Annotated in this window: 106 protein-coding genes and 1 tRNA gene (2 of these 107 running past the window's edge); 51 read left to right on the plus strand and 56 right to left on the minus strand. The window is 69.6% G+C overall.

The features are described 5' to 3' along the window. Positions 1-1,252: the 3' portion of an HNH endonuclease signature motif containing protein gene (locus B9Y95_RS11860; protein ID WP_085512056.1), read on the plus strand. It extends 17 nt beyond the left edge of the window; only the last 1,252 of its 1,269 coding nucleotides appear in the window; its start codon lies off the left edge, out of view; the stop codon is at positions 1,250-1,252. Between the two features lie 459 nt (positions 1,253-1,711). Here the strand turns inward: B9Y95_RS11860 and B9Y95_RS11865 are convergent, their stop codons facing one another. After that, positions 1,712-2,317 carry a maleylpyruvate isomerase family mycothiol-dependent enzyme gene (locus tag B9Y95_RS11865; protein ID WP_085512057.1) on the minus strand — a complete coding sequence of 202 codons (606 nt, stop codon included), beginning with the start codon at positions 2,315-2,317 and terminating at the stop codon, positions 1,712-1,714. Positions 2,318-2,336: 19 nt separating this feature from the next. Next, positions 2,337-2,909, minus strand: a complete 573-nt coding sequence (locus tag B9Y95_RS11870) for a YdeI/OmpD-associated family protein (RefSeq protein ID WP_085512204.1) — start codon at positions 2,907-2,909, stop codon at positions 2,337-2,339. 118 nt (positions 2,910-3,027) lie between these two features. Here B9Y95_RS11870 and B9Y95_RS11875 point away from each other — a divergent pair, with 118 nt between their 5' ends. Then, entirely contained in the window at positions 3,028-3,990 is a 963-nt protein-coding gene (locus B9Y95_RS11875) for a proline dehydrogenase family protein (RefSeq protein ID WP_200811396.1), read from the plus strand. On the opposite strand, the gene B9Y95_RS11880 is transcribed toward B9Y95_RS11875, so the two are convergent. The 6 genes from B9Y95_RS11880 to B9Y95_RS11905 are packed head-to-tail and all read right to left on the minus strand — an operon-like array spanning position 3,991 to position 8,714. Further along, complete coding sequence (locus B9Y95_RS11880; protein WP_085512058.1) at positions 3,991-4,530, minus strand: flavin reductase family protein; 540 nt, start codon at positions 4,528-4,530, stop codon at positions 3,991-3,993. 59 nt (positions 4,531-4,589) lie between these two features. After that, positions 4,590-5,012 (minus strand): HIT family protein, encoded by a 423-nt coding sequence (locus B9Y95_RS11885; protein ID WP_085512206.1) that lies wholly within the window; start codon positions 5,010-5,012, stop codon positions 4,590-4,592. A 40-nt stretch (positions 5,013-5,052) separates the two neighbouring features. Continuing rightward, complete coding sequence (locus B9Y95_RS11890; RefSeq protein ID WP_085512059.1) at positions 5,053-5,559, minus strand: DUF6328 family protein; 507 nt, start codon at positions 5,557-5,559, stop codon at positions 5,053-5,055. 12 nt (positions 5,560-5,571) lie between these two features. Then, positions 5,572-6,153 (minus strand): SRPBCC family protein, encoded by a 582-nt coding sequence (locus tag B9Y95_RS11895; protein WP_085512060.1) that lies wholly within the window; start codon positions 6,151-6,153, stop codon positions 5,572-5,574. Positions 6,154-6,186: 33 nt separating this feature from the next. Continuing rightward, positions 6,187-7,665 carry a phytoene desaturase family protein gene (locus B9Y95_RS11900; RefSeq protein ID WP_085512061.1) on the minus strand — a complete coding sequence of 493 codons (1,479 nt, stop codon included), beginning with the start codon at positions 7,663-7,665 and terminating at the stop codon, positions 6,187-6,189. A 5-nt stretch (positions 7,666-7,670) separates the two neighbouring features. Continuing rightward, positions 7,671-8,714 (minus strand): SDR family oxidoreductase, encoded by a 1,044-nt coding sequence (locus B9Y95_RS11905; RefSeq protein ID WP_234994088.1) that lies wholly within the window; start codon positions 8,712-8,714, stop codon positions 7,671-7,673. Between the two features lie 163 nt (positions 8,715-8,877). Here B9Y95_RS11905 and B9Y95_RS11910 point away from each other — a divergent pair, with 163 nt between their 5' ends. Next, on the plus strand, positions 8,878-9,582 hold the full coding sequence (locus B9Y95_RS11910) for a GAF and ANTAR domain-containing protein (protein WP_085512062.1): 705 nt from the start codon (positions 8,878-8,880) through the stop codon (positions 9,580-9,582). Beyond that, positions 9,579-10,319, plus strand: a complete 741-nt coding sequence (locus tag B9Y95_RS11915; RefSeq protein WP_085512063.1) for a GAF and ANTAR domain-containing protein — start codon at positions 9,579-9,581, stop codon at positions 10,317-10,319. Before B9Y95_RS11910 ends, B9Y95_RS11915 begins: the two co-directional genes overlap by 4 nt. Positions 10,320-10,346: 27 nt before the next feature. Here B9Y95_RS11915 and B9Y95_RS11920 read toward each other — a convergent pair whose 3' ends face one another. Then, positions 10,347-11,009 carry a dihydrofolate reductase family protein gene (locus B9Y95_RS11920; RefSeq protein WP_085512064.1) on the minus strand — a complete coding sequence of 221 codons (663 nt, stop codon included), beginning with the start codon at positions 11,007-11,009 and terminating at the stop codon, positions 10,347-10,349. Positions 11,010-11,193: 184 nt separating this feature from the next. On the opposite strand from B9Y95_RS11920, the gene B9Y95_RS11925 reads away from it, so the two are divergent. Together B9Y95_RS11925 and B9Y95_RS11930 are read left to right on the plus strand one after the other, a co-directional pair. Further along, complete coding sequence (locus B9Y95_RS11925; protein ID WP_159453394.1) at positions 11,194-11,394, plus strand: DUF2795 domain-containing protein; 201 nt, start codon at positions 11,194-11,196, stop codon at positions 11,392-11,394. Positions 11,395-11,554: 160 nt separating this feature from the next. Further along, positions 11,555-11,860, plus strand: a complete 306-nt coding sequence (locus B9Y95_RS11930) for a DUF7882 family protein (protein WP_085512066.1) — start codon at positions 11,555-11,557, stop codon at positions 11,858-11,860. A gap of 49 nt (positions 11,861-11,909) precedes the next feature. Here B9Y95_RS11930 and B9Y95_RS11935 read toward each other — a convergent pair whose 3' ends face one another. Next, positions 11,910-12,251 (minus strand): hypothetical protein, encoded by a 342-nt coding sequence (locus tag B9Y95_RS11935; RefSeq protein WP_085512067.1) that lies wholly within the window; start codon positions 12,249-12,251, stop codon positions 11,910-11,912. 103 nt (positions 12,252-12,354) lie between these two features. Between B9Y95_RS11935 and B9Y95_RS11940 the strand changes: the two genes are divergently transcribed. Next, positions 12,355-12,555 (plus strand): hypothetical protein, encoded by a 201-nt coding sequence (locus B9Y95_RS11940; protein ID WP_085512068.1) that lies wholly within the window; start codon positions 12,355-12,357, stop codon positions 12,553-12,555. Between the two features lie 66 nt (positions 12,556-12,621). Here the strand turns inward: B9Y95_RS11940 and B9Y95_RS20685 are convergent, their stop codons facing one another. Together B9Y95_RS20685 and B9Y95_RS11945 are read right to left on the minus strand one after the other, a co-directional pair. After that, positions 12,622-12,771: a hypothetical protein gene (locus B9Y95_RS20685; RefSeq protein ID WP_159453395.1), complete on the minus strand. Its 150-nt coding sequence runs from the start codon at positions 12,769-12,771 to the stop codon at positions 12,622-12,624. 60 nt (positions 12,772-12,831) lie between these two features. After that, positions 12,832-13,113 (minus strand): DUF7882 family protein, encoded by a 282-nt coding sequence (locus B9Y95_RS11945; protein ID WP_085512069.1) that lies wholly within the window; start codon positions 13,111-13,113, stop codon positions 12,832-12,834. A gap of 257 nt (positions 13,114-13,370) precedes the next feature. Between B9Y95_RS11945 and B9Y95_RS11950 the strand changes: the two genes are divergently transcribed. After that, a complete protein-coding gene (locus B9Y95_RS11950; protein WP_085512070.1) occupies positions 13,371-13,688 on the plus strand; it encodes a DUF7882 family protein in 318 nt (105 codons plus the stop codon). Between the two features lie 22 nt (positions 13,689-13,710). Here the strand turns inward: B9Y95_RS11950 and B9Y95_RS11955 are convergent, their stop codons facing one another. The 3 genes from B9Y95_RS11955 to B9Y95_RS11965 are packed head-to-tail and all read right to left on the minus strand — an operon-like array spanning position 13,711 to position 15,895. Then, positions 13,711-13,977 (minus strand): DUF7218 family protein, encoded by a 267-nt coding sequence (locus B9Y95_RS11955; protein WP_085512071.1) that lies wholly within the window; start codon positions 13,975-13,977, stop codon positions 13,711-13,713. A gap of 29 nt (positions 13,978-14,006) precedes the next feature. After that, positions 14,007-14,762: a ThuA domain-containing protein gene (locus B9Y95_RS11960; RefSeq protein WP_200811397.1), complete on the minus strand. Its 756-nt coding sequence runs from the start codon at positions 14,760-14,762 to the stop codon at positions 14,007-14,009. After that, a complete protein-coding gene (locus B9Y95_RS11965) occupies positions 14,759-15,895 on the minus strand; it encodes a Gfo/Idh/MocA family protein (RefSeq protein WP_085512072.1) in 1,137 nt (378 codons plus the stop codon). The genes B9Y95_RS11960 and B9Y95_RS11965 overlap by 4 nt, the downstream gene beginning before the upstream one ends. A gap of 117 nt (positions 15,896-16,012) precedes the next feature. Here B9Y95_RS11965 and B9Y95_RS11970 point away from each other — a divergent pair, with 117 nt between their 5' ends. After that, positions 16,013-17,209: an ROK family transcriptional regulator gene (locus B9Y95_RS11970; RefSeq protein ID WP_159453396.1), complete on the plus strand. Its 1,197-nt coding sequence runs from the start codon at positions 16,013-16,015 to the stop codon at positions 17,207-17,209. A gap of 239 nt (positions 17,210-17,448) precedes the next feature. Here the strand turns inward: B9Y95_RS11970 and B9Y95_RS11975 are convergent, their stop codons facing one another. Then, positions 17,449-18,453, minus strand: a complete 1,005-nt coding sequence (locus B9Y95_RS11975) for an SDR family NAD(P)-dependent oxidoreductase (protein WP_085512074.1) — start codon at positions 18,451-18,453, stop codon at positions 17,449-17,451. A 172-nt stretch (positions 18,454-18,625) separates the two neighbouring features. On the opposite strand from B9Y95_RS11975, the gene B9Y95_RS11980 reads away from it, so the two are divergent. The 3 genes from B9Y95_RS11980 (at position 18,626) to B9Y95_RS11990 (ending at position 21,074) form a co-directional block, all read left to right on the plus strand. Beyond that, entirely contained in the window at positions 18,626-19,183 is a 558-nt protein-coding gene (locus B9Y95_RS11980; RefSeq protein WP_079704796.1) for a TetR/AcrR family transcriptional regulator, read from the plus strand. Between the two features lie 125 nt (positions 19,184-19,308). After that, a complete protein-coding gene (locus B9Y95_RS11985) occupies positions 19,309-19,935 on the plus strand; it encodes an MSMEG_1061 family FMN-dependent PPOX-type flavoprotein (RefSeq protein WP_071261734.1) in 627 nt (208 codons plus the stop codon). Between the two features lie 194 nt (positions 19,936-20,129). Beyond that, a complete protein-coding gene (locus tag B9Y95_RS11990; protein WP_200811398.1) occupies positions 20,130-21,074 on the plus strand; it encodes a PDR/VanB family oxidoreductase in 945 nt (314 codons plus the stop codon). Positions 21,075-21,459: 385 nt separating this feature from the next. Here B9Y95_RS11990 and B9Y95_RS11995 read toward each other — a convergent pair whose 3' ends face one another. Together B9Y95_RS11995 and B9Y95_RS12000 are read right to left on the minus strand one after the other, a co-directional pair. Then, a complete protein-coding gene (locus B9Y95_RS11995) occupies positions 21,460-22,308 on the minus strand; it encodes an FAS1-like dehydratase domain-containing protein (protein WP_200811399.1) in 849 nt (282 codons plus the stop codon). Positions 22,309-22,605: 297 nt separating this feature from the next. Then, positions 22,606-23,883 (minus strand): CaiB/BaiF CoA transferase family protein, encoded by a 1,278-nt coding sequence (locus B9Y95_RS12000; RefSeq protein WP_085512076.1) that lies wholly within the window; start codon positions 23,881-23,883, stop codon positions 22,606-22,608. A gap of 164 nt (positions 23,884-24,047) precedes the next feature. Here B9Y95_RS12000 and B9Y95_RS12005 point away from each other — a divergent pair, with 164 nt between their 5' ends. The 5 genes from B9Y95_RS12005 (at position 24,048) to B9Y95_RS12025 (ending at position 29,556) form a co-directional block, all read left to right on the plus strand. Beyond that, on the plus strand, positions 24,048-25,058 hold the full coding sequence (locus B9Y95_RS12005; RefSeq protein WP_085512077.1) for a FecCD family ABC transporter permease: 1,011 nt from the start codon (positions 24,048-24,050) through the stop codon (positions 25,056-25,058). Continuing rightward, on the plus strand, positions 25,055-26,110 hold the full coding sequence (locus B9Y95_RS12010) for a FecCD family ABC transporter permease (protein WP_200811400.1): 1,056 nt from the start codon (positions 25,055-25,057) through the stop codon (positions 26,108-26,110). Before B9Y95_RS12005 ends, B9Y95_RS12010 begins: the two co-directional genes overlap by 4 nt. Beyond that, positions 26,107-26,958 carry an ABC transporter ATP-binding protein gene (locus tag B9Y95_RS12015; RefSeq protein ID WP_085512078.1) on the plus strand — a complete coding sequence of 284 codons (852 nt, stop codon included), beginning with the start codon at positions 26,107-26,109 and terminating at the stop codon, positions 26,956-26,958. The genes B9Y95_RS12010 and B9Y95_RS12015 overlap by 4 nt, the downstream gene beginning before the upstream one ends. A gap of 60 nt (positions 26,959-27,018) precedes the next feature. Continuing rightward, positions 27,019-28,017 (plus strand): ABC transporter substrate-binding protein, encoded by a 999-nt coding sequence (locus B9Y95_RS12020; RefSeq protein ID WP_085512079.1) that lies wholly within the window; start codon positions 27,019-27,021, stop codon positions 28,015-28,017. Between the two features lie 177 nt (positions 28,018-28,194). Further along, a complete protein-coding gene (locus B9Y95_RS12025; protein ID WP_085512080.1) occupies positions 28,195-29,556 on the plus strand; it encodes an MFS transporter in 1,362 nt (453 codons plus the stop codon). Between the two features lie 874 nt (positions 29,557-30,430). On the opposite strand, the gene B9Y95_RS12030 is transcribed toward B9Y95_RS12025, so the two are convergent. From B9Y95_RS12030 to B9Y95_RS12055, 6 genes are all read right to left on the minus strand, one after another. Next, positions 30,431-31,219 carry an ABC transporter ATP-binding protein gene (locus tag B9Y95_RS12030; protein ID WP_085512081.1) on the minus strand — a complete coding sequence of 263 codons (789 nt, stop codon included), beginning with the start codon at positions 31,217-31,219 and terminating at the stop codon, positions 30,431-30,433. Continuing rightward, entirely contained in the window at positions 31,216-33,054 is a 1,839-nt protein-coding gene (locus B9Y95_RS12035) for a dipeptide/oligopeptide/nickel ABC transporter permease/ATP-binding protein (protein WP_085512082.1), read from the minus strand. The genes B9Y95_RS12030 and B9Y95_RS12035 overlap by 4 nt, the downstream gene beginning before the upstream one ends. Positions 33,055-33,058: 4 nt before the next feature. After that, complete coding sequence (locus B9Y95_RS12040) at positions 33,059-34,111, minus strand: ABC transporter permease (protein ID WP_079001089.1); 1,053 nt, start codon at positions 34,109-34,111, stop codon at positions 33,059-33,061. Positions 34,112-34,113: 2 nt separating this feature from the next. Then, on the minus strand, positions 34,114-35,706 hold the full coding sequence (locus B9Y95_RS12045) for an ABC transporter substrate-binding protein (protein ID WP_085512083.1): 1,593 nt from the start codon (positions 35,704-35,706) through the stop codon (positions 34,114-34,116). A gap of 112 nt (positions 35,707-35,818) precedes the next feature. Next, entirely contained in the window at positions 35,819-37,423 is a 1,605-nt protein-coding gene (locus B9Y95_RS12050) for a hydantoinase/oxoprolinase N-terminal domain-containing protein (RefSeq protein WP_064296013.1), read from the minus strand. Further along, positions 37,420-38,556, minus strand: coding sequence for a DUF917 domain-containing protein (locus B9Y95_RS12055; protein WP_085512084.1), 1,137 nt, complete (start codon positions 38,554-38,556; stop codon positions 37,420-37,422). The genes B9Y95_RS12050 and B9Y95_RS12055 overlap by 4 nt, the downstream gene beginning before the upstream one ends. A gap of 73 nt (positions 38,557-38,629) precedes the next feature. Between B9Y95_RS12055 and B9Y95_RS12060 the strand changes: the two genes are divergently transcribed. Next, the gene (locus tag B9Y95_RS12060; protein WP_085512085.1) at positions 38,630-40,129 is read left to right on the plus strand and encodes a PucR family transcriptional regulator; all 1,500 of its coding nucleotides are present in this window, start codon (positions 38,630-38,632) and stop codon (positions 40,127-40,129) included. 15 nt (positions 40,130-40,144) lie between these two features. Here the strand turns inward: B9Y95_RS12060 and B9Y95_RS12065 are convergent, their stop codons facing one another. Beyond that, the gene (locus tag B9Y95_RS12065) at positions 40,145-40,993 is read right to left on the minus strand and encodes an alpha/beta fold hydrolase (protein WP_085512086.1); all 849 of its coding nucleotides are present in this window, start codon (positions 40,991-40,993) and stop codon (positions 40,145-40,147) included. Positions 40,994-41,196: 203 nt separating this feature from the next. Here B9Y95_RS12065 and B9Y95_RS12070 point away from each other — a divergent pair, with 203 nt between their 5' ends. After that, a complete protein-coding gene (locus B9Y95_RS12070) occupies positions 41,197-41,844 on the plus strand; it encodes a pyridoxal 5'-phosphate synthase (protein WP_085512087.1) in 648 nt (215 codons plus the stop codon). A gap of 413 nt (positions 41,845-42,257) precedes the next feature. On the opposite strand, the gene B9Y95_RS12075 is transcribed toward B9Y95_RS12070, so the two are convergent. Together B9Y95_RS12075 and B9Y95_RS12080 are read right to left on the minus strand one after the other, a co-directional pair. After that, complete coding sequence (locus B9Y95_RS12075; RefSeq protein WP_085512088.1) at positions 42,258-45,152, minus strand: MMPL family transporter; 2,895 nt, start codon at positions 45,150-45,152, stop codon at positions 42,258-42,260. Between the two features lie 63 nt (positions 45,153-45,215). After that, positions 45,216-45,863: a TetR/AcrR family transcriptional regulator gene (locus tag B9Y95_RS12080; protein ID WP_085512089.1), complete on the minus strand. Its 648-nt coding sequence runs from the start codon at positions 45,861-45,863 to the stop codon at positions 45,216-45,218. Positions 45,864-46,090: 227 nt separating this feature from the next. Here B9Y95_RS12080 and B9Y95_RS12085 point away from each other — a divergent pair, with 227 nt between their 5' ends. After that, positions 46,091-47,317, plus strand: a complete 1,227-nt coding sequence (locus B9Y95_RS12085; RefSeq protein WP_085512090.1) for an MFS transporter — start codon at positions 46,091-46,093, stop codon at positions 47,315-47,317. Positions 47,318-47,412: 95 nt separating this feature from the next. Beyond that, positions 47,413-47,547 (plus strand): hypothetical protein, encoded by a 135-nt coding sequence (locus B9Y95_RS21110; protein WP_268808559.1) that lies wholly within the window; start codon positions 47,413-47,415, stop codon positions 47,545-47,547. A gap of 47 nt (positions 47,548-47,594) precedes the next feature. Here the strand turns inward: B9Y95_RS21110 and B9Y95_RS20865 are convergent, their stop codons facing one another. The 3 genes from B9Y95_RS20865 to B9Y95_RS12100 form a co-directional block, all read right to left on the minus strand. Then, positions 47,595-48,461: a helix-turn-helix transcriptional regulator gene (locus B9Y95_RS20865; protein WP_200811401.1), complete on the minus strand. Its 867-nt coding sequence runs from the start codon at positions 48,459-48,461 to the stop codon at positions 47,595-47,597. A gap of 113 nt (positions 48,462-48,574) precedes the next feature. Next, a complete protein-coding gene (locus B9Y95_RS12095; protein ID WP_085512091.1) occupies positions 48,575-49,741 on the minus strand; it encodes a hypothetical protein in 1,167 nt (388 codons plus the stop codon). A gap of 50 nt (positions 49,742-49,791) precedes the next feature. Beyond that, positions 49,792-51,462, minus strand: a complete 1,671-nt coding sequence (locus B9Y95_RS12100) for a 2-isopropylmalate synthase (protein WP_085512092.1) — start codon at positions 51,460-51,462, stop codon at positions 49,792-49,794. 138 nt (positions 51,463-51,600) lie between these two features. Here B9Y95_RS12100 and B9Y95_RS12105 point away from each other — a divergent pair, with 138 nt between their 5' ends. After that, positions 51,601-52,278 carry a FadR/GntR family transcriptional regulator gene (locus B9Y95_RS12105; protein ID WP_085512093.1) on the plus strand — a complete coding sequence of 226 codons (678 nt, stop codon included), beginning with the start codon at positions 51,601-51,603 and terminating at the stop codon, positions 52,276-52,278. Positions 52,279-52,458: 180 nt separating this feature from the next. Beyond that, on the plus strand, positions 52,459-53,283 hold the full coding sequence (gene ppk2 / locus B9Y95_RS12110) for a polyphosphate kinase 2 (protein ID WP_085512094.1): 825 nt from the start codon (positions 52,459-52,461) through the stop codon (positions 53,281-53,283). Between the two features lie 42 nt (positions 53,284-53,325). Here ppk2 and B9Y95_RS12115 read toward each other — a convergent pair whose 3' ends face one another. Then, a complete protein-coding gene (locus B9Y95_RS12115; RefSeq protein WP_085512095.1) occupies positions 53,326-53,874 on the minus strand; it encodes a CGNR zinc finger domain-containing protein in 549 nt (182 codons plus the stop codon). A 49-nt stretch (positions 53,875-53,923) separates the two neighbouring features. Between B9Y95_RS12115 and B9Y95_RS12120 the strand changes: the two genes are divergently transcribed. The 11 genes from B9Y95_RS12120 to B9Y95_RS12165 all read left to right on the plus strand — a co-directional run bounded on the left by B9Y95_RS12120 (position 53,924) and on the right by B9Y95_RS12165 (position 66,037). Beyond that, a complete protein-coding gene (locus B9Y95_RS12120) occupies positions 53,924-54,364 on the plus strand; it encodes a carboxymuconolactone decarboxylase family protein (RefSeq protein ID WP_234994089.1) in 441 nt (146 codons plus the stop codon). A gap of 5 nt (positions 54,365-54,369) precedes the next feature. After that, on the plus strand, positions 54,370-55,323 hold the full coding sequence (locus B9Y95_RS12125) for a phosphotriesterase family protein (protein WP_200811402.1): 954 nt from the start codon (positions 54,370-54,372) through the stop codon (positions 55,321-55,323). A gap of 300 nt (positions 55,324-55,623) precedes the next feature. Continuing rightward, positions 55,624-55,713 carry a K(+)-transporting ATPase subunit F gene (gene kdpF, locus B9Y95_RS12130; protein ID WP_056009336.1) on the plus strand — a complete coding sequence of 30 codons (90 nt, stop codon included), beginning with the start codon at positions 55,624-55,626 and terminating at the stop codon, positions 55,711-55,713. Further along, the gene (kdpA, locus tag B9Y95_RS12135; RefSeq protein WP_085512097.1) at positions 55,713-57,386 is read left to right on the plus strand and encodes a potassium-transporting ATPase subunit KdpA; all 1,674 of its coding nucleotides are present in this window, start codon (positions 55,713-55,715) and stop codon (positions 57,384-57,386) included. Before kdpF ends, kdpA begins: the two co-directional genes overlap by 1 nt. A 187-nt stretch (positions 57,387-57,573) precedes the next feature. After that, a complete protein-coding gene (gene kdpB, locus B9Y95_RS12140; protein ID WP_085512098.1) occupies positions 57,574-59,739 on the plus strand; it encodes a potassium-transporting ATPase subunit KdpB in 2,166 nt (721 codons plus the stop codon). A 63-nt stretch (positions 59,740-59,802) separates the two neighbouring features. Continuing rightward, positions 59,803-60,411 carry a potassium-transporting ATPase subunit KdpC gene (kdpC, locus tag B9Y95_RS12145; protein WP_085512099.1) on the plus strand — a complete coding sequence of 203 codons (609 nt, stop codon included), beginning with the start codon at positions 59,803-59,805 and terminating at the stop codon, positions 60,409-60,411. A 78-nt stretch (positions 60,412-60,489) separates the two neighbouring features. Next, positions 60,490-62,985 carry a sensor histidine kinase gene (locus B9Y95_RS12150; RefSeq protein WP_085512100.1) on the plus strand — a complete coding sequence of 832 codons (2,496 nt, stop codon included), beginning with the start codon at positions 60,490-60,492 and terminating at the stop codon, positions 62,983-62,985. Beyond that, positions 62,982-63,668 (plus strand): response regulator, encoded by a 687-nt coding sequence (locus B9Y95_RS12155; protein ID WP_085512101.1) that lies wholly within the window; start codon positions 62,982-62,984, stop codon positions 63,666-63,668. Before B9Y95_RS12150 ends, B9Y95_RS12155 begins: the two co-directional genes overlap by 4 nt. A 154-nt stretch (positions 63,669-63,822) precedes the next feature. Continuing rightward, on the plus strand, positions 63,823-64,275 hold the full coding sequence (locus tag B9Y95_RS12160; protein WP_085512102.1) for an SRPBCC family protein: 453 nt from the start codon (positions 63,823-63,825) through the stop codon (positions 64,273-64,275). Beyond that, a complete protein-coding gene (locus B9Y95_RS20690) occupies positions 64,265-64,405 on the plus strand; it encodes a hypothetical protein (RefSeq protein ID WP_159453397.1) in 141 nt (46 codons plus the stop codon). Before B9Y95_RS12160 ends, B9Y95_RS20690 begins: the two co-directional genes overlap by 11 nt. Positions 64,406-64,807: 402 nt before the next feature. Further along, positions 64,808-66,037, plus strand: a complete 1,230-nt coding sequence (locus B9Y95_RS12165; RefSeq protein WP_085512103.1) for an MFS transporter — start codon at positions 64,808-64,810, stop codon at positions 66,035-66,037. A 459-nt stretch (positions 66,038-66,496) separates the two neighbouring features. Here the strand turns inward: B9Y95_RS12165 and B9Y95_RS12175 are convergent, their stop codons facing one another. Beyond that, positions 66,497-67,951 carry a threonine/serine exporter family protein gene (locus B9Y95_RS12175; protein ID WP_085512105.1) on the minus strand — a complete coding sequence of 485 codons (1,455 nt, stop codon included), beginning with the start codon at positions 67,949-67,951 and terminating at the stop codon, positions 66,497-66,499. A gap of 146 nt (positions 67,952-68,097) precedes the next feature. Here B9Y95_RS12175 and B9Y95_RS20395 point away from each other — a divergent pair, with 146 nt between their 5' ends. The 5 genes from B9Y95_RS20395 to B9Y95_RS12200 all read left to right on the plus strand — a co-directional run bounded on the left by B9Y95_RS20395 (position 68,098) and on the right by B9Y95_RS12200 (position 72,735). Then, positions 68,098-68,409: a hypothetical protein gene (locus B9Y95_RS20395; protein ID WP_143736458.1), complete on the plus strand. Its 312-nt coding sequence runs from the start codon at positions 68,098-68,100 to the stop codon at positions 68,407-68,409. An 87-nt stretch (positions 68,410-68,496) separates the two neighbouring features. Continuing rightward, complete coding sequence (locus tag B9Y95_RS12185; protein WP_234994090.1) at positions 68,497-69,534, plus strand: LacI family DNA-binding transcriptional regulator; 1,038 nt, start codon at positions 68,497-68,499, stop codon at positions 69,532-69,534. A gap of 88 nt (positions 69,535-69,622) precedes the next feature. Continuing rightward, positions 69,623-71,047, plus strand: a complete 1,425-nt coding sequence (locus B9Y95_RS12190) for an APC family permease (protein ID WP_085512212.1) — start codon at positions 69,623-69,625, stop codon at positions 71,045-71,047. An 83-nt stretch (positions 71,048-71,130) separates the two neighbouring features. Next, a complete protein-coding gene (locus B9Y95_RS12195) occupies positions 71,131-72,504 on the plus strand; it encodes an LLM class flavin-dependent oxidoreductase (protein ID WP_085512108.1) in 1,374 nt (457 codons plus the stop codon). Between the two features lie 157 nt (positions 72,505-72,661). Then, positions 72,662-72,735: transfer RNA gene (locus B9Y95_RS12200), tRNA-Gly, on the plus strand. Positions 72,736-73,087: 352 nt separating this feature from the next. On the opposite strand, the gene B9Y95_RS12205 is transcribed toward B9Y95_RS12200, so the two are convergent. Continuing rightward, entirely contained in the window at positions 73,088-74,257 is a 1,170-nt protein-coding gene (locus B9Y95_RS12205; protein WP_085512109.1) for an ABC-2 transporter permease, read from the minus strand. 70 nt (positions 74,258-74,327) lie between these two features. Between B9Y95_RS12205 and B9Y95_RS12210 the strand changes: the two genes are divergently transcribed. After that, positions 74,328-74,945 carry a TetR/AcrR family transcriptional regulator gene (locus B9Y95_RS12210; protein WP_143736460.1) on the plus strand — a complete coding sequence of 206 codons (618 nt, stop codon included), beginning with the start codon at positions 74,328-74,330 and terminating at the stop codon, positions 74,943-74,945. Positions 74,946-75,014: 69 nt separating this feature from the next. Here the strand turns inward: B9Y95_RS12210 and B9Y95_RS12215 are convergent, their stop codons facing one another. Then, a complete protein-coding gene (locus tag B9Y95_RS12215; protein ID WP_085512111.1) occupies positions 75,015-75,680 on the minus strand; it encodes an SDR family NAD(P)-dependent oxidoreductase in 666 nt (221 codons plus the stop codon). Between the two features lie 119 nt (positions 75,681-75,799). On the opposite strand from B9Y95_RS12215, the gene B9Y95_RS12220 reads away from it, so the two are divergent. Further along, positions 75,800-76,375, plus strand: a complete 576-nt coding sequence (locus B9Y95_RS12220; RefSeq protein WP_085512112.1) for a TetR/AcrR family transcriptional regulator — start codon at positions 75,800-75,802, stop codon at positions 76,373-76,375. Positions 76,376-76,438: 63 nt separating this feature from the next. On the opposite strand, the gene B9Y95_RS12225 is transcribed toward B9Y95_RS12220, so the two are convergent. After that, positions 76,439-78,088 (minus strand): MDR family MFS transporter, encoded by a 1,650-nt coding sequence (locus B9Y95_RS12225; protein WP_085512113.1) that lies wholly within the window; start codon positions 78,086-78,088, stop codon positions 76,439-76,441. A gap of 2 nt (positions 78,089-78,090) precedes the next feature. Continuing rightward, positions 78,091-78,756 (minus strand): TetR/AcrR family transcriptional regulator, encoded by a 666-nt coding sequence (locus tag B9Y95_RS12230; RefSeq protein WP_085512114.1) that lies wholly within the window; start codon positions 78,754-78,756, stop codon positions 78,091-78,093. 203 nt (positions 78,757-78,959) lie between these two features. Between B9Y95_RS12230 and B9Y95_RS12235 the strand changes: the two genes are divergently transcribed. Further along, entirely contained in the window at positions 78,960-79,997 is a 1,038-nt protein-coding gene (locus B9Y95_RS12235; protein ID WP_085512115.1) for an amidohydrolase family protein, read from the plus strand. A 290-nt stretch (positions 79,998-80,287) separates the two neighbouring features. On the opposite strand, the gene B9Y95_RS12240 is transcribed toward B9Y95_RS12235, so the two are convergent. The 10 genes from B9Y95_RS12240 to B9Y95_RS12285 form a co-directional block, all read right to left on the minus strand. Beyond that, a complete protein-coding gene (locus tag B9Y95_RS12240; protein WP_085512116.1) occupies positions 80,288-80,833 on the minus strand; it encodes a GNAT family N-acetyltransferase in 546 nt (181 codons plus the stop codon). 8 nt (positions 80,834-80,841) lie between these two features. Further along, complete coding sequence (locus B9Y95_RS12245; protein ID WP_085512117.1) at positions 80,842-81,294, minus strand: VOC family protein; 453 nt, start codon at positions 81,292-81,294, stop codon at positions 80,842-80,844. A gap of 160 nt (positions 81,295-81,454) precedes the next feature. After that, the gene (gene manA / locus B9Y95_RS12250; RefSeq protein WP_200811403.1) at positions 81,455-82,660 is read right to left on the minus strand and encodes a mannose-6-phosphate isomerase, class I; all 1,206 of its coding nucleotides are present in this window, start codon (positions 82,658-82,660) and stop codon (positions 81,455-81,457) included. Further along, positions 82,660-85,410, minus strand: a complete 2,751-nt coding sequence (locus B9Y95_RS12255; RefSeq protein WP_085512118.1) for a CIA30 family protein — start codon at positions 85,408-85,410, stop codon at positions 82,660-82,662. Before B9Y95_RS12255 ends, manA begins: the two co-directional genes overlap by 1 nt. Then, on the minus strand, positions 85,407-86,405 hold the full coding sequence (locus tag B9Y95_RS12260) for an ROK family protein (protein WP_085512214.1): 999 nt from the start codon (positions 86,403-86,405) through the stop codon (positions 85,407-85,409). The genes B9Y95_RS12255 and B9Y95_RS12260 overlap by 4 nt, the downstream gene beginning before the upstream one ends. Before the next feature lie 11 nt (positions 86,406-86,416). Continuing rightward, positions 86,417-88,903, minus strand: coding sequence for a glycoside hydrolase family 2 protein (locus B9Y95_RS12265; protein WP_234994091.1), 2,487 nt, complete (start codon positions 88,901-88,903; stop codon positions 86,417-86,419). Then, a complete protein-coding gene (locus B9Y95_RS12270) occupies positions 88,900-89,820 on the minus strand; it encodes a carbohydrate ABC transporter permease (RefSeq protein WP_412458824.1) in 921 nt (306 codons plus the stop codon). The genes B9Y95_RS12265 and B9Y95_RS12270 overlap by 4 nt, the downstream gene beginning before the upstream one ends. Continuing rightward, entirely contained in the window at positions 89,817-90,776 is a 960-nt protein-coding gene (locus B9Y95_RS12275) for a carbohydrate ABC transporter permease (protein ID WP_085512119.1), read from the minus strand. Before B9Y95_RS12275 ends, B9Y95_RS12270 begins: the two co-directional genes overlap by 4 nt. 82 nt (positions 90,777-90,858) lie before the next feature. Beyond that, a complete protein-coding gene (locus tag B9Y95_RS12280) occupies positions 90,859-92,157 on the minus strand; it encodes an ABC transporter substrate-binding protein (protein WP_085512120.1) in 1,299 nt (432 codons plus the stop codon). Between the two features lie 154 nt (positions 92,158-92,311). After that, complete coding sequence (locus tag B9Y95_RS12285) at positions 92,312-93,181, minus strand: LacI family DNA-binding transcriptional regulator (protein WP_123539668.1); 870 nt, start codon at positions 93,179-93,181, stop codon at positions 92,312-92,314. A gap of 29 nt (positions 93,182-93,210) precedes the next feature. Between B9Y95_RS12285 and B9Y95_RS12290 the strand changes: the two genes are divergently transcribed. After that, the gene (locus B9Y95_RS12290) at positions 93,211-94,479 is read left to right on the plus strand and encodes an ROK family transcriptional regulator (protein ID WP_200811404.1); all 1,269 of its coding nucleotides are present in this window, start codon (positions 93,211-93,213) and stop codon (positions 94,477-94,479) included. 77 nt (positions 94,480-94,556) lie between these two features. On the opposite strand, the gene B9Y95_RS12295 is transcribed toward B9Y95_RS12290, so the two are convergent. Continuing rightward, positions 94,557-95,564 carry a glycosyl hydrolase gene (locus B9Y95_RS12295; protein ID WP_085512121.1) on the minus strand — a complete coding sequence of 336 codons (1,008 nt, stop codon included), beginning with the start codon at positions 95,562-95,564 and terminating at the stop codon, positions 94,557-94,559. 145 nt (positions 95,565-95,709) lie between these two features. Here B9Y95_RS12295 and B9Y95_RS12300 point away from each other — a divergent pair, with 145 nt between their 5' ends. Then, positions 95,710-96,531, plus strand: a complete 822-nt coding sequence (locus tag B9Y95_RS12300; protein ID WP_085512122.1) for a sulfite exporter TauE/SafE family protein — start codon at positions 95,710-95,712, stop codon at positions 96,529-96,531. Here B9Y95_RS12300 and B9Y95_RS12305 read toward each other — a convergent pair. The 7 genes from B9Y95_RS12305 to B9Y95_RS12335 form a co-directional block, all read right to left on the minus strand. Next, positions 96,526-97,530, minus strand: coding sequence for an alpha/beta hydrolase (locus tag B9Y95_RS12305; RefSeq protein ID WP_085512123.1), 1,005 nt, complete (start codon positions 97,528-97,530; stop codon positions 96,526-96,528). The two genes, B9Y95_RS12300 and B9Y95_RS12305, sit on opposite strands and share 6 nt — an antisense overlap. Beyond that, positions 97,523-98,992 carry an MFS transporter gene (locus B9Y95_RS12310; protein WP_085512124.1) on the minus strand — a complete coding sequence of 490 codons (1,470 nt, stop codon included), beginning with the start codon at positions 98,990-98,992 and terminating at the stop codon, positions 97,523-97,525. Before B9Y95_RS12310 ends, B9Y95_RS12305 begins: the two co-directional genes overlap by 8 nt. Before the next feature lie 184 nt (positions 98,993-99,176). Beyond that, a complete protein-coding gene (locus B9Y95_RS12315; protein WP_085512125.1) occupies positions 99,177-100,043 on the minus strand; it encodes a PDDEXK family nuclease in 867 nt (288 codons plus the stop codon). 81 nt (positions 100,044-100,124) lie between these two features. Next, positions 100,125-100,826, minus strand: a complete 702-nt coding sequence (locus tag B9Y95_RS12320; protein WP_085512126.1) for a DUF3349 domain-containing protein — start codon at positions 100,824-100,826, stop codon at positions 100,125-100,127. A 2-nt stretch (positions 100,827-100,828) separates the two neighbouring features. Next, positions 100,829-101,137, minus strand: a complete 309-nt coding sequence (locus B9Y95_RS12325) for a hypothetical protein (RefSeq protein WP_085512127.1) — start codon at positions 101,135-101,137, stop codon at positions 100,829-100,831. Positions 101,138-101,148: 11 nt separating this feature from the next. After that, positions 101,149-102,360 carry an inorganic phosphate transporter gene (locus B9Y95_RS12330; RefSeq protein ID WP_085512219.1) on the minus strand — a complete coding sequence of 404 codons (1,212 nt, stop codon included), beginning with the start codon at positions 102,358-102,360 and terminating at the stop codon, positions 101,149-101,151. Positions 102,361-102,487: 127 nt separating this feature from the next. Then, entirely contained in the window at positions 102,488-103,270 is a 783-nt protein-coding gene (locus tag B9Y95_RS12335; RefSeq protein WP_085512220.1) for a DeoR/GlpR family DNA-binding transcription regulator, read from the minus strand. Between the two features lie 26 nt (positions 103,271-103,296). On the opposite strand from B9Y95_RS12335, the gene B9Y95_RS12340 reads away from it, so the two are divergent. Further along, positions 103,297-103,530: a LacI family DNA-binding transcriptional regulator gene (locus B9Y95_RS12340; protein ID WP_085512128.1), complete on the plus strand. Its 234-nt coding sequence runs from the start codon at positions 103,297-103,299 to the stop codon at positions 103,528-103,530. An 85-nt stretch (positions 103,531-103,615) separates the two neighbouring features. After that, a complete protein-coding gene (locus tag B9Y95_RS12345; RefSeq protein WP_085512129.1) occupies positions 103,616-104,863 on the plus strand; it encodes an MFS transporter in 1,248 nt (415 codons plus the stop codon). 99 nt (positions 104,864-104,962) lie between these two features. On the opposite strand, the gene B9Y95_RS12350 is transcribed toward B9Y95_RS12345, so the two are convergent. Further along, on the minus strand, positions 104,963-106,168 hold the full coding sequence (locus tag B9Y95_RS12350; RefSeq protein WP_159453398.1) for an alpha/beta hydrolase: 1,206 nt from the start codon (positions 106,166-106,168) through the stop codon (positions 104,963-104,965). A gap of 248 nt (positions 106,169-106,416) precedes the next feature. Here B9Y95_RS12350 and B9Y95_RS12355 point away from each other — a divergent pair, with 248 nt between their 5' ends. From B9Y95_RS12355 to B9Y95_RS12375, 5 genes are all read left to right on the plus strand, one after another. Continuing rightward, the gene (locus B9Y95_RS12355; RefSeq protein WP_085512131.1) at positions 106,417-107,334 is read left to right on the plus strand and encodes an ABC transporter ATP-binding protein; all 918 of its coding nucleotides are present in this window, start codon (positions 106,417-106,419) and stop codon (positions 107,332-107,334) included. A gap of 55 nt (positions 107,335-107,389) precedes the next feature. Continuing rightward, positions 107,390-108,214: a hypothetical protein gene (locus tag B9Y95_RS12360; protein ID WP_143736463.1), complete on the plus strand. Its 825-nt coding sequence runs from the start codon at positions 107,390-107,392 to the stop codon at positions 108,212-108,214. A 235-nt stretch (positions 108,215-108,449) separates the two neighbouring features. Further along, positions 108,450-109,541 carry a sensor histidine kinase gene (locus B9Y95_RS12365; protein WP_159453399.1) on the plus strand — a complete coding sequence of 364 codons (1,092 nt, stop codon included), beginning with the start codon at positions 108,450-108,452 and terminating at the stop codon, positions 109,539-109,541. Between the two features lie 14 nt (positions 109,542-109,555). Beyond that, complete coding sequence (locus B9Y95_RS12370; RefSeq protein WP_085512221.1) at positions 109,556-110,206, plus strand: response regulator; 651 nt, start codon at positions 109,556-109,558, stop codon at positions 110,204-110,206. A 61-nt stretch (positions 110,207-110,267) separates the two neighbouring features. Continuing rightward, on the plus strand, positions 110,268-111,287 hold the full coding sequence (locus B9Y95_RS12375; RefSeq protein ID WP_085512134.1) for a helix-turn-helix transcriptional regulator: 1,020 nt from the start codon (positions 110,268-110,270) through the stop codon (positions 111,285-111,287). Here the strand turns inward: B9Y95_RS12375 and B9Y95_RS12380 are convergent. After that, positions 111,271-112,094, minus strand: partial view of an epoxide hydrolase family protein gene (locus B9Y95_RS12380; protein WP_085512135.1) — the 3' portion only. 331 nt of this gene lie beyond the right edge of the window; only the last 824 of its 1,155 coding nucleotides appear in the window; the start codon falls outside the window, past its right edge — the gene reads right to left on this strand; its stop codon occupies positions 111,271-111,273. The genes B9Y95_RS12375 and B9Y95_RS12380 overlap by 17 nt on opposite strands.

The following is a 112,094-nucleotide window of genomic DNA, read 5'->3' on the forward strand; positions in this document are numbered from 1 at the left end:
CGCGACCCGCGCAGGCGACGAGTACGCCGCGCAGCTCGAGGAGTTCTCGGACCAGTGGGCCGAGCTCCACCGGCAACAGGCCGTCCTGGACGCGCGGAAGGCGCGCCTCCTGGCCCGCTCCGCCGCCTACGCGGATGCGTTCGCGGACGTCACGGTCCCGGCGATCTTCCCGCCGGCTGAACGTCAGGCGCTCTCACGCCGGTCAACGTGTGCGGCCCTCGCGATGGCGACCCGGATGCCGGAGCGGACGGTCCAGCTTGCGACCAACGACGCCGAACGTCTGGTGAGTGACGCACCGGCTGTGCTGGCGTCGCTCGAGGCCGGCCGGATCTCGGCGCGGCATGCGCAGGTGATCACCGACCAGCTCTGCGACGTCCCGGCTGCCGGGCGGGCGGTGTTCCTCGACAAGGTCCTCGTCGTCGCCGAGCGCACCACGGCCGCTGGGCTCCGCACGAGCGCCCGCGTCCTGCGCGAACGACTCCACCCCGAATCGATCACCGCACGCGCAACCCGCTCCGAGTCAGACCGCCGGGTCGAGTTCGAACCCGCAGCCGACGGCATGGCGTGGGTTCACCTGTTCACCACCGCACCGATCGCCCAGGGCATCATCGAGCGCGTCGAAGCGGCCGCGGCGGAGTCACGCGCCGCAGGCGACACCCGCACCTGCGCACAACTCCAGGCGGACGCCCTCGCGGCCCTCGCCCTCACCGGAGTAACCCCGGAAGACGTCATGTCGAGCCCGGTGCTCCCGCACCCGATCGAGGTCCAGGAGCACATCAAGCCGACCGTGCAGATCACCGTCCCCGCGCTCACCATGGCCGGCGTCTCCGACGCACCCGGCATGCTCGACGGCTACGGCCCCATCGACCCGGAGACCGCGGCACGCATCGCGGTGAACGCACCAAGCTTCACCCGCATCCTCGTCCAGCCGGAAACGGGTGCGGTGCTCTCCGTCGGGCGGAATCAGTACCGCGTCCCAGCCGACCTCCAACGGGCAGTGCGCCTCCGGGACGGCACCTGTCGGGCACCGGGCTGCGGCAGGCGCGCCAGAGCGTGTGACCTCGATCATTCGGTCGCGTGGGAGGACGGGGGCGCGACGGATGTCGGCAATCTCGCGTGCTTGTGTCGACATCACCACCGGATGAAGCACCTCCCCGGCTGGAACCTTCAACACGGACCCGGCGGCGTGCTCGACTGGACGACACCCAACGGCAAACATCACCGGACCGAACCGGACCCCGCACCGTTCTGACCAGGAACGACGAGGTGTTCTCGTGGGCACTTCGACAAGCTCAGTGACCGGAAGAAGTGTGCCCGAACCGTTTCGGTCCCAGAGCCTGTCGAAGGGTTCCTCGTGAGCACTTCGACAAGCTCAGTGACCGGGAGAAGTGTGCCCGAACCGTTTCGGCCCCAGAGCCTGTCGAAGGGTTCCTCGTGAGCACTTCGACAAGCTCAGTGACCGGGAGAAGTGTGCCCGAACCGTTTCGGTCCCTGAGCCTGTCGAAGGGCAGCCGAGCCGCACCACCTCGGTGACCGGAAGAGGTTCACCCGGATACACCCGGACCCAGAGCCTGTCGAAGGGTTCCTCGTGCGCACTTCGACAAGCTCAGTGACCGGAAGAAGTGTCCCCCCAACCGTTTCGGTCCCTGAGCCTGTCGAAGGGCAGCCAAGCCGCACCACCTCGGTGACCGGAAGCGGGCCTGCCCCGCACTCACCGCCCCGGCAGAGCCAGCCCGGTCGGTCGCCCTGACACCGCGAGCAAGAGGTCGAGCGCCGATCCCCGGACCTCGTCGCCCGCACCCCAGCTCGCCCCGGCGTCCTCGGCGACGAGCCGAACCCCCTGGGCGCGTTCCTTGCCACCGCCCATCGAGACGCCGGTCCGGAGCTGGTACTCCAACGCCACGTGGATCGCGGCTGTCGGGTAGGCCGCGCTGATGCCGAGCGGCCGGCGGACGTCCTCACCGTGCACGATGGCCTCGACGAGCCTGGTCGCGAGGTTCGCCGGCGGGGTGTGCGTCAGCTCGGTGGCGTCCGCCAGGGCGCGGAGCGTCTCCTGCGGGTCGTTCCTCCGCTCCCGCTCGACCCCGCGTGCGTTGTCGAGGTCGAAGTCGAACCGCGCGGCGATGAGTCGTCGGGCGAACCTCAGCCGCGTCGTCTTCGCCGAGTCGACGAGATGGGCCACGACGTCATGCACATCCCATCCGGTGCAGAGCGACGGCGTCCTCCACTGCTCGTCGCCCAGCATCGACAGGTCCGCGACGAGCCGCCGACGCTCCTCGTGGACGACCGGCCACACGGCCCTCGGTGACACTCTCATCCGCGCCGGTCCCCCATCATCAGCGGTAGTGCTGCTCGCCCCGAGCGGCCTTCTCGACCACGTCCGCGATGCGCGCGGCCCTGATCGCGGGCGTCTTGATGTTGCTGAGGCGGAAGAAGACACGGAAGCGGTCGGTGCGGCCGAGCGTCGCGAAGTACGCCGCCGCCTCGGGGTTCGCATCGAGCGCCGCCTGGAGATCGTCCGGTGCGACGGCGTCCTTCTGCCGATACGCCACGTCCCACCGCCCGTCGGCCTTGGCTCGTTCGATCTCCCCGAGCCCGCCGGGACGCATCCGCCCCTCCTCGATGAGGCGGGCGACGTGCTCCCGGTTGATCTGCGACCACGGGCTGTTCTTCCGCCGCGGGGTGAACGCCTGCAGCGTGTAGTCGTCGTCGAACCGTTTGCTCTGCCCGTCGATCCACCCGTGGCAGAGGGCGACGTCCAGCGCCTCCGACCAGGTGATCCCCGACGCCTTCGAGGTCTTCTTCCGCAGCTTCAACCGAACACCGGCGTCGCTCGGCGCACCGGCGAGATAGGCCTCCCACTCATCGAGCGTGAGGTCCAGGATCGGTTTCTCCTCGAAGCTCGCCACGTGAGCGAGCGTAGCGCGCACGGGCGACGCAGCCCAGACTCGGTGCAGCCCAGACCTCGGTGCAGCCCAGACCCCGGTGCCGTCCGGACCGCCACCCACGACTGGATAGGGTCGAAGCATGCTGATGAACGACGAGACGCTGTCGCGCGCCGCCGACACCCTGCGAGCCTGGGCCCTCGACGAGGACCTCAAAGCACGGGTCCTCGCTCACCCTGAAGCCGCCGCCGTCGCCAAGCGGGCCGCCCTGCGATACATCGCCGGCGAGGACGCGGCCTCCGCATTGCGGCTCCTCGAAGCGAACGCCGATCGTGGGCATCGCTGGAGCATCGAGCTCGTCGGCGAGTCCGTCCGTGACGCACGTGTCGCCGACGAACAGACCGCGGAGTTCATCGACCTCGCCCGCCGGATCAGCGAATCCGACCAGACCGCGACGATCTCGCTCGACCTCTCGCACATCGGTTCCGTCGTCTCCCCCGAGCTCGGCCTGCGCAACGGCCTGGCGCTCGCGCAGGCAGCACGGGACGCCGACACCTCGCTCATGATCTCCGCGGAGGGTTCCGACCGCACGGACCTCGTGTTGTCGATCTACGAGCAGATCGCCGGCCGGTTCCCGGAGACCGGCGTCACCCTGCAGGCGAGACTGCACCGCACCCCCGCGGACCTCGACCGCGTGCTGGATCGGCCCGGGCCGATCCGCGTCGTCAAGGGCGCCTTCCTCGAATCGACCGAGGTGGCCTACCCCCGCGACTCCGCGCCGATGACCGCGGCTTACATCAGCATGGTCACGCGACTCGTGGGGTCGGGTCGCCGGGTCAACGTCGCCACCCACGACGCCAACCTGGTCGCCGCACTCGAGGGCGCGCTCGGTGACGACCTCCGCCAGCCGCATGTGGAGTTCGAGATGCTGCAGGGACTCGGCACCGAACTGCTCGACGACCTCCGCCGCCGCGGGTTCGCGACGCGCGAGTACCTCGTCTACGGACCCGAGTGGTGGCTCTACGTCCTGAACCGGATCGCCGAGCACCCCGAGCGGGTCATCGAGGCGATCGCGGACATCGGCCCGATCGCGCTCCTCACCTGATCAGCCGAGCGGGTCGGACTCCAGGCGGTGGAAGTTGCGGTTCTGGTAGACGAGCGCCGGCGCGTCCGTGCCGGGCGGGACGACCTCCAGCACCTCGGCTATGACGAGCATCGAGCTGCCGGCCGGGACCGTTTGCACGATCCGGCAGCGCAGCGCCGCACGGGCGCTCGGCAGATAGGGCTCGCCGGTCGCGAGTCGCTCCCAGTGCTGTTCCGGGGTGAAGCGCGGCTCCCCCGTCTTGGCGAACGCCTTCGCGACCTCCAGGTGATGATCCGCCAGGAGGTGGACGACGACCGTCCCCGCACTGAGCAGTCCGCCCGCGGACCCCGTGGCCCGCGTGACCGAGAAGGACAGCATCGGAGGGTCGACGGCCACCGAAGCGACCGATGACGCCGTCAGCCCGACGTCTCCCCGATCGGTCGAGGCACTGATCAGCGCGACGCCCGCCGGGTGGTCACGGAACGCCGTCTTGAACCCGTCGACGGTCGCGGCGCGGGCGAGGGCATCGGGATCAGCGGACGGCGTGGTGGGAATGGTCATGCTTCAACCGTAGAACCTCAATCGGTCTTGAGGTCAACTCAAGGAGCAGCGATCTCCGGCTACTCGAACATCTCCGCGAGGAGCGCATGCGGGTCGCCGTCGACCCGGTGCTTCGAGCGGCCCTCGGGCCAGAACGTGACCCCGTCGTCATCCCAGCACGGGACGACGTGGAGATGGAGGTGGGGGACGCTCTGCCCGGCATCGGCACCGGACGCACTCAGCACGACGACGCCGGTCGCACCGAGCGCCGCCCGCATCGCGCGTCCCACCCGCTGAGCGAGGGCGGTCGTCGCTTGCAGGGCACGCGGGTCGGCATCCAGCAGGCCGACGCTGTGCGCCCGCGGCACCACGAGGGTGTGGCCGGGGGCGAGTTCCGACTCGGGCAACGGCCGGAAGGCGACCGCCTCGTCCTCGCGCTCCACCCAGATGACGTCGTCGGGCTCGTCACGCAGGATGCGGCAGAAGGTACACGTTTCGGGCATCGTCCCATTCTCGGGGCTCACCGCGGGCACGTCGATCACCTCAGGACACGCGGTCGCGCGCACCCCGGATCAGGCGCGGGCCGACGATCCACACCAACCCGATGACGACGCCCACGGCACCACCCGCCCACAGCCCGACCGCAGGCGATGCGACGAAGTCGAAGACGAACAGGACGATCCCCGCGAACAGCAGCGACGCCGCCCCGAGACACACCATGAGGATCCTGCTGGACAGCCGCACCAGCTGTGGTTTCTCCAGCCGTCCGAAGACGAGCCGGTGCATGATGACCGGCGCGAGCGCCAGGAGCGTCACCGTCACGGCCAGGACCACGAGGACGAGGTACAGCACGTGGTCGAATCCACTGAGCTCGGTGAACCGGGGCTGGAACGGCAGCGTCAGCAGGAAGCCCGCGAGGATCTGCGTGCCCGTCTGGAGGACGCGGAACTCCTGCAGCAGCTCCGACCAGTTGCGGTCGGATCGCTCGTTCAGCGTCTCGTCGCGACCGTCCCCGGGTAGGGCGTCGGCCGGCTCACTCGCGGCAGGCATGACCGGACACCGTCAGCGGGAGAGCTTGCGCGCGACCGCTACCACCGGCACGGCGACGACGAGGACCGACGCCACCCGCGCGAACAACGACCGCTTCGGGAACTCGGCGTTCTTCCGGTCTTCTACCGTCGGCTCGGCCGCCTCCACGAGGTGGGTCCCACCGGCACCGCCCTCAGCGAGGTGGGCGAGTCGGCGCAGCGTCTCGATGTTGCGGAGGTGCAGCCCGATGTCGAGGAGCCAGACCGGGATCAGCGCACCAGGGCCCGTCACGGCGTGCTCATGCAGGTGGACGATGCACCCGCGCTCGTGCGGCTCGACCTCGACCGCGACGCGGGCCTCACCGAGCGGCCACCCCTTCGGCTGGATGACGAACCGGTGCGGAGCATCCCACTGGAGCACGGTCGTCTCGTCGTTCAGCACCGCCGGCCAGACACCGAAGGAGTGGTGCAGCTTCCCGCCCACGTGCGGCCACTGGTCACCGACGTCGCGCATGCGGGACGCGCCGACCACCCACGCCGGGAAGAGCCAACCGTCGGCGAGGACGGCGAAGACACGGTCGGGCGGGCAGTCGAGGACCCTGGAGGTGTGGGACACGGTGGTGTTCCTTTCGCTGGAGCAGGGACGAGGTCAGGAGGTCGGACGCGGGCGGTCGGGCGCGAGCGACGGCATGCGGTCGCGGCCGAAGACCGAGCGGAGGGCGCTGCGGGCGGCGTGCCAGCCGGCGAGACCGTGGACGCCCGGGCCGGGCGGGGTCGACGAGGAGCAGAGAAAGATCCCCGGTGTCGGTGTCCGCCACGGGTCGTTCGAGAGCACGGGACGCGCGACGAGCTGCGCGAAGCTCGCAGCGCCGGCCGCGATGTCGCCGAGCACGTAGTTCGGGTTGTACCTCGCCATGTCGCGGGCGGTCATCGACGCCGACGTCAGGATCACGTCGCGGAACCCGGGGGCGAAGCGCTCGATCTGCCGGGTGATCGCCTCGGTCTGGTCGAGACCGGACCCGCTCGGCACGTGCGTGTACGCCCAGAGGACCTGGGCGTCACCGGGAGCCCGTCCCGGGTCGCCGACGTCGGGCTGCGAGACGAGGACGTAGGGCGACTCGCTGTGCCGACCGCGGGCGACGTCGCGCTCGGCGGCGGCGATCTCCGGGCGGGTCCCGCCGAGGTGGAGCGTCCCGGCTCGGGCGAGTTCCGGGTTCGTCCACGGAACGGGTCCCGAGAGCGCGAAGTCGACCTTGGCGACACCGTCGCCGTACCGGAACCGGGAGAGTCGACGGAGATACGCGTCGGGCAGTCGGCTGCCCGCGATCTCGGCGAGCGCTTTCGGCGTCGTGTCGAACAGGACGGCGCGGGCGGACGGCAGTTCGTCGATGGAGCGCACCTCGGTTCCGGTGACGATCTCACCGCCGTGGGCCAGCAGGTCGGCTGCGAGCGCGTCGACGATCGCTTGGCTTCCGCCGACGGGGATGGGCCAACCGCGGGCGTGCGCATACGCGCCGAGCGACAGGGCGGCGGCCGAGGTGGACAGGCTCGGCATCGGCCGGATGGAGTGGGCGGCGACACCGCTGAGCATCGCCGGAGCGGTCTCCTCGCGGAACCGGAGGTTCCAGGCCGGGCTGCCCTGCTCGAGCGCGCGGAGGCCGAAGCGCGCGACCGTGACCGGGTGGCGCGGCACCTGCAGGAGCTTGCCACCGGTGAACTGCGAGACGCGGTCGGCATCGGCGGCGAGCGGGCCCATGAGCGAGCGCCAGGCGTCGCCGTCGCGTCCGAGGGCGTCGGCGGTGCGGTCGATGTCGCGGTAGGCGATCCCGGCCCGTCCACCGTCGAGCGGGTGGGCGTAGGAGATCTCCGGCACGACGAGGTCGATGCGGCGCTCGAGGCCGAAGGATCGGAAGAACCCGGAGGCGAGCGCCATCGGGTGGACCGCGGAGCAGATGTCGTGGTGGAAGCCGGGCAGCGTCAGCTCGGCGGTCCTGGCACCACCACCGATCGTGTCGCCCCGCTCGACCACCTGCACGTGCAGGCCGGCCCTGGCGAGGGTCACCGCGGCAGCGAGCCCGTTGGGGCCCGCGCCGACGACCACCGCGTCGAACTGCTCGCGCCGCGCCATCGTGCTCAGCGCCGCTTCGCCGCGCCGGCCACCAGGGCGACACCCGCTGCGAGGGTGCCGGCGGCGGTCGCGTACACGGCCCGCCGGTGGCGGATCGCCCAGGTCTGCGGGCTCCACGAGTGGGCCTTGTCGCTGAACACGCCACGGGCGCCGTGGTCACCGGGGGCCGGCGTGTAGACGTTGTCGGGCATCCGCGGGTCGTGCTTGTCCGGCGCGAGCTGCCCGGAGTATCCGGTCCTGGCGAGGAACCAGTCGAGGAATCCGCCGGCGAAGCGGTCGCCGAGGATCGTGCCGACGGTGGACTCCCCCACCCAGGTGCGTCGCCTCGGTCGGTCTGCGACGTCGGCGATGGCGGTCGCACCGACCTCGGGCTGGTAGATCGGCGGCACCGGCTGGGGGTGCTCGGGCAACTGCGACTTGACCCAGCTGAACTGGATGGTGTTGAGCGCCGGCATGTCCACGGTCGAGAGCTTGACGTTGCTGCCGTCGTGGAGCAGTTCGGCCGTCACCGACTCCGTGAAGCCTCGGGCACCGAACTTCGACCCGCAGTACGCGGCCTGCAGCGGGATGCCGCGGTGGGCGAGGGCGGAACCGACCTGGATCACGTGCCCACGATCGCGCGGCGTCATTCGCGAGAGGGCGGCTCTGGTGCCGTTGACGAAGCCGAAGAAGTTGACGGCGACCGCGCGCTCGAAGTCCGCCGGTTCGGTCGTGAGGAAGTCCCCGAAGACGCCGACCATGGCGCAGTTCACCCACAGCTCGATCGGTCCGAGTTCCGCCTCGACCCGGTCCGCCGCCTGCTCGACGGCCTCCCGGTCGGCGACGTCCGTCGGGACGCCCAACGCGCGACGCCCGGCCTGTTCGACCTCGGCCACGGTCGCCTCGAGTCCGTCCTCGCCACGCGCCAGCACCGCGACGTCCCAGCCGCGCTTCGCGAGTTCACGGACGGTCGCACGACCGAGCCCCGCGGTTCCGCCGGTGACGACGGCGATCCCGCGGCTCATCGTGCCGACCGATCGGTTGCTGCGGACCGGTTGGCGGAGGGGCACGGTGGGGTTGTCGTCGTCAGAGGCATGACGCCACGTTAGGCGAATCCATCCCGCCGAGGCGGCCCCTTGCTTTCCCAGGCAGGACGGATCGTCACCCGGCGATCGCGGCCGGATGGCCGTACGATGAGCGGAGATCATCCCCGAGCCCGGAAGGAATGCGGACATGAGCGACACTTTCGCCATCGTGTACAGCGCACTCGACCGGGTCGACGAGGACGACCAGCTGGTGGAGCCGATCCTCCGGCTCATGCCCCTCAGCGGCGTCTCGATCGCGACACTCGGCGACACCCTGAGCCCCGAGACGATCGCCGCGAGCGACGAGCAGATCGCGTTGATCGACGAACTCCAGTTCGACCTCTCCGAGGGCCCCTGCTGGGACGCCGTCGGCAGCGGCCGCCCGGTGCTCGAGGAGGCCGTCAAGCGGAACGGCTACGACTCCTGGCCGTCGTTCACCGAGGCGATCCGCGACCACGCGGTCGGCTCCATCTTCGCCTTCCCGCTCCGCGTCGGGCCGCTCCAGGTGGGCGCGGTCGAGCTGTACGACACCGAGGAGCGCACGCTGGACGCGCAGGCGGTCGGCGACATGATGTCCCTCACCCGCCCGCTCAGCCGGTACGTGCTCCGACGCACCCTCGAACTCGCGAGCCTCCCCGACACGACGCAGCTGAAGCCCCACGCCCGACGCCGGATCCATCAGGCGACCGGGTTCGTGATCGCGCAACTCGGCCTCACCCCCGACGACGCCCACCTGCTGATCCAGGCTCAGGCCTTCGCCCAGAACCGCTCGATGTCGGACGTCGCCGAGGACATCCTCGAACGTCGCACCGGGTACGTGCTGCACGACGACACGATCGAAGACGAGCGATGAGCGCGCGCGGCGACGACGGGACCGGCTCCGAGCTCCGTCACTCGACCGCCCTGCTCGACGTGTTCGCGACGCTCGCCGACACCCTGGTGGACGACTACGACGTCGTCGACCTGCTCCAGGCCCTGGTCGACGCCACCGTCGACCTCCTGGACGTCCAGGCCTCGGGCATCCTCCTGGCGGACCCGCACGGCGACCTCGAACTGATCGCGTCGACCAGCGAGTCCGGGAAGCTCGTCGAACTCATCCAGCTGAGCGCGGACGAAGGCCCCTGCATCGACAGCTTCCGTGATGCGACGCCGGTGTCGATCCCCGAGATCGCCGCGGTCGCAGCCGACTGGCCGAGATTCGCCGAGGTCGCGGCGACCGCGGGATTTCGGTCGGCTCATGCCTTCCCGCTGCGACTCCGCCGGACGACCATCGGCACCCTCAACCTGTTCCGCACGACTCCGGAAGCCCTCGACCGGTTCGAGTCCCAGGCCGCGCAGGCGATGGCCGACGTCGCGACCATCGGCATCCTGCACGAGCGGACCCTCCGCGAGAGCGACGCGACCCGCGAGCAGCTGGAGTCCGCGCTGCAGTCCAGGGTCGTCATCGAGCAGGCGAAGGGCGTCGTCGCCTACACCGCCGCGATCTCGGTCGAAGAGGCCTTCGAGCGCATCAGGAAGCACGCTCGCGGTGGACGTCGTGCCCTGGCCGACGTCGCTCGCGACATCGTGGAGCGACGCCTCGAGCTCTGAGGCCCGGTCACCGGGCTCGATCGACCTTCAGCGCGGCTTCCGCGCGAACACATAGTGCACGACGCCGCTCGGTGATGCGGTCACCTCGACCGTGAACCGATCCTCCAGGCCTTCGAGCCCGTCCCAGAGCCGCACACCACGACCGAGCAGGATCGGGACGACGACCACGTGGAGATGGTCGACCAGGTCGGCCTCGAGGAACTGGCGGACCGTCGTCGGCCCTCCGCCGAGACGGACGTCGAGTCCGTCGGCGAGCGACGTCGCGAACGACAACGCGTCGACGGCGGACAGGTCGCGGAAGAGGAACGTCGTCTCACCGACCACCAGGTCCGGGCGTTCGTGGTGGGTCAGCACGACGACCGGCGTGTGGAACGGCGGTTCCTCGCCCCACCATCCCCGCCAACTCTCGTCCTCCCAGGGTCCGAGCTGCGGACCGAACTTGCGCCGGCCCATGATCTCGACACCGATGCGGTCACCGGTTGCCGCGGCGAACGCGTCGTCGACCCCACGCGTTCCGGCGCCGACCGCCTCGTCCTCGTGCCCGCTCATGGACACGAAGGTGCGGGTGGGGAAGAACCACTGCATGAGCCGGTGCTGGGCGTGGCCGAAGGGGGTCTCGAAGGACTGGCCCTCGCCCGTGGCGAACCCGTCGAGCGAGACGGCGAGATTGTGGACCCGGAGCTTCGTCATGGGCACACGCTAGTCCGGACGTCCGGGCCCCGTCGAGTAGCAGCTCGACGACGGAAAGGCAAGAGCGCGCCGAACGGCCGAACGGGAACGACACTCGAAGGAGGGCACGGCGGTCTGACGACCGGTCGACGCAGCCGGCCCGCCTGACATCGGGGGCCACGACGCTCCCAGAGAGGAGATGCTCGTGTTCACCGAGCTCGACGAATTCCTACGCGGCATGGAGTACCGCTGCCGCCCCAGCGACCTGACGCGTGAGGCCCGCCGCGACCTGCTCCCGGCCCACCTGGTCGAGGCGCTCCGCTCACTCCCCGAGCGCAGCTACACCAGCCGCTGGGACGTCCTGCACCGCACCTCGATCGCCGAGGCGCTGCCGATCAGCGTCTGAGCGATCGCGCACCACCGCTGAGCGGCACCGGCATCGCGCCGGTGCCGCTTCGGCGTGTCAGGTCCGGCGACTCGCGCCGGTTCGCAACCCCCTCGTGGAACGTGGTGCTTCCACAAGACCGGGCCTACGGTGGAAACCGGAGAGTGGAGCAGGAGAACCCATGGGCAAGATGATCTACGACGCAGATGTGTCGGTGACGTTCGACGACCGCGTCCTCGCCCACCTGCAGCAGGTCATCGGTGCGAAGTTGCGCCGCGGCGAAGCGTTCTACTTCGGATGGAAGGACGACCCGCGGTCAGGCGACGGCCGGACGACGATCTGGCTGCACCCGGCGATGTCCCTCCGGTTCAAGTACGCGGGCAGCGTCCCGGTCGAACTCAACCGCGCCTGGCTGGATGCGCTCGCGATCAGCGCCGATTCGAATCAGGGGCTCGTCCTCGTGCCGGAGCCGGGTCCGCGCAGCTGAACCTCGCGGTCTCGCGAACCTCGCGGCGTGACCGCGACCCGGGCTGCACTCACATCGAGCGTTCGTCGAACTCCAGATCGTCGACGTCGGTGAGTTCGGTCGCCCACTCCGGCCGCGCCGGCTGGAGCGCGGCGGTGCGCCGTTCGAGCTCGGCGATGATCTCCTCGTCGAAGGGTTCCTTCGACGCGTTCTCCACGGGGGTCGAGAACAGCTGGCTCGCTGGTCCGACGAGGAGGTGGGCGTACCCGAGGCTGCCGCCGTCGGAGATGGTCGGCACCACCGCGATGTCGGACTCGCCGGTCTGGGCGAGAGCCCGCGCGTACCGGAGCAGCGCCTTGCAGGTCTGGTCGGCCATCAGCAGGTACCCGCCGGCGTAGTGCAACTTCCTCATACGACCATTGTGGGAACCGAAGCCGTCAGCTCGTCAGACCTTGCATCCGCAACCCGGAGGGTATACCGGGAGGCACCGCGTGCCCGTGCGCTATCGTCTGGGCATGACCGACAGCGACCAGACTCCCAACACGCACGACGAGAACCGGCACGACCAGCTGACGACCGCCCCGAACGCGACCGAAGCCGACGCGGCTCCCCGCATCGACGTCACCGACCAGGGCGACGGCGTCACCCGCATCGACATCCGCGACGACGCGGCGGTGCGCCCGGGCGCAGACCCCGAGGACACCGAGCAGGGCTGAGCCCGCCCGCTGCACGACGAAGCGCCGCCGACCCGAGGGTCGGCGGCGCTTCCGCGTGAGGTGGACTCAGCGGGCGTCGGTGTCCGGCTGCTCGAGCACGTCCGGCTCGTCCGCCGTGTCCTCATCCGTCGACTCGTCCGGGATCTCGGTGGGCGGCGTGCCGACCACCATGTCCGGGTCGGTACCCAATGCGTCTGCTCCGGTGAAGTCGCTCATGTCGCTCCTGCTTCCTGTGGTGGTGGTCTCGGTGTGGTGCTGGTGTCGGTCTGCTGCTGGTCAGGCGACGACGACGTGCAATCCGCCGGTGATCTCGATCTCCTCGAGCATCTCGGCGGCCATGCGTTCGTCGATCGGCGGCTCGAACTCCGCGTCGAACGCGAAGACGATCGGCTGCTCGGGCGACACGGTGATCGGCTCGGACGACTGGAAGCGTCCACGATGCAGCTGCAGCCGGAACGACCGCTCGCCGAGCATCCGCGTGAGGATCACGCGTTCCAGGTGGGCGAGCGTCTGATCGTCGACCTGTGATCGGAGCGCACCGAGGCGGAGGAATCCCATGGTCAGCTCCCTTCTCAGGCATGCCACGCTAGCGCGGGAGGGTCGGCCGGTCGGGGCCATTGCGCGCGAGGCCCGAGCAGCGGACAATGCGCGTGCGCGTCGGCGATCGGTCACCGCATTGTGGATAACCGGGCGCGCACCAAGAATGTCTCGTATCCTGAGAGAGCGCTTCACCGGCCCGGACCCCGTCGGGATGCGCACAGCAGTCGGCCGTTCGTGTCGTCGGCCATCGCAGGGGTCGGAAGTCGAGGGATCCCATGGGACAACTGGTCTACGGCACCGGCGATGCACGCGTTCGGCTCGACGATCGAACGCTCGCCCATGTCAAGACGATCGCGCTCATGAAGCTGCGACGGAACGAGTCGTTCGCGCTCACGATCCGACAGGACTCCACCAGCGACGGACGCACGACGCTCTGGCTGCACCCGGCGATCGCTCTGCAGTTCTCCTTCGACTCCGACGAGGTCGGCGAGATGGACCGCGCCCTGCTCGAGGGCTTCATGCACGAGGCGAACACCGGCGAGGTCGTCGTGCACGCGACGACCGGCGACGACGCTGCCGCCCAGGCGAAGTAGCCCGGGCTGCAGCGCCGCCTGCTCAGCTGTCGCGGAGCATCGCGATGAGTTCGCTCTTCCGCTTGCCGGAGTAGCCGGTCAGGCCGATCTCCTTCGCGCGCTCGCGGAGCTGCGCGACCGTCCAGTCCTCATAGGACCCGGCCTCGCCGCCCTTCTCACCGATCGTCGAGCGTCCCTGCTTCGCGGCGGCGTTCGAGATCCGAGCGGCCTTGCCCTTCGATGCGCCGTCGTCGCGGAGCTTCTCGTAGAGCTCGGGGTCCTTCAGCGACGGGTTCTGTTCGTCAGGCATGTCGTCCCTCCAGATGATCTGCGGGCAGACTACCCCTGCGCGTTCAAGAACCAGTCCCGTGGGTGCTGGTCCGCGGTCGGCGGCGTGCGCTCGATCGTCGGGCGCGCCCACTCGGCCGCGTTCGCCAGCACTCGGCGGATGTCGGGGTGATGGTAGACCGGGTACTCCTGGTCACCGGGCGAGAAGTAGAACACGCGCCCGCGACCGCGGTGGTAGGCGACGCCGGACCGGAAGACCTCGCCGCCCGCGAAGGTGGAGAGGAACACCTCCTCGTCGGGACGCGGGATGTCGAACTGCTCCCCGTACATCTCCTGGCGGTCGATGACGATCGGGTGCGGGACACCCTGCGCGATCGGGTGGTCCGGGAGCACCGTCCAGACGAGCTCTCGCTCGCCGTCGTTCCGCCACTTGAGGGCGCAGCTCGTGCCCATCAGCCGCTGGAAGACCCGCGAGTAGTGGCCGGAGTGCAGCACGACGATGCCCATGCCGGCGTGGACGTGCCGGACGACCCGCTCGACGACCTCGTCGGAGACCTGGTCGTGGGCGATGTGCCCCCACCAGAAGAGGACGTCGGTGTTCGCGAGGACCTCCTCGGTGAGACCGTGCTCGGGATCCTGGAGGGTCGCGGTCGAGACGGACACGGCGTCGCCGAGCGACTCCTCGAGGCCCGCCGCGATCACGGCGTGGATGCCGTCGGGGTAGTGGCCGAGCACCACGGCGTCACCGCGGGACTCGTGGACGAACTCGTTCCAGACGCGGATGCGGATCGGTGTCGTGGTGCTCATGCGGGGACCTCCAGTTCGTGCCCGGCGGCGGCCGAGGCGTAGGCGGCGTCGATGACGCGGCTGCGGTGCAGTGCATACTCGCCGTGGTGACCGGCGAACCGGAGCTCACCGCCGGCGGTCTCGCCCGCGCGGATGGTGTCGAGGAACTCCGCGATGACCGACTGGTGGTGGCCGGCCGGGACCTGCACGGCGGGTCGCTCGATCGTCGGCGCACCGGCGACGTCGCGGTAGATCGTGACCGTGCCCTCGGTGTTGTAGTTGTCGACGTGGAGGCGGACGCCGCCCTCCGAGCCGAGGAGCTCGACCGAGATGTCCTCGTGCGCCTTCGAGTAGGACGCCCACGACGCCTCGAGGTGCAGGCTGCCGCCGTCTTCGAACCGCAGGAGGGCGGACGCGAAGTCCTCGACGTCGAAGGCGTGCGTGGACCGGCTCGAGACCGGACCACCGCCGGAGGAGCCACCGCGACCGGCGCGGCCGAGCTCGTTGTACGCAACGGCCGAGACGTGCGTCACGCGCGGCTCGCCGAGGAGCGACAGTGCGATGTCGAGCACGTGGGAGCCGAGGTCGATGAGCGGCCCGCCACCGGCCGCGGCCTTGTTCGTGAACCAGGAGTCGATGCCGGGCACGCCCTGACGACGGAGCCAGGAGGCGCGCGAGTGGTAGACGCGACCGATCGGCTCCTCGGCGAGGTAGCGCGCGAGGTAGGCGACGTCGGCACGACGGCGGTGGTTGTACGCGACCTCGAGGACGCGGTCGGCGGCGGTCGCAGCCTCCACCATCTCTGCGGCGAGGTCGGCGGTCGTGGCGAGCGGCTTCTCGCAGAAGACGTGCTTGCCGCTGCGGAGCGCGGCCACGGCGATCGGGTGGTGCAGGGCGTTCGGCACACCGATCGAGACGATGTCGAGGTCGTCGCGGGCGACGAGGTCCTCCCAGTCGGCGTAGGTCTCGGGGACCCCGCGGCTCTCGGCCAGCTCGGCGAGGCGCGCCGGTTCCTGGCCGGACAGGGCGACGACGGTGGCACCGGGGAGTGCGGTGAAGGCGTCCAGGTGCGTGGTCCCGGCGAAGCCGAGGCCGATGACGCCGACCCGGAGGTCCGAAGCGTCTGATGATGTCGGGGCGGTACTGGTGCTCATGCTCGGACGGTTCCTTTCGGGGTGCGGAGCCGAGCACTGTCGTGACCGGCGGTGGTCGACCTTCGCCACTAAATATAGCGGCCATATCTAGTAATGCAACACTGCTACAGTCACCCCATGGCGGAACCGGGGATCGAGACGGGCAGGGCGAGCGTCGAACTCGTCGCCGCCTACGCCTTCGACCACGGCGCGTTCACGGCGAGCGACGTCATGGACGGCACCGGCCTGACCCGCGCCACCGTACTGAACGCCTGCGACGCCCTCGCCGACCGCGGCTGGATCCGGGAGCTCGACGACGCCCGGGCCGCCGGTGACTACCGGCGGGGACGACCCGCCAGGCGCTACGAACTCGCCGCGGACACCGCGTTCGTGGTCGGACTCGACGTGGGGCAGCATCGGGTCGCGGCAATCGTCGCGACGCTCCGTGGTGAGGTCGTCGGCCGGGCCGAACGCGCCATCGTGGGCGGGGACGAAGACCCGGACCTCCGCCTCGCGACCGCACGGACCGTCGTCGAGGAGGCGACCGTGCAGGCCGGCGCGACGCCGGGGCAAGTGCTCGTGACAGCCGTCGGCGTCCCGGCACCGGTGGACGCGCACGGCCGCTCCCCGCGCGGCGATCACGACTACTGGGCCCGGATGAACCCCGACTTCGCGAGCCGCCTCGGCCCCTGGGGCGACGTCGTGCTCGAGAACGACGCCAACCTCGCAGCCACGGCCGAGCGCGCCCTCGGAGAAGTGGCGCGCGAGTCCATCGCCGTCCTCCTGGCCGAGGCGAGCTTCGGCGCGGGACTCATCGTGGACGGCGTGCTGCTGCACGGCGGGGCCGGCGGTGCGGGCGAACTCCGGGTGCTCGGGATGGTCGAGGGCGTCGGTTCGCCGGAGGGCCTCGACGGTGCGGCACGGTCGTGGCTGGAGGAGGATCAGCGATCCGGCGCGGTGCCGGCGGCCTCCCCGCTCGCCCGGATGCCGATCGGCACGCTCGACGTCGGCCGCGTCATCGACGCCGCAGCCTCGGGCGACGCCTACGCCGGCAGACTCGTCGAACGTCTCGGGGAGCGCCTCGGGCGGGTGTGCGTCCTGCTCGGCAGCCTGCTCGACGTGGACGAGGTCGTCGTCGCCGGCGGCGTGGCCCGCGTCGCCTCCCCCGTCATCGCCGCGGCGCAGACCTGGCTCGACGAAGGCACCTACGCGCCGACGCCGATCGTGCGGGCCTCGCGACTCGGCGCTGACGTCGTCGCCCTTGGTGCGATCACCCGGGCCGTCGCGACGATCCGCTCCCAGCCGTGGCGCTTCGCCGCTGCGATCGCGCGCTGAGCGGCCCGGACACAGCGCAGGGCCCCACCTTCCGCCAAGATCGGTGGGGCCCTGTGAGCGGCGTCACCGCAGTGCGAACAGTCGTTCCGGCCGTACTCGTTCAGACCGTTCGCAGGGGACGGGCGGCGCAGAGCGGCCCGTGTGCTTCAAGATTCGCAGCAGAAACGCCTTCATCCCGCCCCGAACGGTCGTTAAGAATCGTCCTTCTTACCGATTGCTGAAGTTCCGCGGGACGACGGCTACTGCACCGACCATCCGCCGTCGGACGGCAGGATGACGCCGTTGACGTTGACGCCGTCGTCGCTCAGCAGGAAGGTGATGGACGCGGCGAGCTGCTCCGCGGTCGCGATCGTCGGGATCGCCGCCTGGAACGGTCCGAGCCGCGCCGAACCCGCCTCGGAGACGTTCGGCGGGAAGGGGATGCCCGTCGCGACGCCGCCAGGAGCGACCGCGTTGACCCGGACACCGTGCGGGCCGTACATGAAGGCGGCGCTCTTGGTCATGCCGACGACCGCGTGCTTCGAGGTCGTGTAGGCGTTCCCCGAGGCGTTGCCACGAAGCCCGGCCTCGGACGCGATGTTGACGACCGAGCCGGATCCGGCCGCGACCATCGACGGCAGGACGGCGCGGGTCAGCTTGAAGGCGCCGGTGACGTTCACGCCCATCACCCGCTCCCAGGTCGCGTCGGAGGTCTCGTGGAGCGGGGAGAAGTCGTCGTTGATGCCGGCGACGTTGGCGAGCGCGTCGATCCGCTCCCCTGCCGCGGCGACGATCGCGTCGATGTCGTCCTGCTTGGTGATGTCGCCGGCGACCGTGACGAGGTCGGTGTCCGGCAGGCTCGAGGCGAGGTCGGCGAGCTTGTCCTCGAAGAGGTCGACGGCGACGACCCGGCCGCCCTCGCGTGCGACGCGGGAGGCCGTGGCACGGCCGATGCCGGAAGCGGCGCCGGTGACGATCACGGTCTTGCCGGCGAACCGACCGACGGTGATGCGCTCCTGCCACCCCTGGGGCGCGTCACCGACGGGCGCGACGCCGTCGTTCGCGGCGAGGACGAGCTCGTCGATGAGCGACTGGGGCAGCTTGCCCTGGCTCAAGGCGACGAGCTGCTGGAGCGGGAGGCCCGAGATCGGCGCGAGCTGCGACTCCTCGGTGCCCAGCTGGGTGAGGAGGCCGCGGATGAGCGGTCCGCCGGTGGGGTCGGCGAGCCACGCGGCGATCGGGGTGTTGGCGGTGAGGGCGCTCATGGGGTTCCTTCGGTCTCGGGAGGGCGATGTGCGGCGGGATCGCATGGGCCTCGATCCATACCGGACATCATTGTCCGGTACACGTTACGCCGTCCAGGTCATGGCCACCAGCCCTCACGGCGGGCTCCCAGCCGGGTGCTCAGGACCGGCCGCGCGGCGTTACGCTACCGGGATGTCGTCCACGCCCCCGAAGCCGAACCGAGGCCCGAGCGCGGGACCCGAGAACCGCCGGGCGCTCGTCGCCGCAGCGCGTCAGGTCTTCGCCGCGGACGGCTTCAGCGCTCCCCTCAGCGCGGTCGCGAAGCGGGCAGGCGTCGGACAAGGAAGCCTGTACCGGCACTTCCCCGACCGGCTCTCCCTCGCGCTCGCAGTGCTCGACGAGAACGTCGGCGAACTGGAGGAGCACGCCGGGCTGCCCGATGCGACCCTCGACACCCTGCTCGACGTCGTGATCGACCAGGCCCTCGTCACCTCGCCCTTCGTCGAGGCGATCCTCGGCGAGGGCGACGACCCCCGCGTGATCGCGCTCGGCACCCGCCTCGACCGCCTCGCGCACGCCCTGCATGCCAAGGAACTGGCTGCGCACCGCATCGCCGACCACGTCGAGCCCGACGACATCCTCATGGCGATCTCGATGGTGGGAGCGACCCTCACCCGCATCCCCGATTCCCATCGAGCCGACACCGCGGCGCGCGCGAAGGCGATGTTCCGCCGCTCGTTCGGCCGATGAACCGGGGCGGGACGATCGACGCGGCTGGGTCGGTGGCACAGGACCCACGCGAACCGTGTGCCGACAGCCCATTGAGGCGTCTGCGGGACGACCGTAGGGTCGGAGGGACAGAGAAGGGGTCCGCCATGCAGGCCAGCGCGTTCGCGTCGATCGACGTCGACACCATCCGTCGGTCGCTCGGCGAACCGGATCCCGCGGCGACGGCCAAGATCATGGACGAGCTCGACGAGAACTGCCTCGCCTTCCTCGCCCACTCGCCGTTCTGCACCATCGCGACGTCCGACGCCGACGGCCGGTGCGACAACTCCCCGCGCGGGGACTACCCGGGGTTCGTCCGGGCGCTCGACACCCGCACACTCGTGATCCCGGAGCGCCTCGGCAACCGCCTGGCCGACTCCCTGCAGAACATCGTCCAGAACGGCCACATCGGCATGCTGTGCTTCGTCCCCGGCATGAGCGAGACCCTCCGGATCAACGGCACGGCCACCGTCACCGACGACCCGGCACTGATGGCCATGCTCGAGCAGGACCACGTGACGCCGCAGCTCGCGATCGTCGTGCGCACCGAGGAGGTCTACCTGCACTGCGGGCGGGCACTCCTCCGCGGCGGGCTGTGGGACGCCGAGATGCAGGAGCTCGCGGCCGAGGTGCCGAGCGCGGGTCGGATCTGGGCGAGCATGTCGGGCCTCAGCACCGAGGTCGGCGACGCCATCGACGAGGCGGTCGCCGTCGGGAACCAGAGCCTGTACTGATGGCTGGAAGCAACGAGCCTGCACTGATGGCTGAAAGCAGGAGGGGCTACTGATGCGCAACCGCGCAGGCATGACCGGTCCTGATCTCCAGATCGGCGATGCTACCGATATGAGGGATTCCTGATGCGCAACCGCGCGGGCATGACCGGTCCTGATCTCCAGATCGGCGATGCCATCGACACGAGGGATTCCTGATGCGCAACCGCGCGGGCATGACCCCGCTCATCGTCCAGGAGATCGTCCGCGAGACGCCGACGATCGTCAGCGTCGTGCTCGCCGATCCGGAGGGTCACCGGCTCCCGCCGTGGGACCCAGGAGCGCACATCGACCTGCAGCTCATCACCCGCCACGAACGGCAGTACTCGCTCTGCGGTGATCCGGCGGACGAATACCGGTACCGGATCGCCGTCCTGCGGGAGGAGCACTCGCGGGGCGCCTCGCACTACATCCACAACTTCCTCAAGGTCGGTCGGAAGGTGTTCATCCGGCCGCCGCGGAACCTGTTCCCGCTCTCGGACGCGAAGCGGCACCTGCTCCTCGCGGCCGGCATCGGGATCACGCCGCTGCTCTCGATGGCCCGACGGTTGGCCGCGGGCGACGCCGACTGGACCCTCGTCTACGCGGTGCGCACGCGGGAGGACATCGCGTTCGCGCCGGAGCTCGAAGCCCTGGGCGACCACGTGCGGATCCATGTCAGCGCGGAGAGCGGTCGACTCGACCTGGCCGGCCTCCTCGCTGCACTCGAGCCGGGCACCGACGTGTCGGCCTGCGGGCCGCGCGGGTTCACGGACACCCTCACGAACCTGGCCGAGACACTGCCCGAGGACTGCCGGTTGCACCTCGAGCGGTTCGAGCCCAAGCCCCGCTCCTACCTGCCGAACACGGCGTTCACCGTCGAGTGCGCGAGGTCGGAGCGGACCGTCGAGGTTCCCGCCGGGCAGACGATGCTGCAGGCGATGCAGGCCGCGCGGGTCGGTGTCGCCGGGTCGTGCATGCGCGGGGTCTGCGGCTCCTGTGCCGTGCAGGTGGTTGACGGGACGCCGGAGCATCGCGACTCCCTGACGACCGATGACGCGTCGATGATCATGTACCCGTGCGTATCGCGGTCGCTGACGCCGACCCTCGTGATCGACGCGTAGGCGGAGCGGCGCGACCCCGGTCCCTGAGCCTGTCGAAGGGCGACGTACCCCGTGGACACTTCGACAAGCTCAGTGACCGGAGGAAATACGCCGGACCACGAGGCCCCAGCCCCAAACCGGAACACCCACCCCGGCCCCTGAGCACCCACCCCGGTCCCTAAGCACCCAACCCGGTCCCTGAGCCTGTCGAAGGGCGACGTACCCCGTGGACACTTCGACAAGCTCAGTGACCGGAGGAAGGAACAGCGACCACAAGAGCGGATCCGGTCCCAGAGCCGGACAACCTCTCCCGGCCCCTGAGCCTGTCGAAGGGCGACGTGCCCCGTGGGCACTTCGACAAGCTCAGTGACCGGAGGAAGAGCACCGTGACCTGAGGGGCAGTCCCTCAGGTTCCGTGCAGTGCCGCTCGCCAGGTGGCGTCGGCGGAGGCCAGGACGGTGCCGTCGGCGGCACGCACGACGACCGAGGTGCCCTCCGGGCCGTCCGTACCCGCGATGCGGAACGCCGTGTCGACGAGCACCGGCGCCTTCGCCCGGAAGTGGACCGACGCGAGCCGACGACCACCGGCGTTCGCCGTGAGGGCGTCGAGCACCAGGATGCGGGTGAGTGGGCCGTGCACGAGGAGGTCGTCGAGCCCCTCGACCTCACGCGCCCACTGGCGGTCGTAGTGGATGCGGTGCGTGTTGCCCGTCACGGCCGAGAAGCGGAACAGCTGGCGGGAGTCGAGCGAGCGGGTCACGGTCCAGTCGGCTCCGGCGTCGGGATCGACCGCGTCCTCGGCGGCCACCTCGGGCGCCGCCGTCCGCGGCGAGGGCACCGCGGGCTGCGCCTCGAGGAACACGTCGTGCCAGGTGCTGCGGACGGCGACCTCGCCATCGACGAGGTATTCACGCACGAGGTCGGCGAAGACGAGCCGTCCGGCCCGCCCCTGCTTCTCGACGAGCGAACCGAGGCTCGTGCGCTGCGTCACCACGTCGCCGTAGCGGAGAGGCGCCAAGAACTCGGTGTCCTCCCCCGCGTACATGCGGCGCGGGAGGTCGATGACCGGCAGCACGCCGTCCTCCGCGGGCGAGCCGTCCTCGCGGAGCTGCGCGAACGGCGTCTCGAACGGGAAGTGGACGCCCTCCCAACCGGCGGGGAGCTCCTCGCCCAGGACCGGTTCCGGTGCCGCGGTCGCGAAGGTGCTGCGGTACCAGGAGGCGGGACGCAGATCGAGCTGCTCCGTCCGGGCCACGGCTCCCACTCAGATCACCCCGTCGGAACGCAACACGGCGATGCGGTCGGCAGGCTGCTCCGTCCGGGCCACGGCTCCCACTCAGATCACCCCGTCGGAACGCAACACGGCGATGCGGTCGGCAGGCTGCTCCGTCCGGGCCACGGCTCCCACTCAGATCACCCCGTCGGAACGCAACACGGCGATGCGGTCGGCAGGCTGCTCCGTCCGGGCCACGGCTCCCACTCAGATCACCCCGTCGGAACGCAGTGCGACGATGCGGTCGGCAGGCTGCTCTGTCCGGGCCACGGCTCCCACTCAGATCACCCCGTCGGAACGCAACGCGGCGATGCGACCGGCGCCGTACCCGGCGAGCGCCGTGAGCACGTCGTCCGCGTGTTCGCCCATGTGGTTCGCCGGACGGTCGGTGGTCGCAGGGGTCGCGCTCAGTTTGATGGGCTGGCCGAAGGAGCGGAGGGTGCCGAAGGAGCCGTAGTCGGTCTCGACGACCATCTCGCGTTCGGCGGTCCCGGGGTCGTCGACGACCTCGCCGATGGTCTTCACGGCGGTGAGCGGGACGACGTCGCCGGCCAGCTCCTCGAGCTCGGCACGGGTGCGGTCCGCGAACCAGGAGATGACGAGCGGCTTGACGCGGCGGGCGTAGACCTCCTCGTCGAATCGCTTGCGCATGGTGTCGATCTCGGGGTCGGCGATCGCCTCGGGCGTGCCGAACAGCTCGCAGCTGGCCTTCCAGAGCTTGTCGGTGTACGCGCCGAAGAACACCTGGCCGTCGGCACAAGGGAACAGCTCGTACGGCCGCACCCAGGCGTGTTCGTTGCCGGACGGCGAGGCGACGGTCCCGTCGACGGTGTAGTCGACCACGGCGGTCTCGGTCATCGCGATGATGCTGTCGACCTGGGCGACGTCGACGAGTTGGCCGACGCCGGTGCGCTCGGCGTGGCGGAGGGCGGCGAGGGTGCCGATGACGCCGAACATCGTGGCGGACAGGTCGCCGATGGTGACGCCGACGCGCACGGGCGGCTGGTCCGCGTAACCGTTCATGGACCAGAGCCCGCCGGCGGCCTGTGCCGTGTTGTCGAACGCCGGACGCCGGCTCCGGGCACCCGTCTGTCCGTAGCCGGAGATCGCGGTGTACACGAGCTTCGGGTTGATGGCGGCGAGCGCCTCGTACGGCAGGCCGAGCTTGGCCATCGTCCCCGGGCGGAAGTTCTCGACGAGGACGTCGGCGCTCGCGACGAGGTCGCGCAGCACCTCCTTGCCGGCCTCGCTCGCGAGGTCGAGCGCCAGGCCGAACTTGCCGCGGTTGTACTGGCCGTAGTAGCCGCTGAACTCCTCGTCGCCGTCGCGCAGGTACGGCGGGAAGCCCCGGGAGACGTCGGGGTCGTTCGGGTTCTCGATCTTGATGACGGTGGCGCCGAGGTCGGCGAGCATCGACGCCGCGTAGGGGCCGGCGAGGACGCGGGAAAGGTCGAGGACCACGACGCCCTCGAGCGAGCCGGGCGGGACGGCGAGTCGTTCCGTGGCGGCGAGGATCGCTTCGGGGTCGGCTCCGGTCGACGGCTGGTGCTCGGTCATGCGTGTCCTCCTGATCGCCGTACTCCGTACCGGTCAACGGTATCGGGCGACGGAGACCCCACCCATGTGCGAACCCCACACCTCCCGCACCATTCCATGGATCACCTCTCCGTCGCCGACGACGGGTGCATCGGGACCGGGATAGGTGAGGCTAGGCTAACTCCATGCGTAGCGCGACCCTCCTCCGATCGAGACGCGCGCTCGCCGTCGGCACACTGGCCGCCGCGCTCATCGTCGTCGCCCTCGCGAGCCTGATGCTCGGCAGCAACCTCATCAGTCCCGTGGCCGTCCTCACCGCCCTGTTCGACCCAGCCCAGGACACCGGCGCCGTCGTCTGGGGGTCGCGGGTGCCGCGCACGGTGCTCGGCGTCCTCGTCGGCGTCTGCCTCGGGATCGCCGGTGCCGTCATGCAGGGGCAGACCCGCAACCCGCTCGCCGACCCCGGCCTGTTCGGCGTCTCCGCCGGCGCGAGTCTCGCGGTCGTCGTCGGGGTCTACGTGCTCGGCACGAGCTCGGTGGTCACGACCCTCTGGCTCGCCCTGCTCGGGGCCACCGTCGCCAGCGTCGTCGTGTTCTCCGTCGCCGCGCTCGGCCGCGGACTGTCAAGTCCCGTCCCGCTCGCGATCGCCGGCACCGCCGTCTCGGCCCTGCTCGTCGCCCTGACCTCGTACCTCGTCCTGTCCGACGAGACGACCCTGGCCGCCTATCGCATCTGGGTGGTCGGGTCGCTCTCCGGTCGATCACTCACGGGCGTCGACGCGGCCCTCGTCTTCGCCGGGCTCGGCCTCGTGTTCGCGGTCGCCAACATCCGCTCGCTGAACGCCCTGGCGCTCGGGACCGAGCTGGCGAACGGTCTCGGCGAGAACCTCATCCGCGCGCGACTCGTGGGGCTCGCCGCGATCACCCTGCTCACGGCGGCCGCCGTCGCCCTGACCGGCCCGATCGCCTTCGTCGGACTCACCGCCCCGCACATCGCCCGCACGCTCGTGGGCGGGCATCACGGCTGGCTCCTCCCCGCTTCGGGACTCGTCGGCGGGAGCGTGCTGCTCGCGTGCGACGTGATCGGTCGACTCATCGGTGGCACCGCCGAGGTGCCCGTGGGCGTCGTCCTCACCGTCGCGGGTGGGGTCGCCTTCATCGCCATCGTGCGCCGCGGACGGATGGCGGAGCTGTGAGCGCCGTGCGGGAGGGCAGCCGCCTCTTCGGCCGTCTGTGGCGAGGGCGGGTCGTCGGCGTCACGATCGCCTGCCTCGTCGTCGCGCTGGCGTTCGCCCTGCTCGGGATCGTCGCCGGTTCGTCTTCCCTGACGATCCCCGACGTGATCACCACCCTGCTCGGCGGCGGGACCGGTGGTCAGGAACTCATCGTGTTCGAGCTCCGCCTCCCCCGGGTCGTCGGCGGTCTCCTCGTCGGTGCGTCCCTCGGACTCGCCGGGGCCCTCACCCAGACCTTCGCCCGCAACCCACTCGCCACCCCGGACATCCTCGGTGTCACCTCGGGTGCCGCGCTCGGAGCCGTGGCCGCGATCGTCCTCGTCGGCGGCAGCTACTCGGTCGGTGCCGGCGCACTCAGTCTCGGCCTACCGGCCATGGCCGCGATCGGCGCGCTCGTCACCTCGGCCGCCGTCTACGCGTTGTCCTGGCGCGGCGGGGTCGACAGCTTCCGACTCATCCTCATCGGCATCGGTGCCACCGCGACCCTCGGCGGCATCACGAGCTACCTCATCGCCCGGGCGCAGATCACCGAGGCCGCAGCGGCGGCGCAGTGGCTCGTCGGCAGCCTCTCGGGGATCTCCTGGTCGAGCGTGTGGCCGGTGCTCGTCGCGCTGGTGATCCTGACGCCGATCGCGGTCCTGCAGACGAGCAGCCTCGACATCAGCCAGCTCGGCGACGAGTTGTCGACCGGCCTCGGCGTCGCGGTCCAGCGGCATCGGATCGTCGTCATCGCGTGCGCGGTCCTGCTCGTCGCCGCAGCCGTGTCCGCCGCAGGGCCGATCGAGTTCGTCGCCTTCGTCGCACCGCAGATCGCCCGCCGCCTCGCCCGCACCGGTCGCCCGCCCCTGCTCGCCTCCGCGCTGCTCGGCGCCGTCATCGTCACGGGCGGCGACGCACTCGTCCGCGGCGTCCTGCCGGGCGAGATCCCGGTGGGTATCATCACCGCGATCGTCGGCGCGCCCTATCTCATCTGGTTGCTGACGCGCCGCAAGGAACGGGAGACCTCCGCATGACCGACCCCGCCACGACCCCATCCCTCGTGAAGGAGCGCCCGACGCCCGCCCTCGAGGCTCGGGGCGTCTCCCTGGCCTACGACCAGACGGTGGTCTTCGAGGGGCTCGACCTCCGCATCGAGACGGGCGAGGTCACGACCCTCATCGGCGCCAACGGTTGCGGCAAGTCGACCCTGCTGAAGGCGTTCGGTCGTCTGCTCACCCCGACCGCCGGCACGGTCGAGCTCGACGGTCGCGGCGTGCGGTCGATCCCGACCCGCGAGGTCGCGCGCCGGCTGGCGATCCTGCCGCAGAAGCCCCTGACACCGTCGGCGACGACCGTCCGTGACCTCGTCTCTCGAGGGCGGCACCCGCACCAGAGCCTCCTCAAGCCGTGGACGCCCGCCGACACGATCGCCGTCGACGAGGCCCTCGCCGCCACCGGCCTCGAGACCCTCGCCGACCGCGACACGGCCTCCCTGTCGGGCGGGCAGCTGCAGCGGGCCTGGATCGCCCTGGTGCTCGCGCAGCGGGCCCCCACGATCCTGCTCGACGAGCCGACGACCTTCCTCGACCTCAGCCACCAGCTCGACGTCCTCCGACTCGTGCGGTCGATCAACCGCGAGCGTGGTGCGACGGTCGTCATGGTGCTGCACGACCTCACGCTCGCCGGTCGGTACTCCGACCGCCTCGTCGTCGTGGGCGGCGGCCGCGTCATCGCCGACGGCACGCCGTGGGAGGTCCTCACCCCGGCCGTGCTCCGCGAGGCCTTCGACCTCGACGCGATCGTCATCCCCGACCCGAGCAGCGGCTCGCCGCTCATCGTGCCCGTCGACCCCGACGACGCGATCGCCCTCGACGCGGAGTGATCCGGGCGATCGGGCATTCCGATATCGTTTCGTGACTTAGGTTCGGCTACCCTAAGTATCATGACGATCTCTTCACGCCTCCGCCGCGCCGCCCTCGTACTCGTGCCGGCGCTCGCCCTGGTCGGCCTCGCCGGCTGCTCCCCCACCGCCGCATCCGACGCCGACAACAGCGGCGCCTGGAGCTACACCGACGACACCGGCACCACGGTCAAGCTCGACGAGCAGCCGAAGCGCGTCGCGAGCTTCGCCGACTACGCGCTCGGCCTGCACGGCAACGGCATCGACCCCGTCGCGGTCTTCGGTCGCGTCGACGTCGCCACCGACAACCGGTTCTCGGACTACGACCTCGGCGACACGGCCATCGTCGGCAACAGCTACGGCGAGATCGACCTCGAGGCACTCGCCGAGGCGGCACCCGACCTCATCGTGACGGGGATCTACCCGACCGACCGCGACGGCACGCTCGACCTCAAGGGTCCGTACTACGGCGTCGCCGACGTCGAGCAGCAGGAGCAGCTGGAGAAGATCGCTCCGGTCGTCGCCATCAAGGTCGGCGGCAAGGGCGCCGACGTCATCGCCTCGCTCAACAAGCTGTCGGAGGCACTCGGAGCCGACGAAGACACCATCGCCGCGGCGAAGGAGAAGTACGACGCCGCAGCTGCAGACCTGACCGCCGCAGCGAAGGAGACCGACCTCGAGGTCACGCAGATGTACGCGGACGCGAGCGGCATCTACGTCGTCAAGCCGCAGGACGAGCCGGAGACCGAGCTGTACAGCGAACTCGGCGTGACGTACACGAACGCGAACCCGGACGGCTACTACTACTGGGACATCTACAGCTGGGAGAACGCGGGCCAGGCGATGACCGGTGACGTCCTGCTCGTCAACGTCGAGGGCTTCCAGCAGAGCGACCTCGAGGCGCAGGCGACCTTCGCCTCGCACCCGGCACTCGTCGCCGGTCAGATCCACTCCTGGAACACCGCCGCCCTCGACTACACGTCGCAGGCGAAGCAGATGGAGACGCTCGCCGGCATCCTCCGCGAGTCGAAGGCGCTGTAGCGAGACGGGGTTGGGTGGGGTGGGGCGCGCCGCTCGCGCGCACCCCCACCTCCTGTGCTCCCGACGCACCGGATCGGCTCCGGAGTGTGCCGACCGCACATGGGCTGAGCCTCCAGACGGCCGGTAGCCTCGTCAGGCGTCCCGGCCGTCCGGGTGCGCCCAACACGAAGGAGTGCCATGGCCATCCAGAGCGCGCGCGAGAGCGACCCACGCGGACCAGACACCACCGCAGGCCAGAGCGACATCGATCGCGACGGCCTCGACTCCCGGGTGCAGCGCCGCCGCGCCATCCTCGCCAGCTCGGTCGGCACCGTCATCGAGTGGTACGACTTCACCCTCTACGGGCTGGCCTCAGCGCTCGTGTTCGCGCCGCTGTTCTTCCCCGGCGCAGGCGACCTCGCCGGCCTGCTCGGCGCGTTCGCCGGGTTCGCGGTCGGCTTCGGCGCCCGCCCGATCGGCGGCCTGATCTTCGCCCACTACGGCGACAAGCTCGGGCGCAAACCGACGTTGCTCGTCACGCTCCTCTTCATGGGCGTCGCAACCACCTTCATCGGCCTCCTCCCCACCGCCGACAGCATCGGCATCTGGGCTCCGATCCTGCTCATCGTGCTGCGGATCTTCCAGGGCATGGGCTCGGGCGCCGAGTTCGCCGGCGCGATCACGATGGCGAGCGAGTCCGCCGACGTGAAGCACCGCGCGTTCGCCGCGTCGTTCCCCGGCGCCTCCGTCTACGTGGGCATGGCGCTCGCCACCACCGTCTTCGCCGTGGTCAGCACCCTGCCGATCGAGCAGTTCCAGAGCTGGGGCTGGCGGATCCCGTTCCTCGCGAGCGTCGTCATCGTCGCCTTCGCGCTGTACTTCCGGCTGCGGGTGAAGGAGACGAAGGCGTTCGAGAGCGCCGAGGAGCGCGGCGCGGTCACCTCGGCACCGTTGGCCGGCGCGATCCGCTCGCACTGGCGGGTGATCCTCTGCGGCATGGGGCTCTTCGCGTTCGCACTGCCGTGGGTCTACGTCGTGCAGGTGTTCTCGCTGTCGTACGTCACGGGCACCCTGAGCGTGAACCCGACGGAGGCGCTCATCGGCCTCATCGTCGCCGAGGTCCTGACCATCCCGACGGCGCTCTTGTTCGGCCGCCTCGCCGACCGCATCGGTCGGAAGCCCGTCCTCATGGGCGCCGCGATCTTCGGTGTGCTCTACGCGTTCCCGATGTTCCTGCTCTACGACACGGAGCAGTCGGCCCTCGTCGCCCTGGGCCTCATCCTGGGCCTCGCCGTCATCCAGGGTGCCACCATCGGCACCTCGGGAGCACTGCTCGCCGAGATCTTCCCGACCTCGATGCGCTGGAGCGGCATCGCGCTCTCCCGCGAGATCCCGGCCGCCCTCGTCGGCGGGACGGTCCCGCTCGTCGCGACCGCGCTCGTCGCCGCGAGCGGCGGCGCTCCGTGGTTGGTGGCGGCGTACCTGCTGGTGCTCAGCGCGATCGGCATCGTCGGGATCGCCTTCCTCCCGGAGACCCTCCCGCGCAAGCAGCGCGGCTGACGCGTCCTCGGTCCCTGAGCCTGTCGAAGGGCGACGTCACCCGTAGGCACTTCGACAAGCTCAGTGACCGGCGGAGGTGAGCTCAGTGACCGGGAGGGGTGAGCTCAGTGACCGGGAGGCCAAGCTCCGTGACCGGGAGGCCAAGCTCCGTGACCGGGAGGCCAAGCTCCGTGACCGGGAGGCCAAGCTCAGTGACCGGAAGGGCAGGTCCATGACCGGAAGAAGGCCAACCCGGCGAACCCGGTCCCTGAGCCTGTCGAAGGGCGACGTCAGCCCGAGTGCACTTCGACAAGCTCAGTGACCGGGAGAGGTGAGCTCAGTGACCGGGAGAGGTGAGCTCAGTGACCGGAAGAGGTGAGCCCGGCGCCCGGAAGAAGGCCAACCCGGCGAACCCGGTCCCTGAGCCTGTCGAAGGGCGACGTCAGCCCGAGTGCACTTCGACAAGCTCAGTGACCGGAAGAGGTGAGCTCAGTGACCGGAAGAGGTGAGCCCGGCGCCCGGAAGAAGGCCAACCCGGCGAACCCGGTCCCTGAGCCTGTCGAAGGGCGACGTCAGCCCGAGTGCACTTCGACAAGCTCAGTGACCGGAAGAGGTGAGCTCAGTGACCGGGAGAGGTGAGCTCAGTGACCGGAAGAGGTGAGCCCGGCGCCCGGAAGAAGGCCAACCCGGCGAACCCGGTCCCTGAGCCTGTCGAAGGGCGACGTCAGCCCGAGTGCACTTCGACAAGCTCAGTGACCGGGAGAGGTGAGCTCAGTGACCGGGAGGCCAAGCTCCGTGACCGGGAGGCCAAGCTCAGTGACCGGCGGAGGTGAGCTCAATGACCGGCGGACTTGAGCTCAGTGACCGTACGCGGCCCGGCCGAGCAGCCGGGCCGCTACTCCTCGTCCCAGGTCATGCGACGGCCCATCACGGGCACGGAGGCCAGCAGTTCACGGGTGTAGGCGTCCTCGGGAGCGGCCAGGACGGTGGCCGTCGGGCCCGCCTCGACGACCCGGCCCGCCTGCATGACGCTCACCGTGTCGCACATGTAATTCACGACGGCGAGGTTGTGGGAGATGAACAGCACCGTGAGCTCGAGCTCGCGCTGCAGCTCGCGCAGCAGGTTGAGGACGACGCCCTGCACCGAGACGTCTAGCGCCGAGGTGATCTCGTCGGCGATGAGGACCTCCGGTTCGGCCGCGAGCGCCCGGGCTATCGTGATGCGCTGCCGCTGACCACCCGAGAACGCCGACGGCAGGTCGTTCGCGCGGTCCGGGTCGATGTGGACGCGCTCGAGCAGCTCGCCCACCCGGGACCGCTGCTCCGAGCGACTCCAGGAGCGCCCCGTCGCGCGGGACCCCTCGGCGATCGACAAACCGATCGGCATGCGCGGGTCGAGCGCGGAGTAGGGGTCTTGGAAGACGAGTTGCACGCGTCGACGCGCACGACGGGCAGCGGACGAGCGCCCGACGATGTCGGCGCCGTTCAGTCGGATGCCGCCGGCGCTCGGGATGACGAGACCGACGGCGGCCGCGGCGACCGTCGACTTGCCCGAGCCGGACTCCCCCACGAGCCCGTGGGACGTGCCCGGGCGGACCGTCAGATCGAAGCCGTCGACCGCGGTGTGCGCGGACGCGCCGTGGCCGTAGCGGACCGTGAGGCCGGAGAACTCGAGACCGGTCATGCGCGCTGTCCTTCGGTGGTGATGGGCCCTTCGGCAAGCGGGTCCTGCCCTTCGACAGGCTCAGGAACCAAGAACGACTCACCGATGACCGGGAGCGGCATGGTGCGGTCGGAGGTCATGTCGGGGACGCAGGCGATGAGCCCGCGGGTGTACGGGTGTCGCGCCTCGTGGAGGCGGTCGGCGTCGAGCGACTCGACGATGCGGCCGTCCTTCATGACGAGGATGCGGTCGCAGAACCCGCTGACGAGGGCGATGTCGTGCGAGATGAGCAGGATCGCAGCACCCGTCTGCTCCTGTGCCTCGTGGAGCACCCGGAGGACCTGGCGCTGCACCGTCACGTCGAGCGCCGTCGTGGGCTCGTCGGCGATGAGCAGCTTCGGGCGTCCCATGAGCCCCATGCCGATCATGGCCCGTTGCCGCATGCCGCCGGACAGCTCGTGCGGGAACTGCTTCAGGCGCTTTGCCGGAAGCGGGATCCGCACCGACTCGAGCGCTGCCTCGGCACGCTTCGTGGACTCGGCCGTCGACAGTCCCTCATGGACCTCGACGGTCTCGCGGAGCTGCTTGCCGATCGTGAGCGACGGGTTGAGCGAGGTGAGCGGGTCCTGGAAGACCATGGCGAGCTCGAGGCCGAGGCGGCTGCGCTCGGCCTTCGTCAGCGGTGCCGTCATGTCGATCCCGCGGAAGCTCAGCTCCGAGGCCTGCACCGAGGAGTCGGGCCCGAGGAGGGCGGCGATCGCCATCGCGCTCACCGACTTGCCCGATCCGGACTCGCCGACGACACCGACGACCTCGCCGGGCATGATCGTGAGGCTGATGCCGTGGACGCGCTCGACGAGTCGGCCGTCGCGGTCCGGGAAGGCGACGCGGAGGTCGCGCACCTGCACGACGGGCTCCTGGTCGGCAGGCGTCGCAGCCGCAGCCGAGCCGGTCGCGGGAGCCGCGGTGCGACGGCGCGCGGGCGCTGGCAGGCCGAGGAGCCGCTTCGACGACTCGTTCCAGAGCTCGCCGAGCTGCGTGAAGATGACGCCGCACACGACGAGCGCGATGCCGGGACCGATCGCCGCCATCGGGTTGCCGTAGATGCGGGCGATCCCGAGGCCGAGGAGACGACCCCAGTCGTACTCGGGCGCCTGCACCCCGAGACCGAGGAAGGACAGGCCGGCGAAGGCGAGCAGCGTGCCGGAGGCGGAGACCGCCGCGTTCACGAGCATCGGCGGGAGCATGTTCGGCATGACGTGCCGGACGAGCACCTCCGCCTGCCCGACTCCGGCGATCCGCGCGGCCTTCACGTAGTCGCGACCGATGAGCGACGACGCGAGCGTGTAGGTGAGGCGGGCGAAGGTCGGCACCCCGGCGAACCCGACGGCGAGCATGGCACCGGTGGCGCTCGCACCCCAGATCACCGAGAAGAACAGCGCCATCAGGAGCCACGGGAACGACAGCAGGATGTCGACGAGCGCGGTGACGAGTCGGCGGAGCGGTCGAGGCAGGACCGTCGCGACGGCCCCGAGCAGGACGCCGCCGACGACGGAGATCGCGGTGGCGCCGAGGGTCAGCAGGACGGACACCCGCGTGGCGACCATGACCCGGGCGAAGACGTCGCGACCGAGCTCGTCGGTGCCGAAGGGGTGGGCGAGGCTCGCACCGGCGAGGCGGTCGGCCACGGACGTCGTGTCGGCGGCGGACCCCCAGACGGTCGGGCCGACGACCGCGACCACGATGACGAGGAGCGCTCCGATCGCGCCGGTCAGGCCGCGCGGGGTGCGGAGGCGGTCGAGCACCGGGGACCGGCGTGAGGGGGTGGGACTGGAGGTGGTCGGACGGGTGCTCATGAGCTCAGCCCTCCGTGATCGAGGAGCGCGGATCGATCGTCGCGAGCGCGATGTCGATGAGGAGGTTGAGGCCGAGGACGAGGATCGCGTACACGAGCACGATGCCCTGGATCATCGGGTAGTCCTTCGAGGTGATCGACGACACGATGCTCGTCCCGAGACCGGGGATGGCGAAGACCGTCTCGATGAGCACGGTGCCGGCGACCATGCCCGTGAGGATGATGCCGCCGATCGTGAGTGTCGAGGTCACCATGTTCGGCAGCGCGTGCCGCAGGTAGACGAGGTGCGTCGGGAGGCGCTTGCTCCGTGCCGTGGTCATGTACGGCATCTCGAGGACGGCCAGCATCTCCACGTGCACGATGCGGGCGAGATACGCCATCGGACCGACCGCGAGGGCGACCACCGGCAGGATCGCCTGGTCGAAGCCTCCCCAGCCGGCGGCCGGGAGCACCTTGAGCCCGATGCTGAACACGGCGATGAGACCGACGGCGAGCAGGAGGCTCGGGATGGCGATCAACACGCCGAGCAGACCCGAGACGCCGAGGTCGGCGAGGCGACGGCGGCCGGTGCGCGAGGACACCGCGGTCGCGACGCCGATGGGGAAGGCGCCGATCGCCGCGAGGAGGAAGGACGCGACCGCGAGGGTGAGCGTCACCGGGAAGCGCTGCGCGATCGTGTCGGCGACCGGCCGCTGCGACCCGATCGCCGTCCCGAAGTCGCCGCGGAACAGCCCGCTGACGTAATTGACGAACTGCTCCGGCACCGGCACGTTCAGGCCGAGGTCGGCGCGCGTCCGCTCGACGAGTTCCGGCGTCGCGCTGTTCCCGAGCGCAGCCCGCACCGGGTCGCCCGGCACGAGCTGCACGATCAGGAACGTCGCGACGATGACGATGGCGAGGGAGACGAGCACCCGGCCGAGTCGTCGGAGGATGAACGAGGTCCGCGGGGAGAGTCCGCCGAGGACGCCACGACCCCCTCGACGCGCGACCGCCGGGCCGCCGGGGCCCGTGGCCGGGTCGGTGGCCTGCCCGGTGGTCACGGTCGAGGGGATCGCCATGATCAGCCGACCATCCGGATGCTCGTCGGGCGGATGAAGTTCGGCCGCTCGACCTCGGCGCCGTTCAGGTACATGAAGTCCTGCGCGTCGGCGATCGGGAACACGTCCGTCCGCTCGATGAGCTTCGCCTCGGCCTGCTGCCAGAGGTCGCAGGTCTCATCGGGGCTGGCCGTCTTGGCCTGCTCGGCGAGTGCGTCGTACTCCGGGTTGTCGACGAACATGAAGTTGTTGCCGCCCTTGTCCGGGGTCTCGCCACCGAAGAAGGTGTTCACGATGACCGGTCCGCCCGGAGCGATCTGCACGAAGCCGGTGTCCCAGTCGAAGGTCGAGAACAGCTGCTCGGACCAGGCGTTCGCGTCGTTGCCCGAGAGCTCCGTCGTGACGCCCAGCTCGTCCCAGGTCTGCTGTACGAGCTCGGCCGCTGCCGCGTGGCTCGGGGTGGCCGCGTCGTAGATGAACTTGATCGTCAGCGGCTCACCGTCCTTCGAGCGCTTGCCGTCGGAACCGAGCGTCCAGCCCGCCTCGTCGAGCAGTTCGCCGGACTTCTCGACGTCCGTCTCGGGGAGCGTCCACTGCGGGCCGTCGGCGACGCAGAGGTACGGGCTCTTCACGACGAGCGACTTGGACTCCTCGGCGGTGCCGTCGGTGACGACCTCACCGACCTGCTCGCGGTCGATCGCGGTGACGAGGGCCTCGCGGACGAGCGGGTCGGAGGTGGGGCGCTCAGGACGCTCGTTGAAGAGCATCTCGCCGATCGGGTTGCGCACGCCCTCGCTGCCGAGACCGGCGGCCTCGACGCGGTCCTGGTCGGCGCCGCCGATGCTCGCGGCGTTCACGTCACCGGAGAGCAGCAGGTTCGCCGCGGTCCCGGGGTCGGTGACGACGCGGACCTCGAAGGTGTCCGGCAGGCCCTTGGTGTCGCTCGTGACGTCCTCGGGACCCCAGGTGTAGTCGTCGCGCTTCGTGAAGGTGTAGCTGGAGCCGGGGGTGGCCTTGTCGAGGGTGAAGAGGCCGGTGCCGTTCATCGTCTCGACGAGGGAGTCCGGGTCGTCGAGGCCGGCCTGGCAGACCATCTCGACGGTGCCGGTGTTGGCGAGGATGAACGGGTCGGGCGTCGAGCTCGTGACGGTGAGCTGGTTGCCGTCGGCGGTCGCGGTCATCCGCTCGGAGACCTGCGCGCCGTAGTAGAAGGTCGCGTTGGCCGGGTCGGCGTTGTAGGTGATGTTCGCCGCGGCGGTCTCCGCGGTGAACGGGGTGCCGTCGGCGCAGGTGATGCCGTCCTTGAGCGTGTAGGTGATGGAGGTGGAGGTGGCGTCCTCCTCCCAGCTCTCGGCCAGCCAGGGCAGGAGCTCGCCGTCGGCGTTGACGTACACGAGCGACTCGTAGTGGAAGCTGATGATCTCGCGGGCCTCGAGGCTGATCCCCGTCATGGGGACGAGGCTGCCGGGGTCGCCGCTCATCGCGGTGACGAAGGTGCCGCCGGAGACGTACTCGCCGGAGGAATCGGAGGATTGCGAGGAGGTGCACGCGGTGAGGGCCACCGCGGTGAGGGCCGCGGTGGCGAGTGCCGCCGCGACTTTCCGCTTGCTGTTCATGCTGGATCCTTCGTACTCGGGTGGCCGTGGTGCGCGGGTGGCCGGATCAGATGGGGTGAGGTGCCGTGTTGGTGCTGGTGCTGGTGGAGAGCTGTGCTGGTGCTGTGGTGCGTCAGATGCGCTGTCGGGTCGCCGTTCCGATGCGGGCGAGCGGACCCGCCGCCTTCACGGAGACCTTCAGGGTGGGGCGGGTCGCGTACGAGACGGGGGTCTCGAGCACGTCGACGATCTCGACCGAGCGCGGGTCTGCGCCGGCCTGGATCGCCTTCTCGATCGCGGAGCGTCCTGCCTCCTCGATGGCGGCTGCGCGGTCGGCGAAGTCGCAGAGCTGATCGGAGCGCCCACCGGCGAGCGCGATGGCCGCGCCCACGGCGTTGGCGACGTTGCCGCGCGCCGGGCGCAGGACCTCGCTCGCGCCGAGGACGGCGTCCGGGACGAGGAATCCGCCGCCACCGACGACGACGAGCGGGAGGCCGGTGCGGCCGAGCGACATGCGCTCGACGGCGGACTCGATGCGTTCGTGGGCGACGCCGAGCGCGTGCTCGAGTGCCTGGCGGGTCGCGCGGTCGAGGGGCGGCAGCTCGCGGTCGGCGATGCCGAACTGGAGCGAGGCGGCGTCGGTGAGGGTCGGGGTGGTGCCGCCGAACAGCAGCGCCTCCTCGGTGAGCCGGTAGCCGACCGAGTCGTGCCGCGGGACACCGGTCGCGGTGTCGACGATCGTGCCGCCGCCGAGGCCGACACTCAGGATGTCGGGCATGCGGAAGTTCGTCCGCACACCACCGACCTCGCGGGGCAGGGTCGACTCGCGGGGGAACCGGTCGACGAGCACACCGAGGTCGCTCGTCGTGCCGCCGACGTCGATGATGATCGCGTTGTCGGCGCCAGAGAGGAAGGCGGCGCCGCGGATGGAGTTCGCCGGCCCGGAACCGATCGTCAGCACGGGGTAGCGCGCCGCGTACTCGACGGCCATGAGCGTGCCGTCGTTCTGGGCGAAGTAGGTCGTCGCGTCGAGTCGCTCCTCGGCGACGACGGTCGTGAGCGCGTTCGTGACGTCGCGGGCGACGGCGTACAGGGAGGCGTTCAGGACGGTCGCGTTCTCGCGCTCCAACAACCCGAGCGCGCCGATCTCGTGGCTGAGCGACACCGGGATGTCGACCCCGACGTGGTCCTGGACGAGCGCCTCGACCTCGAGCTCCTGCTCGGGGAACGACGGGCTGAAGATGCCGCAGACGGCGACCGCGTCGAAGGTGCCGGCCAGGGCGTCGAGCTCCCGGCGGATGAGGTCGCGGTCGAGCGGGGCGATCGGGTAGCCGTCGACGAGATGGCCACCGCCCGCGAGGATGCTCCCCGCGAGGACGACGTCGCGCAGTTCCCGCGGCCAGCCGGCGAGCGGCGGGAGCGAGGTGGCGGCGGGCGAGCCCAGCCGGATGACGACGACGCGTCCGAGGTCGCGACGGTTGACGATCGCGTTGGTCGCGTGGGTGGTGCCGAGCATGACGCGGGTGACGAGGCCCCGGTCGTCGCCGAGCTGGTCGAGCACCTCGGCGAGCGCCGCCCGGATGCCGCCCGTGACGTCGCGGGTGGTGGGCTGCTTCGTCCACGAGACGACCTCGCCCGTGCCTGAGAGCGCGACGGCGTCGGTGTTGGTCCCGCCGACGTCGATGCCGATCGCGAGTTCGCCCGAGGTGTCGGTGACGGTGCTGGTGCCGGCGCTCATCGGGTCGCTCCAATGGTCTCGTCGGCGCTCACGCCGAAGGGCTCGTAGTCGAGGTCGTAGCCGAACGCGCGCGGGCCCGCGAGTTCGAGTCCGCGCTCGGTGCGCCACAGCGGATCGCACGCCCAGGCGAGGACGCTCACGCGCTGCCCGAAGCGCAGCATCTCGGTGGAGATCGCGTCGCCCGTCTCGGAGTCGACGATCGTGACGAGGTCGGGGACGCTGACGATGACCGCTCCGTCCTCCATGACGACGAGGTTCTCGTTCTGGATCTCCACGCGGGTGAGGCGACCGCGGTGCTCGCCGATCCCCTCGACCGTGACGGAGCCGCGGGTGAAGCCACCCTCGGTGCGGCGCTCGATGTCGACGACCTTGCCGCCCGTGATGAGGGACGCCCCGAGTTCGTCCGTGAGCGCACCGACGGGGTCGGTGGCGGTGAGGAGCCGGCGCCCGACCTGCACGGCACGGCTGACGCTGCCCTCGATGACCGCTCCGCGGACGGTGTCGCGGTCCATGACGTAGTTGGCGCCGATCGAGATCGCGCCGCTCGCCACGGTGAGGGCGCGGGCGTGGCGCTCGAGCCAGGCGAGGCTGACCGGTCGCAGGATCGAGACGTTGCCGATCACGTCGCTCAGGACCGCGTACCCGGGCGGGAGGTTCGCGACGTTCATCGCGGTCATCGGCGCTTCCGGGAAGGCGCGTCCCATGCCGTCGGCGTCGAGGATGCTGAGGCCGAGGCTCGCGGCCCAGCCGACGGGGCCGACGCCGTTGCTGCCGCCGATCTCCGTCGCCATGATCGTGGTGATGCGCTTGCCCGTGAGACGCTCGATCTCCTCGACGATGATCTCGGCCTGGCCGCTGGCACCGAGCATCTCGAAGCCCACGGAGGGCGCGCCGATGCCGGACATGGCGACGACCACGTCGTCCGCGTCGAGGTCGGCGACCTGTTTGACGGGGACCGGGCCGAACTGCTCCAGGGCGATCTCGACGCCGAGCTGCGGGGTCTGCACCGCGCCGCCGCCGCCGGTGCCGAAGATGGCGCATCCTGCGGCGAGCGCCGGCACGTCGGCCAGGGTGATGCTGGTGATCGGCGTGGCCGACGCTGCGGAGCGTGCAGCGGGGTGGTTCGTTGACATGTACCGAGCGTAGGCAGGGTGGGGAACCACGACAATGTTCCCCTGGACCACACAATCGGGGCAGAATGTGCTCATGGCCCAAGTCACCGTCGCCGACGTCATCCTCCAAGCCGAGCATCTCGGTGCACGCTGCGTCGCCGGCGCCCCTGCCGGCGTCCCGGTCACCGGCGTCGAGATCCTCGCGCTCGACGAGCTGAACGACGCGACCGAGCACTCCATCGCCATCGTGACGACCTCCGACGGCGCCGTCCCGAGGCCGTACCAGGTCGACATCGCCATCCGCAGGGCCATCGCCGCGGGCTGCGCCGGGCTCGTGTTCGTCGGTGCCTTCCCCGTCGCTGAGACCTCGCGGGCCCTCGCCGATCGCGGCGGCCTGCCGGTCATCATGAGCGAGGGCATCGCCTCCGACCTCGCCGTGCTCATGGACCGCACGATCCGCGGTGGTGCCGAGGAGGCGATGTCGCGCGCCGAGTTCGCGATCCAACGGGTGATCAGCGCGTCCGCGGCCGAAGCGGAGCAGGCATCGGGCGTCGGCGTGCGGGAGGCGATCCTCGAGGTCGCCAGCACGACGCTCGGGGTGCCGGTCACGCTCGTCGAGGACGCGAGCGCCAGCTGGCTCGAACCCGACGCGGTGTGCATCGGTGAGATCCCGATCGGCCGGGTCCATGCCGAGCGTGACGACCCGGCCGCGGCGATCGCCCTCCCGGTCATCGCCTCCGTCCTCTCGCGCGCCCTGCAACGGGAGTTGCACGGACGGTTCGGTTCGGTTCGCTCGCGGGCGGAACTCATCATCGAGCTGATCTTCGCCGAGTCGTCCCGCATCGACGGCTTCGCGATGGACGCGGTCCGCGCCGGCCTGCCGCTGCAGCTGTCGCACGCGGTGGCGTGGCTGACCCCGAAGCATGCGAGCGACCCCGACCGCCGGGCGCCCACGGTCCTCGCACCCTCCGTCGAGCTCTTCGCACTGCAACTCGTCGACCAGCGCGAGGAGCAATGGCACCTCGCGATGCGGCGCGACGAGATCGTCGTCATCTCCTCGGAGGAGCTCGGCGCACCCGACCACCAGCGGCGACTGCGCGACGTGATGGAGCGGATCGTCGCGCACGCCTCGACGATCGCGGGTCCGGAGTGGACGTTCACCGTCGGGCTCGGGACACCGCAGAGTGGGGCGGCGGGGCTCCGGCAGTCGGCGACCGAGGCGCGGGTCGCGGCTGAGGCCGCCATCGCGGGTGGTCGCTTCGGCACCATGGAGGCGACGGACGTCACCGGGCTCCGGCGGGTGCTCCTCGACTTCTACGCCTCACCGCTCAGTCGGACGCTCCTCGACGACATCCTCTCGCCGCTCGACGCCCTCGGGCCGGAGCGGGCCACGATCTCGGTGCGGACGCTCCTGTCCTACCTCAGCCATCGGAACTCGCTGGCGCGTGCCGGGGCCGAGCTGAACCTGCATCCGAACGCGGTGAACTATCGGATCCGGCGCATCGAGCAGTCGCTCGAACTCGATCTCGCCGACCCGGACGTCCGCTTCGCCGCGGAACTCGCCTGCCGGGTGCGCCTCATCGGCATGCCGTAGCCGAGCAGCGCCCGGTCAGCCCTGGGACTCAGCGCTCCTCGCCACCCGGACGATGCCGGCGGCGAGCGTCGGCCAGAGCTCGGCTGGGATGAGGTGGCCCATACCGGGGAGGATGTGGAGCTCGGCCGCCGGCATCGCCTGGGCGATGTCCACGGCGGAGGACCAGTGCAGGACGTCGTCCTCACGACCGTGCAGGACGAGGGTCGGCACGGTCACGTCGCGCAACCGCTCGAGTCGCTCGGGTGCACGCAGGAGCGCCGCCCACTGCCGACTGAAGCCCTCCGGCGCGTAGCCGCGGTCGTAGGCCTCGCCCGTCGCCCACACCTCCCAGGCCGTGTCCGGCTGGTAGCGCGCGCCGGGCACGGGTGCGGCGAGCTCCGCCATCGCGGCGACGGACTCCTCCCGGGTGTACCGCACGGGCGCGAGGAGCAGCTCGGGCCGCTCGCCGTGCAGGATGTAGCGCGGGTCCTGTCCGGGGATCGTGGACAGCAGGCCGAGGCTCAGCACGCGCTCCGGGTGGTCGAGCGCGACCATCTGCGCCATCATCCCGCCCATCGAGTGCCCGACGAGGTGCGCCTGCTCGACCCCGAGGTGGTCGAGCACCCGCAGGACGTCGTCGCCCATGTCGCCGAGCGAGTACCCGCCGTCGAGGTCGGTCTCCCCACCGAACCGCTGCGAGAAACCGACGTCGCGGTTGTCGAACCGCACGACGCGGAAGCCTTCGTCCACGAGCATGGCCCGGAACGGATCGCGCCAGGTGAGCAGCTGCGCGCCGCCGCCCGCGATGAGCACGATCACCGGGCCGGCGGGGTCGCCCTCCACCTCGTAGTAGATCGAGACGTCGTCGGTGTCGGTGTACGGCATGCGGTGCTCACTCTCCTCGAACGTGCTCCCTGGCGGGCGTTCCGAGGCTAGCCCGCGCCGCGGGCGATCACCATGTGCCCCGGACCCAGCGTTCCCGCCCGAGCTGTGCCGAGCGCCCAAGCCTCTGAGGTGAGGCAGCTCGTCGCCCCGCAGCCCGCCAGGCGACGAGATGCCTCAACTCAGCACACGGGTAGGCTCGCGACATGAGCGCCGAACCCCTCTCCGGAGACGACACCCTGAAGCTGCCCGAGTTCGACACCCCGCCCGCCGAACCCATGCTGCTTGCTCAGCAGTGGCTCGCCGCAGCGATCGAGCGGGACGTCAGCGAACCCCGGTCGATGACCCTCGCGACCGCCACCTCCGTCGGTGTCGTCAGCGCGCGCACCGTCGACGTGAAGACGCTCGACGATCGCGGCCTGATCTTCGGCTCCTCGACCGAGAGCCGCAAGGGCGGGCAGCTCGCCGAGAACCCGAGCGCCGCTCTCCAGGTGTACTGGCGCGAGACGATGCAGCAGCTCCGCTTCGAGGGCCGCGTCGAGCAGTTGAGCGACGAGGAGTCCGACGCATTGTTCGCCGACCGCTCACCCAAGTCACGAGCGGCGACGGCGGTCGCCCACCAGTCGACGCCGTTCCGCGACGGCCCGGAGGAGACCCTCGACGCCCTCATCGCACAGGCGAACGCGTTGCTCGAGCGCGAGGGCGACGACGTCCCCCGGCCGGCCACGTGGGTCGGGTTCCGGCTCGTCCCCGACATGGTCGAGTTCTGGCACGCCAGCCGCGACCGCATGCACCGGCGGCTCCGCTACCTCGCGGCCGACGGCGGCTGGATCGTGGACCGCCTGCAGCCGTAGCGGAGAGGCGACCACCGGCCGCCTCCCCACCCCGGTCATTGAGCCTGTCGAAATGCAACGCGGACCAACCCGCCCTTCGACAAGCTCAGGGACCGAGTAGTCCCGGTCATTGAGCCGAGCCCGGTCATCGAACCGAGACACGGTCATTGAGCCTGTCGAAATGCACCCGGACGAACCCCGCCCTTCGACAAGCTCAGGGACCGAGGGGGCCACTCAGGGAGTGAGGGGGCCACTCAGGGACCGAGGGGGCCACTCAGGGACCGAGGGGGCCACTCAGGGAGTGAGGGGGCCACTCAGGGAGCGAGGGGCCACTCAGGGAGTGAGGGGGCCGCTCGGGGACCGAGGGCGCCACTCAGGGACCGAGGGGGCCGCTCGGGGACCGAGCAGCCCACCCAACGACCGGGCAGACCGCGCTACCTCGGCGCGCGGACGACCACGACGCCGCCGACGGGCGGCTCGACGACCGCGGTGCCGTTGTCGGCGTCGACCGCGATGACGTAGGCACCGACGGCCACGCGCTGCACGCCGGCGGTCGCCGGGTGCACGATGACGTCGAGCCCGGGCTCCACCCGGGAGACCTGCTGGTCGGCCGGGTCGGGGTCGGTCGTGAGCACGTGCGCCGGGTGCGTCCGCTCGGCCGCGGCCGCCGCCTCCCGGCGGGTCAGCTCACTCGACGGCGCGGCCACGTGTGCGGCCGTCCCCGCGGTCACGCCGGCACCGAGGGCCGCCGTCTCCGCGCCGTCGACCGCGTTCCTCGGCTCGCCGCTCGACGGGGCCGTCGCGACCGAACCCGTGTCGCCGGCCTCGACGTGATGCGCCGGGTGGCTGCGCTCGAGCGCGGCACCCTCGACGTCGACGTTCGGCAGGATGCGGTCGAGCCACTTCGGGATCCACCAGGCGCTCTTCCCGAGCAGGTGCATGACCGCCGGGATGAGGAGCATGCGGACGACGAACGCGTCGACGAGCACACCGAACGCCAGACCGAACCCGATCGACCGGATCATCGCCGAGTGGGAGAAGATGAACCCGCCGAAGACCGAGATCATGATGATCGCCGCCGCCACGACGACCGTCCGGCCGGCGTGCAGCCCGCGCTGGACCGCCAGGCGCGCCGGGGCACCGTGGGCGAACGCCTCGCGCATGCCCGACACGAGGAACAGCTGGTAGTCCATCGCGAGCCCGAAGAGGATGCCGATGAGGATCGTCGGCAGGAAGCTCAGGATGGGCCCCGGGTCGTGCACGCCGAACACCGGGCCGAGCCAGCCCCACTGGAAGATCGCCGTGATGCCACCGAACGTGGCCGCGAGCGACAGCATGAAGCCGAGCGTCGCCGTGAGCGGCACGAGGATCGAGCGGAACACGAGGATCATGATGATCAGCGACAGGCCGACCACGAGCGCCAGGTAGAGCGGGAGCGCGTCGGACAGCTGCTTCGAGACGTCGATGTTGCCGCTCGCGCTGCCGGCCACGCCGAGCTCGACGTCACCCGACAGCGGCGAGAGGTCGCGCAGGTCGCGGACGAGCTGCTCCGTGGAGACCGCGTTCGGGCCCTCCTTCGGGATCACCTGGAAGGCGAGCACGGAGTTGTCGTCCGAGGCACCCACCGGCGCGACGGCCTTCACGTCGTCCTGGTCGGCGATCTCCTGGCCGATCCGCACCTGCTCCTCGAGGACCTCCTCGTCGGTGGCGGCGTCGGGCAGCGTCGCGACGACGAGCAGCGGGCCGTTGACGCCGGCACCGAACTTGTCCTCGATGAGCGTGTAGGACTGGTACTGCGTCGAGTCGACGGCCTCCGAGCTGCCGTCCGGCAGGCCGAGGCGCATGTCGAGCGCGGGGATCGCGACGACGCCGAGCACGACGAGTCCGGCGACGAGCGTGCCGACGGCCCGCAGCGTGCCCATGGGCTTGGTGGGGACGGCGTCCGGGCGCGGCGTGCCGATGCTGCCGCGTGCCTTCCGGCTGAGGATGCGGAGGCCGAGCAGCGACAGCAGGGCGGGCGTCAAGGTGACCGCGAGCAGGATCGCGACGGCGACGCAGATCGCGCCGACGGTGCCCATCAGGCCGAGGAACGGGATCCCCGTGACGTTGAGCGCCAGCAGGGCGACGAGGACGGTCGATCCGGCGAAGACGACCGCGTTCCCCGAGGTGCCGTTCGCGAGGCCGATGGACTCGTGCAGTTCCACGCCCGCGAGCAGCTGCTTGCGGTGCCGGTTGAGGATGAACAGCGAGTAGTCGATGCCGACCGCGAGCCCGAGCATGACGCCGAGCACCGGCGTGATCGAGAGCATGTCGACGACGCCCGAGAGCGAGAGCGACGCGGTGACGCCGACACCGACGCCGACGATCGCCGAGACGAGCGGGAGCGATGCGGCGATGACCGTGCCGAGCATGACGAGCAGCGTGATCGCCGCGATGATGAGGCCGATCGCCTCGCCCACGCCGAACAGCTGCGGCAGGCTCTGCGCGAGCTCGTTCGAGAACTCGACCTCGACGCCCGACGGGACGTCCTCCTTCACCTGGTCGATGACCGACTGCTTGGTCTCCGGCGTGACCTCCTGCTGACGCTTGTCGAAGACGACGTTTGCGACCGCGGTGGTGTCGTCGGTCGAGACGGTGCGGATGCCCGAAGAGAGGTCGAGGAGCTGGGAGGAGAGCTCGAGCTTCGTGCTCTGCTCGTCGAGCTTCGCGAGGTTCTCGGTGATGGTGGCCTGCTGGGCGTCGAGCGCGGTCTGCTGCTGCGTGAGCGCGGTCTGCTGCGCGTCGAACTGGGCCTGTGCGGCGGCCGGGAGCGTGCCGCCGGCGGCCTGCTGTGCCTGGGCGAGCGCGGCGCTCAGCTGGGTCTGGGCGTCGGTCAGCTGCTGCTGTCCGGCGTCGAGCTGCGTCTGGCCGTCGGTCAGCTGGGTGCGGCCGTCGTCGATCTGCGTCTTGCCGTCGGAGATCTGCTTCGCCTGGTCGGCGATCGTCTCCTGCGTCTCGAAGGGGTTGACCGTGGTGTCGACGCCCTTCAGGTCGGCCGTCTCGTCGAGCAGCTCGCCGATCGCGGTCTTCTGATCGTCGGTGAAGGCGTCGCCGTCCTTGGTGTGGAACACCATCGCCCCGGTGCCGCCGGAGGCGCTCGGGAACGACTCCTCGAGCTGGTCGGTGACCTTCGCGGTCGGTGTGCCCGGGATGGTGACGGCGCTCGAGAGGGTGCCACCGAAGGCGAGGAACGCACCGACCGAGATGCCGAGGATCACGATCCAGGAGATGAGGACGGCCCACGCGCGACGCGCGGAGAAGCGTCCGAGGCGATACAGCAGTTCAGCCAAGGGAGTCTCGATTCTTCGGAAGGTGGTGCTGGTGACGTGTGCGGGGACGGAGCGGGAAGCGGATCAGTGCGTGGACGCGTAGCCGGTGCGGACGCTCGCGATGAGCCGTTCCAGCAGGTCGGTCCAGAGGGCACGGGCTTCATCGTCCGTGGTGGCGCCGGTACTCGCGATCCAGTGATGGGCGAGGACTTCGACGCCGTGCATGAGGGAGGACACCAGGAAGCCGGCTTCGAGTTCGTCGACGTCGGTGTTGCGCTCGGCCAGTTCGTGGGCGAGCTCCTGGGTGGTGCGGGAGAAGGTGGCCTGGAAGAGCTGCTGCGGGCGCGAGTCGTCGGGTGCGAAGCCGCCGAGCGCGTTCCAGAGGAAGGCGATGACGCGGGGGATGTCGGTCGTGCGGAGTGCCGCGGCGACGTCCTCGAACATCGAGACGCGCGACCCGGGGCCTGCCGGTCGTGCGTTGACGGCGGACCGGAAGCTCTCGATCACGACGGCCAGCTCCTCGGTGCAGGAGGTGGTGACGAGGTCGTCGATCGAGGAGAAGTGGTTGAACACCGTGCGGCGCGAGACGTCGGCGTGCTCGGCGATGACGTCGACGTTGAACCCGGCGATGCCCTGCTCCGCGATCATGACGCGGGCGGCGTCGAGGATCGCGCGATGGTGGCGCGCGCGGAGGGCGGCGCGTCGATCCTCGGCGGGGGCGGTGGTGGACACGTGGGTACACTACGTGCACCGATGCACTCAGTGCAACTTGTTGACGCGGTGTTCACCGATCTGCCAGGAAGGTCCGCTGACTTGCCCGAATCTGCACGAATATCCGTGACTTTCGTGCAGGAATGGGCGACTCAGCGACGCCGGGACGGGTGCCGGGGTGGACGGACGGTCGGATCGGGCGGACTGGGCGTCGGGTGGAGGGGTCACGGCTCCGGCAAGCTGAGAGCATGACGACAGACGAGAAGCTCGACGCACCACGAACGGGCTCGGTCCCCACCACGAACGCGGCCTTGTCCGACGCCCCACGCACGCGGACCGCCTGGGCGGCCGTCGCCGTCATGATGGCGACGAGCTTCGTGCTCGTGCTCGCCGAGTTCCTGCCGCCGAGCCTGCTGCCGTCGATGGCCGCGTCGCTCGGGATCACCGAGGGCCAGGCCGGCCAGGCCGTCACGGCGACCGCCTTCATCGGCTTCCTCACCGCGCCGACGATCGGCATCCTCGTCCCGCGGCTCGACCGTCGCCTCCTGCTCGTCCTGCTCGCAGCGGCCGCCGCGGTGTCGAGCGCGCTCGTCGCGATCTCCGCCGACTTCGTGATGCTGCTCATCGCCCGACTCCTGCTCGGTGCGGCGCTCGGCGCGTTCTGGGCGATGTCGATCGCGATCGCCGCCCGCCTGTCCGCGCCGCACCACCTCGGTCGGGCGATCATGCTCGTGAACACCGGCACCACCGTCGCGACGGTCGCCGGCGTCCCGGTCGGCACCTACCTCGGTTCGGTCATGGACTGGCGCCTCATCTTCGCCGGTGTCGCGGTCATCACCGCGGTGGTGGCCGTCGCACTGCGGCTCGTTCTCCCGCCCGTCGCGCCGGCACCGTCGAGCGGCGGTCTGCGGTCGCTCGTCGACACGCTCCGGGTCCCGGGCATCCGCGTCGGCCTCACGGGGCACATCCTGACCGTCCTCGGCCACTTCATCGCCTTCACCTACATCCGGCTCGCGATCGAGCGGGTGCCGGACCTCGACGCGGCCGGTGTGGCCGTCCTCCTCGCGGCGTTCGGCCTCGGCGGCGTGGTCGGCAACTTCGTGATCGGGCTCCTCGTCGACCGCCACCTGGCGGCCCTGCGCTACGTCGTCCCAGCCTTCATCGGCATCTCGATCGCGCTCGTGACCCTGTTCCCGGGGCAGCCCTGGATCGTGACCATCGCGATCACCACCTGGGGCATGGGCTTCGGCGCCTGGCTCACGACCCTGAGCACGTGGATGGGTCGCCTCGTCCCGGACCGCATGGAGTCCGGTGGCGGACTCGTCGTCGCGGGGTTCCAGCTCGCGATCACCGTCGGTGCCGGAGCGGGTGGACTGCTCGTCGACGCGGTCGGCATCGTCCCGGCGCTCACGGTCGCGGCGATCTCCGCGATCGTCGGTGGCATCGTCTTCGGGTCGGCACGCACCGCGCGGTGACGTGGTGGCACGGCGGGAGCACGATCGCACACCCGCTGCGAGAACGGAACGGCCCCGCTAGAGTGTGATATTCGAGCACGCTACGAAGGAGCGCCATGAACACCTTCATCTCCTGGAACCTCTGGGCGGTCACGGCCGTACTCGGCGCTGGTGCTCTCGTCGTGTGCGGTGCGATCTGCGTGCGTCGACACCTGCGTCGACGCGATTTGCGAGCGCGTCGACGGGAGTGACCAGAGCCGGCCCGGATGTCTCCCGGGTGCGGTCCGCGCCGCCCCACCTACGCGGCCTGCGCCGCCTCGGCACGCCAGCGGGCCGGCGTCAGGCCGGTGTACCGCTGGAAGGCGCGCGCGAAGCCGTCTTCCGACACGTAGCCGAGTGCGCCGGCGAGCTCGGCCACGGACGCGTCGCCCGTGAGGATGAGCCCCTTGGCCGTCTCCATGCGAACGGTCGTGAGGTAGGCGCGCGGGGTGTGCCCGACGACCTCGCGGAACCGCTCGGCGAACGCCGACCGCGACATCATGGCGATGCGGGCGAGCGTCTCGAAGGTCCACGGGCGCCCCGGTTCGGCGTGCAGGGCATCGAGGACCGCACCGATGTGCGGGTCGCCGATGCGCTGCAGCCAGCGATCCGGCGCGCAGCCGGCCTCGTTCCACGTGCGGAGCGCGGCCGACACGATCGTCGTCGCGATGCGACTGCAGATGACGGTGTCGCCCGCCCGCGGACGCCCAACCGCCTGCGGGCAGCCCATGCCCTCGATGAGCGCCACCATGGACGGCTCCTGCCCGGCGAAGTCGGCGACGTACAGGTGCTCGGGCAGCGTCTCCGCCACCTGTTGGCGCTGACCCGGCGGAGTGAAGGCGACGTCGAGGAGCTCGGCGTCCTCGAGCGCGACCACCGTCGTGGTGTGGGCGCGGGGGAAGAAGACGAGGTCGCCGGCGTCGAGGTCGCGGGTGCCGTCGGCGGCGGTGAGGCGGACGCGTCCACTGGAGAGGTAGACGAAGCCCGACGCCGTGTGAGCGCGTCGCAGCGGGACACCCGCGGCGAGGCGGTCGCGGTCGGTGCCGTGGATCGTCCACTCGAGGCTCGCGAGCGCGCGATCGAAGGTGTCGATCGTCGACGCTGGAGGGGTCGCGGTGAGGGTCACACCGATGCGAACGCGAATGCGTCGTCGGATGTTCCGCGACCCTGCCCGCTGAGTCGCCCGGATCTGTCCAAAATTGGCGTGGATCCCAGCAGATTCGGGCGACTCAGTCGCGGCTAGCGCCCGTCCACCACGGACATGAACCCCGCGAAGGCGAAGGCGGCGGGGATGAAGTAGAGCAGCGTGCGGGTGACGAGCCAACTGACCGCACCGACGGCCACCCAGATCGCATGGAAGCGCGCCCGCACCGTGAGGCGACGCCCCTCCTCGCCGACGACCGTCTCCTTCCGGGTCCAGACCTGCTCGGCCTCCATGGCGTCCCGCGCCGCTTCGAGGACGCTCTCGGCGTCCTGTCCCGCAACCCGTTCGTCACGGTACCGCTCGGCCCTCGTGATGAGCCGCGGCACGAGGTCGGTGAGGATCGCATCGATGGCGACCCAGGGGGCGGCGTAGGCGAAGTCGGCGGCCGGCTTACTGAAGAAGACGACCCGATCGTCGACCATCTCCACGTTGTAGTACGCCGCGGTGCTGACGAGCGACGACATCACGTCGGGGGTCAGCACGTACCGCGCGTCCGTCCCGTACCCGGACGGTGCGTAGACGCGGAACCAGCGGTCGAAGTCGCCCTCGAGTGAGATGCGCAGACCCCGGTCGAGGCCCGGCGGCAGGTCGCTGCGGACGGTGTCGTTCGTCGTCGCGTCGAGCAGGAGGTGCGGGAGCGGGGCCGGCAGCCGCACGGTCAGGTAGTGCCAGTCCCGCGACCGCTTGACGTCGTCGACCAGGTTGCCGAACTCGACCCGGTCGCCGACGAACCGCGGGTGGGACTGCACCTGTGGTCCCGGCACGGTGATGAAGGCGTTGTTGTACTTCCCCGTCGTGGTGATGAGCGAGGAGAACATCGCCCGTCCTTTCGGCTCCTCCTCGAAGCCGTTGGCCACCGCGGTCAGGTGGCGCCGCCATTCGGCGAGGCGCGCCTTCGGGGACGGCGGACGTCGCGACCAGCGGTACAGGAGCCACGCACCGACGAGCAGCCCGATGAGGACGAGCATGGCGACGATCAGGCCGACGACGTCATCGGCCTCGACGCGACGGTCGTGATACTCGTCGACGCTGACGCCGACCGAGACGAGGGCGATCGCGAGGTACCAGAGGACGAGGCTGAAGTAGAGGTGGAAGAGCACGCTCCGCCCGGTGGGCGCCCATTTGGACCGGCCAGAACGACGCTCGTCCGCCATCGCCGCGGCGACCTCGTGTTCGGGCGCCGTCAGCCACCGCAGTTCCACTGATCCAGATCCCCTCGACGCCCTCAGCCTCCCAGCGTAGGGCAGGGCGCCTACCGGCTCGCAGCGTTGACGACGGCGCGGACCGACGCCTCGAGCACGGAGCGGTGGCGCCCGGCTGCCCACACCGTCTCGGCGCCACGGCGGATCTCCAGCAGGGTCAACGCCTCGGCGCCGCTTCCGGCACTGAGCGAGGTCTGATGCAGGGAGACGATCTCGACGTGGACGCCGTGGTCGGCGAGGAGACGGGTCGCCGCCTCGACCGGACCGACGTCGGCGAAGGTGGCCTCATGGCGGTCGCCGTCGATCCGGAGACCGATCGTCGTCCGCGAGGTCTCGCCGGTCGTCGCCACATCGACCTCGAGCAGCTCGACCCGAGACGGCGTCGCCGACAGGTAGCTGCGCTCGAACGCCGCGAGCAACGCCTCGGCGTCCAGTTCGCGACCGGTCTCGTCCGCCTGCAGCTGGACGCGACGCGAGAAGTCCACCTGGAGACGACGGGGCATCTCGATGCCGTAGTCGCGTTCGAGCAGGTAGGCGATGCCGCCCTTGCCCGACTGCGAGTTCACCCGGATGACCGCCTCGTAGCTCCGACCGAGGTCCGCGGGGTCGACCGGCAGGTAGGGCACCCGCCACGGGAGGTCCTCCGGACGGCTGCCGGTGGCCTCGGCCCGTGCCCGGTGTTCGGCGAAGCCCTTCTTGATCGCATCCTGGTGCGTCCCCGAGAACGCGGTGTGGACGAGGTCGCCGACGTAGGGGTGGCGCGGGTGGATCTCGATGCGGTTGCTGTGCTCGACGACCCGACGGATGTGGTCGATGTCGGAGAAGTCGATCATCGGGTCGACGCCCTGCGCGTGCAGGTTGAGCGCAAGGGTCGCGAGGTCGACGTTGCCGGTCCGCTCGCCGTTGCCGAAGATGCACCCTTCGACACGTTGGGCGCCTGCGAGGACAGCGAGCTCGGCACACGCGATTCCCGTGCCGCGGTCGTTGTGCGGGTGGACCGACAGGATGACGGCCTCGCGGCGGTCGAGGTTCCGGTGCATGTACTCGATCTGGTCCGCGTAGACGTTCGGGCTCGCCGCTTCGACGGTCGCGGGCAGGTTGAGGATCACCGGGCGGTCCGGCGAGGCGTCCCACAGGGTCGTCATGGCGTCGCAGAGTTCGAGGGCGTAGTCCGGCTCCGTCAGGTTGAAGACCTCCGGGGAGAATTCGAACCGCACCCCGTCGAGGTCGCCCGCGAACTCGAGGACGTCGGAGCCGCCGGCGAGGATGAGCGCGCGGAGCGAGTCGCGGTCGTGTCCGAGGACGACCTCCCTCCAGAGCGGCGCCGTCGCGGTGTACAGATGGATGACGACCGGGTTGCGGATCCCGCGGATCGACTCGACGGTGCGCTCGATCAGGTCACGACGGGCGGGTGTGAAGACGACGATCGTGACGTCCTCGGGAGCGATGTCGGTCTCGGCGATCAGGCGGACGAAGTCGTAGTCGGTCTGCGAGGCGGACGGGTAGCCGACCTCGATCTCCTTGTACCCCATGGTGACCATCAGCTCGAAGAAGGCCCGCTTCCGCTCGGGGTCCATGGGCTCGGCGAGGGCCTGATTCCCGTCGCGCAGGTCCACCGGCACCCAGAGCGGCGCCTCGGTCAGGCGCCTCGACGGCCAGCTGCGGTCGAGGAGGGGGACGTCCACCCGCGAGTACAGGTCCTGGTAACGATGGGACGGCATCTGCGAGTGGCGCTGGCGATTCCAGCTCGGCGCGGAGGACGGAAGGGGGCCGGCGGGTGTGGAGAGTCGGGAGTCTGCGTGGATCACGCGGCAACGCTAACACAACTTGTCAGACAAGCTGAGGACTATGATCGACACATGGACACCGTGCACCGCGAATCACTCTCCGACCAGGTCGCACGCTTGCTCCTGCAGCGCATCCAGGCCGGTGAGTGGGAGATCGGCCAGAAGCTGCCCGGCGAGACGACCCTGGCACCGCAGCTCGGTGTCGGCCGGTCGACGATGCGCGAGGCGATCCGCCAGCTGGCCGGCCAGGGCGTGCTGTCGACCCGCCAAGGATCCGGGAACTTCCTCCAGGCGCGCACGCCGGTCCAGGACTGGGACGCACTCGTCCTGCGGACCGCGATCGGCTCGGTCATCGAGGCGCGCATCGCCATCGAGTGTGAAGCGGCAGCCCTCGCCGCACAACGCCACACGGCGTCCGATCTGGCCGCCATCCGGGCAGCGCTGGCCCACCGCAACACCGATCGCGCGACCATCGAGGGGCGGGTCGACGCCGACACGGCGCTCCACCGGAGCATCGTCGCCGCGAGCGGGAACGAGATCCTCACCGAACTGTTCGACACCTTCGCCGAGCGCAGTCGTGAGGCGATGATCCAGATGCTCCGGCTCAGCGGTGAGCCGGGGACGGACCACGACCAGCTCGTCCACGAGCACATCGTTCAGGCGGTCGTGGATCGCGATACCACCGCGGCCTTCGACCGCAGCCGCACCCACCTCGTCGCCCTCCGCGACGGGTTGACCCGTTCGGACTGATCGCAGCGCGCGCGTGACTATACGCCTGTCGGCGCACGGATGACACGCCCTCACGGATATCGGTCGGCAGGCGCAGGCTGAGCGTGAGTACCGCTTCGCCGGGGCGGGCACCGAGCACTGCACCATCGCACCGAGCAGGCGCCGAACTGGTCCTCGCGGGGACGGACGGGAACACGAAGCATGGCGAAGACTCCGAACCGGACCAAACCACCCAAACGCATCCGCAAGGACCGTTACGAGGCCGAGCTGGAACGACTGCAGATCGAGCTCGTCACAATGCAGCGCTGGGTGATCGAGACCGGCGCACGGGTCGTCGTGGTCTTCGAGGGCCGAGACGCCGCAGGAAAGGGCGGCGCGATCAAGCGCATCGTCCAATACCTGAACCCACGGGCTGCCCGGGTCGCGGCCCTGCCGACACCCGGTGAGCAGGAACGTGGTCAGTGGTACTTCCAGCGCTACATCCAGCACCTGCCAACGGCGGGCGAGATCGTGCTGTTCGACCGCTCCTGGTACAACCGCGCCGGTGTCGAACGGGTCATGGACTACTGCACCCCCGAGCAGCACCGGCTCTTCCTGCGGCAGACCCCCGTGTTCGAGCGGATGCTCGTCGAGGACGGCATCATCCTCGTCAAATACTGGTTCTCCGTCTCCGACGACGTCCAGGAGCAGCGCTTCCGCTCACGACTGGACGACCCCATGCGTCGGTGGAAACTGTCCGACACGGACCTCCAGTCGATCACCCGCTGGGAGGACTACTCGCGGGCCAAGGACGAGATGTTCGAGGCGACCGACCACGCAGACGCACCCTGGTGGACGATCGAGAGCGACGACAAGCGGGCGTCCCGACTGAACGCCATCGCCCATCTGCTCTCGCAGGTCCCCTATCAACACCGCGACCCGAAGCCCATCGACATCCCCGACCGACCGGGCTCCGACACCTATCAGCGACCCGCGCGGGAACGGTACCGGTACGTGCCCGATCACGCCCGCACGCTCGGGCATTGAGCATCGCGGGCACTGCACGTCGCGGAGGAGGGTCGGCCTGAGTCAGTCGACGCTCGGGGCGGCCTGCCGCGCGCGGTGGGCGCGGACACGGCCCCGACTGGCACAGGCCGGCGACGGACACCAGTGCCGCCTGCCGGAGGTGTCGAGGAACACCCAGCGGCAGTCGACCTCGGCGCACTGACGCAACAGCTCCCGGTCAGGCCCCTGCAGCATGACCAGCGCCTGGACGGCAATCGCGGCGAGCGCCGCGTCGAGCGTGACGCCGGCCTGAGCGGGACCACTCCACAGCGCTCCGGCCGACCCTGACGCGTGTCCACGCACCTGCGCGAGAGCGACCGAGGCCGGTTCGCGCCCGGCGACCGCCGCCATCGCCAGCTCGCGGAGCGCCTCCCGCAGCCGCACGAGGCGGTCGAGATCGTCGGAGCTCAGCTCGTCACCCACCCCGAACCCGACCAAGCCGAGCCACCGCCGCCCCGCCTCGGGCGTCCCGATCCGCTCCACCGGCCGCGTTCCGAAGCTCTGCCCCTGCGTGGCGAGCAGGTTCAGCCAGGTGGCTCCGCCGTCGAAGCGGAAGTCGGGGTCGGTCGTCACGGTTCGAGTGTAACGTGTCAACCGTTACAAGCGGGACGAGCGAGGGGCGATGATGCAGGGAGAGACGATGCACGAGGTGTTCGATGTGGCGGCCGGCCGCGAACGACTGGCGGAACTGCAGGACGAGACGACGACCGCGGCTTGGCGCGCGACGGTCGATGCGGCGGCGCCAGGCTTCGACGAGTGGATCGTCGGCGCCGTGTTCGGTGGCACCTACCAGCGCGGCGGCCTGACCCCGCGCGACCGACAACTGCTCATCATCGGCGCGCTGACGGCGCTCGGCGGTGTCGACCCGCAACTCAGCGGTCACCTCACGACGTCGCTCCGGATCGGGATGACCCGGACGGAGCTCGCCGAGGCGCTCGTCCACCTCGTGCCGTATGTCGGGCTGCCCCGGGTGATGGCAGCCCTGCGACTCCTCCCCGAGCCGGCGACCGAGCCACCGGCGGCCGAACAACCGGCGACCGACCTCGACGCCGACGCCCGGTGACCCGGGTGCGGCTCGAGACCCGGGTGATCCGCACGGTGCTCAGCGACATCGACCCGGCCACCGCGGGCGTGGTCGACTCCCACGACCACCTCTTCCTACGGACACCGGTCCTGGTCGGTCAGGACCTGGTCGACGAGCCTGACGCCACGACCGCGGTCGAGCGGTTCGCAGCGGCGGGCGGCAGGACCGTCGTCCAGTGGACGCCTCGAGGCCTCGGACGCGGCCTCCCGGCACTCCGGCGGATCAGTGCGTCGACAGGGGTCCACGTCGTGGCGGCGACCGGACGACACCTGCGACGCGTCTACCCCGACGGCGCTGCGGAACCCGCGCGCTCGGCCGACGAGCTCGCGGCGGCGTTCATCGACGACGTCGACCGGCACGGGTGCGGACTGATCAAGATCGGTGTCGGCCCCGACCGCCTCGCCGAGGACGAGCGGGACGCGGTGCGGGCCGCCGCGATGGCGCATCACGCCACCGGTGTGCCGATCGCGGTGCACCTCGAGCAGGGAACGGCGGCCGACCTCGTCCTGGCGGCGTTGGACGCCGACGAGGTGGACCCGAGGTCCGTCGTCCTCGGGCATCTCGGCCGGAACCCTCACGTCGAGCAGATCCTCGAGGCGGCTCGCTCCGGCGCGTGGGTGTGCCTCGACACGCCGTCGCCCGGCCACCCGATGGAGTACTCCCGACTGGCGCGGATCCTCGAGATCCTCATCGACGACGGACACCTGCCCGCCCTGCTCCTCGGCGCCGACACGACCACGTCCGCCTCCCGCGCGCGGCCGGAGGAGTACGGTCCGGCGGCGCTCCTGACGACCGTCGCACCGCAGCTGACGCAGGCCCTCGGCGCGGAAGCGGTGTCGACGATCACCCGCGACAACCCCGCCCGCGCGTGGGCGTTCGAGCCTCGGGATTCGACGCCCGAACAGAAGATCAGCCCGCGCCTTTCGGCAACGGGCTGATCATGATGACTCCAGCGTAACGGACGGAGACGTGCCGAGGAGCCTGGCGGCATTCGGGCTGTGGACGACACGCACCGTAGGGAGGTCGTGAGGATCCACGCGGAAGGCGTATGGAAACCGTGAGGACCGCCGTCGGAGGTCGTTGACGGGTGTTGGCTCTGAGCTGTCCCGAACGGGACACCGCACCACGCACCCGCACCACGCACCCACTGGAGTCCTCTTGCTCGACCTCGTCTACGTGCTCGGCGTCATCGCCGTGTTCGCTCTGGTCGGCCTCGTCGCCCGGGGAGTGGAGAGACTGTGATCGTCTTCGAACTCCTCGCCGCCGTCCTGGCCGTCGCCGCCGTCGTGTACCTCGTGTACGCGCTCGTGAAACCCGAGAGGTTCTGATGCAGACCCTCTTCGCGATCCTCCAGGTCTCGACCCTCGTCCTGGTCCTCGTGCTGCTCTACCGTCCGCTCGGTGAGTACCTCGCCCGGGTCTACACCTCGAGCAAGGACTTCGCCGTCGAGCGCGGCTTCTACCGTGTGATCGGTGTCGACGCCCGCTCCGAGCAGACCTGGCAGGCCTACCTCCGCGGGGTGCTCGCCTTCTCGCTCGTCGGCGTCCTCCTCGTCTACGCCCTGCAGCGCGCCCAGGCCGTCCTGCCCTTCGCGCTCGGCCTCCCCGCCGTCCCCGAGGGCCTGTCGTTCAACACGGCCGTGTCCTTCGTCACGAACACCAACTGGCAGTCGTACTCCCCCGAGGTCACGATGGGCTACACCGTGCAGCTCACGGGCCTCGCGGTGCAGAACTTCGTCTCCGCGGCCGTCGGCATCGCCGTCGCGATCGCCCTCGTCCGCGGGTTCGCGAGTCGCCGCAGCGGCACCATCGGCAACTTCTGGGTCGACCTCACCCGCGGCACCCTCCGCGTGCTGCTGCCGCTCTCCGTCGTCATGGCGGTCGTGCTCATCGCGGGTGGCACCATCCAGAACCTCAACGGCTTCACCGACGTCACGACCATCACGGGCGCGACGCAGACGATCCCCGGCGGACCGGTCGCCTCGCAGGAGGCCATCAAGCTCCTCGGCACGAACGGCGGCGGGTTCTTCAACGCGAACTCCGCGCACCCCTTCGAGAACCCGACCGCCTGGACGAGCCTCGTGCAGAACATCCTCATGCTCGCGATCCCGTTCTCCCTGCCGCGCACCTTCGGCCGCATGGTCGGCGACCACAAGCAGGGCTACACGATCCTCGCGGTCATGGGCGTCATCTTCCTCGCCTCGTTCTCGATCCTCACGGCGCTCGAAGCCCGCGGCCTCGGAGCTGCACCGATGGCGGCCGGCGGAGCGATGGAGGGCAAGGAGCAGCGCTTCGGCGTCTTCGCCTCGACGCTGTTCGGCTCGACCTCGACGCTCACCTCGACGGGTGCCGTCAACTCGATGCACGACTCGTACACGGCACTCGGCGGCATGATGCCGATGATCAACATGATGCTCGGCGAGATCGCCCCCGGTGGCGTCGGCTCCGGCCTCTACGGCATGCTCGTGCTCGCCGTCATCGCCGTGTTCATCGGTGGGCTGCTCGTCGGCCGGACCCCGGAGTACCTCGGCAAGAAGATCGGCCCGCGGGAGATCAAGCTCGCGAGCCTGTACATCCTCGTGACGCCGACCCTCGTGCTCGCCGGCACCGCACTGAGCTTCGCCATCCCGGTCGTCCGCTCGGACGTGGAGACGACGTCGATCTGGAACCCGGGCCTCCACGGCCTGTCCGAGGTCCTCTACGCCTTCACCTCCGCGTCCAACAACAACGGTTCCGCCTTCGCCGGCCTCACGGCGAACACCCCGTGGTTCAACACGGCGCTCGGTGTCGCCATGCTCCTCGGCCGCTTCGTCCCGATCGTGCTCGTCCTCGCGCTCGCCGGTTCGCTGGCCGCACAGGACCGGGTGCCGTCGACCGCCGGGACGCTCCCGACCAACCGGCCGCAGTTCGTCGGCCTCCTCACCGGTGTCGCTGTGATCATCACCGCACTCACCTACTTCCCCGTACTCGCGCTGGGTCCCCTGGCGGAAGGGCTGTCATGAGCCACGTCCACGACGCACACCGCGTGATCATCACCGCACCCACCTACCTCCCCGTACTCGCGCTGGGTCCCCTGGCGGAAGGGCTGTCATGAGCCACGTCCACGACGCACACCACGTGATCATCACCGCACCCACCTACCTCCCCGTACTCGCGCTGGGTCCCCTGGCGGAAGGGCTGTCATAAACCATGTCCACCACGCACACGCTTCCCGCCCCGGCGGAACCCGAGCAGGAGCAGGACCACCACCACGAGCCCGCGAAGGCCGCGTTCGGCCCGGCACAGCTGCTCGCCGCGACCCCGGGCGCCCTCCGCAAACTCGACCCGCGGCTCATGGTCAAGAACCCGGTCATGTTCATCGTCGAGGTCGGTGCGGCGCTGACCACCGTCCTCGCGATCGCCGAACCGTTCCTCGGTGGTGCGCAGGAGTCCGGCGGCTCGGCCGTGCCGGCGTCGTTCACCTGGGGCATCGCGATCTGGTTGTGGCTCACGGTCGTCTTCGCGAACCTCGCTGAGTCCGTGGCCGAGGGACGCGGCAAGGCGCAGGCCGACAGCCTCCGCAAGACGCGCACCTCGACCATGGCGAACCAGGTCACGGCCTACGACGCCTCGGCGGACCCGTCCGCGGAGCACGCCGCCATCGGCCAGGTCTCCTCGGCGGACCTCACCCTCGGCGACGTCGTCGTGGTGACCGCCGGCGAGCTCGTCCCGGGCGACGGCGACATCGTCTGGGGCATCGCCTCGGTCGACGAGTCGGCGATCACGGGCGAGTCGGCCCCGGTCGTCCGCGAGTCCGGCGGTGACCGCAGCGCCGTCACCGGCGGCACCCGCGTGCTGTCCGACCGCATCGTCGTCCGCATCACCTCGAAGCCGGGCGAGACCTTCGTCGACCGCATGATCGGCCTCGTCGAGGGCGCGGCGCGGCAGAAGACACCGAACGAGATCGCGCTCAACATCCTGCTCGCGAGCCTGTCGATCGTGTTCGTGGTCGTCGCGCTCACGCTCAACCCGATCGCCTCCTACGCGGCGGCTCCCGTCAGCGTCCCGGTCCTCATCGCCCTCCTCGTCTGCCTCATCCCGACGACCATCGGCGCCCTGCTCTCGGCCATCGGCATCGCCGGCATGGACCGACTCGTGCAGCGGAACGTGCTCGCGATGTCCGGCCGTGCGGTCGAGGCCGCCGGCGACGTCACGACCCTGCTACTCGACAAGACCGGCACCATCACCTACGGCAACCGGCAGGCGGTCGAGTTCATCGCCCTCCGCGGGGTCACGCCGGAGGAGCTCGCGCAGGCCGCAGCCCGGTCCTCGCTCAGCGACCCGACGCCCGAGGGCAAGTCGATCGTCGACCTCGCGGCCGAGCGTGGCATCCACCTGGACGGGTCCGGGGCCGGCGAGATCGTCCCGTTCACGGCGCAGACCCGCATGAGCGGCCTCGACCAGCCGGACGGCGCACAGATCCGCAAGGGTGCCGGCTCGGCCGTGCTGGCCTGGGTGGAGTCGTTCGGTGCCCTCGCCGAGGCGACCCGCGCCGAGCTCCAGGAGCACGTCGAGGCGGTGTCCGCCGGCGGCGGCACCCCGCTCGTCGTCGCGCAGACCGACACCACCGGCACCGCGCGGGTGCTCGGCGTCGTCCGCCTGAAGGACGTCGTCAAGGCCGGCATCGCGGAGCGGTTCGCCGAGCTGCGCGCCATGGGCATCCGCACGGTCATGATCACGGGTGACAACCCGCTCACCGCGAAGGCGATCGCCGCCGAGGCCGGAGTCGACGATTTCCTGGCCGAGGCGACGCCCGAGCAGAAGCTCGAGCTCATCCGCAAGGAGCAGGAGGGCGGCAACCTCGTCGCGATGACCGGTGACGGCACGAACGACGCTCCGGCGCTCGCGCAGGCCGACGTCGGTGTCGCGATGAACACGGGCACCTCCGCTGCGAAGGAGGCCGGCAACATGGTCGACCTCGACTCCGACCCGACGAAGCTCATCGACATCGTCCGGATCGGCAAGCAGCTGCTCATCACGCGAGGTGCCCTCACGACGTTCTCGATCGCGAACGACGTCGCCAAGTACTTCGCGATCATCCCGGCCATGTTCGCCGGGGTGTTCCCGGGGCTCGCACTGCTCAACATCATGCAGTTGCACTCCCCCGCGTCGGCGATCCTCTCGGCGATCATCTTCAACGCGATCATCATCGTCATCCTGATCCCGCTGGCCCTCCGCGGGGTGAAGTACCGACCGCTCAGCGCTTCGAAGGTCCTCAGCCGGAACCTGTTGGTCTACGGACTCGGCGGCGTGATCGCGCCGTTCATCGGCATCAAGCTGATCGACCTCGTCGTCACCCTGATCCCCGGCTTCTGAGCCGGAACCCGTCCCGTCTCCCCAGCACCGCACCACCCAGCACACGAAAGCAGACAGATCATCATGAGTGCATCCCGCAGCGGCATCGCCCAGTACTGGGTCGCCATCAGGGCCATGCTCGCCCTCACCGTCGTCCTCGGCGTCGGCTACCCCCTCATCGTCACCGGCATCGGACAGGCGACGATGTCCTGGCAGGCGAACGGATCCGCCGTCACCGAGGGTGACAAGACGGTCGGCTCGGCGCTCATCGGACAGTCGTTCACCGACGCCGACGGCAAGCCGCTGCCGCAGTGGTTCCAGTCGCGTCCGTCGGCGGCCGGCGACGGCTACGACGGCGGGGCGTCGAGCGGCAGCAACCTCGGGCCGGAGAACACCGACCTCGTCGCCTCGATCGCTGAGCGCCGCGCGGCCATCGCCGCCTTCGAGGACGTCGATCCGTCGAGCATCCCCGCCGACGCGCTGACGGCGTCCGCGTCCGGCCTCGACCCGCACATCAGCCCGGCCTACGCGCTGTTGCAGGTGCCCCGCGTCGCCGCCGAGCGCGGCCTCGACGAGGGTGAGGTCCGAGCCCTCGTCGAGCGCCTGACGCAGGGCCCCGACCTCGGCTACCTTGGGGAGTCCACGGTCAACGTCCTGCAGCTCAACCTCGCCGTGGCAGGACTGGACGGATAACACCATGCAGCGCGGACGACACAGCGCGGCCCCCGGGGTCGGCAGGCAGAGCGCCATGCTCCAGGAGAACTGACCACCATGCAGCGCGGACGACTCCGGGTGCTCCTCGGCGCGGCCCCCGGGGTCGGCAAGACCTACGCCATGCTCGAGGAGGGGCACCGCCTCGCCGGGGAGGGCGTCGACGTGGTCGTCGCGGTCGTCGAGACCCACGGTCGGGCCGCGACCGCCGCCCTGACGGAGGGGCTCGAGACGCTGCCGCGTCGGGGTGTCGAGCACCGGGGCGTGACGCTCGACGAGATGGACCTCGAGGCCGTCCTCGCACGCCGCCCCGGACTCGCGCTCGTCGACGAACTGGCCCACACGAACGCCCCCGGCTCCACGAACGACAAGCGTTGGCAGGACGTCGAGGCCCTGCTCGCCGCCGGTGTCTCCGTGCTCTCGACGGTGAACATCCAGCACATCGAGTCGCTGAACGACGTCGTCCGGCAGATCACCGGGGCGCCGCAGCGGGAGACGATCCCCGACGCCGTGCTGCGGGCGGCCGACCAGATCGAACTCATCGACCTCGCTCCACAGGCCCTCCGCGACCGGCTCGCCGGCGGCCGGGTCTACCCGGCCGAGCGGATCGACGCCGCCCTGTCCAACTACTTCCGCCTCGGCAACCTCACGGCACTGCGCGAGCTGGCGCTGCTGTGGCTGGCCGACGAGGTCGACTCCGCCCTCCGCGACTACCGCGCCGAGCACGGCATCGACAGCACCTGGGAGGCGCGCGAGCGGGTCGTCGTGGCCCTCACCGGCGGCCCGGAGGGCGAGACCCTGCTCCGGCGCGGCGCCCGGATCGCCGCCCGCTCCTCCGGTGGCGAGCTCATCGCGGTGCACGTGACGACGCAGGACGGCCTCCGCACCGCGAACCCTGGTGCACTCGCGCAGCAGCGAGCACTCGTCGACACCCTCGGGGGAACGTTCCACCAGGTGGTCGGCGACGACGTGCCGCGCGCGCTCGTGGACTTCGCGAAGGCGGCGAACGCGACGCAGCTCGTCATCGGCGTCAGCCGGCGCAGTCGCCTGTCCGCCGCGGTCACGGGGCCCGGCATCGGCAACACGGTCATCCGCGAGTCCGGCAACATCGACGTCCACATCGTCAACCACGAGGCGGCGGGCGGGCGGTTCCGACTGCCGAAGCTCGGCGGCGCCCTGAGCGCACGGCGCCACATCGCGGGGTTCGCGCTCGCGCTCATCGGCGGGCCGCTCGTCACCTGGCTCCTCCACCTCGCCCGCACCGAGGAGTCGATCACGAGCGAGGTGCTGTCCTACCAGCTCCTCGTGGTGCTCGTCGCGCTCGTGGGCGGGTTCTGGCCGGCGGTGTTCGCGGCCGTCCTGTCGGGGGTCACGCTCGACTTCGTCTTCGTCCAACCGCTCTACACCGTGACCATCGACGATCCGGCGCACCTCGTCGCGCTCGTGCTCTACGTCGTCATCGCCGTGATCGTGAGCGGGGTCGTCGACCTCTCGGCGCGGCGGGCTCGCACGGCGAGGCGCGCGGCCGCGGAGTCCGAGCTGCTCGCGACGGTCGCGGGCAGCGTGCTCCGCGGCGAGGGTGCCCTGCAGGCGCTCGTCAGCCGGACCCGCGAGTCATTCTCGCTCGCCGGCGTGCGCCTCGTCGCGGGTGAGCAGGTCCTCGCGGTCGACGGCGAACCGACCCGCGGAGGCGACTTCACGAGCATCCCGATCGGCACCCGCGCGGTGCTCGAACTGCACGGCGGGGTGCTCGCCGCGTCCGACCGCCGACTGCTCGCCGTCATCGCAGCGCAACTCGACGCCTCGCTCGAGCACACCGATCTGCGCGCCACCGCCCAGGAGGTCGGCCCGCTGGCCGCGACCGACCGGGTGCGGAGCGCGTTGCTCTCGGCGGTCAGTCACGACCTCCGGCGCCCCCTCGCCGCCGCGACCGCCGCCGTCACCGGCCTGCGCGCGACCGACGTCGAGCTCACCACGGCGGACCGCCAGGACCTCCTCGAGACCGCGGACGACAGCCTGCGCACGCTCGCGGCCCTCGTCACGAACCTGCTCGACGTCAGTCGCCTCCAGGCCGGTGTCCTCGCCGTGACCGTCGCGCCGATCGACGTCGAGGACGCGATCCTGCCGGCCTTCGACGAGCTCGGCATCGGGCCGCACGACGCCGAGCTCGATCTCGCACCCGACCTTCCACCCGTCCTCGCGGACACCGGCCTGCTGCAGCGCGTCATCGTGAACCTCCTGACGAACGCGCAGCGCTTCAGCCCCGACGGTACCCCCGTCCGGATCGCGACGAGCGGCTTCCGCGACGCCGTCGAGATCCGCATCGTCGATCACGGCCCGGGGATCGCGCCCGACCGGCGGGAGGACGTGTTCGTCCCCTTCCAGCGCCTCGGCGACACCGACAACCTCACCGGTCTCGGCCTGGGACTCGCGCTGTCGAAGGGCTTCGTCGAGGGGATGGGTGGCACACTCGAACCGGAGGACACGCCGGGTGGGGGCCTCACCATGGTGGTGTCACTGCCGGCGGCACGTGATCAGGAGGGGACCGCTCGATGAAGATCCTGATCGCCGACGACGACCCGCAGATCCTCCGGGCCCTGCGCATCACCCTCACCGCCCGGGGCTACGAGATCATCACGGCCGAGGACGGCACCGCTGCGCTCAACGCCGCGACGACGCACCGCCCCGACCTGTACCTGCTCGACCTCGGCATGCCGGGGCTCGACGGACGGCAGGTGATCGAGGGCCTCCGTGGCTGGACCGACGCGCCGATCCTCGTGGTGTCCGGGCGTGCCGGCTCGACGGACAAGGTCGAGGCGCTCGACGCCGGAGCCGACGACTACGTGACCAAGCCGTTCGCCATCGACGAACTGCTCGCGAGGATCCGCGCCCTCACCCGGCGGGTCCCCGGCGCCGAGGCCGAACCCACCGTCCGGTTCGGCGACATCGTCGTCGATCTCGCCGCGAAGCAGGTCACCAAGCAGACCGCTGGTGCGTCCCCGGCCACCGTCCGTCTGACGCCGACGGAGTGGCAGGTGCTCGAGCTGCTCATCCGGAACGCGGGCAAGCTCGTGACCAGACAGATGCTGCTCACGGAGATCTGGGGTCCGACGCACGTGACCGACACCGGCTACCTGCGCCTCTACATCGCGCAGCTGCGGAAGAAGCTCGAGCCGGAACCGGCCACCCCCCGCCACCTGCTCACCGAGGCCGGCATGGGGTACCGCTTCCAGCTCTGAGCGAGCGCTCGCGTCGAGCCGGGCAGGGTAACAGGTCACAGCGCCCGAGGCCATGCCCCCGGAATCGCAGCTTGCACGCGTACCGTCGCAGTCGCGTCCGGGCTTTCCGGACGAGACCCATGCAGGTACCGCAGAACCAGAGAGGATGGCGCCCATGACCCAGGTCATCGAAACCATCGACGTCGACGTTCCCGTCTCCGTCGCCTACAACCAGTGGACCCGCTTCGAGGACTTCCCCAAGTTCCTCGACGAGGTCGACTCGATCACGCAGGTCACCGACACCCTCACGGAGTGGACGGTCAGCGTCGCCGGACAGACCCGCACCTTCGAGGCGGAGATCACCGAGCAGCACCCCGACGAGCGCGTCGCCTGGAACAGCACCGGCGGCGAGGCGGACCACGCCGGCGTCGTCACCTTCCACCGCCTGGAGGACGCCAAGACGCGTGTCACCGTACAGCTGGACTGGGAGCCCAAGGGCCTCCTCGAGCACCTCGGTGCAGCCGTCGGTGTGGCAGGCCACGCGGTCAAGAAGGACCTCGGCAACTTCAAGCAGCTCGTCGAATCCGAGGGCCAGACCGGACAGGGATGGCGTGGCGATGTCGAGTGACGGCCCCCGCCCCGGTCCCCCGCACACGCACGACGACGACGTGAAGCACGACGTGCCGAAGCCCGAGGAGGTCGACCCCGAGACAGGGACCGACGCCGACGGCGACCCCGTCGAGAACCCGTCAGGCTGATCCTCCGGCATCGGTCCCCGTCTCGGGGCGAGCACGACCCCGAGACGGGAACCGACGCCGACGGCGACCCCGTCGAGAATCCATCGGGCTGATCCTCCGCCGTCGGCCCGTCCGAGGCGAGCACCGCCCCGAGACGGGAACCGACGGCGACCCCGTCGAGAACCCGTCAGGCTGATCCTCCGGCATCGGCCCGTCCGAGGCGAGCACCGCCCCGAGACGGGAACCGACGCCGACGGCGACCCCGTCGAGAACCCGTCAGGCTGATCCTCCGGCATCGACCCGTCCGAGGCGAGCACCGCCCCGAGACGGGAACCGACGCCGACGGCGGCCCCGTCGAGAACCCGTCGGGTTGATCCCCTGATTCCTGCCGGCCGGTACTCCCGCCGCCTCTAGGCTCGGAGCATGAGTGCTCGCGCCGGTCAGGCGAACCCCCGCCCCGCGCTGTCCGCCCCTCTTCGGCGGCGGCGCGGGGCGATCTTCGTGTTCATGCTCACCGTCGGCGTGGGTCTGTCGTCCTTCATCGTCCGGACGCCCGCCGTCCGCGACCTCGTGCACGCGAGCACCGCCGAGATGGGACTCATCCTCTTCGGCATCTCCGTAGGGTCGATGACGGGCATCCTGTCGTCCGCAGCGCTCGTCCGTCGGTTCGGCGCGCGTCGCCCGATCATCATCGGTGGGGCGGCGTTCGTCATCGGACTCGCCCTCCTCGCCCTCATGGCGGGTGCCGGGCAGGGCGTCGGCGTCTTCCTCGGTCTGATCGGCATCGGCCTGGGCTTCGGCCTCGCTGAGATCGCGATCAACATCGAGGGCGCGATGATCGAGCAGCTGTCCGGGCGGTCCATCCTGCCCGTGCTCCACGGCTGCTACAGCCTGGGTTCCGTCATCGGCTCGGTCGCCGGCATCGCGCTCACGGCGATCGCCTTCCCGGTGACGATCCATCTGCTGATCGTCGCGGCCGTTGCACTGGCGGCGCTGCTGTGGGCGATCCCGAAGATCCCCGCAGAGACGGGACGACAGTCGGACACGGGTGCCGGCTCCCCCGGGATCCGTGCGCAGCTCGCGGTCTGGCGGCAGCAACGCGTGATCTTCCTCGGCCTCATCGTGCTCGCCCTCGCGCTGGCCGAGGGCGCCGCCGGCGACTGGTTGCCGCTCATCATGGTCGACGGGCACGGCACCACGGCCGCCGTCGGATCGATCGTCTTCGCCGGGTTCGCACTCGCCATGACGATCGGTCGATTCGCCGGCGAACCGCTCCTCGCCCGCTTCGGCAAGGCCAACGTGCTGCGGGTGAGTGCGCTGGTGTCGGCGGTCGGGATCGCGCTCGTCGTCTTCTCCGACAGCGTGCTCGTCGCGGGACTCGCGGTGCTCCTGTGGGGGCTCGGTGCAGCGCTCGGCTTCCCGGTGACCCTCTCGGCGGCGGGTGAGAGCGACGATCCGACGACGACCGTCGGCGCCGTCGCCTCGGCCGGCTACGTCGCGTTCCTCGTCGGACCGCCGTTGCTCGGGTTCCTCGGGGAGCACTTCGGTCTGCGTGGCGCGATGATCGTGGTGCTCGCCGTCGTCGTGCTGGCGTCGTTCCTGACGTCCGCGGCGAAGCCGCAGGAGCGGTCGGTCACGCCAGCCGGTCCCTGAGTCGAACTCCGGTCCCTGAGCCGCAACCGCCGGTCCCTGAGCCGCAACCGCCGGTCCCTGAACCGCAACCGCCGGTCCCTGAGCCTGTCGAAGGGCAGCCCCACCCCGGTCCCTGAGCCCGTCGAAGGGCAGCCCCACCCCGGTCCCTGAGCCCGTCGAAGGGCAGCCCCACCCCGGTCCCTGAGCCTGTCGAAGGGCAGCCCCACCCTGGCCCCTGAGCCTGTCGAAAGGCAGCCCCACCCCGGTCCCTGAGCCTGTCGAAAGGCAGCCCCACCCCGGTCCCTGAGCCTGTCGAAGGGCAGCCCCACCCCGGTCCCTGAGCCTGTCGAAGGGCAGCCGGACAGACCTCCCCGCAGATGTGCAAGACCCCCGGGGGCACTTCGACAAGCTCAGTGACCGGGAGCGCTCAGCGGCCGGGGACCGCTCAGTGACCGGAGACCGCTCGGTGACCGGGGCTACTCAGCGCGGGTGGCGCTTGGAGCGCCGAATGTACCCGGGCAGCAGCACGCGGCCGGAGACGCCCGTGCGGCGGGCGAGGATCTCGCCGAGCGTGACGCCGGCGGCGAGCGCGAGGCCGGTGAGGCCCGCCTGCAGCAGCTGTTCGACCCCCTCGGAACCTTGCTCGCCGTTCACGAGCGCGAGCATGCCGCGGTAGATCGCGAGTCCGGGCAGCAGCGGCACGATCCCACAGATGGTGAGGATGATCGCCGGGATGCGCAGCCGCGGGCCGAGCGCCTCCGCGGCGAAGCCGATGATGAGTGCGGCGAGCGCACTGGCTGCGGCGGGCGCGACGCCACTGCCGGAGACGAACACGAAGACGGAGAACGCGATCGCGCCGGTGACCCCGGCGAAGAACGCTGCACGGAGGGCCGCCTGCGAAGCCATCGCCCAGGCGGCGGAGGCCACGGCCGCGCCGACGATCTGCACGGCGACGGGCCACGGGCTCACCGGGAGGTCGAAGAGGACCAGGGAGATGCCGAGGCGCCGGGCGAGGTCGAGGACGCCACCGATGCCGACCACGATCCCGATGGTGAGGAGCATCACCTCGACGAGCCGTCCGCTCGCGGTGACGGGGAACCCGTTGATCGCGTCGTCGGCCGCTCCGACGAGCGAAGCGCCGGCGAGGAGGACGACGATGCCCGACGCGACGATGAGGGCGGGCGGCAGGGCCGAGAGGTCGTCCGGCACGTAGGGGCTGAGGATCGAGATGAGGACGGCGACGGTCGTCGCGATGGCCGCCCCGGTGAGCTGGAGGAAGAAGACCGGCAGCTTCCAGACGTTCAGTGCGCGGAACGCGCTGTCGATGAGCGCCGTGGTGGCGGCGGCGAGCAGCATCGAGACGACGCCACCCCCGAGGAGGACGGCGACGGCCGCCGCCATGGTCGACAGCAGCACGGTGACGAAGCCGCGGCGGTAGGTGCGGCGTGCGGTGAGGATGCGGTCGAGGTCGCGGTGGGCGGCGCCGAGGCGGGCGTGCAGTTCGTCGCGGAGGTCGGCCTCCTCGTCGCGGGCGACGTCGGTGACCGTCATGATCGGTTCGGACCTGTTGGTGATGCCCTCGGCGACCACGACGACCTTGGCGAGGCGGTCGAAGTCGGCGGAGGGCGAGCGGACCACGCGGAGCACGGTGACGCCCGGTGACAGCTCGGACCCGTCGTGAGCGATGAGGATGGAGGTGAAGGTGAGGTCGACCTGGCATTCGAGGTCGAACGCGCGGCACACCCGGCGGATGGCGTCGGTGACCTCGGCCGCCGCGGCTCCGAGCGCCAGCATCGACTCGCCGATCCGGCCGGCCAGCTCGAGCACCTCGCGCACGGGCCGTTCCGCGTTGAGGCGGACGACCGCCTGCTCGTCGACGCCCTCCGGCGCCGCTCCTCGGACTCCCCCGGCCAGCTGACTCAGCAGCGAACGCATACCCACCCGCTCATCGTACGAGCCACCGGTGACGACGGAGTCGCCCTGGTGTTCGGCGGCGGTCTGTGCGAGGCGATGGGCGGGTCAGAGCGGCCCGGATCCTCGTGATCATCTCGAATGTCAGTGGTCCATGTTGGACTGGAGTCATGACCGAGACCGCCACGTTCGAGGGCCCCGAGGTGCACGAGCGCTCGGGGATCCGGAGCACCCGGAACACCCGAGCGATGTGTTCGCCGCTCGGATGGCGTCGTTCACCGACCGCTTCGTCGTTCATCGTCGTCGGCAGGCCGACGTTCGCCGGGTACTCGTCGATCGAGCCCGTGCCGCCATCGACGGCCGGGAACGGCATGAAGCCGACGTTGTCGATGCCGATCTGGTTCGCCGTCTCGTCGTTCATCGACTCGAGGATCCAGCTGCCGTGTGTTGTTGACGCGCATCAATTGATGCGCGTCAAGTGATGAGACTAGGTAAACTGGCCTCGATCCGCAAGGTGGAATCGGTAACGATTCACCGATCGACGCGGATCACGACGAGGGTGGGCGAAGATGTCGGAAGCGAGAGCACGACGCGGGCAGCAGGGCGACTCGCGGATGGGCGACGTCGCCGAGCGCGCAGGGGTGTCGCACGGCACCGTGTCGAACTTCTTCAACCGACCCCACCTGCTCAGCGACGCGACGCGCGAGAAGGTCGCCGCCGCGGTCGACGCCCTCGCCTTCGTCCCCAACGACGCAGCCCGCACGCTCGCGAAGGGGACCGGCAACACCGTCGGCGCCGTGCTGGTCGACATCGGGAACTCGTTCTTCGTCGACATCGCGCGCGGGATCGAGTCCTCAGCGGCGGAAGCCGGACTCAAGCTGCTCCTCGCCAACAGCGACGTCGACCTCCAGCGCCAGAACGACTACCTCGACCTGTTCGACGAGACCCGCGTACGCGGCATCATCCTCGCTCCACTCGACGGCGAACAGCGGGGCGCGGCCCGTGTGCGCAGCCACGGCCGCCCGGTGGTGTTCGTGAACTGGCCGGGCGACCCCGCGCAGTCCTGCGGCGTCATCGTCGACGAGGAGTTCGGCGGCTACCTGGCGGCGAGCCACCTCATCGGCCTCGGACGGACCAGGTTGCTGTACGCCGGCGGGCCACTCCACCTGCACGCCGTCGCCGACCGGCTCGCGGGCGTGCGACGCGCCGTGTCCGAGCACACCGGCGTCGAACTCGAGGTCGCCGAGACCCACAGCCTCACCACGCGGGTCGGCCGTATCCTCGGTGAGCAGCTGGCCGACCGCGCGGTTGCGGATCGGCCCGACGCGATCGTCTGCGCCGCGGACTCACTGGCCGTCGGGTGCATCGAGCACCTCGTCGCCGCCGGGATCAGCGTCCCCGACGACATCGCCGTCACGGGCTACGACGACAACCACTACGCCGCCGAGAGCGCCGTCCCGGTGACGACGATCGCGCAGCCCGGTCGGGAGATGGGCGTGATCGCAGCCGGACTGCTCGCCGAGGAGGTCGACGAACCGGCGACGCACGAGCACCGCACAGTCGTCCTCAAGCCGGAACTCGTCGTCCGGCGCAGCTCGGTGCGGTGACCGCGGCAAGCTCCGCAGATCCCCACGGTTACCATGGATACCCGTGACTGATCGCCGACTCCCGCTCCTCGCGCAGCTGCGCCGGCGTATGCCGCTCGTCCGACTCGGGACGGATCCCGCCGAATCCGGGACGTCGCTCCGCCGTTCGCTCGGCGTCTGGCAGCTCACGATGATCAGCGTCGGCGCGACGCTCGGCACCGGCATCTTCGTCGTCCTCGGCACCGCCGTCCCGCTCGCCGGACCAGCCGTCTGGATCGCGTTCGCGGTCGCCGGACTCGCTGCACTCCTGTCGGCCCTGTCCTACGCCGAGATGGCCGGCTCGGTGCCGGTCTCCGGATCCAGCTACTCCTACGCCTACGCGACGATGGGTGAGGGCGTCGCCTGGGTGTGCGGGTGGTGCCTCGTGCTCGAGTACGGGGTCTCCGTCGCGGCGGTCGCCGTCGGCGCCGGGCAGTACGTGAACGAGGCGCTCGCGGTCTTCGGTCTGGGACTGCCGCCGGCACTCGCGAACCCGATCGGCGTCGCCGACGGACTGATCAACCTGCCGGCCGCCGCCCTCGTCCTCCTCGCGATGCTGCTGCTCGTCCGCGGCGCGAAGGACAGCGCCTGGGCGAACACGATCATGGTGTTCGTGAAGCTCGCCGTGCTCCTCGTCTTCGTCGTCATCGCGTTCTCGGCCTTCTCCCTCGGCAACTTCGAACCGCTTGCACCGATGGGCGTGGCCGGCATCGCCGCAGCGTCCAGTCGACTCTTCTTCTCCTACATCGGGTTCGACGCGGCGTCGACCGCCGGCGATGAGGCGACGAACCCGCGTCGCGACCTGCCGCGCGCGATCATCCTGTCGATGGTCATCGTCACCGCCGTCTACATCCTCGTCGCCATCGCCGCGATCGGTGCCCGGCCTTGGACCGAGTTCGCCGACGACGAGTCCGCGTTCGTCGGCATCCTCACCGAGATCACCGGACAGCCGATCGTCGCCCTGTTCTTCTCCATCGGCGCGGTCATCGCCATCGCGAGCGTGGTGCTCACCGTCTACTACGGGCAGACGCGCATCCTGTACCGGATGGCGCAGGACGGCATGGTGCCGCGGGTGTTCTCGCGCGTCGGTCGCCGGAGCGGGACGCCCGTCGCCGGGACCGTCATCGTCGGAGCGGTCGTCGCGGTGGTCGCGGCCCTCATCCCCCTCGGCGAGCTCGCCGACGCCACGAGCATCGGCACACTGTTCGCGTTCGCCCTCGTGAACCTCTCGGTCATCCTGCTGCGTCGCCTGCGTCCCGATCTCGACCGCAGCTACTCCGTCCCGCTGTTCCCGGTGGTCCCCGCGCTCGGCATCGTCATGTGCCTCGGGTTGATGGTGTCGCTCGGCTGTACGACCTGGATCGTGTTCCTCATCTGGATGCTCGTCGGAGCGGCGCTCTACCTCGGGTACGGGCGGCGGCACTCGACGGTCGGCGCGCTCAGCGATGCGGAGTACGCCGAGGCGATCGCCGCGGAGGACCCCTCGCGCAGGTAGTGCGCTGCGCCCAGATGACGCCCTGTTACGGGCGAAGCCGATTGACAGGCGACGTCCGGGACTCGTGATGCAGGATCGTGCGTATGACCCGACAGATCCGATTCAACGCCTTCGACATGAACTGCGTCGCCCACCAGGCGTCGGGCATGTGGCGTCACCCCGACGACCGCTCGAGCACCTACAAGGACCTCTCCTACTGGACGGACCTGGCGCAGCTGCTCGAGCGCGGCAACTTCGACGGCATCTTCATCGCCGACGTCCTCGGCACGTACGACGTCTACGGCGACAGCAACGAGGCCGCGATCCGCAACGGCGCGCAGGTGCCCGTGAATGACCCGATCCTGCTCGTCTCGGCGATGGCCGCGGTGACGAAGCACCTCGGCTTCGGCGTCACGGCCGGCACCGCCTATGAGCACCCGTACCCGTTCGCGCGGCGCATGTCGACGCTCGACCACCTGACGAAGGGGCGGGTCGGCTGGAACGTCGTCACCGGCTACCTGCCGAGTGCGGCGCGCAACATGGGGCACGATGACCAGCTCGAGCACGACGAGCGGTACGACGTCGCCGACGAGTACCTCGAGGTCCTGTACAAGCTGTGGGAGGGCTCGTGGGAGGACGACGCCGTCGTTCGCGACCGCGAGACGGGCGTGTTCACCGACCCGACGAAGGTCCACGAGATCGGCCACTTCGGCAAGCACTACACGGTGCCCGGCATCCACCTGTCCGAGCCGTCCACGCAGCGGACGCCGGTCATCTACCAGGCCGGTGCGTCGCCGCGCGGCATCCAGTTCGCCGCCGGCAACGCGGAGGCGATCTTCGTCGGTGCGTCGACGAAGGCGGGCCTGAAGGCGACGGTCGGACGCATCCGTGACGCCCTCGAGGCCGCCGGTCGCGACCGGTACTCGGCGAAGATCTACACGCTGCTCACGATCATCACCGACGAGACGAGCGAGCAGGCCCAGGCGAAGCACGAGGACTACCTGCAGTACGCGTCGCAGGAGGGTGCGCTCGTGTTCATGTCGGGCTGGATGGGCATCGACCTGTCGCAGTACGACCCGGAGGAGCCGATCGGTAACGTCAAGAGCAACGCCATCCAGTCGGCGGTCGCCAACTACCAGGCGGCCAACGAGGAGGGTGGCGAGTTCAAGGTGAAGGACATCGCGCGCATGGGCGCGATCGGTGGGCTCGGTCCGCGGATCGTCGGCAGTGCGTCGGAGATTGCCGACACCCTGCAGGAGTGGGTGGAGGAGACCGACGTAGACGGCTTCAACCTCGCCTACACCATCACGCCCGGCACCTTCGAGGACATCGTCGAGTTCGTCATCCCCGAGCTGCGACGTCGTGGTGCCTACCCCGAGGAGTACGTCGAGGGCAGCCTCCGCCACAAGCTCCACGGCCGTGGCGACCGTCTCCCCGAGGAGCACACCGGGGCCCGCTACCGCTACGCGAAGGAGTAGGCCTCCCAGCGCCCTCGAGTCGCCCGGTTCTGCGCGGGATTCGCGATATTCCGAGCAGAGTCGGGCGACTCAGTCACGCTTCGACCCCGCCCGCGACCTGCGCTTGTCGAGACGCCCGCCGGGTCATGTACGATTACTCAGGACGCTCCGGCGCCACGCGGATGTAGTTCAATGGTAGAACTTCAGCTTCCCAAGCTGATAGCGCGGGTTCGATTCCCGTCATCCGCTCCAAATGCCTGGTCAGGGTGGATTTTATCATGACCATCAGGTCGTCTCCGGACTGCAGCGTGAGCAAGCGTCATTCTCAAGCCGATGCCTGCAATATGGTCCCTCATCAGGGTATTCGCGCCCTACTGAATGACTCTCTCGACGGTGGGTCACGCGTTACTCACCAGAAACTCGCGACCCGTGCCCGCCGCACTGCTGGGCACCCCTCGAAGTGTGATGCCGAGAGGCGATCGGCTCCCCGATCCGGAGCCAGGCGGACTCTCCCGACACGGCGACGGCCTTCGCGATCGAGAACGGGAGGTCTGCTTCGACGTCGCGGCCGGGGTAATGAAGTTGTGGCTCTTCCGTTGGGCACTCAGTTGTGGGTGGTTGCGTGGAGTTCTGCTTGGGGGGTCGCCCGTGCGGTGACCGGGTTGACGTCGGTGTTCGGGCGCCCAGTACCGCTCAGCCGGGTCGTGGCGTCCCGTCGGCTTCTCATGAGCATCGCCGTCAGGGTGAGCAGGATGCCTGCAACCGCCCAGATCCCCAGTCGGATGATCGGGGCGGACACAGCGGCGCCGTCGAAATATTCGACGGATCGAAGGAGGTCGAGAGCGTCCCCCTGCGGGAAGACGTAATACAGGGCCTGGAAGAAGTCGTTGAGGACGTGAATGCCGAGGGGCCCGCCCGAGGACGTATTGCCAAGAATGACCAGGGCCAGGGTCATGACCAGCGCGGCGATGGTTCCGCCGAGCGCGGCCACGCCGGTCACTGCCCCGCCAATGGCGACGGCGGTCAGCCAGAGGACCGCGAACACGGCGGGGGGATCAACGGTGATCGCGTTGAGGGCGGAGTCGATCCAGAGGGAGATCAGTCCGGCGAGCATTCCCGAATAGGCGACGAGGACCACACTGCGCTCGACGAACTTCGCCGACGTGTCCACCGTTCCCAGGATGCGCCCGAAGATCGTTGCACCAAGAGCCGCCCCGAGCCCCGCGAAGAGGATCGCGTAGAACTCGATGGATCCGACCGGGTCGTTCTTCCCCAATGGGGCAAGATCGGTGGTTTCGTTGGCGGCACTGAGCTTCCCGGCAATGGAGTCGCCGATACCAGCGACCGCCTGACTGAGGCCGCGGCCCCCACCGCTGGCGACGTACGTGGTGACAACGGCGTCCGCCCCGGGGGTCGGCAGCACGATAGCGCCGTCCGCATCTCGATCGAGGACCGCAGCTCGCGCCTCCGCCGCGGAGCCCACCACGGTGAGCTCGAGGGAGTCCTGCTGCTCGAGCGCGACGATTGTGGCTGCATCGCCCGTTACAGCGAGGTGGACGTTGTTCGGAGTCGGGTTGCCGAACGCACTCGAATAGCTGATGAGCATCGCCATAGCCAGCAGGAGGATGGCGAGACCGCCAAGGATGAGGTTCCGATATCGATGCGTGGATCCTGGTCCCTCAGAGGTCAGTGGGCCACCGGCCACTGCCGCTTCGAACTCCGGGTGCTGCGGAACGCTTTTCTGCTGCGGGGCCGGATCGTTTGCGTGCGTCATGACGTCCTTTACGATTGTCAATTAGATGACGAATGTACATCATGCGGTCGAATCCTGGCAAGATGGAGGCATGTCGGAACGAGCATTGACCATGGAGGCAGGAGAACAGCGCGTCGACCCGCGGGTGACCCGGACCCGGGCTGCCCTCATTCGGGCATTGACGGCACTGGTCTCCGAGTCGCCGAAGGGCGAGACGATCGCGATGAGCACGGTGGCTGACCGGGCAGGCTTGAGCAGGCAGGCGCTGCACAACCACTACAGCAACGTCGGCGACCTCGCGACCGATGCTTGGATCAGCCGCCTGCTCAGCGACTGGCTTTCCCTCGATGAGGCTGCTGCGAATCTCGATGCGGCCCTCATCGAAGCCGTTCGAGCGCGCGGAATCGAGCCGCTACTCGCGGCCGGTCGAGAAGACCGCGCGTTCTTCGAGAAGCTTCGCGCCATCCCCCGCGGCGAGCGTGTTGCCGAGGTCATCGCGGCGGCGGTCACCGCCTGGTTGACGGAGTCGGACCGCGATCCAACCGGATCCACGATCGCGCTCGATGGCGACGCTCGCATCTTCACCATCGGCGGGATGGTAGCGCTCGTGTCCACGTGGCAGACCGCGGACACCCCGCCGCCCATCGCCCAGCAGATCGCAACGCTCCGCGCTTTTGCGACCGGGGCAGCCGCCGTCACTACTGAATGAGCGCAACCGGAGCTCCAGCACTCTGAACGGCTTCCCGTCCGGCGCCGAGGGCACCGGACGGGAAGGATGTCAGTGGTCGTAAGCGACGTAGTGCAGTTCCGCGTCACGTCGCTCGGTGTAGAGCTTCACATACGCCTGCGCAATGACAGCGGGCTCGGCATCCGGGCGGCCTCCGCCGATGAGGGCGGTGATCGCGACGAACGCGACGTAGACTCCCGTGTCCGTCAGGGCGCTGTTGAGATTGAGCGTCCAGTTGCGGAGTCCCGCTGCAGCAATGTTGATGTTGCCACGAACCGGTGTCGGGGCAAGTGAGCCGCCGCCGGTTGTCACGAGGATGGTCCCGGTGCCAGTGGAGATCATGTCCGGCAGCACTGCGCCGATGGCGGTGATAGCGCCGCCGAGGTAGAAGTCGATCTGCGGCTGGAGGTTTTCCATCGTCACCTCCAGCGCATCGACGGATTCCAGGGTCCGGTCCGCCGGCGAGAACTCGAGGACATCGATCGGGCCGAGTGCTTGCCGAATCGACGTGAGCGCATTCGTGATCGTGGCCGGCTCGCTGACGTCCGCAGTGAAACCCTGAGCATGGATGCCTTCACCTGCAAGGGTTCGCGCAAGTGCGTCGAGCTTGGTCTGGTCTCGGGCGACGAGCGCGACATCGAAGCCCTTCTGCCCGAAGGCCCGCGCGATGTCCAGACCCAGTCCAGGGCCAGCGCCGATGATGGTGATGAGGGGCATGACGTCTTCCTCCGTGGCCCACCGCCGAGCCGGTTGTGTTCTGGTGCGGTAAGTTGAGATGATCCTCAACTCGTGCCAATCATATGTTGAGGTGCCCCTCAATTTCTACTGGAGTTGCCGTGACCACCACGCCTGGCCTGCGCCGAGACGCACAGGCGAACCTCGAGAAGCTGCGTGCGGCCGCCCTGGCCGTGTTCTCACGTCGAGGACTTTCCGCCCCACTGGAGGACATCGCCCGAGAAGCCGGCGTGAGCATCGGGACGCTCTACAACCGCGTGGGCTCCCGCGAGGAGCTCATCGATGCCGTGGTTGACAACCTCGCCGGAGAGAAGCTCAAGGCACTCAGAGAGCGGACATTGGAAGCGGAGACTCCTCGCGCACAGCTGGAGACGTTCATCACCGAGATGATCGACCTCCAGCTCAGCGACCCGGCGATGAACGACGCGATGCTGCGCCGCTATCCAGACGCCGTGCTGCTCATCAATGCATGCGAACGATCCATGGAACTCGGGGCCGAACTCGTTCAGAACGCCCACGACGCTGGCGCGTTGTCCGAGGAGTTCACCCCCGACGACCTCATGACCGTGCTGTGGATGGCGGGGATGGCCAGCCACGACCCTGCCGCCCCCCACGGCTGGCGTCGCGTTGTCGATCGCAGCGTCTCTGCCGCCTGGACCGATCAACCCAACCGCTGAGTCTCGGCGTACCGCCTCGATCGACACGCCATCACCGTCGTCGAGGTTGGCTGGAGCGCGCCGCTAGGGCATCGTCCTGCCGGAGTCCTTTCGGACGTCGGGCGCGGGTACCGCCTGCGGAATCGATGCGAGGGCGAGGCTGTCTGCGCCGTCGATCTCGACCGCCTTGGGGAGGATGTCCCGTTCGATCGTCGTGGCCAGCGGCTTCTCCGTGACGAACAGCAGCAACACCGCCGCCGCGAGGACCAGGGGGACCATGTACATGAACACGGGCGCAAGGGCATCGTTGTACGCGCCGACGATCACGTCGCGGATCGCATCGGGTAGATCTCGTACCAGTGCCGGAGTGAACGAGTTGCTTCCCCCAGCCGCAGTGGCGGCGCCGGCAGGGAGACGAACTGCGAGCAGATCCGTGAGGTTCGCAACGAACAGGCTGCCCACGATCGCAGTGCCCAGGCTGGCACCGATCTGTCGGAAATAGTTGTTTGCCGCGGTCGCAGTGCCCACCTGGGAATTGGGGAACGAGTTCTGCACGATCAGGATGAGGATCTGCATGCTCATACCCAAGCCGAGACCCATGATCGCCAGGTAGGAGCAGAGTATCCAGATCGGCAACGTCGGCGTCATCGTGGACAGGAGGAACAGGGACACGGCGATGATTGCCGTTCCCACGACCGGAAGCCACTTGTATCGACCGAATCTGCTGACGAGCTGACCGGAAACGATTGAGCTGACCAGCAGGGCGGCCATCAAGGGAATCATCAGCAGACCTGCCTCTGTCGCGTCGACGCCGGTGACCATCTGCAGGTAGGTGGGGATGTAGGCGATAGCGCCGAACATCGCAATGCCCGTGATCAAACCGGCGATCGTGGTCAGGTTGAAGTTGCGATCCTTGAAGAGCTGAAGCGGCATGATCGGCTCGGCGGCGCGACGCTCGACCAGGACGAAGGCGACGCCCGCCACGATGGTCGCGACGATCAGCGAGATGATCACGGCCGAGTCCCAGTCATAGGTCCTCCCGCCCCAGGTGGTGACCAGGACCAGGCCGGTCGACGCAGCGGCCAGCAGGCCCATCCCGGCGAAGTCGACGTCGGGTCGCCCTGCCGTGTTCTTGGGCAGATGCAGGAACACCGCCGCAGAGACGATGGCGAGGACTCCTAGAGGGATGTTGATCCACAGGCCCCACCGCCACCCGGGCCCTTCTGTGAACCAGCCTCCGAGCAGGGGTCCGGCGACGGACGAGATCGCGAACACGCCGCCCATGATTCCCATGTATCGGCCGCGCTCACGGGCGGGGACGACGTCGGCGATGATCGCCTGCGACAGGATCATGAGCCCACCGCCGCCGAGTCCCTGCACGGCTCGACCGACGATGAGCACCGTCATGTCCTGTGCCATACCGCCGATGATGGAGCCGAGGACGAACAGGCTGATCGCACCGATGAACAGCCCTTTCCGACCGATCAAGTCGCTGAGCTTGCCATAGACAGGCAGCATGATCGTGGAGGCGAGGATGTAGGCGGTCGTCACCCACAGCATGCTGTCGACACCGTTGAGTTCCCCGACGATCGTCGGCAACGCAGTGGAGAACATGCTCTGATCGAGTGAGGAGAGCAGCATGGTCAGGATGAGGCCCGCGAAGATGAGCAGAATGTTGCGATTCGAGGCCGGCAACGCGGTTGTGCCGTGCTCGCTGAGAGAGGTGTCGGTCATGGTCAGTACGCCGTGCCCTTCGGCTGCCGAGGGTGATCGTTGGTGATGCGTTGGATGAGTTCGATGGAACTGCTCAGGAGATCCCGCGTGGACGCTCCTGGGCGCGCGCTCACCCATCGGCGCCTCACGTAGTGCAGGACGCCGGTGGCGAGTGCGACGACCATCCGGGCTTCGTCCTCCAGCTCGGGATGGTCGGCGCGGTGTCGTCCTTGGAGCCCATAGCGGGTGATGATGATCGCGACGAACTGGTCTTCGGATTCGCCCATGCGAGCCGTTTCTCTGGCGAGAAGCTCCGGAGTGCGCATGATCAACTCCCGTCGAGCCTTGAAGAGCGCGGCATCTGGTTCACGCTCCAGGAGCGATGAGGTGATCATCGTGAGGAAATCGGCAAGGACATTCGAGCCCGTCGACCGAGTGAACGCGTCGATGTGTTCGTCGCTCGGCATCAGTGGTGCTCCGCCGACGATGACCCCCTCCTTCGATCCGAAGTAGTTGAAGAACGTGCGCTGCGACACCGCACTTGCCGCGCAGATCATGTCCACGGTGACGTTCTCGAAGCCGTGCTCGAGCGCAAGCGAGATGGCGGCACGTTCGATGTGTTCCTGTGTCGCCGCTCGCTTCCGTTCACGCAACCCGCCATCCATGTTCGCCTCCGCTCGTTCCGACATTCCTGCGATTCGTGCAGTCTATGCATTTATGCAGCGTCTGCACAAGTCGGCTCGTCGGGGCCCTGGAGTTCGCGGCCGGAGGAGCCTTGCCGGAGCTCCGCAACAGACGTACACTCGTCATCTACTTGACGAATGTCAAAGAACAGGTTGGCCAAGTCGGGGCAACTGACCAGCGTCGCCGAGAACACATGGAGGGTGTCACTATGCCGGGCAAGATCGATGTTCACCAGCACCTGCTTCCGCCTCGCTACCTGGAGGCGCTGGCGGCGGCGGGGGATCTGATGGCAGGGAGCGGAGCCGGGGCACAGGCCGTTGCTGGGGGGTCCGCGCAATGGAATCCGTGGGCTGAAAGCGGTGGCACAGCGGCGCGCACAGGTCCGCAGGCCGTCGGCGGATGGCTGATGCCCGAGTGGGACCCTGAATCGGCGATTGCCATGATGGACGAGAAGGACATCGAGACCGGGATCCTGTCGATCAGCGCACCCGGTGTGCATTTCGGCGACGATGCCGCTGCCCGCGAACTCGCCCGCGAGCTGAACGACTACCAGGCCGAGCTGGTCAGGGAACAGCCTGCCCGTTTCGGACATTTCGCTGTGCTGCCGCTGCCGGATTTCGACGGCGCGGTCGCCGAAGCCGTGCGGGCCCTCGACGAGCTCCATGCCGACGGCGTGCTCCTCCTGTCGAACGCGCACGGGCGCTACCTCGGCGATCCCGCATACGAGCCGTTGTGGACAGAGCTCGCCGCGCGTTCGGCCGTGGTGTTCGTGCATCCCACGGCACCGCCGATCCAGCAGTTGCCCGGAATGCCCACTGCGCTGCTGGACTTCCCATTCGACACGACCCGCACTGCCGTGGACCTCGTGGCGCACGGGGTGTTCGACCGCCATCCGGAACTCCGCGTGATCCTGTCACACGCAGGCGGTTTCCTGCCCTACGCTGCAGACCGATTCAGCGCCGCCGCACTGTTCAACCCCGGCACGACGCCGGAAGGCATCCAAGCCGGCCTTCGCAAGTTCTACTTCGACACGGCCCTCTCTGCCACCCCCACCTCGCTGCCGTCGCTTCTGGCATTCGCGGAACCCGGCCACATCCTCTACGGCAGTGATTTCCCCTACGCGCACCCAGATTGGAGCGCCCGTTTCGACCACTCACTGACCACCTACGACGGCCCAGGTGCGGAACGACTCGGCGCGGTGCACCGCTCCGCTGCCGAGCGGCTCTTCCCCCGCTTGGCAACATAGTCCGCGACGCCGCCGAAACGCCCATACGAGCGGGTGCATCTGCACCATGGGCCGCGTGACGCTCCTCGACGTCGCGGAGAACATCTTCGAATACGAAGGTGAGCCGGGCCATGAGATCGCCCATATCTTCGCCGTCGAGTCCGCCGAGATCGATGCCATCCCGCTCGACGCGCGCCTCCACATCCTGGACGAGGGAAGTCCTGCTCGGTGGGTGTCGATCAGCGAGACCGATCACCCCTTCTATCCGGCAGGTGTCACGCGCTTCCTGCGTTCCCCGGAACCTCACCGCCTCATCGTGCCAGGTCGTTCTCCACATCGACTCGCCGTGACAACACCTGACCCGGCCACGCGTCAGCCCCGTCGCCGACCGTGAACGTCACATCACGGTCATAGCCAGCGGCCTCGTAGAACCGCACGAGATCCCCCGAGCCACCCGCGTAGCAGTCGACCCGCATGCGACCGACCCCGGCGGCCCGCGCGCGCTCCTCGGCGAATGCCAGCAAGCGGCGGCCGGTGCCCTTCACCCGCGGGTCGCGCGAGCCGATCAACACGCGGACGTAGACCTCCGGCTCGGTGGCGGCCGGCACGTACTCGAGCGCCTCGCCCAGCACGAGCGCTCCGCAGACGCCGACCGTGGGATGCTCGGCGACCCAGGCATCGGATGAGGCACACCACTGCTCGACACGCGTGATCCAGCGCTCCTGTGCGGATGCAGGTTCGGTACCCCACTGCTGCGTGTTGCCGATCCGCACGAACCAGGCGATCGCTGCATCGAAGAGCGCCAGCACCGCTGCTGCGTCCGCCGGGACGGCCCGACGGATCTTCAACTCGTCCATCAAGGCGCTCAGCTGTGCGTCGTGTTCGCCCGCATCTCCTCGACGGTCATCTCCGGCGCGCCACCGGCCGCCGCCTCCGGGTCCATCCAGACGAAGTCCCAGTGGTGGCCGTCGAGGTCGTCGAAGCTCTTCGAGTACATGAAGCCATGATCCTGCTCGCCGGCCGGGGTAGCCCCGCTCGCGATGGCCTGCTCGACGATCGAATCGACGTCGCCCTTGCTCTCGGCACTGAGAGCGAGCTGCACCTCGGTGGAGGTGGTGGCGTCGATGATCGACTTGCTCGTGAACTCCGCGAAGAACTCCCGCGTGAGCATCATCGCCGTGATCGTCTCGCTGATGACCACGCTGATCGCGTTCTCGTCACTGAACCCCTCGTTGATCGAGTACCCGAGCGCCTCGAAGAACACCCGTGACCGCGCCAGGTCGCTGACGGGAAGGTTGACGAAGATCATGGTGGGCATCTGGGCCGTCTCTCTCGAGGGTGCCGGCGGCCCGGTGCCGTCGATCGTTGTTGAATGATGGCGAGGATGGTCGACGACGTCAAGAGCGATACGACGCGAAGCGGCTCGAGGAGCGCAGGGATTCACGCGTACAGGTGACGGACAGCAGGCACCGACAGTGTCAGCCGGTGGCGACGAAGACCCGCCCGTCCGTGGACACCGTCACCGGGTCCGGACCCGGAGAGACGAACACCGCTGTCCCGCGCTCGAGCACGACGGTCTCCGCACCCTGTTCCACCCGCGCGGTACCACCGGTCACGACGATCACGGCCGCCTGGCCGCGAGCAAGGTCGGTCGCCGTCCCGGGATCGATCCGGACGAGCCGGAAGTCGTCGACCGGCACCGGGTACATGACCCCACCGCCGGTTCGCACGATCGGCTCGACGAACGGGACCGGCGACGGTTCGAAATCGAGAACCGCGAGGAGCTCCGGGACGTCGACGTGTTTCGGCGTCAGTCCGCCGCGCAGCACGTTGTCGCTCGAGGCCATGACCTCGACCCCGAAGCCGGAGAGGTAGGCGTGGATGTTCCCCGCGGGCAGGAACAACGCCTCACCCTCCCGCAGCGTCACGAGGTTGAGGAGCGCCGCGACGACGATGCCGGGGTCCCCCGGGTACTCCTCGGCGAGCTGCAGGATGAGCTCGCGCTCGGCCGACCAGCGCGATCGACCGTCGGCGTCCGGGACCGCTCCGCTGTCGGTGCCGACACCGGCGGCCGTCACCAGGGCGGCGACCACGCCGGGCGTCCGTCGTTCGAGCACCGCTCGCACCGTCGGTTCCAGACCGGCGTCACGCAACTCCGCCTCGAACGCCTCGAGCACCATCCGGTCCGGCCCCGCGACGAGGGCGGACAGGTGCATGAGGAATGCGCACGACTCCTCGACCGCCCGGAATCCGCAGAGGGCGCGGAAGCCGTCCTGCAGGGCGACGATGATCTCCGGCTTGTGCCAGGCGTCCTTGTAGTTCCGATGCGGTGCGTCCAGTGGCACGCCGCGGCGGTCCTCGTCCTCGAATCCCACCCTGGCCCGGTCGGGCGTGGGGTGGACCTGGAGGGAGAGCGGCCTCGCGGCGGCCAACAGCTTCACCAGGAACGGCATTCTGGAGTGCCCACCGAGAGCCGCGTCGGGGTCCGACGCGATCCAGTCGTTGAGGCTGTCGGGAAGACCGTGACCCGGCTCGACGAACTCGGTCACGCTGCCCGGGTGTGCCCCGAGCCAGAGCTCCGCCTGGGGCGAACCGTCAGCGGGTACCCCCAGCAGCTCCGGGATCGCCGTCGTCGACCCCCAGGCGTACCGCTTGGGGTCGCTGGTGATGCGATGCAGCGCCATCAGAGCGTGCGCCGTCGACCGCGGACCAGCAGCAGACCACCCATCGCGAGCAGCGCGAACGCGCCGACGATCCAGGGCGCGGCTTCCAGGCCGGTGCGGGCGAGGTCGCCCGCGGGTGTGCTGGTGGCGCCACCGTCGGAAGCACCCGGCTGTCCGGTACCAGGCTGTCCCGTGCCCGGCTGTCCCGTGTCCGGTTCCGGCTCCGCCGCCGCAACCGCCGTGACGACGTCGTCGACCAGCAGGGTGCCGGTGCCCTCGCCACCCAGGTAGAACCCGATCTGGGTCACCGAGGTGGGGTCGAACGCCGCCTCGCCGGCCCACGCCGGCGGAGCGAAGTCCGCGAACGGGATCTCAACGAGCTGCCAGCCGTCGCCTTCGATGGGCGCGACCGTCTCCCAGTAGGTCCCACGCGTCACGAACTGGACGGTGACGTCGTCGCCCGGTGTCCCCTGCACCCAGAACTGGAGCCCGGTGTACCCCCACCAGTCCTGCGGCGTCTGGAAGGTGCGGACGACGCCGGCATAGCCGGGACCGGCGAGGTCGTACGCGGCCGACATCGCGTTCGTCCCGGTGTCGGGGTTCGTCGTGAGCGTCGGTGTCACCGCACCGCCCCCGGTGTTCCGCACGTACGCGGCCTGCACCGCGGCGTCATCGGCGTACGACTCGAAGTCCTCGACGACGAGCGGTTCGCTCGGCAGCGCCTTCATGAGGAAGTCCGCCGCTCCCGTGCTCGAGGCGGTCGTCCCGGCTCCGTTGACCGCGGTGACCGACCACCAGTACCGCTGCCCCGGCGTGAGGGAGACCGTCGGGGTGACGGAGGGGGTTCCGACACCGTCGACGACGGCGACCGGGTCCCCGAGGTCGGCCTGCGCCGCGAGCGTGAAGCGGTAGTACGCCGCGCCGGCTGCCGGCTCCCAGGTGAAGGTCGGTGTCGCGGTCACGTCGACGGTGCCGGGTGCGGGCGAGGTCGATGCGAACGCCGCCGGTGGCCCGCTCGGGGCGTCCACAGCCGACCAGATGGTGGCCCGCGACACGGTCGCGTCGGCGGCGAGCGTCACCCGGAGGTAGGGCCCCAGGAGATCGCGAGCGATCACCGTGCCGCCGGGTCCGACCTCGGACGCGGCGGTCTCCCAGGTCGAACCGTCAGCGCTGGACTCGACCACGACCGACCCGGAGACGATGAACGACGCCGCCGACAGACGGTCCTGTCTCCAGGTGATGGTGGCCCCATCGGAGGCGGCGACCACACTCGTCCCGTCCGCGCGTGGCGCGATCGTCGCACCGTCGTGTGCCTCGGTGAGCAGCCAGGACTCGAGCGGATCCACGAGCACGCGTGTGTCGGTCTCGGTCGCAACCGGGTCGGAGACCGAGGCTGCAGAGCCGGCCGCGTCGAGCGCGACCACCCGGTAGACGGCACCGACCGGGGAGGCGAAGTCCGTGGCGGATCCGGCGTCGGCTCCCAGTGCTCCGGTGTCGACCGCCGTCCAGCTCGTCCCGTCGATCGTCCGCTCGATGCGGTAGGACACCGCACCGCCCACCCCACGCCAACGGACGGTGTTGATGCCGTCCGACCGGTCGACCGCCGTGATGAGCGGTGCCCCGACGGCGGGAGCAGCCGGCACGGCACCGATCGCAGCGGCATAGGCGGTGATCGCGGAGACCCGGGCGCGCTCGGCGTCGGTCGCACCGGGTGCATGGATCGTGAACCCGTCGTCGTGCGGGACGAGCCCACCACGGTCGCTGTTGCCGAACAGCGACCAGAACAGCATCCCGGTCACGTTCGGGTCGGCGACGAGCGGTTCGAGGAGCGCCGCGCTCGCAGCCGTCGAAGCGTACTCGCCGGCCAGGTAGACCTTGCCCGCGGCGGTGACCGTGGCCGCGTCCGCGGACACGCGTGCGGCGGTGGGCGGGTAGTAGTGCACGTCGACGATGTCGAGCCCCGGCGCCGAGAGGGTGTCCGGGTCGATGTCGAATCGACGACCGGCCGCGACGAGCTGCTGCGGGGCGCGTTCCTTGATGAACGCGACCTGCCGGTCGATCCACGGCGCGGTCATCCCCTCCAACTCGTTCCCGAGCTCCCACGCCATGATCGTCGGGTCCTCGGTGTACCGGACGCCGGTGAGCGCGTTCGTCCGCTGCAGGATCGCGTCGACGTAGGCCTGGTACGCGGCGATCGGCCGCTCGTCGGTGTAGAAGTCCGCCGACGTCAGCCCGTACGGGGTCGTGAAGTCGCGATGCCCGCCGTGGTAGTACTCCCACTCGTCGGTGAGCGGGAGCACCAGCCGGATGCCGAGCTTGCCGGCGTACGCGACGGCGAAGTCGATCGTCGCGAACGCCTCCTCGTTCAGCTGCCCGAGAGCCGGCATGATGGCGAGGGGGTTCGCGCCGTCCTGGCTCGTCGAGGTCATCATGTGCGTCCGGACGACGGTCGAACCCATCCTGGCCGCCGCATCGAGGGTGTCGGCGATGCGGAAGGCAGTCGGGTAGTCGACCCCGCCCACGTTCTCGTCCAGACCGAGCCAGTAGATGTTCGGGCCGCTGAAACGGAAGGTCTCGCCGTCGAGCACGAGGCGGGAACCGTCACGCTCGACGAACGAGGTGTTGAGCGAGGTCCAGTCGGCCGGGGCGGCAGCTGCCGGCGCCGCGAGCGCCGGGAGCAGTGCGGCGGTGACGGCCGCCGCGAGCATGCCGGCGGCGAGACGGCCGCTCGTGTTGCGGTGCGGTGGGCGGGGGTCGGGGGTGCGATTCATCGTGCCAGGCTCCTTCGTCTGGGATGGTGCATCGGGTCGAGCGGTGGGAGGCCGAGTGCCTCCGGTCGGTGGACGAGTGCTGCGGCGCCGAGGATCGGACCCGCGCCGTCGAGAGCGGAACCGGTCACGACGACGCCGGCCGCGTAGTCGAGGACGATGGCGTCCTGCACGGCGACACGGACGAGGTCGAGGTAGTCGGTGCTGACAGCGGTGAACCCGCCGCCGACGGCGACCGCCTCCAGGTCGAGCAGGGTCGCGGCACTCGCGATCGCCTGTCCGACCGCGGTGGCCGAACGGACGACGGCGGACCGCGCGACGGGATCCCCCGCCGCGGCGTCGACGGCGAGCTCCTCCCCGGTGTGTCCGTCCCAGCCGCGGGTTCGCGCCCAAGCGACGCTCCGTGGTCCGGAGGCGATGCGCTCGAGCGTCGCGTCGTCGGCCGACTCTCCAGGTACGCGTGAGGCGATCTGCACCTGACCGATGTGGCCGGCGTTGCCGCTCCGGCCGGCGATCAGCCGCCCGTGCAGGATGATCCCGCCGCCGACACCGGTCGAGACGATCATCGCCATCGAGTTCTCGGTGCCGCGGGTCGCTCCGAGCCAGTGCTCTGCGAGCGCGATGCAGGTCCCGTCGAGACGGACCACCACCGGGGCGTCCGGCAGCAGCCGCGCGACGTGTGTCCGGAGGTCGAAGCCGTGCAGTCGGGGGAGGTTCTTCGGGCTCACGGTGCCTCGGCCGAGGTCGACGGGACCCGCCGAACCGACGCCGACGCCGACGAGCGCGGAACCGTCCGGCAGGTGCGCGATCGAGGCGAGGACCACTCGGTCGACGGCGTCTTCCAGTGCACGGCGCCCGGCATCGGGCCCCGTCGGCGCCCGATGCGCGCTGCCGTCGACCACGACGCCCTCGGCCGTGACGAGTGCGGCCTCCACTTTGGTGCCGCCGAGGTCGACCGCGAGCGCGACCGACCCCGACGGATCCCGCTCCGCGGTCATGTCCGCCAGGGTCACCGCGCCCAGTCCTCGACCAGCTGGTTCGCGGTGCGCACGACCCGGGTCGACAGGAGCTCGTCCTCGCCGAGTTCCATCTCGGTCCGCACGTGGAACGTCACCCGCTCTCCCGGCAGGAGGGTCACGAGCTGGTCGTCGACGACGGCGGCCGGGTCCAGCTTGTCGACGAGCAGCGTGAGGTCGCGGAGGAAGGACTCGGCCGTGATGGTCACGGCGTAACCGTCCTCCTGGCGGGCGACCTCGGCGCTGAACCGAGGGGCGGGGATCGTTGAATCACGTGCCTCGGCGAAGGACCAGAAGCCGCGTTCCGCCCCGGCTGTGGCGACGAGCACTTCATCGGGTGCCGAGCCCGCGACCGCGACCGCTTCGGGGATCTGGACGAGCGTCGAGGAGCGTCGGTCCAGGTCGACGGGGACGCGCACCGAGGCGAGTTCGGTCCCGTCGAACCGGAGGCGCCGGATGACGAGGTCGTCCGCCCAGGCGTCCGGGCCGTCGTTGAGCACGGCGACCACGAGGGACTCCCCTCGCGGCTGCACGGTCACGAGCCGGTCGGCGTAGACGTGTCGCAGGGCGTAGAGCAGCGGCTTCGCGCGCTCGTCGCCGTCGACGGCCGCCCAGGACGTGACGGGCCAGCAGTCGTTCAGCTGCCAGACGATCGACCCCATGCAGCGGGGGCTCCACGACCGGAAGTGCTCGATCGCGACGGTCACCGCGTTCGCCTGGTTGAGCGACATCGCCCAGTGCCAGTCCTCGGTGTCGTCCGGGAGCGGCAGGTGCGCGACGAGTCCGTCGGTCAGTTTGTCGTTCCCGTCCGTCGCCTTCTGGTGGTGGATCATGCCGGGCGACTCCGGCGTGAGCGGGGAGTCCGAGATGGCACGGTCGATCGTCGACCACGTCGCCGGGCCCTGCCAACCGAACTCGGCCACGAAGCGCGGCGAGACGTCGCGGTAGGCGGGGTAGTCGACGCGGTTCCACAGCTCCCAGAGGTGCACGGATCCGTGGTCCGGGTCGTTGGCCGGGATGTCCGGGGTTCCCGACCAGGGGCTGCCGGCGGTGTAGTTGCCGGCCGGGTCGAGCTCGGCGACGAGCCGCGGCAGCAGGTCGAGGTAGTAACCCATGCCCCAGGTGCGACCCTGGACGCGCTTCTCCCAGCCCCACTCCTCGAAGCCCCAGATGTTCTCGTTGTTGCCGTTCCACAGCACGAGGCTCGCGTGCGGCATGATGCGCGTGATGTTGTCGCGCGCCTCAGCCTCGACCTCGCTCCACAACGGTTCCTCCTCGGCGTAGGCCGCGCAGGCGAAGAGGAAGTCCTGCCACACCATGATCCCGCGCTCGTCACAGAGTTCGTAGAAGTCGTCGGACTCGTAGTAGCCGCCGCCCCAGATACGGAGCAGGTTGAGGTTCGCGAACTCGGCCTGATCCATCCGGCGGGCGAGCCGCGCGCGGTCGACGCGGGTCACGAAAGCGTCGTCGGGGATCCAGTTCGCGCCGCGCACCCAGACGGCCTCGCCGTTCACGACGAAGCGGAACGAGGTGCCCTCGGCGTCGGGTTCGAGTTCGACGGCGACGGTCCGGAACCCGATCCGCTTCGACCACTCGCCGAGGCGTGCCTCGTCCTGCCCGAGGACGACGTCGAGGTCGTACAGCGGCTGCTCACCGTACCCGCGCGGCCACCACAGTTCGACGTCCGGCACGGTGAGCTCGACCACGGCGGTGTCGGCACCGGCCGCGAGGACGACATCAGCGTTCGCACCGATGACCGTCGCCGTGAGCGCGAGCGCCGCGTCACCGTCGCCGGCGCGTTCCACGTCGACGTGCACGGCCACTCGGCCCTCGCCGCCGTCGACCGTCACGACCGGCCGCACCGAGGCGAGGCGGGCCGTCGACCACGACTGCAGGCTGACGGGCTTCCAGAGTCCCGACGAGGCGGCGTCGAGTCCCCAGTCCCAGCCGAAGTTGCAGGCGGCCTTGCGGATGGCGTTGAACGGGTGGGAGTAGGTGTGGGGGCGGTAGCCGATCTCCAGGCTGGCCAGGTCGGCGGCCGCGACGGGCGAAGCGAAGTGCACGACGAGTTCGTTCTCGCCCTCGCGCAGGACGGCACCGACGTCGATGCGGTAGGTGCGGTGCTGGTTCCGCGTGGTCGCGACCACCGAGCCGTTCACGGACACCGTCGCGACGGTGTCGAGTCCTTCGAACACGAGGTCGTGCCGCTCGTGGCCGTCCGGCTCCCAGTCGAACGTGGTGCGGTACTCCCAGTCCGTCGATCCGATCCACGTCACGAGGTGCTCGTTGCGGTCGAGGAAGGGGTCGGGGATGAGCCCGGCGTCGAGGAGGTCCGTGTGCACGAGGCCGGGTACCGTCGCGGGGATGCTCGTCCCGACGAAGGCCTCGGGGACGGCCCCACCGACCGCACGCAGACTCCACCCCTCGTGCAGGAGGCGGGTGGTCAGGGGACGGACGGTGGCGGTGTCGATGATGCTCACTTGGTTGCTCCAGAGGTCAGGCCGTTGTAGATGTATCGCTGCAGGAAGAGGAAGGCGACGAGCGTCGGGATGATCACGAGGATCGTCCCGGCCGCGATGATCTGCCACTGGGCGCCGAACGGTCCCATGAACCGGAACAGCGAGGTGGAGATCACCCCCAGGTCCTGCGACGGCATGTACAGGAAGGGGATGTAGAACTCGTTGTAGATGGCGATGCCCTTGATGATGACCACCGTCGCGACGGCGGGCTTCAGCAGCGGGAGGATGATGCGCCAGTAGATCGTGAAGCGGTTCGCGCCGTCGAGCATCGCGGCCTCGTCGAGGGAGACGGGGATCGACTGCATGAACTGCAGGAAGATGTAGATCGCGACGATGTCGGTCCCCATGAAGAGCAGGATCGCGGCGCCGCGGGTGTTGAACAGCTCGAGTGCTGACACCACCTGGAACGTGGCCACCTGGGTCGTGACCGACGGCACGAGCGTCGCCAGGAGGAAGAGGCCCATGACGAGCTTCCGTCCGCGGAAGCGGAACCGGTCGAGGGCGTAGGCCGACATGGTGCCGATCAGGATGGTCCCGGCGACGGACACGAGCAGGATGATCGCGGTGTTGAGGAAGCCGGTGACCATGCCGCCCTGGTCGAAGGCGACGACGAAGTTGTCGAAGTTGAACCAGTTCGACGGCGGGGTGAGCGGACCGGTCGTCCGCTGCTCGCGGTCGGTCTTGAACGCGAGCATGAAGATCGTGGCCAGGGGGACGACGGCGAAGAGGCTCGCGATGATGAGCGAGGCGTACTTGATCGTCGTCGCGGTGAGGGCGGCGGCACCCTGTGGGCGCTTCGGCCCGCGGCGCGTCCGTCGCAGCGCGCGTCCGGGCTCGGGCGTGGCAGCGGAGACCGGTCGGTCGGCGGTGGCGGTCACGATTCGCCTCCCTTCTCGTCGGGGAAGACCCGGCGTTGGACGAAGGTGATGATCAGGACGATCAGCAGCAGGACGACGGCCATCGCGGACGCCAAGCCCACCTTCGAGAACTTGAAGGCCGTGTTCACCGTCTGGATCACGAAGGTCTCGGAGCCGTTGGCACCGCCGGTCATGACGTACGGCATCTCGAAGGCGGACAGCGCTCCGGCGATGGCCAGGATGAACGAGAGGCCGAGGATGCGCCGGATGCTCGGCAGGATGATGAAGCGGAACTTGTGCCACGAGTTGGCACCGTCGAGGTCCGCGGCCTCGTACTGCTCGGACGGGACCGACTGGATCGCGCCGAGGAACAGGACGAAGTTGAGGCCCATGTACCGCCAGACGGATGTGGCGGCGAGGGAGGCGTTCACGAACGACGGATCGCCGAGCCACTGCGGGGTGTCCTGCACGCCGACCGCCGCGAGGAGGGCGTCGAGGGTGCCGCCTGGGCGGAGGAAGTAGAGGAAGACCAGCCCGATTGCGACCCCGTTGATGAGGTAGGGGAAGAAGATGACGCCCTTGAAGAGGTTCTTGAAGCGGGTGCGGAAGCTCAGCAGCGTCGCGAGGTACAGCGCCAGGACGAGCTGGGCGACGGCTCCGACGAGGTAGTACAGGCTCACGAAGAAGACCTGGAAGATCTCCGGCTTCGTGAAGATCTGCACGAAGTTGTCGATGCCGACGAACTCCTGCTCAGGCTCCAGTCCGTCCCACGAGGTGAGGCTGTACCAGAACATGTTCGCGACCGGCACGTAGGTGAGCACGATCAGGAAGGCGAGCGGCACCACGAGGAAGAGCCAGGGGGTGACGCGCGACCCGGTGGCCTTCGGGGGTCTGCCCGGGCGCAGGGTCCGCGGCGGGCGTGGATGGTTCGTCACCACCGCTCGGGTGGCGGGTGACGCTCCCTGGACTGTGACCATGCTGATCGCCTTCTTCGCTGCGTGGGATGGAGGACACCCGGGCCCGCCATGGGGACGGGCCCGGGTGTCGATCGGATGGGTGCTACTCGGCGACGTCGGCGCGGGCGGCTGCCCAGCGCTCGTTGAGGTCGGCGAATGCGCTCTCCTTGTCGCCGTCGGCTGCGCCACGGGCGATGTCGATGAGCTTCTGGCGGTAGGTGTTGCCGAAGAGGTCGATCTCAGCGGCGTTCGCGATGTCGTTGATCACGGCTTCCTTGCCCACCGGGTCCGGAGCGAGTTCCAGGTAGGTGACGCCGAGGTCGGAGAAGTCGGCCAGCGTGTCGGGTGCCGGGTCGCTGATGACGGGGCTGATGGCACCCTGGCTCGCGGCGAATCCTGACTCGTTCGTGAACCAGTCGATCCAGGCCTTCGCGGTCGCCTTGTTCTTCGAGTACTTGCTGACCGCCAGGAACTTGTCGGAGGCGGTGACGGAGGTGAACCCCTCGTCGGTCTTCCACGGCATCGGCCAGAAGCCGATCACGTCGCGGGACTCGCCGGCCTTCTCGGCGGCGTCCTGCATCTGCGAGACGGCCCAGGAGCCGAGCACCATCGAACTGATCTCACCGGAGGCGAGGAGGTTCTTCGACTCCTCCCAGTTGGTGGTGGTGGGGTCCGGCTCGCTCAGGCCGGCGGCGACGGTGTCGAAGAGGAGACCGTCGATGTCGTACTGGTCGTTGCCCTCGGTCCAGGGACTGTCGGTGGCGATCATCTCGGTACGGACCTTCGGTCCCTGCGTGGCGCCGAGGTTACCTTCGAGCGTCGCGAGCGGCCAGCCGTCCTTGTAGTTCGTGTAGTACGGGATCGAACCGTTCGCCTTGATCTTCTCGAGTGCGGCGAGGTACTCCTCCTCGGTGGCGGGCGGCTCGGTGATCCCGGCCTTCGTCCACACGTCGCGGTTGAAGACGTAGCCCATGGCGGAACCGAAGGTCGAGACGCCGTAGGCCGTGCCGTCGAAGGAGGCCTCGTTCGCGAAGCGGTAGGTCTTGGACTGCTCCTCGGTGCTGCCGAGTGGCTCGAAGAAGTTCGCGTACTGGTCCTTGGTGACGTTCGACGAGGGGATGAGGAGCACGTCGCCGTAGTCCTTCGAGTTGAGGCGGATCTTGGCGTCGCCCTCGTAGTCGGTCAGTGCCTCGAACTTCACGGTGGTGCCGGGGTACTGCTTCTCGAACTCGGCCGCATAGTCCTTGAAGGTGGTGTCGACGAGGTCGGTGCGGTTCGTGAGGACGGTGATCTCGCCGCTCGGGTCGCCGTCGTCGTTGGCGGCTCCACCGGAGCAACCGCTGAGGACGAGTGCCGCGGCCGCAGCCGTCGCGGCGAGGCCGATGATCGGTCTCCGGGACATGGGAACTCCTTCGTTCGTGGGGGCGAAGGGCCGGGTCGCCTCGTCGCTCGCTGTCCAGCATCGTCTGCCGTCTCACGCCCGTCAAGACTAAACATTATTAATTTATATAACAAATCGGTCACGGGGAATCCACCCCACTCGCGCCCTCGAAGCCTCAAACGACGGGGACGGGACCCGAGGTGGAGCGCTCGATGACCACGGCGTGCGGCGCCTCACGAGTGGTACCGGGGCGACCCGCGAGCAACTCGAGCAGTTCCTCACCCGCCATCTCGCCGATGCGTTGCACGTCGTGGCTGAGCGCCGACATCGGCGGATCGGACAGCTGGCACTGCGCCGAATCGTCCCATGCCACGATCGAGAGGTCGTCTGGCACCCGCAACCCGGCCTCCTGCACCGCTTGCAGCCCGCCGAGCGCCATCACGTCGCTGTCGAAGACGACCGCCGTCGGCCTGGGGTCGCGCGCGAGCAATGCCTGCATCGCCCCGACGCCTGAGGCTCGGGAGTAATCGCCGCCGATCGAGACGGTGTCCACGTCGGGCAGGTCGGCGGCCAGGGTGAACGCCTCCATCCGCGACAGCGTGTGCGTGAGTTCGCGCGGACCCGTGACGTGCGCGAGCCGCCGGTGCCCGAGCGAGACGAGGTGGTCGACGGCCTCGTGCATCGTGACCGCGTCGTTGGTCCAGACCGCCGGAAGGCCCTGCGCCGTCGCCGGTGCACCGATCACGATCGCCGGGATCCCGGACCGCTCGACGAAGGCCACCCGCTCGTCGTCGTCGATGAGGTCCACGAGGATGACGGCGCTCACCGTGCCCTCCTGCTGCCAGCGCCCGAGCTGCAGCAGCTCATCCTCCCGCGTCGGCAGCACGCGGAGCAACACCGACAGGCCGTGCGGGCGGACCACACGATCGATGCCGGCGATGAGCTCGTGGTAGAACGGCTCCTCCCCGTAGATCTCCGAGGCCCGGAACAGCGTGAGGCCGATCGGCCGGGGCTGCGCGATAGTCTGTTCGGCATCGAGACCCATCGGGACGCGGCCTTTCGTGAGGAGTGGTCGTGTGGCCCTCACACTACGCGCTCGAAGATCGCCGGGAGGGACAGTTGGCCAGACGTGAGTCCGTGCAGTCGGGTCCCGGCAGCCAGGCGCTCATCGTCGACCTCATCCGCTCGGCCGGCACGATCAGCCGCACCGAGCTCACCGAGGCGACGGGCCTGACCCAGCCGTCGATCTCCAACATCGTCCGCCGCCTCATCGAGGACGGACTCGTCCGCGAGACCGGTCGGGCCGCGCCCCGCGGTGGCAAGCCGCGGACCCTCCTCGAGATCAACGCGAGCGCCAAGTACGGCGTCGGGATCCAGCTCGGGTTCGAGTCGATCACGCTCGTCGCCACCGACGTCCGCGGCGGCGTCGTCGGCCGGCAGCTCGTCGACGGCGCAGGCTCGGCCACGCCGGAGCAGGTGACCGACCGACTCGTCACGCTCTACCGCGGCTTCGTCGCCGGCGTCGGGCTCGCGGCGCCGTCGATCGCGGGCGTCGCCGTCGTCGCTCCCGGCCCGATCGCCCAACTCGGCGGCGTCCTCCTCGGTCCGCCCACGCTCGTCCGCTGGGACGACTTCCCCCTGCAGCAGGCGTTGCAGGAGAGCCTCGACGTCCCGGTGGTCGTCGACAACGATGCCGCAGCCGCAGCTGTCGGCGAGTTCTGGAGTCGCCAGGTGTCGCGCACGGAGTCCTTCGCCTGCGTCTACATGGGCACCGGGATCGGCGCCGGAATGGTGCTGGGCGGGGCCCTCTATCGCGGTTCGAGCTCGAACGCCGGTGAGCTGGGTCACATCAGCATCGAGGTCGACGGCGTCCCCTGCCACTGCGGCAACCGTGGGTGCCTGGAGCGCTACGCAGCACCGGCAGCCGTGATGGCGGCGGCCGAGGCCTCGCGGGATCGCCTCGACGGACTCGGGCTCGGCTTCGCACCGGAGACGCTCAGCCGCGACTTCGATCAGCTCGCGCGCGCCGCCGTCAGCGGTCACGAGGCGGCGCTCGATCTCATCCGCTTCTCGGCCGACCGCGTCGCCGCCGCCTCGGTGACCCTCGCGAACCTGCTCGACCTCGATCGACTCGTCCTTGCCGGCCCTGGCATGGCGGTAGCCGGTTCGCTCTATGCCCGCGCGATCCGCGAACGCCTCGAGCAGCGCTTCTTCGCCAGACGTGCCCACCCGATCGTGGTCGAGCTCTCCGCCAACCCGCGCGACGCAGCAGCGATCGGCGCCGCGTCACTTGTCCTCCAGGGCACGATCGCGCCAGGGCACGGGCCGGCGCTCACCCGCTGAGTCGCCCGAATCCGTCCAGAATCGCGTCGAAATCGAGCGGTTCCGGGCGACTCAGCGCTGTGGTCACGGCATCCCAGCTACGGCAGGACCACTTCACCCTGATTGAACACCCGCGGATGGAAGTACGCGTTCTGGATCTCGGTGTTGGAGTTGTTGCCACGCAGTTGCTCCGACCAGATCATGAAGTACGACCAACGCGTCTGCGACTGGAGGAGGTTCGCATCCGGCGCCTTCCCCAACTCCGCGATCGCGATCGGCTTCGTACCGGCGATCGTCTGCATCTGCTGATAGTCGGCGGCACTCGGATAGTTCTTGTACCAGACGTCGAGTGAGACCACGTCGACGTAGGAGTTCCCCGGGTAGTAGTTCGCCCACCCTCCCGCCGGGTTGTCCTGCACGTTCCAGACCCAGATGAGGTTGTCGAGCCCCTGTGAGTCGAAGTAGTCACGCATCTGCTGGAAGATCTTCGCCCCGCCGTTCGCTCCCGATCGGCCGCCCCACCAGTTCCAGGTCTCGTTCATCTCATGGAAGGGCCGGAAGAGGACCGGGACTCCGGCGTCCTTGAGCTGCCGAAGATATGGGACGACCTCGGCCATCCGCTGCCGCCACGTGGTGTTGAGAGCGGTGCCGCCCGTGACGATCTGGGTGAACTGTGCGTTGGTGATCTGCGTCTTGACACCGCCGTCGAACTCACAGGTCGAGGGCCCGGTCGGTGAGCATGCATGCCACGTCAACGCGACGAGCGAACCGTTCGCCCACTCGGTCTTCGCCTGATCGATCACCCGCTGACGGTTGGCGGCATCCTGAGCTCGGAACATCAGGTCACCGCCCCACAGACCGGGATACTGACCGGTGATGTCCTTCACCTGCTGCGTGTATTGGCCCGGCGCACTGGCGGGCTCCTTGTTGTGCTGGCCCGACACGACGTTCGAGCCGGTGATCGAACGGAGGTACTGGATCACCGACGCTTTCGTCTTGGCCGGGAACGCCTCCGCGGGCGCCGGTTGCCCGACCGCCGCTCCTGCCAAGCCGAGCACGAGCGCGGTGGCGAGCGCCAGTCTGCCGGCACGAACCTGTGATTTCATCGTCGTCTCCTTCCCGCGCTTCCTCGTTGAAGCGGCGGTCCCAACAGGCTCCCCTGTCCTCCTTCACAGGTCAAGGACTTTCATGAGTAATTAATAAAAGTTGTTGCCCGATGGATCATCACTCTGACGATTAGGCTGGGCGACTGTGCTCGATGGACCGCTGATCGCCGAATGGCTCCCCGTCTCGGTGGCCGCGCTCGTCCTCCTCCTCGTGGCGGCGGGAGTGGCCGGCTGGGTCGACGCGGTCGTCGGTGGCGGCGGACTCATCCAGTTGCCCGCGCTCGTCATCGCCGTTCCGGGCGACGTCGCGACCCCGTTCATCCTGGGCACGAACAAGCTGTCGTCGTTCTTCGGCACCCTGTCGGCGAGCTGGGTGTACCTGCGCAAGATCAGGGTGCAGCTCGTGCTGCTGGCGCCTCTCGTCGCCGGGGCCTACGCCGGCTCGACCGTCGGTGCCGCCTTGTCGCGGTACGTCCCTCGCGACGTGTTGACGCCCGTCGTGCTCGTGGCCGTGATCGCCGTGGCGTTGTACACCCTCTTCAAGCCGACCATGGGCCTGCACCACGAACCCCGTCATGACCGCGCCACCGCCGTCGCCTGGCGGGCGGCGATGATCGGGCTACTGGTGGGCTTCTACGACGGCATCCTCGGACCGGGAACGGGCTCGTTCTTCGTCATCCTCATCGTCGGTGTGCTCGGGTACGGCTTCCTGCAAGCCAGCGTGAACGCGAAGATCGCCAACCTCACCACGAACCTCGCCGCTCTCGTCGTGTACGGGGTGCACGGCGAGGTCCTGCTCGCGCTCGGTCTCGCCATGGCCGTCATGAACATCACCGGCGGGTTCATCGGCGCCCGTATGGCGACGAAACGCGGAAGCGGCTTCGTGCGGATCGTGTTCCTGGTGACCCTGTCCATCCTCATCGTGAAGCTGGCCTGGGACACCGTGGTGCAGTTCACCGGTTCATGATGCACCCGGCAGAGCGACCTCGCCGGCGGGTGTTCCGAGCAGTCGCCTCGTCCAGTCGGCCAGGGCCGCGATGGCGGTCCGCGAGATGGCGGCACTCGGCACCATGCTCGTGAAGCCGTGGAACGCCCCCGGCCAGACGTGCAGTTCCGCGTCCCCACCCGCAGCCCACATCGCGCTGGCGTAGGCGACCGTCTCGTCACGGAACACCTCGGCGCTGCCACAGTCGATGTAGGTGCGCGGAAGGCCGGCGAGGTCGGTCGCCCGCGCGGGTGCGGCGGAGATCGACACGTCTTCACCGGCACGGCGGGGTCCGAGGTACGCGTCCCAGCCGAACCGGGTCATCTGCCGATCTGCGACCCCGACCCCGTCGATCTGCATCGTCGACACGGTGGCATCGCGGTCGTCGAGCATCGGCGAGACGAGGATCTGCCCGAACAGGGCCGGCCCACGGCGGTCCCGGGCGAGCAGGGCGGTCCCCGCGGCGAGCCCGGCACCCGCACTCTGGCCCGCGATCACGATGCGGCCCGGGTCGATGCCGAGCTCATCCGCGTGGGCCTCGACCCAGACGAGTCCGGCGTAGCAGTCCTCGACCGGGTACGGGTCGGGGTACTCCGGGGCGAGGCGGTAGTCGACGCTGACGAGCACCACGTCGTGGTCGTCCAGGAGCCAGTCGTCGTAGGAGTCGAGATTCCCGAGGTGGTGGCCGAACATCATCCCGCCGCCGTGGATCGTGTAGACCGCGGCCGTGGGCCGCGTCCGTCCGATCCGCTGGATGAGCGCGAGCGTGATCGGCTCCCCGAGATGGCCGGGCACCGTGAGCGAACGCCGCTCGAACCCCCGCGACCGCAGCCGTTCGTCGAGAGCCTCCTCGGTCGTGTCGAGGCCGCGCATCCTCGGCAGCATCTCGGTCGTCAGGGTGAACGGTCCGCGTGCATCGAGAGCGTCGAGGAAGGGGGTGAGTTCGGGATCGAACGGGGGACGGGGCATGAGGTCAGACATGGGAAGGCTCCTGGGTTGCAGGCTGAGATGGGAGGTGATGTGAACGGAGGACACCGACAGCCACCAGGGCTGCAGCGAGGACGGTGATGGTCGATCCCGCAATGAGGACCGCTTGCTGGAATGACGCGACGAGGGCCGGGGTGAAGTACTCGGTCGCGATGCCGCCGCCGACGACCGCAGCGAGGATCGTCCCGGTCGCGGCGATCCCGACAGCGGTGGCGATCTCGCTCGCGGTGTCGACCAGGGCCGCACCGATGGACGTGCGGTCCGTAGGGAGACCACGGAGGACGTTGTTGCCGGCGACGACTCCGACCACCCGCATCCCGGCGGCGACGAGGACGAGTGCGATGAGGACCCAGGGGTAGCCGAACCGGCTCAGGAGCGCGAACACGGCCAGCCCCGAGACGACCGCGGCAGCGCTCATCCACGCGGCATGATCGAGTCCCACGCGGTGCACGAACGGACCGACGAAGCGACCGCTCGCCAACAGCACCACGACCTGCGGGAGCATCGCCACAGCGGCCAGGGCCGGCGGCCACCCCCAGGCGAACTGCAGCTGCAGGGTCGCCAGATACGACACGCCTGCCATCGCCAGCCCGGCGGCGGCCTTGTACGCCAATCCGGAGGCGACGAGCGGCTGCGCGACGAGACGGAGGTCCAGCAGCGGGTGACGCGTCGTGCGCTCCCTGACGACGAACCCGATCATGGCCGCCACGGTCATCGCCGCCGTGCCCCAAGCCAGAGCGAGGTCGATGCCGGCGACGAACAGGGTCGGGGTGAGGAGGACGCCGACGACGGTCGCAGTCCCGAGGACGGCTCCGAGCACGTCGATCCGGTCCTGGTGCAGGTGCGACCGCTCGTCGGTAACAATCCCGGCGCGGATCCCGATCCAGGCGATCACCGCGATCGGGGCGTTGGCGACGATGAGCACCTGCCAGGGCGCCACGGCGAGCACGAGTCCACCGATCGTCGGCCCGGCGGCGAGGCCGACCAGCCCGGCGGTCGAGATGACCGTCAGCGCGCGGACGCGCAGGTCGTCCCGGTCGAACAGACGGAACGCCAACGCCATCGATCCCGGAGTCGTCATCGCCGCGGCGACACCCATCAGGGCGCGCACGGCGATCAACTGCTCCACCGAGGCGACGAACACAGTCAGCACGCTGGCGACGGCGAGCAGCGTCAGGCCGATCAGCATTACCCGACGACGGCCGAACCGGTCGGCGACCGCACCGAAGAGCAGCATCAGGCCACCGAAGGCGACCGAGTACGCCCCCGACACCCACTGCAGTGACGCGGTGGAAGCGGTGAGGTCACGGCCGATCGTCGGGAGCGCGACGTTCAGGACGGAGTTGTCGAGCATCTCGAACAGGAAGACGGCCGAGAGGCCGGCCAGCGCGACCCACGCGTCGCGGAGGCGTGGCGGCGAGTCTTCGACGACCGCGGAGGTTGAGGGTTCGGACATGGGCGCACTCCTTCGATGAAGAAGTGACGGCTCCCATGAGCCGCGTGCGCGTTTCCGTCGGCCGGAGCACGACGGGATTTTTCCCTCTGCGACGAGGATAACGCTCATTCCGGCGAGAGTGCACGAAACGCTCCTAAACGCCGCTCATGGGAGCGTTTCGCGCACTCCCGTCCCGCTGACGGACTCACCGCAGATACGCGTCGACGAACAACGGACCCCGGACGGCTCTGAGCGTGTCGACCAAACGGTCGAGCGCTCGACGGTTCCAGGAGGAGAGCTGGAGATCGAATGGGCCGATGGGTTCGAGCTTCCCGGTGCGGAGGCGGACGACCTCCCATCCGGCAGACCGCAGCGCGCGGTCCTTCCGTCGGTCCACCTCCTCGCGGCCTCCGACGTGCTCGAGACCGTGCCGGCCGATGCTGTCGTACTCGATGGCGATGCGCAGTTCCGGATAGACCAGGTCGGGCCACACCTCCAGGTGTTGGAAGAACGGACGCTGCACCCGCACCGCGTTCAGTCCCTCGGTCAGCGCGAGTCGCTCGTGGACGTCCGCGCGCAGCTGAGCCTCGACAGCGGATGCCGGCTTCGGTGCGCACTCGGAGGAGAAAGCCTCCCCCACCGGCAGGTCAGGGGTCTTCTCGCACAGTGACGGCTTCGGGCGCGCACGACGCTCCCGGATGATCCCGGCGACCGCGGGCACCGGATCGGTCACCGACTCCCGCATCGGCAGTGCGACGACCCTCGACGGATCGGCCGCATCGGAACACTCGGGACACCAGGCGCTGCGGCGACGCTCGCGTCCAGGCCGCGAGCGCTGCTCGGCCGGCGTCGCGACGAACCGGTGTCCCCGGTCACACTGCCACTGCAGCAAGACGTCCGCCGCCGGCGGCACCTGACTGAGGACGATTCCGGCGTTGAGATCCGCGTGGTACTGACGCCACAGCGCGGGGAATGCCGCCCACGCCTGCCGGTAGGCGCCCACTGGGTACGGCGTCTCGAGACCCTTCGACCACTGACGGCGGGCCCACCACGCTTCCACCCGTTCCGGCACGAGCCGAACCTACGACGGGCCCCCGACACCGGCCACGAGTGAGGACACGGTGGTCGTCACTGCAGCACCACCGCTCGACCGTCAGACCGCGAAGTCGCTCGGCCACCCGTGGTCGGCGAGCGACCGCCGCACCCGCTCCACGTCCTCGTCGCTCGGCAGCTCCGCGGTGACCCGCGCGATCGCGGTGGCGACGTCGACCCGGCTGAGCGACGTGTCGCCCTCCGCCGCGAGGCGTGCGCCCACTTCGGCCACCTCGGCGTCGCTCAGCCGCCGTCGGAGGAGCGCCACGAGCGGGACGAAGTCCTGGTCGGGGAATCCGGCAGGGTACCCGGCCCGGAGCCAGCGCACGATGCGGGCGACCAGGCCCCCGCGTTCCTCGAGGTAGGTCGCACGCGCCTCCCGGCCGGCGTCGTCATGGTCGGTCGCCACCGCGCGGACGTCGTCCGGGCTGCCGAGCGGCCACCCCGCACTCGCGAGCCGGGCGGAGACACGGACGAGGTCCTCCGGGAGCGCCGGACCGAGGAGGAGCTCTTCGACACGCGCCCGCAGACGATCGTGACCGACCGGCTCACCGCTCGCATCGGCGTTCTCCGCCTCGACGAGCAATCCGTCGACGACCTGGTCCAGCTCATCGGGGGTGAGGCTCCGTCGGAGGATGCCGAGCAGCGGCACGTAGTCGTGCTCCGGCACACCCGTCGGGTATCCGGCGCGGAGCCAGCCGACGACACGCGCCACCACACCGGACCCGTGGGCGGTGAGGTCTGTCCCGTTCTCGGATGACATCCTCAGTCCTTCGGAGTGAAGGTCGGGAACACGTGGTCGAAGCTGACCTCCTGCCCCAGACCGGTGGCCACGATGATCGTGAGTCCGACCAGCACCGCGGCGACGACGACGGCGAAGCACAGCACGCCGATGGCCCGGAGAAGCCCCGATGGGATCGTCGGCGTGCCCGACCCGCTCCGGTCGTCCGACCCGGCGCCTCCGGCGACCGCGAACGAGCGGACACCCAGCGCGAAGAGCGCAGGAAGCCCGGCGCCGAGCACGAGCGCGATGACGGCCACCTGGGCGGCGGCTTCGAGGAAGAGCATGAACATGTCCGACGTCCTTACGCTGCGGTCTTCTGCGACGAGCGGGCGGGGGCGTCCTGCCAGTCGTCGTTCACGTTGTGGGATCCGATGCTGTCGCGGCGCGACCGCAGGTAGATGGCGAGCGCGACACCCACGAGGATCGCGACCATGAGGATTCCACCGATCGCCCCGCCCGCGAGGTGACCGATCCACCACATCACCGCGCCCATGAGCGCCGCGGCCGGAAGGGTGATGATCCAGGCGACGACCATCCGCAGGGCCACCCGCCAGCGCACCTGCGCACCTGGCCGTCCGACCCCGGAGCCGAGGATCGATCCGGTCGCGACGTGCGTGGTGCTGAGGGCGAAGCCGAGGTGGCTCGAGGCGAGGATGACGGCGGCGGATGAGCTCTCGGCGGCCATGCCCTGCGGCGTGTTCAACTCCACGATGCCCTTGCCGACGGTGCGGATGATCCGCCACCCGCCGATATACGTGCCGAGCGAGATCGCGAGGGCACACGCGAGCTTCACCCAGAGTGGGACCGACTCGGTGTCGTCCCAGCCGCCGGCCGCGATGAGCGCGAGGGTGATGACACCCATCGTCTTCTGTGCGTCGTTCGTGCCGTGGGCGAGCGAGACGAGGGACGCGCTGCCGATCTGCCCGATCCGGAAGCCGCGGTGGAGACGCCCCTGGGCGAGGTTGCCGATGACGCGGAAGACGAGCCAGGTACCGATCGCAGCCACCGCGCCGGCGAGCAACGGCGACATGAGCGCCGGGAGGATGACCTTGCCGACGACGCCGTCGAGCTTCGAGCCGTCACCGGCCCAGTTCACGCCGTTCAGGCCCAGGCCCGCGAGCGTCGAGCCGATGAGACCGCCGAAGAGCGCGTGCGACGAGCTCGACGGCAGGCCGAGCAGCCAGGTGAGCAGGTTCCAGATGATGCCACCGATGAGCCCGGCGAGCACGATCAGCAGGAGCGCCGAGCCGCCTCCCTCGAGGAGCGCGGGATCGGGAGCTCCCGACGAGTCCTGGATCTTCACGACCGCGTTCGTGACGGTGAGCGCGACTTCGATGCTGAGGAACGCGCCCACGAGGTTCAGCACCGCCGAGAGGGTGACCGCGATCTTCGGCGACAGCGCACCGGTGGCGATGGAGGTCGCCATCGCGTTCGCCGTGTCGTGGAAGCCGTTGGTGAAGTCGAAGGCGAGTGCCGTGATCACGACGAGCGAGAGCAGGATGATGGGGTCCACGGCGACGAGCTTGCTCCTCGATCGCTGGATCGACAACGGGCGAGCGGGCGGATTCACCCGTTGTTCACGTTCCGTGGAAGCCGACACCCTCCATGGCGAGCGAGTCGGTCATCGTCCTCCTGGCCCGCTACGACGTCGGACGATCGGTGCCCTCGACGACGGACACCTCCACGCCGGCGGCACGCAGTCGATCGAGCACCGCAGGAGGGGCTGAAGCGTCGGTGACGAGGACGTCGACGTCTTCGAGCGCACACACGATGGCCATGGAGCGCAGGGAGAACTTCGACCCTTCCGCGATCAGGATGACGCGCGCCGCCGATGCGACGATCGCCTGCTTGATCGCGGCGTCGCCCAGGTCGAACGCGGTCACGCCGGCGGTCGGATCAGCCGCACAGCAGGTCAGGATGGCCGTGTCGAATCGGAGCGAAGCGATGGTCCGCTCCGCGATCGGCCCCACGATCGTTCCCTCTGCGCCACGCACGGTTCCACCAGACAGGACGAGGCTGACCGTCTGACTCGACGACAGCGCGGCGATGCCCTGCACCGACAGGGGCATCGCGGTCACCCTGCGGTGGGCGAGTTCCGCGGCGGCAGCCGCTCCGGTCGTGCCGCTGTCGACGACCACCGCTTCACCGTCGTCGATGTAGGCCACGGCTGCCGCCGCAAGCCGCGCCTTCAGGCCTTCGTCATCGACCGCTCGAACAGAGAAGGGCAGCCCCTCGCCATGCAGGGCGGTCCCGACAGCGCCACCCCTGACCCGCCGCAACGCACCGACCGCGGCAAGATGCTCGAGGTCGCGTCGGACGGTCATCGACGACGTGCTCAACTGCTTGGCGAGCTCGTCGACCTGGACGCGGCCGGAGCGACGGAGCTCATCGAGGATCTCGCGGTGCCGGACTTCCATCTGCATGGACATATCGTACCCGATGTGTTCGAATGAACATCGTGAATGTTCAAAACTCGTCTCGTCCGATCACCATCAAGGATGTCGCCCGCATGGCGGGCGTCTCGCACTCCACCGTTTCGCGAGTGCTCAACGGAGTCGACCTCGTCACACCAGCGACGCGAGCGCGGGTGCGGGAAGCCATCGACTCCTCCGGATGGACCCCCGACGAGACCGCAGCCGCGCTTGGACGTCGCAAGACCCCCAGACCCGGGCCGATGTCCTGAAGCTGCACCACTCGGTTCGACAACGCTCGTCTGAGCCCATTCCGCGTCACCGCACCCGACCGCCCTTCCAGATCGGAACAGCCACATGACCACGTCCTCCCTCAGGAGCACGCCTCCGCCCGCGTCCCTGGACGCCCGACACGCTCGAGTCGCCGTCAGTGTCCTGTTCTTCACGAACGGCGCACTGATCGCCAACATCCTCCCGCGGTACCCGCAGATCAAGGCGGATCTCGACCTGACCAACGCCGCCTTCGGCGCCGCGGTCGCCGCCTACCCCTTGGGCGCACTCATCGCCGGACTCAGCGCAGGACTCCTCATCCGCCGCTTCCGCTCCTCCCGGGTCGCCATCGCCGCGACGCTCGTCACCGCCGCAGGGCTGCTGCTCACCGGTGTCGCGCCCGGCTGGCTCATCCTCGCCCTCGCGCTCTTCCTGGCCGGCGCCATGGACTCCATCACCGATGTCGCGCAGAACTCGCACGGCCTCCGCGTGCAGCGTCTCTACGGTCGGTCGATCATCAACTCGTTCCACGCCGTCTGGTCCGTGGGCGCCGTGACCGGAGGCGCGATGGGCGCCGTCGCCGCGCAACTCGAGGTACCCCTGCTGATCCACTTGACCATCTCGGGCGGGCTGTTCGGGATGGCAGCCCTCCTGTCCTACCGCTGGCTCCTGACAGGCCCCGAACCGGACCTCGGCGCTGAGTCCCTGCTGACCATGGATGGTGATACCCAGCGGGATTCGGGCGCCACACCGACGGACGCGCCGAAGGCCCTCGGCCTCGTGGCTCGCTACAGCGTCCTGCTCGCCCTCGTCGTCATCGCCTCCGCCGGGGCCATCGTCGAAGACGCGGGGAGCTCCTGGTCCGCGATCTACCTCTCCGACAGCCTCGGAGCATCCGCCTTCGTCGCCGGTCTCGGGTTCATCTCCCTGCAGGGGATGCAATTCGTCGGGCGCGTGTTCGGCGACCGAATGACCGATCGGTTCGGCCAGCGGACGATGGCCCGCGGTGGCGGTGTCCTCGTCCTCGTCGGCATGGGTGCTGCGCTCGCCTTCCCGAGCGTCATCGGCACCATCATCGGTTTCGGCATCGCAGGCTTCGGTGTCGCCACCCTCATCCCCTCGGCCATGCAGAACGCCGATGAGATCCCCGGCTTCCGCCCCGGCAGCGGGCTGACCATCATCGGTTGGCTCCTGCGGCTGGGGTTCCTCCTGTCCCCGCCGCTCGTCGGGGCGATCGCCGACGCCACGGCACTCCGATTCGGACTGATCGTGGTCCCCGCCGCCGGTCTGCTCGTACTGCTCTTCGCCCGGGTCCTCTCGACGCGTCGTCGCTGAGCGACGCGGTTGTGCCGATACCTCCGGGCACTGACAGCTTGCGAATCGATCGACGCCAGTGAGGCACGACATGCCCGTCCTCCGGCCGACGGGTTCCCCTCAACCGATGACGTACCGCTCCATGAAGCTCATCACCTCGGCGCGGGCGGCCTGCCCCGCGAGCGTTCCCCAGATCATGTCGAAGCCGTGTTGTGCGCCGCCGATGAGCACGAGGTGGTTCTTGACGCCGGCATCGTCCAGCGCTGCGGCCAGTCGTTCGCTCTGGTTCGTCGGGACCATGCCGTCGTGCGTGCCGTGGATGATGAGCGTCGGTGGTGACGAAGGGGACACGTGCGTGAGCGGTGACAGCTCGGCGTACCGTTCGGGCTCTTCGGCCGCGGTCGCACCGAGGTAGGTGTGCAGCATGTCCACGACGGTCGAGCCGGCCTCTGCTTCGACCGCGGCGAGATCGGTCGGCCCGTAGTAGTCGATGACCGCCCGCACGGAGGTGTCCGTCCCGCAGCCGTCCGGAGCGGGCTCGTCGCTCGTGTACCCGGCGAGCAGGGCGAGGTTCGCCCCAGCCGAGCCGCCGCTGATGGCGATGCGCTTCGGGTCGATGTCGTAGGTGTCGGCTTCCTCATGCACCCAGCCGATGGCGCACCGGACGTCGCTGATCGATGTCGACCACGATGCCTGCTCGGCGGTGGACAGGCGGTAGTCGATCGAGAACACGGTGATGCCCTGGGCCGTCAGATACTGGAAGAACGGCGACCACATCGTCCGGTCGCCGGCGACCCAGCCTCCCCCGAAGACGTAGACCAGGGAAGCGTGATTCGCCTTCTCGGCGGCCTCCTCGCTGACCGGGGCCCAGACGTCGACGTCGAGATCCTCACCGTCGACGGTCCGGTACGTCTGCGTCTCGAGCGGGGCCGGAGACCCCTCCGTCGGCGCTGATTGCAGCAGCTGCGAGACCGACAGCTGCGTCTTCGCCTGCTCGGCCGCCGCCACAGCTCCGACCGTCGGCCAAGCGATTCCGATGGCGAGGAGCACGGAGAGAGCCGCGGCGACCGTGGCGACGACTCGCCTGCCACGCTTCCAGGCCAGCAGCACGATCACGATGCCGACGATGACGGCCACGGTCAGGAACGGGTAGACCAGTCCGGTGAGCAGGCCAGCCGCCAGGAGGAACTTCCCTGGATACGCGGGCAGCAACAGTCCCAGGATCGAGATGGCGACCACAACAACCCATAGCGTCACCATGACGATGGTGAACACCTTCTTGGTGCGAGACCAGGCAGGTCTTGCCGGGGTGGCTGTGTCATCCACAGGCGTGTGTGACGTTGACGTTGGCGACGGGCGCATGATGTTCTTTCTTCCGGTGATGTGCTTCGATTCCACCACCGGGTGCGGCACTGAGGGTGGTCCCTGGGTCGTCGACCAATGGCACCTCGGTACCAATCGGTCGCGGCGGCCGGCCACTCGCGAGCCAGCGAGAGACAAACGGCACCCAGGTACCAGCGGGTCGGCACCACGCGCTCATTGAAGCGACCAACACGCTCCCTAGCGTGGGAGACATGATCGAAGCACGCCACCTCACCAAACGCCACGGCGCCTCCGTTGCCGTCGACGACGTCTCATTCACGGTCGCTCCGGGTACCGTCACCGGTTTCCTCGGGCCGAACGGCGCCGGCAAGTCCACCATCATGCGCATGATCGTCGGCCTCGCCCGCCCCACCTCGGGAACGGTGACCATCGACGGCCGCCGTTACGCGGGCAGTCCCGCTCCGCTCCAGCAGGTCGGTGCACTCCTGGATGCCGGCGCCGTCCACCCGGGGCGCACCGCACGCAACCATCTGCGCACGATCGCACGCACCCATGGCATCCCCGATCGCCGCGTCGACGAGGTCATCAGCCTCACCGGCCTCGAGTCGGTTGCACGGCGCCGCGCCGGCGCGTTCTCGCTCGGCATGGGCCAGCGGCTCGGCATCGCGACCGCGTTGCTCGGAGACCCGGACACGCTCGTGCTCGACGAACCCGTCAACGGTCTCGATCCTGAGGGCGTCATCTGGGTCAGGCAGCTCTGCCGACACCTCGCGTCGGAGGGTCGTGCCGTGCTGCTCTCCAGCCATCTGATGAGCGAGATGGCTCAGACAGCCGATCACCTCATCGTCCTCGGACGAGGACGGGTGATCGCAGATGCCTCGGTCGCCGATGTGCTCGCGCGCGCTGGAGGCGGGACGGTGGCCGTGCGGACCGACGCGGTCGATCGTCTCGCGGACTTCGTTCGGCCGATGGGTGCGACCGTGACCTACCTGGCGGCGGATCGCATCGAGATCTCCGGACTCGATGCTGACGAGATCGCGCTGGCGGCCAGCCGCATCGGCGTGACGCTGTTCGAGTTGACGCCACAGCGAGCGTCGCTTGAAGCAGCGTTCCTCGGCCTCACCGAGGACTCGGTCGAATACCGCTCCGGATCAGCTGGTCGGGCCTGATCGGCAGCAGCGCGACCTCCGCACACTTCCCGTTCCTTCCGCTTGGAGAATCACCATGACCAGTACTCGAACTGCACCTCTGCCCCGCTCACACGACCAGACGCCGCGCCTGACCTTCGCGGGGATCGTGCAGGCTGAAAGCACGAAACTGACGAGCGTCCGCTCGACCTGGCTGCTCGCGCTCCTGGCCATCGGCCTCGCAGCCGCCGCGGGCGCGGCGGTCGCCGCCACCGAGCTGACCAGCCCCGCAGATGCGGTCGCGGGCGGTGTGGCGACGACGCTGCGGACCATGGCCCCAGCCAGCACGGTCGTCGCACTGTTCGTCGCCGTGATCGCGGTCCTCTTCGTCACGCAGGAGTTCACCTCCGGCCAGATACGCACGACCTACGCCGCCGTACCCACTCGGCTCCCCGTCCTCGGGGCGAAGACGGTCGTGGCGGCGGGAACAGCCCTCGTGCTCTCGATCCTGTCGTCCATCGCGGCCTGGGCGGGCTCAAGCCTGCCCCTCTCGACCGCGGGGCTGCGGACCTCGCTCTTCGAGCCGGCCGTGCTCCAGAACATCGCCGCCTCAGCTGCGTGGCTGGTCATCCTGACCATCTTCACCGTGATGATCTCCACCATCACGCGGAGCCCCGCCGGAGCGATCGCGATCGTCCTCGGAGTGCTCTTCGTACTGCCCGTCGCGGCAGTCTTCGTGAGCCGAAGCAGCAGCGCCGACCTGTCCGTCCTGCTTCTCACGTACGCTGAGACGACCATGAGCCAACTGTTCTCCGGCACCGAGCCGGCCACCGATCTCGGTCGCGACCTCGGAGTCCTCGCGGCGTGGCTCGGTGCGCCGACCGCAGTCGCCGCTTGGACGACCAAACGACGCGACGTGTGAGATGAGCGAACGACGACCCGTCTCGCCTCCGCCGCGGCCCGGTGTCGCGGCGGCGGGCGAGGGTTCGTCTCCATCGGGCGCTCCTCGACCGGGGGCGGTACGTCGATGGGCCGCTGCGCATCCAGTCGGGGCCCATCTCGCGGCGGTCCTCCCGGTAGCGGCTCTCGGCCTCGCCAGCGGGTTCGCGCAGATCGATTCATGGACGTTCGTACCCTCCGAGGGGTGGCCCTGGTACGTGCTCTGGGCCTTCGGGTACAGCAGCCTCCTGCTCCGTCTTCAAGCGCCGGTCCTGGTCACCGCGATCACGTTCGCGGCGCTCTTGGGACAAGACGTCCTCGGCGGGGTCAGTCAGCCCTGGGCGGTCCTGATCGCGCTCTATTCCGTCGCAACACAACGGGGTGCACGCTGGGCCTGGAGCTGCGCGGCTGCGGTCGTGGCCATCCTGGCGCTCGTGTCGGTCGCAACGCCGGTCAACACCGAGTCCCCGGTGATCGCGGGGTTCGGCATCTGCATCGTGGTCCTGATCGGGTTGAACGTCCGAGGGCGCAGTGCGTACCTCTCCGCGCTGATCGACCGGGCCGCGCAGCTCGAACGCGAACGGGAACAGGAGGCACGCCTTGCCGCCAGTGCGGAGCGCGCCCGCATCGCACGCGAACTCCACGACATCGTCGCCCACGGCATGTCGTTGATGATCACCCTGTCCGATGCTGCCGATGCGACAGCCGACGTCGACCCGACGCACAGCCGTGACGCCGTCCGTCACATCGGTGTCGTCGGCAGGGACGCGCTCACCGACATGCGGCGGCTGCTCGGCGTGCTGCACGATGAGGAAGAACCTGCGGCACTGACGCCCCAACCTGGGCTCGACGCTCTCGACGACCTGGTCGAGACCTACCGCGCCGCCGGCCTGCCCGTCGCGGTCACCACGAGCGGGGAGCTCCCCACCGCACCTGCCGTCCAAGTCGTGCTCTACCGGACCGTGCAAGAAGGACTGACCAACGCTCTGCGATACGCGAGACAGCCAGAACGTGTATCAGTGATCCTCCGCGCAGTCGGCGGCGACACCGGCGCAGAGAGCGTCGGAGAGACGATCGTCGAAGTGTCCGACGACGGAATGGGGTCGTCACCTGCAGTATCGGTTGGCACGGAACGGGGGCTCGTCGGACTCCGGCAACGTGCTGCGCTGTTCGGCGGGTCGTTGGAGGCAGGACCTCGGCCTGAGCTCGGGGGTCGCGGATGGCGCTTGCGGCTCCGACTCCCGGCTGCTGATCCGGCCGATCGCGTCGAACCAGCTCCGACAGACGAGACGATTCAGGAGACGATGTGAACGACACCACCGTGATGCTGGTCGACGACCAGGACATGATGCGAACCGGGATGGCGATGATCATCGGCACGCACGCCGGGCTGCGCGTCATCGGAGAAGCTGCAGACGGGCTCACCGCCATCGAGCGCGACGCTGAGCTGCAGCCCGACGTCATACTCATGGATGTGCGAATGCCGGGACTCGATGGCATCGAGGCCACGCGCCGCATCATCGACGCCCGCCCGGAGGCTCGCGTGCTCATGCTCACGACCTTCGATCTCGATGAATACGCCTTCGGAGGGCTGAACGCCGGAGCAAGCGGCTTCCTCCTGAAGGATGCACCTCCGGCCGAGCTGATCGCCGCCATCCGGACGATCGCCGAGGGGAACGCCATCGTCTCGCCACGAGTCACCCGCGCGATGCTCGACCTGTACCAAGGTCAGCTCCCCGATCCGGCCGGCCGCTCCAGCTCACCACTGGGCATGCTCTCAGAGCGCGAGCACGAAGTACTCCGTGCGATCGGGCGGGGTCTGTCCAACACGGAGATCGCCCAGGAACTGTTCCTGTCCGAGTCGACCGTCAAGACACACGTCGGCCGAGTCCTCGCGAAGCTTGAACTGCGCGACCGGGTCCATGCAGTGATCTACGCCTACCGGAACGGTCTCGTCAAGAACGCAGGGCAATAGCGAGAACCATCCGGTCCGCCAGCGGACAGCGCGTGTCCTCCCCCCGCAGGATGATGGGTCCATGTGGGATACGACGTCGCGAACGTTCGAGCTGCTGGGGATGCTCCAGCGCAACGGGTTCGTGGCCAGCGAGCGCCTCGCGCGCGACCTCGGGGTGACGACCAGGACCGTGCGTCGAGACGTGGCCCGGCTCCGCGATCTCGGATACCCGATCGACACGCGCCTGGGCGTCGACGGCGGCTACTCCGTCGAGGCTGGGGCGGTGCTCCCACCCATCTTCCTGTCGACCGAGGAAGCGCTCGCCTGCGCGCTGGCGCTTCGGAGGTGGAAGGAGGACGCCGACCAGACCCTCGCCACCAGTTCGCTCGAGAAGGTCGCGGCGTCCCTGCCGCCCCGGGTGCGTTGGGTGCTCGACGCGGTGGCGGAGGTCACCGTCGATGCCCCGGTGGACGGTCTGGATCCGATCGATCACCCGGCGGTCGACATCGGTCTCCTCGGCGAACTGGCGAGATCGTGTCTGCTCCGACGCCGAGTGGAGTTCCAGTACACCGGGCGAGACGGCGACTCGAGACCGCGCCGTGTCGAACCGCACGCCCTGGTCAACACGGTGCGGCACTGGTACGCCGTGGCCTTCGACATCGACGCCGACGACTGGCGCACGTTCCGCGTCGACCGGATCTCCGACCTCGTGGTGTCCGAGCTGCCGGCCAGGACGCGGGTGCTCCCCGACGCGGACCTCGAGGGCTGGGTCACGCGACGGCTCCAGCTCGGATGGCAACAGGTCAGCGCCACCGTCCGCGTGCACGCCCCGAGTGGAGCGGTGCGCCGGTGGGTCGCTCCGGCCTGGGGGTCCGTCGAAGCCGAGTCTCCCGAGGTCACGGTGGTGCGCGCTGGAGCAGACAGCTACGACGCGATCGCCAGATGGCTCCTACTGATGCAGGCCGACATCGAAGTCGTCGAACCCGACGAGCTGCGCAACGCGTTCGGCCGGGTGGCCGAGCAGGCACACCGAGCCACCCGGCCCGGCTCGGGCGGGCCGACCCAGCAGGCCGACCCGCCGCGATCTACCGGAGCGGCCTGAAGAACTCGGCCAGATCGTCCATGAGGAGCGCCGGCTCTTCGAGGGCGGCGAAGTGGCCGCCGCGGTCGGTGACGTCGGTCCACCGCGTGATGGTGTTCTCGCGCTCGGCGTAGCGGCGGATCCCGACATCGTGCGCGAACATGATGGCGCCCGTCGGAACCCCGGACGGCTCACTGGTCGCTCCCCAGGCCGAATGCTGCGCGTACCCGATGTACGCGGCGGTGCCGGCCGTCTCCGTGAACCAGTAGAGCGACACGTTGGTCAGGATGCGGTCGAGGTCGATGATCGTCTCCGGGAGCGCCCCGTGCGGCATCGTCCACGCATGGAACTTGTCGATGATCCACGCCAGCTGGCCGGCCGGCGAGTCGGCGAGCCCGGCCGCGATCGTCTGGGGTCGGGTGGACTGGATCGCGATGTAGCCGAACTCGTCCTGCATGAAGGTCTGGACCCGCCCGAGACGGTCGAGCTCCAGCGTGGTGAAGGTGGCGAGGTCCGCTTCGCTCGGAGCTCCCAGCGGCATGCCCATCGAGCCGTTGACGTGCACACCGACCACGCGCGTCGGCGCCGCTCGCGCGACCTCGGGCGACACGGCAGCCCCGATGTCTCCGCCCTGCACGCCGTACCGTTCGTAGCCGAGCCGTTCCATGAGCGTCGCCCATGTCCGTCCGATGCGGGCCGCATCCCAACCACTCTCGGCGACCGGGCTCGAGAATCCGAATCCGGGTAGGGAGGGGATGACCACGTCGAAGGCGTCCGCGGCGTCACGTCCGTGCGCTTCCGGATCGGTGAGCGGGCCGATGAGGTCCA

The sequence above is a fragment of the Plantibacter flavus genome, from assembly GCF_900177615.1.
GTDB lineage: Bacteria > Actinomycetota > Actinomycetes > Actinomycetales > Microbacteriaceae > Plantibacter > Plantibacter flavus.

Excerpts from the sequence above, each read along its gene's own strand:
- B9Y95_RS20685 (WP_159453395.1), bottom strand. The coding sequence starts at position 12,771 with ATGAGCGACTTCACCGGAGCAGACGCATTGGGTACCGACCCGGACATG.
- B9Y95_RS12280 (WP_085512120.1), bottom strand. The coding sequence starts at position 92,157 with ATGTCCCGGAGACCGATCATCGGCCTCGCCGCGACGGCTGCGGCCGCG.
- B9Y95_RS12355 (WP_085512131.1), top strand. The coding sequence starts at position 106,417 with ATGATCGAAGCACGCCACCTCACCAAACGCCACGGCGCCTCCGTTGCC.
- B9Y95_RS12005 (WP_085512077.1), top strand. The coding sequence starts at position 24,048 with ATGCGTAGCGCGACCCTCCTCCGATCGAGACGCGCGCTCGCCGTCGGC.
- B9Y95_RS11885 (WP_085512206.1), bottom strand. The coding sequence starts at position 5,012 with ATGCCCGAAACGTGTACCTTCTGCCGCATCCTGCGTGACGAGCCCGAC.
- B9Y95_RS12210 (WP_143736460.1), top strand. The coding sequence starts at position 74,328 with ATGTCGGAACGAGCATTGACCATGGAGGCAGGAGAACAGCGCGTCGAC.
- B9Y95_RS11950 (WP_085512070.1), top strand. The coding sequence starts at position 13,371 with ATGGGACAACTGGTCTACGGCACCGGCGATGCACGCGTTCGGCTCGAC.
- B9Y95_RS12340 (WP_085512128.1), top strand. The coding sequence starts at position 103,297 with ATGAACATCGTGAATGTTCAAAACTCGTCTCGTCCGATCACCATCAAG.
- B9Y95_RS21110 (WP_268808559.1), top strand. The coding sequence starts at position 47,413 with ATGAACACCTTCATCTCCTGGAACCTCTGGGCGGTCACGGCCGTACTC.
- B9Y95_RS12295 (WP_085512121.1), bottom strand. The coding sequence starts at position 95,564 with ATGAAATCACAGGTTCGTGCCGGCAGACTGGCGCTCGCCACCGCGCTC.
- kdpA (WP_085512097.1), top strand. The coding sequence starts at position 55,713 with ATGCAGACCCTCTTCGCGATCCTCCAGGTCTCGACCCTCGTCCTGGTC.
- B9Y95_RS12160 (WP_085512102.1), top strand. The coding sequence starts at position 63,823 with ATGACCCAGGTCATCGAAACCATCGACGTCGACGTTCCCGTCTCCGTC.
- B9Y95_RS12240 (WP_085512116.1), bottom strand. The coding sequence starts at position 80,833 with ATGGACGAGTTGAAGATCCGTCGGGCCGTCCCGGCGGACGCAGCAGCG.
- B9Y95_RS12215 (WP_085512111.1), bottom strand. The coding sequence starts at position 75,680 with ATGCCCCTCATCACCATCATCGGCGCTGGCCCTGGACTGGGTCTGGAC.
- B9Y95_RS12085 (WP_085512090.1), top strand. The coding sequence starts at position 46,091 with ATGACGACAGACGAGAAGCTCGACGCACCACGAACGGGCTCGGTCCCC.
- B9Y95_RS12120 (WP_234994089.1), top strand. The coding sequence starts at position 53,924 with ATGATGCAGGGAGAGACGATGCACGAGGTGTTCGATGTGGCGGCCGGC.
- B9Y95_RS12230 (WP_085512114.1), bottom strand. The coding sequence starts at position 78,756 with ATGTCGGAACGAGCGGAGGCGAACATGGATGGCGGGTTGCGTGAACGG.
- B9Y95_RS12320 (WP_085512126.1), bottom strand. The coding sequence starts at position 100,826 with ATGTCATCCGAGAACGGGACAGACCTCACCGCCCACGGGTCCGGTGTG.
- ppk2 (WP_085512094.1), top strand. The coding sequence starts at position 52,459 with ATGGCGAAGACTCCGAACCGGACCAAACCACCCAAACGCATCCGCAAG.
- B9Y95_RS12155 (WP_085512101.1), top strand. The coding sequence starts at position 62,982 with ATGAAGATCCTGATCGCCGACGACGACCCGCAGATCCTCCGGGCCCTG.
- manA (WP_200811403.1), bottom strand. The coding sequence starts at position 82,660 with ATGGCGCTGCATCGCATCACCAGCGACCCCAAGCGGTACGCCTGGGGG.
- B9Y95_RS11990 (WP_200811398.1), top strand. The coding sequence starts at position 20,130 with ATGCGCAACCGCGCGGGCATGACCCCGCTCATCGTCCAGGAGATCGTC.
- B9Y95_RS12015 (WP_085512078.1), top strand. The coding sequence starts at position 26,107 with ATGACCGACCCCGCCACGACCCCATCCCTCGTGAAGGAGCGCCCGACG.
- B9Y95_RS11865 (WP_085512057.1), bottom strand. The coding sequence starts at position 2,317 with ATGAGAGTGTCACCGAGGGCCGTGTGGCCGGTCGTCCACGAGGAGCGT.
- B9Y95_RS12175 (WP_085512105.1), bottom strand. The coding sequence starts at position 67,951 with ATGCGTTCGCTGCTGAGTCAGCTGGCCGGGGGAGTCCGAGGAGCGGCG.
- B9Y95_RS12025 (WP_085512080.1), top strand. The coding sequence starts at position 28,195 with ATGGCCATCCAGAGCGCGCGCGAGAGCGACCCACGCGGACCAGACACC.
- B9Y95_RS12285 (WP_123539668.1), bottom strand. The coding sequence starts at position 93,181 with ATGGGTCTCGATGCCGAACAGACTATCGCGCAGCCCCGGCCGATCGGC.
- B9Y95_RS12305 (WP_085512123.1), bottom strand. The coding sequence starts at position 97,530 with ATGTCTGACCTCATGCCCCGTCCCCCGTTCGATCCCGAACTCACCCCC.
- B9Y95_RS11935 (WP_085512067.1), bottom strand. The coding sequence starts at position 12,251 with ATGAGGAAGTTGCACTACGCCGGCGGGTACCTGCTGATGGCCGACCAG.
- B9Y95_RS11945 (WP_085512069.1), bottom strand. The coding sequence starts at position 13,113 with ATGGGATTCCTCCGCCTCGGTGCGCTCCGATCACAGGTCGACGATCAG.
- B9Y95_RS11915 (WP_085512063.1), top strand. The coding sequence starts at position 9,579 with ATGAGCGCGCGCGGCGACGACGGGACCGGCTCCGAGCTCCGTCACTCG.
- B9Y95_RS11890 (WP_085512059.1), bottom strand. The coding sequence starts at position 5,559 with ATGCCTGCCGCGAGTGAGCCGGCCGACGCCCTACCCGGGGACGGTCGC.
- B9Y95_RS12065 (WP_085512086.1), bottom strand. The coding sequence starts at position 40,993 with ATGCCGTACACCGACACCGACGACGTCTCGATCTACTACGAGGTGGAG.
- B9Y95_RS12045 (WP_085512083.1), bottom strand. The coding sequence starts at position 35,706 with ATGAACAGCAAGCGGAAAGTCGCGGCGGCACTCGCCACCGCGGCCCTC.
- B9Y95_RS12370 (WP_085512221.1), top strand. The coding sequence starts at position 109,556 with ATGCTGGTCGACGACCAGGACATGATGCGAACCGGGATGGCGATGATC.
- B9Y95_RS11875 (WP_200811396.1), top strand. The coding sequence starts at position 3,028 with ATGCTGATGAACGACGAGACGCTGTCGCGCGCCGCCGACACCCTGCGA.
- B9Y95_RS12335 (WP_085512220.1), bottom strand. The coding sequence starts at position 103,270 with ATGCAGATGGAAGTCCGGCACCGCGAGATCCTCGATGAGCTCCGTCGC.
- B9Y95_RS12105 (WP_085512093.1), top strand. The coding sequence starts at position 51,601 with ATGGACACCGTGCACCGCGAATCACTCTCCGACCAGGTCGCACGCTTG.
- B9Y95_RS12205 (WP_085512109.1), bottom strand. The coding sequence starts at position 74,257 with ATGACGCACGCAAACGATCCGGCCCCGCAGCAGAAAAGCGTTCCGCAG.
- B9Y95_RS12040 (WP_079001089.1), bottom strand. The coding sequence starts at position 34,111 with ATGGCGATCCCCTCGACCGTGACCACCGGGCAGGCCACCGACCCGGCC.
- B9Y95_RS11955 (WP_085512071.1), bottom strand. The coding sequence starts at position 13,977 with ATGCCTGACGAACAGAACCCGTCGCTGAAGGACCCCGAGCTCTACGAG.
- B9Y95_RS11930 (WP_085512066.1), top strand. The coding sequence starts at position 11,555 with ATGGGCAAGATGATCTACGACGCAGATGTGTCGGTGACGTTCGACGAC.
- B9Y95_RS12275 (WP_085512119.1), bottom strand. The coding sequence starts at position 90,776 with ATGGTCACAGTCCAGGGAGCGTCACCCGCCACCCGAGCGGTGGTGACG.
- B9Y95_RS12245 (WP_085512117.1), bottom strand. The coding sequence starts at position 81,294 with ATGCCCACCATGATCTTCGTCAACCTTCCCGTCAGCGACCTGGCGCGG.
- B9Y95_RS11975 (WP_085512074.1), bottom strand. The coding sequence starts at position 18,453 with ATGAGCGCCCTCACCGCCAACACCCCGATCGCCGCGTGGCTCGCCGAC.
- B9Y95_RS11900 (WP_085512061.1), bottom strand. The coding sequence starts at position 7,665 with ATGGCGCGGCGCGAGCAGTTCGACGCGGTGGTCGTCGGCGCGGGCCCC.
- B9Y95_RS12020 (WP_085512079.1), top strand. The coding sequence starts at position 27,019 with ATGACGATCTCTTCACGCCTCCGCCGCGCCGCCCTCGTACTCGTGCCG.
- kdpC (WP_085512099.1), top strand. The coding sequence starts at position 59,803 with ATGAGTGCATCCCGCAGCGGCATCGCCCAGTACTGGGTCGCCATCAGG.
- B9Y95_RS12060 (WP_085512085.1), top strand. The coding sequence starts at position 38,630 with ATGGCCCAAGTCACCGTCGCCGACGTCATCCTCCAAGCCGAGCATCTC.
- B9Y95_RS11940 (WP_085512068.1), top strand. The coding sequence starts at position 12,355 with ATGACCGACAGCGACCAGACTCCCAACACGCACGACGAGAACCGGCAC.
- B9Y95_RS12100 (WP_085512092.1), bottom strand. The coding sequence starts at position 51,462 with ATGCCGTCCCATCGTTACCAGGACCTGTACTCGCGGGTGGACGTCCCC.
- B9Y95_RS12255 (WP_085512118.1), bottom strand. The coding sequence starts at position 85,410 with ATGAATCGCACCCCCGACCCCCGCCCACCGCACCGCAACACGAGCGGC.
- B9Y95_RS12190 (WP_085512212.1), top strand. The coding sequence starts at position 69,623 with ATGCCGCTCGTCCGACTCGGGACGGATCCCGCCGAATCCGGGACGTCG.
- kdpB (WP_085512098.1), top strand. The coding sequence starts at position 57,574 with ATGTCCACCACGCACACGCTTCCCGCCCCGGCGGAACCCGAGCAGGAG.
- B9Y95_RS12050 (WP_064296013.1), bottom strand. The coding sequence starts at position 37,423 with ATGAGCGCCGGCACCAGCACCGTCACCGACACCTCGGGCGAACTCGCG.
- B9Y95_RS12235 (WP_085512115.1), top strand. The coding sequence starts at position 78,960 with ATGCCGGGCAAGATCGATGTTCACCAGCACCTGCTTCCGCCTCGCTAC.
- B9Y95_RS20395 (WP_143736458.1), top strand. The coding sequence starts at position 68,098 with ATGACCGAGACCGCCACGTTCGAGGGCCCCGAGGTGCACGAGCGCTCG.
- B9Y95_RS11960 (WP_200811397.1), bottom strand. The coding sequence starts at position 14,762 with ATGAGCACCACGACACCGATCCGCATCCGCGTCTGGAACGAGTTCGTC.
- B9Y95_RS12165 (WP_085512103.1), top strand. The coding sequence starts at position 64,808 with ATGAGTGCTCGCGCCGGTCAGGCGAACCCCCGCCCCGCGCTGTCCGCC.
- B9Y95_RS11985 (WP_071261734.1), top strand. The coding sequence starts at position 19,309 with ATGCAGGCCAGCGCGTTCGCGTCGATCGACGTCGACACCATCCGTCGG.
- B9Y95_RS12375 (WP_085512134.1), top strand. The coding sequence starts at position 110,268 with ATGTGGGATACGACGTCGCGAACGTTCGAGCTGCTGGGGATGCTCCAG.
- B9Y95_RS12260 (WP_085512214.1), bottom strand. The coding sequence starts at position 86,405 with ATGACCGCGGAGCGGGATCCGTCGGGGTCGGTCGCGCTCGCGGTCGAC.
- B9Y95_RS12070 (WP_085512087.1), top strand. The coding sequence starts at position 41,197 with ATGAGCGCCGAACCCCTCTCCGGAGACGACACCCTGAAGCTGCCCGAG.
- B9Y95_RS12030 (WP_085512081.1), bottom strand. The coding sequence starts at position 31,219 with ATGACCGGTCTCGAGTTCTCCGGCCTCACGGTCCGCTACGGCCACGGC.
- B9Y95_RS12150 (WP_085512100.1), top strand. The coding sequence starts at position 60,490 with ATGCAGCGCGGACGACTCCGGGTGCTCCTCGGCGCGGCCCCCGGGGTC.
- B9Y95_RS12195 (WP_085512108.1), top strand. The coding sequence starts at position 71,131 with ATGACCCGACAGATCCGATTCAACGCCTTCGACATGAACTGCGTCGCC.
- B9Y95_RS12055 (WP_085512084.1), bottom strand. The coding sequence starts at position 38,556 with ATGTCAACGAACCACCCCGCTGCACGCTCCGCAGCGTCGGCCACGCCG.
- B9Y95_RS12310 (WP_085512124.1), bottom strand. The coding sequence starts at position 98,992 with ATGTCCGAACCCTCAACCTCCGCGGTCGTCGAAGACTCGCCGCCACGC.
- B9Y95_RS11970 (WP_159453396.1), top strand. The coding sequence starts at position 16,013 with ATGGCGGAACCGGGGATCGAGACGGGCAGGGCGAGCGTCGAACTCGTC.
- B9Y95_RS11965 (WP_085512072.1), bottom strand. The coding sequence starts at position 15,895 with ATGAGCACCAGTACCGCCCCGACATCATCAGACGCTTCGGACCTCCGG.
- B9Y95_RS12325 (WP_085512127.1), bottom strand. The coding sequence starts at position 101,137 with ATGTTCATGCTCTTCCTCGAAGCCGCCGCCCAGGTGGCCGTCATCGCG.
- B9Y95_RS12225 (WP_085512113.1), bottom strand. The coding sequence starts at position 78,088 with ATGACCGACACCTCTCTCAGCGAGCACGGCACAACCGCGTTGCCGGCC.
- B9Y95_RS11880 (WP_085512058.1), bottom strand. The coding sequence starts at position 4,530 with ATGACCATTCCCACCACGCCGTCCGCTGATCCCGATGCCCTCGCCCGC.
- B9Y95_RS11920 (WP_085512064.1), bottom strand. The coding sequence starts at position 11,009 with ATGACGAAGCTCCGGGTCCACAATCTCGCCGTCTCGCTCGACGGGTTC.
- B9Y95_RS12360 (WP_143736463.1), top strand. The coding sequence starts at position 107,390 with ATGACCAGTACTCGAACTGCACCTCTGCCCCGCTCACACGACCAGACG.
- B9Y95_RS11910 (WP_085512062.1), top strand. The coding sequence starts at position 8,878 with ATGAGCGACACTTTCGCCATCGTGTACAGCGCACTCGACCGGGTCGAC.
- B9Y95_RS12345 (WP_085512129.1), top strand. The coding sequence starts at position 103,616 with ATGACCACGTCCTCCCTCAGGAGCACGCCTCCGCCCGCGTCCCTGGAC.
- B9Y95_RS12035 (WP_085512082.1), bottom strand. The coding sequence starts at position 33,054 with ATGAGCACCCGTCCGACCACCTCCAGTCCCACCCCCTCACGCCGGTCC.
- B9Y95_RS11980 (WP_079704796.1), top strand. The coding sequence starts at position 18,626 with ATGTCGTCCACGCCCCCGAAGCCGAACCGAGGCCCGAGCGCGGGACCC.
- B9Y95_RS20690 (WP_159453397.1), top strand. The coding sequence starts at position 64,265 with ATGTCGAGTGACGGCCCCCGCCCCGGTCCCCCGCACACGCACGACGAC.
- B9Y95_RS12185 (WP_234994090.1), top strand. The coding sequence starts at position 68,497 with ATGTCGGAAGCGAGAGCACGACGCGGGCAGCAGGGCGACTCGCGGATG.
- B9Y95_RS12000 (WP_085512076.1), bottom strand. The coding sequence starts at position 23,883 with ATGACCGAGCACCAGCCGTCGACCGGAGCCGACCCCGAAGCGATCCTC.